85 protein-coding genes, 1 pseudogene and 1 riboswitch (2 of these 87 cut by a window edge) are annotated in these 115343 nt (G+C 62.6%); of the genes and pseudogenes, 44 read left to right on the top strand and 42 right to left on the bottom strand.

Annotated elements, in window-relative coordinates:
• The 5 genes from PQR54_RS15275 to PQR54_RS15295 form a co-directional block, all read left to right on the top strand.
• On the top strand, positions 1-48 hold the end of the coding sequence (locus tag PQR54_RS15275; RefSeq protein WP_408246950.1) for a polysaccharide biosynthesis/export family protein. It extends 1122 nt beyond the left edge of the window; only the last 48 of its 1170 coding nucleotides appear in the window; its start codon lies off the left edge, out of view; it ends in the stop codon at positions 46-48.
• The gene (locus PQR54_RS15280; protein ID WP_408246953.1) at positions 45-482 is read left to right on the top strand and encodes a low molecular weight protein-tyrosine-phosphatase; all 438 of its coding nucleotides are present in this window, start codon (positions 45-47) and stop codon (positions 480-482) included. The genes PQR54_RS15275 and PQR54_RS15280 overlap by 4 nt, the downstream gene beginning before the upstream one ends.
• A gap of 48 nt (positions 483-530) precedes the next feature.
• Entirely contained in the window at positions 531-2765 is a 2235-nt protein-coding gene (locus PQR54_RS15285; RefSeq protein WP_408246955.1) for a polysaccharide biosynthesis tyrosine autokinase, read from the top strand.
• Positions 2766-3129: 364 nt separating this feature from the next.
• Entirely contained in the window at positions 3130-4008 is an 879-nt protein-coding gene (locus PQR54_RS15290) for a hypothetical protein (protein ID WP_408246957.1), read from the top strand.
• A 57-nt stretch (positions 4009-4065) separates the two neighbouring features.
• Positions 4066-5199: a sialidase family protein gene (locus tag PQR54_RS15295; protein ID WP_408246959.1), complete on the top strand. Its 1134-nt coding sequence runs from the start codon at positions 4066-4068 to the stop codon at positions 5197-5199.
• Between the two features lie 1028 nt (positions 5200-6227).
• Here PQR54_RS15295 and PQR54_RS15300 read toward each other — a convergent pair.
• The 5 genes and pseudogenes from PQR54_RS15300 to PQR54_RS15320 form a co-directional block, all read right to left on the bottom strand.
• On the bottom strand, positions 6228-7496 hold the full coding sequence (locus tag PQR54_RS15300) for an isoprenylcysteine carboxylmethyltransferase family protein (protein WP_408246961.1): 1269 nt from the start codon (positions 7494-7496) through the stop codon (positions 6228-6230).
• 79 nt (positions 7497-7575) lie between these two features.
• On the bottom strand, positions 7576-9510 hold the full coding sequence (locus PQR54_RS15305) for a collagen-like triple helix repeat-containing protein (protein WP_408246963.1): 1935 nt from the start codon (positions 9508-9510) through the stop codon (positions 7576-7578).
• A 280-nt stretch (positions 9511-9790) separates the two neighbouring features.
• Positions 9791-10951: an iron-containing alcohol dehydrogenase gene (locus tag PQR54_RS15310; RefSeq protein ID WP_408247187.1), complete on the bottom strand. Its 1161-nt coding sequence runs from the start codon at positions 10949-10951 to the stop codon at positions 9791-9793.
• The gene (locus PQR54_RS15315; RefSeq protein WP_408246965.1) at positions 10951-11259 is read right to left on the bottom strand and encodes a putative quinol monooxygenase; all 309 of its coding nucleotides are present in this window, start codon (positions 11257-11259) and stop codon (positions 10951-10953) included. Before PQR54_RS15315 ends, PQR54_RS15310 begins: the two co-directional genes overlap by 1 nt.
• 101 nt (positions 11260-11360) lie before the next feature.
• Positions 11361-11453: pseudogene (locus PQR54_RS15320) on the bottom strand (glycerol-3-phosphate responsive antiterminator); the annotation flags it as partial.
• Positions 11454-11763: 310 nt separating this feature from the next.
• Here PQR54_RS15320 and PQR54_RS15325 point away from each other — a divergent pair.
• From PQR54_RS15325 to PQR54_RS15355, 7 genes are all read left to right on the top strand, one after another.
• Positions 11764-12435 carry an RNA polymerase factor sigma-70 gene (locus tag PQR54_RS15325; RefSeq protein WP_408246967.1) on the top strand — a complete coding sequence of 224 codons (672 nt, stop codon included), beginning with the start codon at positions 11764-11766 and terminating at the stop codon, positions 12433-12435.
• Positions 12436-12563: 128 nt separating this feature from the next.
• The gene (locus PQR54_RS15330) at positions 12564-12803 is read left to right on the top strand and encodes an MbtH family protein (protein WP_408246969.1); all 240 of its coding nucleotides are present in this window, start codon (positions 12564-12566) and stop codon (positions 12801-12803) included.
• A 70-nt stretch (positions 12804-12873) separates the two neighbouring features.
• Positions 12874-13896, top strand: a complete 1023-nt coding sequence (locus PQR54_RS15335) for a TauD/TfdA family dioxygenase (RefSeq protein ID WP_408246971.1) — start codon at positions 12874-12876, stop codon at positions 13894-13896.
• The gene (locus tag PQR54_RS15340) at positions 13893-14759 is read left to right on the top strand and encodes an ABC transporter ATP-binding protein (RefSeq protein ID WP_408246973.1); all 867 of its coding nucleotides are present in this window, start codon (positions 13893-13895) and stop codon (positions 14757-14759) included. Before PQR54_RS15335 ends, PQR54_RS15340 begins: the two co-directional genes overlap by 4 nt.
• Positions 14756-16864 (top strand): Fe(3+)-hydroxamate ABC transporter permease FhuB, encoded by a 2109-nt coding sequence (gene fhuB, locus PQR54_RS15345; protein WP_408246975.1) that lies wholly within the window; start codon positions 14756-14758, stop codon positions 16862-16864. The genes PQR54_RS15340 and fhuB overlap by 4 nt, the downstream gene beginning before the upstream one ends.
• A complete protein-coding gene (fhuF, locus tag PQR54_RS15350; RefSeq protein ID WP_408246977.1) occupies positions 16864-17682 on the top strand; it encodes a siderophore-iron reductase FhuF in 819 nt (272 codons plus the stop codon). The genes fhuB and fhuF overlap by 1 nt, the downstream gene beginning before the upstream one ends.
• A gap of 5 nt (positions 17683-17687) precedes the next feature.
• The gene (locus PQR54_RS15355) at positions 17688-18806 is read left to right on the top strand and encodes an ABC transporter substrate-binding protein (RefSeq protein WP_408247189.1); all 1119 of its coding nucleotides are present in this window, start codon (positions 17688-17690) and stop codon (positions 18804-18806) included.
• A gap of 251 nt (positions 18807-19057) precedes the next feature.
• On the opposite strand, the gene PQR54_RS15360 is transcribed toward PQR54_RS15355, so the two are convergent.
• Positions 19058-19498: a YciI family protein gene (locus PQR54_RS15360; RefSeq protein WP_408247191.1), complete on the bottom strand. Its 441-nt coding sequence runs from the start codon at positions 19496-19498 to the stop codon at positions 19058-19060.
• Positions 19499-19738: 240 nt separating this feature from the next.
• Positions 19739-21505: a cyclic peptide export ABC transporter gene (locus PQR54_RS15365; RefSeq protein ID WP_408246979.1), complete on the bottom strand. Its 1767-nt coding sequence runs from the start codon at positions 21503-21505 to the stop codon at positions 19739-19741.
• 280 nt (positions 21506-21785) lie between these two features.
• Here PQR54_RS15365 and PQR54_RS15370 point away from each other — a divergent pair, with 280 nt between their 5' ends.
• The 5 genes from PQR54_RS15370 to PQR54_RS15390 all read left to right on the top strand — a co-directional run bounded on the left by PQR54_RS15370 (position 21786) and on the right by PQR54_RS15390 (position 41214).
• Positions 21786-31508, top strand: a complete 9723-nt coding sequence (locus PQR54_RS15370) for a non-ribosomal peptide synthetase (protein ID WP_408246981.1) — start codon at positions 21786-21788, stop codon at positions 31506-31508.
• A 34-nt stretch (positions 31509-31542) separates the two neighbouring features.
• Complete coding sequence (locus tag PQR54_RS15375; protein ID WP_408246984.1) at positions 31543-36567, top strand: non-ribosomal peptide synthetase; 5025 nt, start codon at positions 31543-31545, stop codon at positions 36565-36567.
• Between the two features lie 129 nt (positions 36568-36696).
• Positions 36697-38067, top strand: coding sequence for a lysine N(6)-hydroxylase/L-ornithine N(5)-oxygenase family protein (locus tag PQR54_RS15380; protein ID WP_408246985.1), 1371 nt, complete (start codon positions 36697-36699; stop codon positions 38065-38067).
• 45 nt (positions 38068-38112) lie between these two features.
• Entirely contained in the window at positions 38113-40338 is a 2226-nt protein-coding gene (locus PQR54_RS15385) for a TonB-dependent siderophore receptor (protein ID WP_408246986.1), read from the top strand.
• A gap of 33 nt (positions 40339-40371) precedes the next feature.
• Positions 40372-41214: a formyltransferase family protein gene (locus PQR54_RS15390; RefSeq protein ID WP_408246988.1), complete on the top strand. Its 843-nt coding sequence runs from the start codon at positions 40372-40374 to the stop codon at positions 41212-41214.
• Between the two features lie 71 nt (positions 41215-41285).
• On the opposite strand, the gene PQR54_RS15395 is transcribed toward PQR54_RS15390, so the two are convergent.
• Positions 41286-43007: an MFS transporter gene (locus tag PQR54_RS15395; protein WP_408246990.1), complete on the bottom strand. Its 1722-nt coding sequence runs from the start codon at positions 43005-43007 to the stop codon at positions 41286-41288.
• A gap of 127 nt (positions 43008-43134) precedes the next feature.
• Between PQR54_RS15395 and PQR54_RS15400 the strand changes: the two genes are divergently transcribed.
• Positions 43135-44073, top strand: a complete 939-nt coding sequence (locus tag PQR54_RS15400; protein WP_408246992.1) for a LysR family transcriptional regulator — start codon at positions 43135-43137, stop codon at positions 44071-44073.
• Here the strand turns inward: PQR54_RS15400 and PQR54_RS15405 are convergent.
• On the bottom strand, positions 44070-46253 hold the full coding sequence (locus PQR54_RS15405; protein WP_408246994.1) for a TonB-dependent siderophore receptor: 2184 nt from the start codon (positions 46251-46253) through the stop codon (positions 44070-44072). The genes PQR54_RS15400 and PQR54_RS15405 overlap by 4 nt on opposite strands.
• Positions 46254-46667: 414 nt before the next feature.
• On the opposite strand from PQR54_RS15405, the gene PQR54_RS15410 reads away from it, so the two are divergent.
• Entirely contained in the window at positions 46668-48896 is a 2229-nt protein-coding gene (locus PQR54_RS15410; RefSeq protein WP_408246996.1) for an NADP-dependent isocitrate dehydrogenase, read from the top strand.
• A 107-nt stretch (positions 48897-49003) separates the two neighbouring features.
• Here PQR54_RS15410 and PQR54_RS15415 read toward each other — a convergent pair whose 3' ends face one another.
• From PQR54_RS15415 to PQR54_RS15435, 5 genes are all read right to left on the bottom strand, one after another.
• Complete coding sequence (locus PQR54_RS15415) at positions 49004-49234, bottom strand: hypothetical protein (protein ID WP_106300262.1); 231 nt, start codon at positions 49232-49234, stop codon at positions 49004-49006.
• Positions 49235-49581: 347 nt separating this feature from the next.
• Positions 49582-50400: an alpha/beta fold hydrolase gene (locus tag PQR54_RS15420; protein ID WP_408246998.1), complete on the bottom strand. Its 819-nt coding sequence runs from the start codon at positions 50398-50400 to the stop codon at positions 49582-49584.
• 184 nt (positions 50401-50584) lie between these two features.
• Positions 50585-51973, bottom strand: coding sequence for an MFS transporter (locus tag PQR54_RS15425; RefSeq protein ID WP_408247000.1), 1389 nt, complete (start codon positions 51971-51973; stop codon positions 50585-50587).
• A gap of 141 nt (positions 51974-52114) precedes the next feature.
• Positions 52115-54367 (bottom strand): acetate--CoA ligase family protein, encoded by a 2253-nt coding sequence (locus PQR54_RS15430; RefSeq protein WP_408247002.1) that lies wholly within the window; start codon positions 54365-54367, stop codon positions 52115-52117.
• Positions 54368-54375: 8 nt separating this feature from the next.
• Positions 54376-55572 (bottom strand): acyl-CoA dehydrogenase family protein, encoded by a 1197-nt coding sequence (locus tag PQR54_RS15435; protein WP_408247004.1) that lies wholly within the window; start codon positions 55570-55572, stop codon positions 54376-54378.
• A 163-nt stretch (positions 55573-55735) separates the two neighbouring features.
• Here PQR54_RS15435 and PQR54_RS15440 point away from each other — a divergent pair, with 163 nt between their 5' ends.
• Entirely contained in the window at positions 55736-56587 is an 852-nt protein-coding gene (locus tag PQR54_RS15440; protein ID WP_408247006.1) for an IclR family transcriptional regulator, read from the top strand.
• Between the two features lie 111 nt (positions 56588-56698).
• Here PQR54_RS15440 and PQR54_RS15445 read toward each other — a convergent pair whose 3' ends face one another.
• The 3 genes from PQR54_RS15445 to PQR54_RS15455 form a co-directional block, all read right to left on the bottom strand.
• Positions 56699-58027 carry a DUF3443 domain-containing protein gene (locus tag PQR54_RS15445; protein WP_408247008.1) on the bottom strand — a complete coding sequence of 443 codons (1329 nt, stop codon included), beginning with the start codon at positions 58025-58027 and terminating at the stop codon, positions 56699-56701.
• Between the two features lie 36 nt (positions 58028-58063).
• A complete protein-coding gene (locus PQR54_RS15450; RefSeq protein WP_408247010.1) occupies positions 58064-58570 on the bottom strand; it encodes a DUF2844 domain-containing protein in 507 nt (168 codons plus the stop codon).
• A 157-nt stretch (positions 58571-58727) separates the two neighbouring features.
• Positions 58728-59621 (bottom strand): LysR family transcriptional regulator, encoded by an 894-nt coding sequence (locus PQR54_RS15455; RefSeq protein WP_408247012.1) that lies wholly within the window; start codon positions 59619-59621, stop codon positions 58728-58730.
• Between the two features lie 99 nt (positions 59622-59720).
• On the opposite strand from PQR54_RS15455, the gene PQR54_RS15460 reads away from it, so the two are divergent.
• The 3 genes from PQR54_RS15460 to PQR54_RS15470 are packed head-to-tail and all read left to right on the top strand — an operon-like array spanning position 59721 to position 62729.
• Positions 59721-61025: a CitMHS family transporter gene (locus PQR54_RS15460; RefSeq protein WP_408247014.1), complete on the top strand. Its 1305-nt coding sequence runs from the start codon at positions 59721-59723 to the stop codon at positions 61023-61025.
• A 29-nt stretch (positions 61026-61054) separates the two neighbouring features.
• Entirely contained in the window at positions 61055-62413 is a 1359-nt protein-coding gene (locus PQR54_RS15465) for an acyclic terpene utilization AtuA family protein (protein WP_408247017.1), read from the top strand.
• A 1-nt stretch (position 62414) separates the two neighbouring features.
• Positions 62415-62729: an AtuA-related protein gene (locus PQR54_RS15470; protein WP_408247019.1), complete on the top strand. Its 315-nt coding sequence runs from the start codon at positions 62415-62417 to the stop codon at positions 62727-62729.
• Between the two features lie 25 nt (positions 62730-62754).
• On the opposite strand, the gene PQR54_RS15475 is transcribed toward PQR54_RS15470, so the two are convergent.
• Positions 62755-63672: a LysR family transcriptional regulator gene (locus tag PQR54_RS15475; protein ID WP_408247021.1), complete on the bottom strand. Its 918-nt coding sequence runs from the start codon at positions 63670-63672 to the stop codon at positions 62755-62757.
• Between the two features lie 183 nt (positions 63673-63855).
• Here PQR54_RS15475 and PQR54_RS15480 point away from each other — a divergent pair, with 183 nt between their 5' ends.
• Both PQR54_RS15480 and PQR54_RS15485 read left to right on the top strand, forming a co-directional pair.
• The gene (locus PQR54_RS15480) at positions 63856-65124 is read left to right on the top strand and encodes an MFS transporter (RefSeq protein WP_408247022.1); all 1269 of its coding nucleotides are present in this window, start codon (positions 63856-63858) and stop codon (positions 65122-65124) included.
• A gap of 234 nt (positions 65125-65358) precedes the next feature.
• On the top strand, positions 65359-66468 hold the full coding sequence (locus PQR54_RS15485; protein ID WP_408247024.1) for an alkene reductase: 1110 nt from the start codon (positions 65359-65361) through the stop codon (positions 66466-66468).
• A gap of 131 nt (positions 66469-66599) precedes the next feature.
• Here PQR54_RS15485 and PQR54_RS15490 read toward each other — a convergent pair whose 3' ends face one another.
• The 5 genes from PQR54_RS15490 to PQR54_RS15510 all read right to left on the bottom strand — a co-directional run bounded on the left by PQR54_RS15490 (position 66600) and on the right by PQR54_RS15510 (position 71218).
• Positions 66600-67625, bottom strand: coding sequence for a LysR family transcriptional regulator (locus PQR54_RS15490; RefSeq protein WP_408247026.1), 1026 nt, complete (start codon positions 67623-67625; stop codon positions 66600-66602).
• 13 nt (positions 67626-67638) lie between these two features.
• Entirely contained in the window at positions 67639-68223 is a 585-nt protein-coding gene (locus PQR54_RS15495; protein WP_408247028.1) for a TetR/AcrR family transcriptional regulator, read from the bottom strand.
• A gap of 78 nt (positions 68224-68301) precedes the next feature.
• Positions 68302-69423 carry a Gfo/Idh/MocA family protein gene (locus PQR54_RS15500; RefSeq protein ID WP_408247030.1) on the bottom strand — a complete coding sequence of 374 codons (1122 nt, stop codon included), beginning with the start codon at positions 69421-69423 and terminating at the stop codon, positions 68302-68304.
• An 81-nt stretch (positions 69424-69504) separates the two neighbouring features.
• Complete coding sequence (locus PQR54_RS15505) at positions 69505-70251, bottom strand: SDR family oxidoreductase (RefSeq protein WP_408247033.1); 747 nt, start codon at positions 70249-70251, stop codon at positions 69505-69507.
• Between the two features lie 256 nt (positions 70252-70507).
• Entirely contained in the window at positions 70508-71218 is a 711-nt protein-coding gene (locus PQR54_RS15510; RefSeq protein WP_408247035.1) for a FadR/GntR family transcriptional regulator, read from the bottom strand.
• A 423-nt stretch (positions 71219-71641) separates the two neighbouring features.
• On the opposite strand from PQR54_RS15510, the gene PQR54_RS15515 reads away from it, so the two are divergent.
• The 3 genes from PQR54_RS15515 (at position 71642) to kdgD (ending at position 75451) form a co-directional block, all read left to right on the top strand.
• Positions 71642-72973, top strand: coding sequence for an MFS transporter (locus PQR54_RS15515; protein WP_408247037.1), 1332 nt, complete (start codon positions 71642-71644; stop codon positions 72971-72973).
• A gap of 132 nt (positions 72974-73105) precedes the next feature.
• Positions 73106-74455, top strand: a complete 1350-nt coding sequence (gene gudD, locus PQR54_RS15520) for a glucarate dehydratase (RefSeq protein WP_408247039.1) — start codon at positions 73106-73108, stop codon at positions 74453-74455.
• Between the two features lie 78 nt (positions 74456-74533).
• Positions 74534-75451, top strand: a complete 918-nt coding sequence (gene kdgD / locus PQR54_RS15525) for a 5-dehydro-4-deoxyglucarate dehydratase (protein WP_408247041.1) — start codon at positions 74534-74536, stop codon at positions 75449-75451.
• A gap of 150 nt (positions 75452-75601) precedes the next feature.
• Here the strand turns inward: kdgD and PQR54_RS15530 are convergent, their stop codons facing one another.
• Entirely contained in the window at positions 75602-77110 is a 1509-nt protein-coding gene (locus PQR54_RS15530; RefSeq protein ID WP_408247192.1) for an MFS transporter, read from the bottom strand.
• 439 nt (positions 77111-77549) lie between these two features.
• Here PQR54_RS15530 and PQR54_RS15535 point away from each other — a divergent pair, with 439 nt between their 5' ends.
• The gene (locus tag PQR54_RS15535) at positions 77550-77858 is read left to right on the top strand and encodes a DUF4148 domain-containing protein (RefSeq protein ID WP_408247043.1); all 309 of its coding nucleotides are present in this window, start codon (positions 77550-77552) and stop codon (positions 77856-77858) included.
• 132 nt (positions 77859-77990) lie between these two features.
• Here the strand turns inward: PQR54_RS15535 and betA are convergent, their stop codons facing one another.
• The 3 genes from betA to PQR54_RS15550 all read right to left on the bottom strand — a co-directional run bounded on the left by betA (position 77991) and on the right by PQR54_RS15550 (position 82889).
• The gene (gene betA, locus PQR54_RS15540; RefSeq protein ID WP_408247045.1) at positions 77991-79682 is read right to left on the bottom strand and encodes a choline dehydrogenase; all 1692 of its coding nucleotides are present in this window, start codon (positions 79680-79682) and stop codon (positions 77991-77993) included.
• A 43-nt stretch (positions 79683-79725) separates the two neighbouring features.
• Positions 79726-81252, bottom strand: a complete 1527-nt coding sequence (locus PQR54_RS15545) for a purine-cytosine permease family protein (protein WP_408247047.1) — start codon at positions 81250-81252, stop codon at positions 79726-79728.
• Positions 81253-81380: 128 nt separating this feature from the next.
• Positions 81381-82889 (bottom strand): aldehyde dehydrogenase family protein, encoded by a 1509-nt coding sequence (locus tag PQR54_RS15550; RefSeq protein ID WP_408247049.1) that lies wholly within the window; start codon positions 82887-82889, stop codon positions 81381-81383.
• A 184-nt stretch (positions 82890-83073) separates the two neighbouring features.
• On the opposite strand from PQR54_RS15550, the gene PQR54_RS15555 reads away from it, so the two are divergent.
• Positions 83074-84000, top strand: a complete 927-nt coding sequence (locus tag PQR54_RS15555) for a LysR family transcriptional regulator (RefSeq protein ID WP_408247051.1) — start codon at positions 83074-83076, stop codon at positions 83998-84000.
• 13 nt (positions 84001-84013) lie between these two features.
• Here the strand turns inward: PQR54_RS15555 and PQR54_RS15560 are convergent, their stop codons facing one another.
• The gene (locus tag PQR54_RS15560) at positions 84014-85153 is read right to left on the bottom strand and encodes a branched-chain amino acid ABC transporter substrate-binding protein (protein ID WP_408247053.1); all 1140 of its coding nucleotides are present in this window, start codon (positions 85151-85153) and stop codon (positions 84014-84016) included.
• Positions 85154-85381: 228 nt separating this feature from the next.
• On the opposite strand from PQR54_RS15560, the gene PQR54_RS15565 reads away from it, so the two are divergent.
• The gene (locus PQR54_RS15565; RefSeq protein ID WP_408247055.1) at positions 85382-86305 is read left to right on the top strand and encodes a LysR family transcriptional regulator; all 924 of its coding nucleotides are present in this window, start codon (positions 85382-85384) and stop codon (positions 86303-86305) included.
• Between the two features lie 11 nt (positions 86306-86316).
• Here the strand turns inward: PQR54_RS15565 and speB are convergent, their stop codons facing one another.
• Positions 86317-87294: an agmatinase gene (gene speB, locus PQR54_RS15570; protein WP_408247057.1), complete on the bottom strand. Its 978-nt coding sequence runs from the start codon at positions 87292-87294 to the stop codon at positions 86317-86319.
• A gap of 296 nt (positions 87295-87590) precedes the next feature.
• A riboswitch (glycine riboswitch) is annotated at positions 87591-87681 on the top strand.
• Positions 87682-87827: 146 nt separating this feature from the next.
• Here speB and PQR54_RS15575 point away from each other — a divergent pair.
• On the top strand, positions 87828-89102 hold the full coding sequence (locus PQR54_RS15575; RefSeq protein ID WP_408247059.1) for a D-amino acid dehydrogenase: 1275 nt from the start codon (positions 87828-87830) through the stop codon (positions 89100-89102).
• A 210-nt stretch (positions 89103-89312) separates the two neighbouring features.
• Here the strand turns inward: PQR54_RS15575 and PQR54_RS15580 are convergent, their stop codons facing one another.
• Complete coding sequence (locus PQR54_RS15580; RefSeq protein ID WP_012426006.1) at positions 89313-89768, bottom strand: type II 3-dehydroquinate dehydratase; 456 nt, start codon at positions 89766-89768, stop codon at positions 89313-89315.
• 61 nt (positions 89769-89829) lie between these two features.
• Positions 89830-91206: an MFS transporter gene (locus PQR54_RS15585; protein ID WP_012426007.1), complete on the bottom strand. Its 1377-nt coding sequence runs from the start codon at positions 91204-91206 to the stop codon at positions 89830-89832.
• A 237-nt stretch (positions 91207-91443) separates the two neighbouring features.
• On the opposite strand from PQR54_RS15585, the gene PQR54_RS15590 reads away from it, so the two are divergent.
• Positions 91444-92226: an IclR family transcriptional regulator gene (locus PQR54_RS15590; protein WP_408247062.1), complete on the top strand. Its 783-nt coding sequence runs from the start codon at positions 91444-91446 to the stop codon at positions 92224-92226.
• Here PQR54_RS15590 and PQR54_RS15595 read toward each other — a convergent pair.
• From PQR54_RS15595 to PQR54_RS15610, 4 genes are all read right to left on the bottom strand, one after another.
• Positions 92200-93306 carry an SDR family oxidoreductase gene (locus PQR54_RS15595; protein WP_408247064.1) on the bottom strand — a complete coding sequence of 369 codons (1107 nt, stop codon included), beginning with the start codon at positions 93304-93306 and terminating at the stop codon, positions 92200-92202. The genes PQR54_RS15590 and PQR54_RS15595 overlap by 27 nt on opposite strands.
• A gap of 51 nt (positions 93307-93357) precedes the next feature.
• A complete protein-coding gene (locus tag PQR54_RS15600) occupies positions 93358-94221 on the bottom strand; it encodes an intradiol ring-cleavage dioxygenase (protein ID WP_408247066.1) in 864 nt (287 codons plus the stop codon).
• Between the two features lie 107 nt (positions 94222-94328).
• Positions 94329-95006 carry a hypothetical protein gene (locus tag PQR54_RS15605; protein ID WP_408247068.1) on the bottom strand — a complete coding sequence of 226 codons (678 nt, stop codon included), beginning with the start codon at positions 95004-95006 and terminating at the stop codon, positions 94329-94331.
• Between the two features lie 225 nt (positions 95007-95231).
• Complete coding sequence (locus PQR54_RS15610; RefSeq protein WP_408247070.1) at positions 95232-96113, bottom strand: NmrA family NAD(P)-binding protein; 882 nt, start codon at positions 96111-96113, stop codon at positions 95232-95234.
• A gap of 116 nt (positions 96114-96229) precedes the next feature.
• Between PQR54_RS15610 and PQR54_RS15615 the strand changes: the two genes are divergently transcribed.
• The gene (locus PQR54_RS15615) at positions 96230-97114 is read left to right on the top strand and encodes a LysR family transcriptional regulator (RefSeq protein WP_408247072.1); all 885 of its coding nucleotides are present in this window, start codon (positions 96230-96232) and stop codon (positions 97112-97114) included.
• 56 nt (positions 97115-97170) lie between these two features.
• Here PQR54_RS15615 and PQR54_RS15620 read toward each other — a convergent pair whose 3' ends face one another.
• Both PQR54_RS15620 and PQR54_RS15625 read right to left on the bottom strand, forming a co-directional pair.
• Entirely contained in the window at positions 97171-97803 is a 633-nt protein-coding gene (locus PQR54_RS15620; RefSeq protein ID WP_408247074.1) for a Vgb family protein, read from the bottom strand.
• Positions 97804-97835: 32 nt separating this feature from the next.
• The gene (locus PQR54_RS15625; protein ID WP_408247076.1) at positions 97836-99056 is read right to left on the bottom strand and encodes a helix-turn-helix domain-containing protein; all 1221 of its coding nucleotides are present in this window, start codon (positions 99054-99056) and stop codon (positions 97836-97838) included.
• 107 nt (positions 99057-99163) lie between these two features.
• Here PQR54_RS15625 and PQR54_RS15630 point away from each other — a divergent pair, with 107 nt between their 5' ends.
• From PQR54_RS15630 to PQR54_RS15640, 3 genes are all read left to right on the top strand, one after another.
• Positions 99164-99931: a DUF899 domain-containing protein gene (locus PQR54_RS15630; protein ID WP_408247078.1), complete on the top strand. Its 768-nt coding sequence runs from the start codon at positions 99164-99166 to the stop codon at positions 99929-99931.
• Positions 99932-100135: 204 nt separating this feature from the next.
• Positions 100136-101773 (top strand): methyl-accepting chemotaxis protein, encoded by a 1638-nt coding sequence (locus tag PQR54_RS15635; protein ID WP_408247080.1) that lies wholly within the window; start codon positions 100136-100138, stop codon positions 101771-101773.
• Between the two features lie 267 nt (positions 101774-102040).
• Positions 102041-103069 carry a porin gene (locus PQR54_RS15640; protein WP_408247082.1) on the top strand — a complete coding sequence of 343 codons (1029 nt, stop codon included), beginning with the start codon at positions 102041-102043 and terminating at the stop codon, positions 103067-103069.
• 58 nt (positions 103070-103127) lie between these two features.
• On the opposite strand, the gene PQR54_RS15645 is transcribed toward PQR54_RS15640, so the two are convergent.
• A complete protein-coding gene (locus PQR54_RS15645; RefSeq protein ID WP_408247084.1) occupies positions 103128-104474 on the bottom strand; it encodes a PQQ-dependent sugar dehydrogenase in 1347 nt (448 codons plus the stop codon).
• Between the two features lie 175 nt (positions 104475-104649).
• Here PQR54_RS15645 and PQR54_RS15650 point away from each other — a divergent pair, with 175 nt between their 5' ends.
• Both PQR54_RS15650 and PQR54_RS15655 read left to right on the top strand, forming a co-directional pair.
• Complete coding sequence (locus PQR54_RS15650; RefSeq protein ID WP_408247087.1) at positions 104650-105543, top strand: SDR family oxidoreductase; 894 nt, start codon at positions 104650-104652, stop codon at positions 105541-105543.
• Between the two features lie 227 nt (positions 105544-105770).
• On the top strand, positions 105771-106478 hold the full coding sequence (locus PQR54_RS15655; protein ID WP_408247089.1) for a dienelactone hydrolase family protein: 708 nt from the start codon (positions 105771-105773) through the stop codon (positions 106476-106478).
• A gap of 128 nt (positions 106479-106606) precedes the next feature.
• Here the strand turns inward: PQR54_RS15655 and PQR54_RS15660 are convergent, their stop codons facing one another.
• Positions 106607-107353: an SDR family NAD(P)-dependent oxidoreductase gene (locus PQR54_RS15660; RefSeq protein ID WP_408247091.1), complete on the bottom strand. Its 747-nt coding sequence runs from the start codon at positions 107351-107353 to the stop codon at positions 106607-106609.
• A gap of 64 nt (positions 107354-107417) precedes the next feature.
• Positions 107418-108314 (bottom strand): alpha/beta fold hydrolase, encoded by an 897-nt coding sequence (locus tag PQR54_RS15665; RefSeq protein ID WP_408247093.1) that lies wholly within the window; start codon positions 108312-108314, stop codon positions 107418-107420.
• 196 nt (positions 108315-108510) lie between these two features.
• On the opposite strand from PQR54_RS15665, the gene PQR54_RS15670 reads away from it, so the two are divergent.
• The 4 genes from PQR54_RS15670 (at position 108511) to PQR54_RS15685 (ending at position 113368) form a co-directional block, all read left to right on the top strand.
• Entirely contained in the window at positions 108511-109410 is a 900-nt protein-coding gene (locus tag PQR54_RS15670; RefSeq protein ID WP_408247095.1) for a LysR substrate-binding domain-containing protein, read from the top strand.
• Between the two features lie 76 nt (positions 109411-109486).
• Positions 109487-111073, top strand: a complete 1587-nt coding sequence (locus PQR54_RS15675) for an alpha/beta hydrolase family protein (protein WP_408247097.1) — start codon at positions 109487-109489, stop codon at positions 111071-111073.
• Between the two features lie 199 nt (positions 111074-111272).
• Entirely contained in the window at positions 111273-112514 is a 1242-nt protein-coding gene (locus PQR54_RS15680) for a Zn-dependent hydrolase (RefSeq protein WP_408247099.1), read from the top strand.
• The gene (locus PQR54_RS15685; protein WP_408247101.1) at positions 112496-113368 is read left to right on the top strand and encodes a GNAT family N-acetyltransferase; all 873 of its coding nucleotides are present in this window, start codon (positions 112496-112498) and stop codon (positions 113366-113368) included. The genes PQR54_RS15680 and PQR54_RS15685 overlap by 19 nt, the downstream gene beginning before the upstream one ends.
• A 78-nt stretch (positions 113369-113446) precedes the next feature.
• Here the strand turns inward: PQR54_RS15685 and PQR54_RS15690 are convergent, their stop codons facing one another.
• Complete coding sequence (locus PQR54_RS15690) at positions 113447-113752, bottom strand: panthothenate synthetase (protein ID WP_408247103.1); 306 nt, start codon at positions 113750-113752, stop codon at positions 113447-113449.
• 128 nt (positions 113753-113880) lie between these two features.
• On the bottom strand, positions 113881-114513 hold the full coding sequence (locus PQR54_RS15695; protein ID WP_408247104.1) for a methylated-DNA--[protein]-cysteine S-methyltransferase: 633 nt from the start codon (positions 114511-114513) through the stop codon (positions 113881-113883).
• A gap of 291 nt (positions 114514-114804) precedes the next feature.
• On the opposite strand from PQR54_RS15695, the gene PQR54_RS15700 reads away from it, so the two are divergent.
• Positions 114805-115343: the 5' portion of a leucine-rich repeat-containing protein kinase family protein gene (locus PQR54_RS15700; RefSeq protein WP_408247106.1), read on the top strand. The gene runs 799 nt beyond the window's last position; 539 of the gene's 1338 nt are visible here — the first part of the coding sequence; it begins with the start codon at positions 114805-114807; its stop codon lies beyond the right edge, outside the window.

Here is a 115343-nt window from a genome sequence, read left to right on the forward strand (position 1 = left end):
TTGCCGGCTATCAATGCTGGTCTTACTGCGGCGATCGTAACAAAGTGACCCAACGAATACTTTTCCTTTGCGAAGGCAATATTTGCCGGAGCCCAATGGCTGAGGCGATGCTAAAGGCGGTATTACCAGACCGGACGGTAAGTTCGGCGGGACTGAATGCGCTCGTGGGAATGCCGCCAGCAGATTACGCCTGCGAAGTCATGTCGACGAGAGGCATTTCTATACAGGCACATCGGGCTCAACAGATCTCCCACAAGATGTTTGTCGATGCCGACCTAGTTTTGGTAATGGACAGTCACCAACGACGATACGTCGAGGCAAATTTCCCATCTTTTAAGGGGCGGGTTTACCGGCTGGGAGAGTTTGGTAGGTTTGATGTTGCCGATCCGTATCGACAGTCGAGAGATGTTTTTGAGCAGTGCGCTAACAGCATTCAAGTCGGCGTATCGGAATGGGTCAAAAGAATCCTGTCGATCGGGTGAACTTGAAAATAAGCTAGTCAAATAGGCCAACGGATTTTGAGAACTATTATGAACCAACTGACTGAGCCGCAGCAGATTGTACATGGCGACGAAGAAAGTACGGACTTTCTGCAAGTTCTCGACACAGTAGTCGAGAACAAATGGACGATCGCGGTAGTCACAATAATTTTTGTGATAATCGGAATCGGCTACGCACTTTTCGCGGCGCCAGTGTACGAGACCAGCATTTTGGTTCAGGTTGAAGACAATCCGGATACGTCTGCAGCAAAAAGTTTGATTGGCGACGTGTCTTCACTGTTTGATGTGAAGTCATCGGCAGCTGCAGAAACACAGATTTTGGCATCGCAGCTTGTCGTCTCGCGCACTGTCGATTCGCTCCATTTGTTCATCCAGGCCAGACCACTTCGATTTCCAATTATTGGTGACTGGGTATCTCGAAGGAATGATGGATTGTCGCGTCCCGGTATCTTCGGATACGGTGGTTTCGCGTGGGCCCAAGAAAGTATCGACGTGCCAATCTTCAATGTTCCAATGCGGATGGAAGACAGTACTTTCAAACTTACCATCCTATCCAAGGATCATTTCCGACTCGAACAGTCTGACCTCGACGCACCCATTGAAGGACGGCTAGGTGTCCTGCAGCGCTTTAGCACCGCAAAGGGTGTTATTGAATTGAAAGTGGCGGGTGCGCAGGCGCAGTCGGGTACGACATTTGTTTTGGTGCGCAAATCTCGCCTTGAGACCATCGCTGACCTGCAAGATGCACTCGATGTGCAGGAGAAAATCAAGCAATCGGATGTTGTGGTTGCAAGCTTGCGCGGCAACGACCCTCTATTGGTAAGTGCAATTTTGAACGAGATCGGGCGGCAGTACATTAGACAAAATGTTGACCGAAAATCGGAGGAGGCTGCCCAATCCCTTGCATTTCTGAGTACGCAGTTGCCAGAACTAAAAAGGCAGCTAACTGAGTCCGAGCAGAAACTAACAAAGCTGAGAGATCAACGGGGAACTGTTGATCTCAACGAAGAGGCCAAACTCGCGCTGGCTCAATCCGCCGATGCTAGAACTCGCCTCCTGGAATTGCAGGAGAAACGCCATGAACTCGTTACGCGATTTGCCGATACGCACCCCAGCGTGGTTGCGATTGATCGGCAGATCACAGCGCTTGGCAGCTACCGAACGAGTGCGGAAGCTCAAATCAAGCGCTTGCCTGAGCTACAGCAGGAAACGGTGCAGATCATGACGGATTTGAAGGTCAACACAGATCTATATACAGGGCTTCTCAACAACGTGCAACAGCTTCAATTAGTTCGCGCTGGAAAAGTTGGCAATGTTCGCCTTGTCGACACAGCATTAATCCCAGAAATTCCGGTTAGGCCAAAAAAGCCGTTGGTGGTAATTGCGTCGCTTTTACTTGGACTGATGGGGGGAATGGGGATCTCTCTTGGGCGGGCAATTTTGTTCCACGGCATATCAGACTCCAACGAAATTGAACGTCGTCTGGGTATGACAGTGTCAGCAATTGTTCCCCTTTGTGAGCAACAAAAAGTGATTACCCGTGATATTTCGAGCAGTAACGCTGCGTCCCTTCTCCTGTCGACCCGATTTCCCAATGATCCCGCGGTGGAGAGCATCCGTAGCCTTCGGACGGCAATGCAGTTCGCTCTTTTAGAGGCAAGAAACAATGTAGTTGTCGTGGGCGGTCCGGCACCGGGCATTGGGAAGAGCTTCATTTCATCTAATCTCGCGGCGGTGCTTTCCATGGGCGGAAAACGGGTGCTTTTAATTGATGCTGACATGCGCAGGGGACATCTTCATGAGACGTTTGGAGTGGCTCGAGGTGCAGGACTGTCCGATGTCATTGTCCATTCAGCGTCACTTGCGGATGTGGTCCACTCCAACGTATTGGACAAGTTGGATTTTGTTTCGACAGGGGCAATTCCTCAGAATCCGTCGGAGCTACTTCTTCGACCTGCCTTGAAGGAGATTCTGGCTGAATGTTCGCGGAACTACGACATTGTATTGATCGATTCGCCACCAATCTTGGCCGTGTCCGACACTGCGACGATCGCTGCGTTCGCGGGATCCACGTTTATTGTTGCGCGGTCGGGAGTCACTCGGCTGGGTGAGATTTCCGAGGCGGCCAAGCGCTTGTCGCAAAATGGAATAAACACAAACGGTGTGATTTTTAACGGCGTGAATCCGAAACACGGTCGCTATGGGTACGGTTCTCGTTACGGTAGTTATCGGTACGCGGCGTACGATTATGGTAACGATCGCTAGCCCTAGTGAGCAGCAAAATGACGTGCAGATCGGGTCTAGTTGCTTGCTCCGCGAATGTGAATTTCAGGAATTAAAGATGCGACACCGACGTGTGTCATCAGCTATATTTTCGTTAAGCACCTTCTTCTTTTCGTTGAATGCGTTTAGCGTGCGCGCGACCGCGATTTCATACGTTCTCGTGTGCTTACTCGCCTTCCTCAATTCTCCTACATTGAGTAGGCGCACGGAGAGCTTGGTTCGCATAGCAACGTACTGGTGGCTTACTGCATTCTTCGCTTTTGTAGTTTCTGCGTTTGGCGACTTTTATATTAATTCGTACATTAAATTTTTGTTGATACAGGCGTACATTTGCTTGATATATTGGATGCTTTCAAGCGATGTTTTAAATAGAGTTTCTGTGGAGTGGGCGTGCCAGTTTTTGATTTATACGCACGCTGCTTTTTTTCTGTTTCAGCTTGCATATTACCTCACCACAGGTCATTTCATCGATTTTGATAATTACGTTCGCGAGACTGACGCAGAGGCGCTTTATGCCACAAAAGCCTTGAATGACAGTTTGATTTCGATTCGGGCCCTCGGTTTGTATTCGGAGCCGTCCTTTTATGCGATGACTGTTGTACCGTGCGGCACTCTTCTTCTGCTGCTGAAGCGCCGAGTGACCGTTCCTTTTGTCGTGGCGTTTGGCACCGCACTTCTTAGTTTTTCCGTTGCGGCGATGATTATCGTTGCAATGATATGTGTCCTATACGTTATATTTGGCCAAGTTTCGAACAAAGTCAGACTCGCCGCGTTTGTTGTCGCTCTGCTGAGTATTCCACCCCTATATCAGGTGTACGACTTGCGCGTAAACCAATCGGTTGATTATGACGCGATTGCTAGTCGAACTCTGGTATTTAACGAGATCGAAACAAGAGATGTTTTGTCGAATGTGTTCGGGAACGGGCTTTTCTGGAACGAACAGAATAATGTCGGAAAAACGCATCTTCGCGGCTTTAATGTTCGCGACAGCTCATTCTATGTCTACATAGTCTTTGCAGCCGGTGGTTTTGGCACATTAGTTTTTGGGGGGGGGCTGCTCTACATGTTCTGGGTGAAAGGCCGCAGACAATACATATTTTACTTGTTTGCAATTCTTCTGTTCAAATATCACGTTTTATATGGAATGTTCTGGCTAACGATTCTTATGTTTTTGGTGCTTTCGCGGCAGGTGATCCAGCCGACAGTCTTTCGCTTGCGTAGCTGAAGCCCGTTTGCTCTGTTTCGTAGGCTTTGGAGAAGTAGGATTATAGGTAGGTCTAGCATGAAACATTGGTTCGGGTGTGTCCTGTATCTAGCTTCCGTATTGTCAGCTTTCGGGCAAGTATTGCCCGCTTCGTTAGGCGGAAAGGTGCTCGCATTTAGTCCGGCGTCCACGAAAGTCTATCTTGGGTCACCGTCCATAGTCATTTTGCCTAATGGGAGCTACGTAGCGTCGTATGACACATTTGGTCCGTCGTCAAATTCTGACACCGCAACGCTACTCGCGTCCTCCGATAAGGGAAGGAACTGGAAAACACTGACGGCTTTGCATGGTCAATACTGGTCTTCGCTTTTCGTTCTCAAGGGCTTCCTTTACATAATTGGAACCGATCGAGCGATTGGTAGGCCGGTGATTCGCCGTTCTAAGGACAACGGCTCGACATGGACCGCTCCAACTACCGATGCTGATGGGCGATTCCCAACGCGTGGGCGATACATTACCGGACCGGTCCCAGTTTTGGTCGATCACGGACGTGTCTGGCGCACATTTGAGGTCATCGACGGCGACGACTTGCGCGAAATAGTAATGTCAGCACCATCAGGCGGCGATATTCTTGACACTAGAAACTGGACCGTGTCCACGGAGTTAGCGTCTAACAAAGAGTGGTTAGACGGAAAGTTTCTGTCTTGGGAAGAGGGAAATGTGGTGGCGACCCGTGGGGAACTGCCGGCGGTCCTTCTCCGCGTCAACACGACAGTAGGCCCAGAAAAGGCGGCGGTGATAAATTTTGCGCAGGATCGCCGAACGCTGTTATTTAATCCGGCATCCGGATTTATCGATTTCCCTGGAGGAGGAAAAAAATTCACGGTCCGTTTCGATCCACAAACGCAGCGATACTGGTCGATCACGAATGCGGTGTCGAATGATGATGGGCGAACCAATCTAGAGCGCGTTAGAAATTCCCTTGCATTGATTTGGTCGCTAGATTTACGAACTTGGAAAGTGCAGCGGATTTTGCTGCAGCACCCTGATCGGTCGCATCACGGATTTCAGTATGCCGATTGGCAATTCGACGGTAGGGACATCGTTTCGGTCATACGCACGGCCTATAATGACGATCACGGCGGCGCCGAGAGCCAGCACAACTCAAACTACATTATGTTTTTGCGGATCCCTAAATTTGCGGAGCCGTGAAAAGGAACGCGCCACATCCTGAATGAGGACTCTCCTGCCGGTTCAAGTAGAGGACGTCGCCACTTTATTAAGCGGTTACGCATGACTCTCGGGGCCGCTTTGACGTTCATTGTCTGTCTTTGAAGAGATTTTCTCAGCTTGCCTATCGCTAATGAATCTTGTAGTCAAGAGCCTCGGGAGTAACCGTTGAAGCGCGTAACTTTGACGTCAGATGCCAATTGCCTCTTTGCCTTACCACGCAATAGGTGAGGACGGTAAAGGCTGTGAAAGGATACGCCGACCAACATTTACCGAGCAGACTTGCCTTTGTGAAAGACGCCGATATCGCTTTGTCTCCGCACTGAATTTTCATTTCGGGAGATATCTTTCCGCCTCAAACTTATCCAGATCCCCAAGCAAATGCTGAATCTGCGAAGCTTGCGTCTCAGTCAACCGGAATTCGCTCTGTATACGCTGAAGCCGCCTCCGCCAATAAGCTGGCTGCAAAACGGGCTCACCGCGAAACGCGCTCAGCGACGGCACCATCACGCGGGCCACGTGTGCGATATCTTCATCCATTGTCATGTCATAACCCCGATGACCTCACCATTCATTTAGTAGTGGCCTTATTCTTATGTTGCGGGTGGACTGGATCTATCCTGCAGTGTGAGCCGATTGCGGCGGCCATCATCCTACAAAGCCGCAATCTTTCGGTCAAGGTTTCTAATGCTCGATGACGCAAGGACAGCCCGACTCAAGTCGAACCGTCACGCGGTTTGTTCGATCCGACATGCACTTGCTGCGCCGCATGATCTGCTGTTTCTCGGAAGCCGGCGAATTCGAGCATCGAGTCAGTGATCTGCGTCCACAAAAAAGGCGAGTCACTTACGGTTGTCTTGCAATTTGTCCGATGGCGGTGCTTGCTCGATTGGCGTTAGCATGAGCAACTCGTGATTGAGTCGGTTGTGGTCAGCGGACCTTGTGAGGCGTCGACATTGTTTGATCTGAAAGGGTATTGGAACGCAGGCTTTTCTCTAAGACTTCGTTACTCAATCAAACACTCGCACCAACCTCGCAAACACCCCATTCCGCGCAATCCACTCCGCGTACTCCCGATACTCCGGATCATTCATCAAATGCTTTTCTTCTGTCTTAGCCCGCAAGAAATAAAGCATATTCACAGCCAGTAGCGCCGCGCAATGCGTCACCGCCGCTCGCCATCCCAGCGGCTCGATAAACGGCACCGTCACCATCCAGTAAGACAGATTCTTCGCGATATAAGCGGGATGCTTGGTGAACCGATAAGGTCCCGAAGTAATGATCCCGCGATTCGTCAAATTCGAAAACCGCAGGCCGAACGAGATAGTCGCAAGCGCATAGCACAGCAGCAAAGCGACGATGACCGCGCCCCACACAACTCGCACAACCGGCATCGAAATAAGCCAGTTGTCCCAGAACACCGAGCCTTCGTAGTGAATGTACTGGTTCGAGATGAGCGACCAGAACGGCTGATAACAGATCAGTGCAACGAGCCAACCCAACGTCGTCGGCTCCGCGCTGCGCACGTGACTGTCGAGTATGCGCAACGTGCAGATGTAACCCACGGTGCCGAACATCAAGTCCATCGCGAACGACAGGTCATACATGAACCGGAATGTCACGAGCGAAAACGGCGCGTTCAGCGCGGTGGTCAACGACGCGTTGAGGTGATCCGCATTGGTGGACAGGTAGACGATCATCAGCGGAAGGAAGAACGCCTTCACCATCCATCCCGCCAACATCTCACGCACCGGGCGCCAGTTCGCGGGACGCTCGCCGCGGAATAGGTAGCGCGCCCATAGCAGGTACGCGTCGTCGGTTTCGAGCTGATGCCGGTCCATCCACGCGAAGTAGAACGGCGCCGCGATGAGCACATACGGCGCGAGCGTACCGAGCAGTGACCAGAACGGGTTGTAGAAGGCGCCGTGATATTCGGGCAGCAGCCAGTAAAGCGCGCCGATGCCCGCATACACCGAGGCCAGCGCCGCGAGGCGCAATTCGACGCGCACGATGCTCAGCGGCCGAACGGCGCGGCTCGCGAGGCCGGCGCTCGGGCGCAAATAGACGCGCGCGACGAACAGCTCGTAAGCCGCAATTGTCGCGATGATCGCCAGACAGGCAACGGTGCTGCGCGTCGCGCCATCGAGCGAGCTGCTGTCGCGCAGCAACCATAGCGTGAGCAATCCGACGGCGATCCCGAGCAGGCCGATCGAAAAAGGTGTCGCCGAGCGCGGCCGCGGGTCGTGCACGCGCGCGACGGTATCGAATGTGGAGTTCATGTCATCCCTCGTCGTCATGACATTGAAGGCGGCCGGGCTGTTGATTTTTTGGTGCCCGGCCGCCGTACTTGCGTAACGCTTATTTGCCGGCCGCCGCGACGCCGCCGAGCAGTCCGCCGACCAGGTTCGTCACCGGCGCGAGCGGATTCTTGTTGCCTGAGCCGCTGCTGCCTGTGGCGCCAGCCGAGCCGCCAGTCAAGCCGCTGATGAGGCCCGTCACCGGATTGCCGGCCGTGCCGCCCGACGAACCGCTGGCGCTGACACCGCCCGTGACGCTGACCGTCAATGAGCCAACCACGCTGACAACGGGTGCCAGCGGACCGCCCGTGCCCGACGTCCCGCCCAGCGAACCGACCTTGCCGAGCAGGCCGGTAAGCGGTGCGAGCAGGCCGGCCGCGCCGCCGGCGCCACCCGTGCCGCCCGCTGCGCCGCCCAGCGATCCGAGGTTGCCGATCAGTCCGGTCAACGGCGGGATGGAGACGCCGCCCGAGCCACCTGCGCCGCCGAGTCCGCCAAGTCCGCCGAGCGGCCCGAGCAAGCCGGTGATCGGCGCGAGCGGATTGGTGGTCGCGCCGGTGAACAGGCCGCCCGTGCTCGTCACGGTTTTGCCCAACTGGCTCACGACGCCGCCGATGTCCTTGCCGACCTGATCGCCTGTGGCGCCCGACACTTTGATGCCCGCCGCGTTGAGTCCATTGCCGAGCGTGCCGAGCAGGTTGTTGAGCGGTGCGCCGAGACCTGTCGCGTTGCCGAGCGTCTGCGTCGTGTTGGAGACGGTGGTGGTGATCGGGTTGATCGCCGAGCTGAGCTGTGTTTCGATCTGCTGGACTGGCGCGCTGGTGAGCGCGGTATTCAATCCCGAGCCCACTGCCGTGACGCCGCTGCCCACACCGCCGACGACGCTGCCCAGCGTCGACGTCACCGGGGAAAGCGGTTTCAACGGGCCGCTGCCGAGACTGTTCACCACGCCGCCCAGCGCGGTTACGGCGGCACCGGTATTAGCGACGACGCCGGAAGTCGAAGTCAGCGTCGGGCCGAGCGGATTGGCCGCGCTGCCGACGGTGCCGAGGCCCGCGGCTGTGCCGTTGCCCAGCACCTTCACGCCGTTGCCGAGATCGGTGATCGCGTTGCCGAGGTTCGAGGTCGTTGCGCCGTTGACGCCAGGAACCGAGGTGCCGGTGATCTTGGTGCCTGTATCGGCGGCTGTCGTGCCGACGGCTGTGATGAGATTGCCAGCCTGAGTGATGATGTTGCCGATGGGGGTGGAGGAGGTGCCCGAAGTACCGGAAGTACCGGAGGTGCCCGAGGTACCAGAGGTGCCCGAAGTACCAGAGGTGCCCGAAGTGCCCGAAGTGCCCGAAGTGCCCGAAGTGCCCGAAGTGCCCGAAGTGCCCGAAGTGCCCGAAGTACCTGAAGTACCTGAAGTACCGGAGGTGCCCGAAGTACCCGATGTACCCGAAGTGCCGGAGGTGCCCGAAGTACCGGAGGTGCCCGAAGTACCGGAGGTGCCCGAAGTACCGGAGGTGCCCGAAGTACCCGAAGTACCCGAGGTACCCGAGGTACCCGAGGTACCCGAGGTACCCGAGGTACCCGAGGTACCCGAGGTACCCGAAGTACCTGAGGTGCCCGAAGTGCCCGAAGTGCCCGAAGTACCCGAAGTACCCGAAGTACCCGAAGTACCCGAAGTACCCGAAGTACCCGAAGTACCCGAAGTACCCGAAGTGCCCGAAGTACCTGAGGTGCCCGAAGTACCCGAAGTACCCGAGGTACCCGAAGTACCCGAAGTACCCGAAGTACCCGAAGTACCCGAAGTACCCGAAGTACCCGAAGTACCCGAAGTACCCGAAGTACCCGAAGTCCCGGAAGTCCCGGAAGTCCCCGACCCCGACGTGCCGCCCAAACCGCCACCGCCGAGTCCGGGACTTGGGGTGTTAAGCGTCGATCCGCATCCGTACAGCGCGAGTAATGTAGACGTCGCAACAGCGATGGCTGTCCGACCGGCAAATTTTTTCATGATGTCCCCGTTGAACGACTATTGGCGGGGACACTGCTGCAAGTTGCACGCCAAATGCCAGTTATGGCTCGATCACGCGTTCAAGTCGCAGGTATATCGAAAAAATCTGAAAAAAGAAGAATTTATTCCGACAGAATCGCGATTTCCGTCTCAACGATGAACCCGTGTTCCGCCCACGTGCTACGTAACGCGAGCGCCGGCCGTAACGATGCGAAACACGCCGCGGTCGATCAAGCAGCGCCTTCGCGTCGGAACGGCAAGCACCTGCCGCAAACCCGCATCAAAACGCGGCTGTATAAATCGCCAGCGCATCCCCCTCGGTCACCGGCCGCGGATTATTCACCAGCAACCGCGTTTGCAGCATCGCATCGCTCGCCATCCGCTTCAACCCGCCTCGCTCGATACCGACGTCGCGTAGACGCGCGGGAATCGCCGTCGCGGCAATCATCTGCTCGAGCCGTTCAATCAGCGCTTGCGTCTTGCTCTCGTCGCTGCCGGTGACGCCGGGCACGACTACCTCGGCAAGTTCCGCGTACAACGGCGCCGCCGCTTGCGCATTGAATCGCAACACATGCGGCAGCACGAGCGCGTTCGAAAGACCATGCGGCACGTGATAAATACCGCCGATCGGATACGCGAGCGCATGAACTGCGGCAACCGGCGAATTCGCAAACGCCTGGCCCGCGAAGGTGGCGCCGAGCAGCATCGCCTCACGCGCCTCGCGGTTGCCGCCGTTCTCACATGCGGGCAGCAGGTTGCGCGACAACAGGGCGAGCGCCTTCACCGCAAGCAGGTCGGAAACCGGATTCTTCAGATGCGCAGACGTGTACGCCTCGATGGCATGCACCATCGCATCGACGCCGGTCGCCGCGGTCGCCGCAACGGGCAAGCCAAGCGTGAGCTCGGCGTCGAGAATCGCCAGATCCGCGATCAGTTGCGGCGCGACCACGCCCATCTTCTTCGCTTCGCCCACTGTCACGATCGACACGGCCGTGACTTCGGAGCCGGTGCCCGCCGTGGTCGGCATCTGCACGAGCGGCAAACGCGCGACTGTGATCTTGTTGACGCCGTACATCTCGCTGAGCGCCTGCTCCTGCTGCGGCGCGAGCACGGCGATCAGCTTCGCCACATCCATCGACGAACCGCCGCCGAGCCCCAGCACGATTTCCGCGCCGGCAGTCCGGGCCCGCGACGTCGCGTCGAGCACGATATGTTCGGGCGGATCGGCGATCACGTCGTCGATCACGGTGGCGTCCCAGCCATGCGCCGACAAGTCGGCGAGCGCCGGATTCAACAACCCGCTCCTGTGCAGAAAACCATCGGTGACGACGCACACACGCGACAGCGCCGGAAATTGCGCGCGCAACAAAGCGCCGAGGCGGCGCGCCGCGCCGAACTCGACGACTAACGTCGGCACCGTTTGAAACCGGAACCCGTTCATCATGCGGCGTCTCCGGACACCATATGGCTTTCGACCTCGCGCCGGTCGAGCAGCGGAATGATGGTGCCGAAGCCGAGTCGCTGGAAATGCTCAGTTTCGCGATGTTCGGCGAGCCCGCCGGCGTCGCTGTACTTCTCGAGAATCACGAAGTGGTCCGGCTCCAGCGGCGAGCGAAAGAATTCGTAGTAAAGGTTCTTCGGCTCTTTGCGGGTTGCCGCGGCGAGTTCCGTAAGGGGCTTCACGATCGCGTCGCCATTGCCGGGCTTGGCGAAATAATGCGCGATCACCTGCAGATAAGCATGGGCCATCAGTCACACTCCAACGGGGTGAGTAGATCAACGTTTCGACGTTCAGGATCCGGGTTCCACGACTCGCTGTCATGGGTCGAGACCGCGACGGCGCCGTCCTTCATGGGCGCGGGCATCAGTTGTACCAGATTCGCATCGCCTTGCTCCAGTGCGTCGACGCTACGCGGCCACGCGGAGCGTTCCGTCGCGAAGACTTCCGATATATACCGGTAGTGCAAAGCGTTGGAGCGCAAGAGAGCCGAAGGCGATTGCTTCGGAAAAGCGCACGGATTTCCGCAATTTCGCAACTGTCTCAAGCGACGCACTTCGTCGCGCAATGATGCGGATACCTAACATAATTTCACGACCCCCAGCCCAAGGCGAAAACTGGCAACCGACCGTTATGCATTTGGAATGCATCAGACAAAGCTATCGGAATTGTAAGGTTATTCCAAATCTTGATTGAGAATGATTCGCGTTTACGTTAGATTGGCGCTCCATCCTTTGAGAAAGCGGAGCGAATCTATGGCTGAGGTGCTCGTTCGGCGAGAGCCTTCAACAGCGATGCCGATATCGGTTCTCAACGCCGGAGGCGCCCGTCCACCGGTTTCGCGACGCACGCGCGACCATGCGCGTGCGGTCGATTGGGAGAAGGGCACGCTGCTCGACGTGTTGATCGACAACCGGCCGATGCTCGTCAATCTGGCGCGCGGCTTCGTGGGTTGCGCGAGTCTCGCGGAAGACGTGGTGCACGACGTCTTCATCAAACTGGTCGACTTTCCCGATCAGGACGCAGTGCGTCAACCGGTCGCTTACGTCACGCGCATGGTGCGCAACGCGTCGATCGACGCCTTCCGCCGCCAGAGCCTCGAAAACACCTATCACGCCGACGAAGACGACGGCCTGCACGTGCCATCGCCGGAGCCTTCGCCGGAAGCGGCGCTGCTCGTGCGCGACACGCTGCGGCACGTCTACAACGCGCTGGAGCAACTGCCGCCGCGCAGCCGCGCCGCCTTCGAAATGGTGCGCCTGCGCGAGGAAACGCTGCAGAGCACGGCGCGCGCGCTCGACGTCTCGCAGACGCTCGTGCATTTCATGGTGCGCGACGCCGAGAAGCATTGCGCCGATTGCCTCGACGCCTGCAATCGCGGCGTGGCCGGCCCCGCGTTCTGCAGCGGCCGCGCGCGCCGGCGGTAAAAAAGCGCGCGCATCAAACGTCAACTGATTAGAAGCGGTGCGCGAGCGAATGCCGGCGCCGCGGTGCCGGGACATGCCAGCGGGCTGTCCGGGCGCTTCCTGACCTTTCATCGACTGAGCCTTTCATCATGACGCAAGCACAGCAATCCTCCAGCGCGGCAGCCGGCGAGGCGGACGACCTCGTCTACACCGTTGTCATCAACGACGAAGAGCAGTACTCGATCTGGCCGACGTTTCGCGACGTGCCGGCAGGCTGGCACGAAGTGGGCGTGCGCGGCCCGAAAGCCGAATGCCTCGCGCACATCGAGAGCGTGTGGATCGACATGCGTCCAGCGAGCTTGCGCAGACACATGGACGCGGCGGCCTGACGCACGCAGTGCAATCCGGCGGCCTTGGCCACGTGCCCAACCGCGCCGCTTCAGCAAAAGGATTCAGAGTATGACCATGCTTTCGATGCCGCTGCCCACGCTCGCCGATTTATCGATCGAGCCGGGCCTGCCGACTGTCGTCTCGCCGCGCGCCGGCGCGGAGATTTCGTTGGAGGAAGCGGCGCCGCTTCTACGTTCGATCGTCGACGACACGCTCGAACGCGCGGGCGGCGTGCTGTTCACGGGTTTTCGCGTGGCCTCGATCGACGCGTTTCAACGTTTCGCGGGCTCGTTCGGGCATCCGCTGATCGGTTATGAATTCGCTTCGACGCCGCGCAGCCAGGTGGAAGGCGCAGTTTATACGTCGACGGAATATCCGCCGCATCGCTCGATTCCTTTGCATAACGAGCAGTCGTACACGCGCGAATGGCCGCTGCGTATCTGGTTCCACTGTGCGCTCGCCGCGCGCACCGGCGGCGCGACGCCGATCGCCGATAGCCGCGCGATCTATCGCGCGCTAGACCCAGCGCTGGTCGAGCGCTTTGCGAAGCGTGAGTTGCTCTACGTGCGCAACTTCGGGCAAGGGCTCGATCTGCCGTGGGAGCAGGCATTCGGTTCGGACGACCCGCGTACGGTCGAGCAGATTTGCCGCGCGCGTGGCATCGAATGCGAATGGCGCGACAGCGAAGACGGCGAACTGCTGCTGCGCACGCGCGAGCGCTGCCAGGCAGTGGCGCGCCATCCACGCACCGGCGAGCGTGTCTGGTTCAATCAGGCGAATCTGTTCCATCTTTCGTCGCTCGACGAAGACATGCAGGAGGCGCTGATCGATTCCGTCGGCCTCGAAAACGTACCGCGCAACGTCTATTACGGCGACGGCGAACCGCTCGAAGCCGAGGCGCTCGCGGAAATTCGCGGCGTGCTCGATCAGCAACGGATCGTGTTCCCGTGGCTGACCGGCGACGTGCTCATGCTCGACAACATGCTAACCGCGCATGCACGCGATCCGTTCGAAGGCCCGCGCAAGGTCGTAGTCGCGATGGCGCGAAGCTATAGCGAAGCCGAAGGCGAGAAGCGGGCGGCCGCGCAATGACGAAATCGCAGGGCGCGGCGCTTGCGGCGCATTCGCTGACGGTTGGCTACCGCGATCACGTCGTGCTCCACGGTCTGAATCTGAACATCGCGGCCGGCCGTGTCACGGCCTTGTGCGGACCGAACGGTTGCGGCAAAAGCACGCTGTTGCGCACGCTTGCCGGCTTGCAACCGGCACTGTCCGGCAGCGTCGACGTCAACGGTGTGCCGCTCGCTTCGCACCGGCGCCGCGTGTTGGCGCGCACGCTCACCATGCTCGCGCAGTTCAACCAGATTCCGTCCGGCCTCACCGTGCGTGAGCTGGTCGCCTACGGCCGTTACGCGCACGGCGGCTGGCTGCGCGGACTCTCGCGCGCCGACCACGCGGCGATCGACGAAGCGCTCGTCATCAGCGGTCTCGCCGACGATGCCGCGCGCGACGTCGCCGCGCTCTCGGGCGGCGAACGGCAACGCGCGTGGATTGCGATGGCGCTCGCGCAACAGGCGCCGATCGTACTGCTCGACGAACCGACCACGTATCTCGACATCCACCATCAACTGGATATTCTGCGCGAGTTGAGGCGACTGAATCGCGAGCGCGGCCTCACGATCGTGTGGGTGCTGCACGACCTGAATCAGGCGGCGGCCTACAGCGACGAAATCGTGTTGATGCGCGCCGGCCGCATCGTCGCGCAAGGCTCGCCTGATGCAATGCTCGACCCGCGTCATCTGAACGAAACCTTCAGCGTGCCGATGCTCAAGATCGCGCATCCGCAAACGGGCGCACCGATGTGCGTGCCGACGTATGAAGGCGACGTCATGGACAACAACGCCGCCGCCGCTTCACTCCGCGAGGAAACGATGAGCAAGGACGTCGCAGCATGACGACGCTTGCCGCACGCAAACGCCTGCGCCGCAGCACGCAGGCGATGGACAGCTATCGCGCGCCCGTCAAAAGCCGCGTCACGACGATCGGCGCTGCGCTCGTTGCGTTGATCGTCGTCGTGGCGGTGATGCGGCTCGCGCCCGGTTTCCGCACATGGCTCGCCGCGCCCGCGGGCAGCGACGCCGCGCAACTTGCCGGCATTCTGCTGTTCGACCTGAGCGTGCCGCGCATTCTGGCCGCCTTGGTGGCGGGCGGTTGCCTCGCGGTGGCCGGCACCTTGTTTCAATCGCTGACGCGTAACCCTTTGGCTTCGCCCGATCTGCTCGGTATCACCGGTGGCGCGCAACTTGGCTTGCTTGCCGCGATGCTGGTGCCGTCGCTCGCGGGCGTGGCGTCCGTGCCGCTGCTGTTCGCGTGCGGTTTGGGTGCAGCCGCGTGCGTGGCCGCGGCGGCAGGCGGCTGGCGCGCCACACCGTTGCGGCTCGTGCTCGCCGGCAGCGTCTGCATGCTCTTGTTCTCCGCGCTGACCACGCTGATTCTCGCGTTCTTCGAGCAGAGCATCGTTGGCGTGTCGTTGTGGGCGAGCGGCAGTCTCTATCAACCCGGCGCGGCGGGTTTGAAGATCGCCGCGTCCTGGCTCGTGCTGCCGCTGATCGCCTTGCCGTTCGTGATTCGTCCGCTCGATCCGCTCGCCCTGGGCGACGACGCCGCGGCGGCAGCCGGCGTTCGCGTGGATGCCACGCGCCTCGCGGCGATGGTGGTCGCGGTGGGCTTTGCAAGCGTCGCGGTGAGTGTCGCGGGACCGCTTTCGTATGTCGGCCTGATCGCGCCGAACCTGCTGCGTCAGATGCGTGGCGCGAAAGCGTCGCGATTGGCCGCGCTCGTGCCCTTGTCCGCGCTGGTCGGCGGCGCGCTGGTGCTCGTCACCGATAGCGCCGTACAGGCGCTCGATCTCGACGCGACGCTTTCGACCGGCGTGGCGATTGCTTTCGTCGGCACGCCGTTGATGCTCGCGATGATCCGCAGCGGCGCCGCGTGGTCCGGCGCTTTGCATGCCGGTCAGGAGCGCGCCGTCGCGCGGGCGGGCACGCGTTTCGTGCGCGCGATCGATGCGTGGCCGTGGCCGCTGACGGCAAGCGCGTTAGTGCTGCTCGGCATCGTGCTCGTGTGTGCGGGCGCGTCGTTCGGTCCCACGACGATCGGTGTGCAGCGCTGGCTCGCGGCGTTCGATCACCGCGACGAACTCGCGCGGATGTTGCTCGACTTGCGTTTGCCACGCCTTATCTGCGCGTTGCTAGCGGGCGCGCTGCTCGCTGCAAGCGGGGTGCTGATGCAAAGCATCGTGCGCAATCCGCTTGCCGGACCTGAAGTGCTGGGCGTGACCCAGGGCGCTGGCCTCGCGACGCTCGCCGCGCTTGTGATGTGGCCGCTTGCCACCCACTCGACGCTGGCCGCCGCTTCGCTCGCGGGCGGCGGCATCACGCTGGCCCTGACGCTCCTGCTGAATCGCCGGCATCGCTATGCGCCGCTCGCGGTCGCGCTGACGGGCATCGTCATCGGCACGCTGTGGACGACGCTGTCGCAATGGCTCATCACGCAGCAAAGCGTACAGCCCGCGCGTTTCGTCGTGTGGCTGGTGGGCGGCACGTACGGGCGCAGTTGGGGCGAAGTCACGACGTTGCTGCCGTGGTGCGTGCTGGCCCTGCCGGTGTTCGCGCTGCTCGCGCGGCCGCTCGATCTGCTTGCATTGGGTGACGATCAAGCCGCCTCGCTGGGTTTGCCGATCGGCGTGTTGCGTCCGCTGGTGCTGACCGTGGCGACGCTTGCCGCGTGCGCGGCCGTGGCCGCGGTGGGACCGGTGGGCTTTATTGGTTTGATGGCGCCGCATCTGGCGTCGATGCTCGGTGCGCGGGCTCATCGCACGCGCTTGTGGCTGGCGGCGGCGTGCGGGGCGCTGGTGCTGGTCGTGGCCGATATCGCGGCGCGCACGCTGCTGGCGCCGCGCGAGATTCCCGCCGGCGTGCTGACCGCGCTGATCGGCGCGCCTTATCTGCTTGCGCTGCTGATTATGGAGGCTCGGCGCGAGAAGCGGGGCAAACGGTGATGCCGCAAATCAGAAGCGACGTTGACCGCGCGCAGTGCTTCGCGCAATTCGCGCCGGAGTCGATCGCGCATTATCTTGAGCACGTGTGGCTCGGCACGCCGAACGCGATCGACGAACCCGCACTCGCCGGTGACGCGACCGCGTCGCTGAGCGTGATTCGCGCCAGCGAGTTGACGAGGCATCGCGCCGCGTTGCTCGATGCAATGGTCACGCTCTACGGCGGCGAGCGCGAAATGCATGCACGCGCGTTGTTATCGCAGTGGACCAAGTACTACTTCGGCTTCGCGGCGACGGCCGGTTTCGTTGCGGCAGCGTTGCTGCGCCGGCCGCTCGCGATGTCGCCGGATAAAACGCATGTCGTGTTGCGCGATGGTCTTCCCATCGCAGCGTATTTCGCGCCCGACGCATTGCAGCCGGTCGAGTGCGATCCGGCACGCCGTTACGCGCCGCTCGTCGATCATCTGGATACGGTGATCGAGACGCTGTGCGCAATGACAAAAATCGCGCCGCGCGTGTTGTGGAGCAACGCCGGCAATCTGCTGGACTATCTGTTCGAACAATGCGCGCCGCAATTCGACCTGACGGACGATATCGCGTGGCTCTTCGGTCCGATCGCTGCCGATGGCGAGACCAATCCGCTGCGTCTGCCCGTGCGCCTCGCAAAACCTCGCGCCGCGAGTCTGCCGAATCCGTTCAGCGCACGGCGCGTGTGCTGCGTACGTTATGAAATTCCTGGAGAGACGCAACTGTGTGGACGCTGCCCCCTGCTATTGACGATGAGCGATGCGGAAATCGCATTGCAGGCCGCTTCGCATTGACAGTGATGACGTCGGCGATGGCCTTGGCGTCTCGATCGCGCCGTGAGAAGAAAAGCACGTGTTTCAGGCAGCTTTGCATGAATGCTGTGGTGGCGGCCGCGCTGTTTTCTAACGCGTATGCGTTTGCGCAAGGTAGCAGCGGCGCTGCTGCCGCTGCGGGCACAAGCAGTGCGAACCACCCAAACACCGCACAAGCACAGCGGCAAACCTGCAAGCCGCTCGCCGACAACCCAATCGTCTCGCAATCCAGCCCGTCGCTGCCCGCACACCCGAAGCGCATCGTCGTCCTCGAATTCATGTTCGCCGAAGACCTGGCAGCGGTCGGCATCACGCCGGTCGGCATGGCCGATCCCGAGTATTACCCGGTGTGGATCGGTTACGACAATGCGCGTCTTGCGTCGGTGCTCGATATCGGCACGCGGCAGGAGCCGAGTCTGGAGGCGATTGCGGCGGCCAAGCCCGATCTGATTCTCGGCGTCGGTTTGCGCCATGCGCCGATTTTCGCGGCGTTGGAACGTATCGCGCCGACCGTGCTGTTCAAATACGGTCCGAACTTTACCGAAGACGGTGCACGCGTCACGCAACTCGATTGGGGCCGCAAGATTCTGCGCACCATCGGCTGTCTGACGGGACGCGAGGAGGCGGCGCGCGCCGTCGAAGCCAAAGTCGACGCAGGTTTCGCCCGCGACGCGCAGCGTCTCGCCGAAGCGGGCCGTGGCGGCGAACAGGTAGCGTGGTTGCAGGAGCTGGGCTTGCCGGACCGCTACTGGGCGTTCACCGGCAACAGCACGGCAGCGGGTGTCGCGCATGCGCTCGGGCTCAACTTGTGGCCCGCTGAAGCCACGCGCGAAGGCACCGCGTACGTGAGTTCGGAAGATCTATTGAAGAAGCCGAAGCTGACCGTGCTGTTCGTCAGTGCGACTGAAAAGGATGTCCCGCTCGCCACCAAACTCGATTCGCCGATCTGGCGTTTCGTGCCGGCTCGCAGCGCGGGACGCGTCGGGCTTGTCGAGCGGAATATCTGGGGTTTTGGTGGACCGATGTCGGCGCTGCGGCTTGCCGATACGATGACAGATACGTTGTTGTCGTTGCCGGCGCCTGGCGTCAAGAAGCAAGAGCGCTAACTCGACGAGGAGCCGGTTCGTGCAGAAGGCGAGCTCGGGAATCCAGCTAGCCTCCGACACAGTCGTTCATTACCGCTTCAATGGGTATGCCGCGGAGTCGGGATCCATTATCTGGAGCCAGGCTTCGGAGTACCCGCGCAACTGGCCGGAACGAGTGGGCGCGAACGCAACACGCGCCCACTGACTACACGGCCCTCGACCGATCTTGCCCTCCAGACGATCATGCATGCACCGCGTGGCGAACGCTTTTATCAGCGGCGCTCTGTACCTTGATTGGATTCGATCTGCTGTCGCAGCCGCGCTTCGCTTTCCTGAAGTTCGGGCGTGAACGCTTCTCCAAAGTCCGCGGCCTCGTAGAAGGGGCGAATTTCTATTTCCGAGTCGGTGGGCATCGGATTCGGGCAGCGGCGCACCCATTCGATTGCTTCTTCCATGGACTGCACTTGCCAGATCCAGAAGCCGGCAACCAGTTCCTTGACTTCGGCGAACGGACCGTCGACGACGCTTCGTTCTTTGCCGGAAAACTTCACCCGCACGCCCTTCGAACTCGGCTTTAATCCGTCGCAGTCGACCAGGATGCCGGCCTTGACCAGCTCCTCGTTGAATCGGCCCATCGCCGCGAAATCTTCCTTGCGGGGCAGTTGACCCGTTTCGGATTCGGGGGTTGCCTTGACCATGACCATTACGCGCATTTCGTTTCTCCTGTCAGAAAGGTCGGCCACCTAATTCGTCGGAAGACATGAATTCGGTGACTTCAACACTACGACGATCGAATGCGCACGGAATCGACAGGCCAATGCTCGACGGTCCAAAAAAGTTAATCGAGCGAACCGCGCAGGCGAGCGATGCGTCCCTATTCGCTACACGCGACGCCTGCAAGCCCGCAGAGCGCCCGCGACTGCCAGCGCCCCAGCGAGCCTTTCTCCACTTCATCACCCCACCGTACCGTTGGCCACCGCCGGGCTTTGCACCGCTTGTGCCGAACCATGCGTCTCGCTAACGATACTGCCATTCTCCAGCTTCAACACACGATCCGCGAGATGGAAGTAGCGGTCGTCGTGGCTGATCACCAGCACTGTCTTGCCGCGCGAGCGCAACTCCGGCAGCAGTTGCTCGTAGAACACCGCTTTGAACTGCGGGTCCTGATCGGCGGCCCATTCGTCGAACAGATAGAACGGCCGGTCTTCCAGATATGCGACCACCAGCGCGAGGCGTTTGCGCTGACCGGTGGAAAGCGCCCGCGTGGAGAACGCGCCGTTCACGACCTGCACCTTGTGATCGAGCGCGAGCTTCGCGACCAGGGCGTTGGCGCGGGCATCCGCCTGCGCGCGTGAGGCATCGTTCGGATCGACGATGCCAAGCAGCGCGTCGAACAGATGGAAATCGTTGAACACAGCCGTAAAGCGCTGACGATACGCGGCGCGTTCAGCAAAGTCCACCCGCTTGCCGTCCAGTTCGATCGTGCCGTCTTCGGGTTCGTAGAGACCTGTCAGCACTTTCGCGAGCGTCGTCTTGCCGCTGCCGTTGCCGCCGACGATGAACACCAGCTCACCCGGCCTGAAAGTCAGATTGACCGGCCCGACCCGGAACATCCGCTCGTCGCGCTCATGAAAGTACGAGTGCGTGACGTTGCTGAGCGTGAGCGTGCGATACGGCGCGTGCGAAGCATTTTCGTCAGGCGGCGGCGAGGTGCGCAGCGCACCGAATTCGCCCATCACCTTTTCGATACGATCGAGCGAGACGCGCGCTGCATTCAATGTCGGCACGTTGTTGAGCAGGCCGTCGAGCGGCAGCAGCATGAACAGGAACACCACCACGTAGCCCGATGCCGACGGCGCATCGGCGTGCACGCCGAGTGCCGGCCAGAATGCCGCCACGCCCAGGAACACATAGAACAGGAACACGATCCAGCCGACTCCGACCGCATAGGCGCTGAACGCACGGCGCCGATGATCGCGCACTTCGTCGATCGCCGACCCGAGCTGGCCGTCCACAAATTGACGCGAACGCGCCTGATGCAGCTTCAGTTCCTTCGCGCCGGTGAAAAGCGCGCCGAGGTAGCCGAACAGTTTGTCCTGCGAGCGTCCTGCTGCTTCGAGCGAAGCGATCGCGCGCTTGTCGCCGGCGTGATAGCCGAATGAGCCGACCAGGATCGCGGCGACCGCGAGCAGGCAAACCGGCCACGACAGCCACGCCAGATAACCGAGGCAGCCGAACACGATCGAGCCGTGCATCACGAGATTGGGTAGTGCGAAGAACAGCATCGACACGTTGGTGGCGTCGTCGGTCAGCACGGACTGCACGGGTGCCGCGCCGATCCGTTCGACATCGCGCAACTCGGCCTCGGCGACGCGCCGCGCGACGTGTTCGCGCAACTGCGCCATCGTGTCCTGCGAGAGGCGCGCGAACAGCACGCCGGTGATCACACGCGTGACGAGCGCGACGACCGCGCACACCGCGAAACGCATGGCGAGCGACATATCGGCAACACCTGTTTGCGACAGTGCGCGGCTCAAGGTCGCGACGAGCAGCACGCTGGCGATGCCGTTCAGCACGCAGGCGGTCAGCGCGATCGCGAAGGAACCGCGAGAGCGTTTGAGCAGCGCGACGATCAGGCGCATGGCGGGCTTGCCCGCGGAGTTGGAGGGAGGTGAAGCAGACGAGGGTGGCGCGTCGTAGCGCTCGTTGGCAGCGGTCATCGGCAATGTGTCGCAGTGGGTCGCAATGGATCGGTGAAGGGCGTCGCATGCGGGCATGCGGCCATTCAGCGGGGCGCAAAGACACGCCCCTCGCCTGATAGACGAATGGGCGACGCAAACATTTACCGCGCGCGTTCATCTGCCACGTCAAAAAGATGCAGTCCAAATAAAAACAGCACACTCGGTAAAGATTTGCGATTGCGGATCGTCACACCAATGAAGCGGCCCATTGCGGCCTGCGACTTGGCCTATGCGGCCAGTTCTAACGGATTTCATGCCCATGACGAGCTTCCCGATTGCGTTGCACCACCAGATCCGCGCGATGGCGCGCATCGATCCCGATGCGCCCGCGCTAGCGTCCTTTACGCCACGTACCGTGCGGCTGACGCGCGGCGAACTGGATAGCCGCGCGGCGCGCCTTGCCGCGCAACTGCGCGCGGCGGGTGTGACGACTGAAGTGTGCGTGGGTGTTTGCGTGGCGCGGTCGTGCGATCTGTTCGTTGCGTTGCTCGCTGTATTGAAGGCGGGCGGCGTATTCGTCGCGCTCGATCCGCGTCATCCGGCGGCACGCCTCGATTGGGTTGCACGGGATGCGGGGCTCATGCACGGCATCGTCGACGGTTCCGCGGATGCGGCGATGCGCGCGCGTTTCGCGCAATGCTTCGACGTCGCGAGTGCTGTTGCGGCAGATGTGGCAGCGCCGCGTTTCGACAATGACGAAGCCGACACGCCAGTGCATCCACGCGCGGCGGCCTACATGATCTACACGTCGGGTTCGACGGGCACGCCGAAAGCCGTGGCTGTCGAACATGGACCGCTCGCCGCGCACGGTGAAGCGCTGGCCGATTCGTTGCCGATCGGTGCAAATGACCGCGTGCTGCATTTCGCCTCGGTCAATTTCGATGTCTCCATCGAAGCATGGTTAGTACCGCTAGCCGTCGGCGGCAGCGTGGTGATCAGCGATCCGCCGCCGTTCGCGCCGGAAACCACGCATGCGTTCATGCTGCGCGAAGGCATCACCAATACGACACTGCCGCCTGCTTATGTGCGCGAGTTCGCGAACGTTTGCGAGCGGCTCGGCGTGCCGCCTTCGCTGCGCACGCTGCTGTTCGGCGGCGAGGCAATGTCGCAAGACAGTTTCGACGAGATTCGCCGCGTGTTCCGTTCCGTGCGTCTGGTTAACGGCTACGGGCCGACCGAGGCGGTGATTTCGCCGATGCTGTGGCCCGTCGATCCGGGCATGACGCCGGCGCTCGAGGATGGCAATGGCTTTGCGTCGCTGCCGATCGGTTGGCCGATCGGGCGGCGCGTGGCGCGCATCGACGGCGCAGCGCAACAGGGTGAAAGCGGTGAACTGCTGCTAGGCGGCGTGTGTCTCGCGCGCGGTTACCACGGCCGCGCCGCACTCACGGCTGAACGTTTTCTGCCGGACCCGAGCGGCGAACCGGGCGAGCGCATCTACCGCACCGGCGACCTCGCGCGTGAACGCGCGGACCGCTCGTTCGATTATCTCGGCCGCATCGACGATCAGGTTCAGGTGCGCGGCGTGCGCGTCGAACCGGGCGAGATCGCGGCTTGTCTGCTGACGCATCCGGCGGTGGCCGATGCGGGTGTGCTCGCCAAGACGGCTGGCGGCCGAACGCAATTGATCGCCTGCGTCGTGCTGCAAGACGAACTCGACGATGCCACACTGCAAACGCATCTCGTCGCGCATCTGCCGCAGGCGTGGATGCCACACCGATTGGTGCGCTTCGAGCGCTTGCCGTACACGTTGAACGGCAAGCTCGATCGCGCCGCATTGCGCGACTTCGTTGCGACGATGCAAGCGGTCGTCGATGTGAATCACGTCGCGCCTCGAACCGCCACGGAAACTCGCCTCGCCGCGCTTTGGCAAACCTTGCTGAACGATCCTGCGCCGATCGGCTGCGGCGACCGTTTCTTCGCACGCGGCGGCGATTCGCTTGCGGCGATGCAATTGCAGGCAGCGATCCGTATCGAATGGCGCGTGAATCTGCGGCTCGACGCGTTGTTCGACGATCAACCGCTTGAAGCACTGGCGCGTTTGATCGACGACGGCGAAACCGAAACGTCGGTGGGTTCGCATGCGATCACCGTGATGCAGACTAACGACGCACCGTTCGTCGACTGTGCCGCCTCGTTCGCGCAGCAGCGCTTCTGGGTGCTCGCACAAACGCAGGACGCCGGCGCGGCATATCACGTCGCCGTGCAATGGGACGTGCGGGGCGCGCTAGAGATTGGCACGCTGCAACGCGCGCTCGATCGTCTGATCTCGCGTCATCAGGCGTGGCGAACCACGTTGGTCGAGTCAGACGACGGCATCGTCATCCAACGCATTCATGCACGCTTGCCGGTGCCGGTCGCGCAAATCGATTTGCGTGCTTGCGACGAGGCCGAACGCACGTCGCGATTGGTGAAGTTGACCGAACAGCAAGTCGGCGCGGCTTTCGATCTATCTAACGGTCCACTCGTGCGCGCTGCGCTCGTCACGCTCACCGGCAATACGCAGCGCTTCCTGTTGACCACGCATCATTCGATCAGCGACGGCTGGAGTTCACGCGTCGCCTTCGACGAACTGCGCGCCGCGTACGCAGCCTTCGCTGCGGGAAGCGAGCCGCAGTTGCCTACATTGGCCATCCAGTATGCCGACTACGCGCAATGGCAACGCGACTGGCTCGCAGCCGGCGAAGGCGAGCGGCAACTGGCCTACTGGCGCGACGCTTTGCGCGATGCACCCGAAGCGCTAGCCTTGCCGCTCGACCGCCCACGCTCGCCGGAACACGACTATCGTGGCGGCCGGGTTGCGCTGCGGTTGCCCGTCGCGCTTTCCGAGGCCGTGCGCGAAACGGCGCGACGCGTGCAGGCATCGCCGTTCACCGTACTGCTGGCCGCCTTCGACGCCTGGCTTTACCGACTGACCGGCACGACCGACGTGGTCGTGGCGGCGCCGATCGCGCATCGGCAACGCGCGGAGACGGCGCCGTTGGTGGGTCTTTTCCTCAACACGCTGGCGCTGCGCGCGCGTGTCGCGCCGGATCAATCGTTCGCCGCGCTGCTCGACGGCGTGCGCCGTTCCGCATTCGACGCGTTCGCGCATCAGGATGTACCGTTCGATCAGGTGCTCGACGCCGTCAAGCCGCCGGTGCGGCGCGGCGATGCGTGGCTCAAGGTGAAGTTCGCGCAGCAGTTCGATCTGGAGCTGTCGGCTGAATTGCCGGGCGCGTCGGTGCGCATGTCGCCGGGTCTGGATCTCGCCGCCCGCTTCGACTACGCACTCGATTTCACCGACGATCCGCGCGGCATCGAACTGGTCGTTGCTTACGCGCTCGACGGTATTGATGACGCGACCGCCCACGCCTGGTTGCATAGCTATGCAGCGCTCGTCGCCGATGCCGTGCGCGATCCGCGGCGCGCGATTGCCGAACTGGATTGCGCGGATAGCGCCGACTATCGCGCCGCGCGGCGCGGCCGTGAATTGCAGCCGGCGGCTGACAACGTGCTCGCGCTGTTCGCGCGGCATGCACGTGAAACGCCCGATCGCGTGGCGCTCGCGGATGCCGGGACGCAACTCACGTACGCCGAAGTCGATGCGGCGTCCGACCGTATCGCCTTTGCTTTGCGTCAGCGCGGAGTGGACGTGGAGCAGCCGGTGGCCGTATGTATCGAGCGGTCGGTGCGCTTTGCCGTTGCGCTGATCGGCGTGATGAAGTCCGGTGCGTACGTCGTGCCGCTCGATCCTGCCGCGCCGCGTGAGCGTCTGACTGCTTCCGTCGAAGCGTGCGGCGCGCGATGGATTTTGACGGCGAATCAAACGCGAGCTATGCCTGCAGTAGGCGCGGCAAGCACGCTCGACTTCGATACGCTCGCGCAAGCTTCATCGCCGGCGAGCGTGGGCGAGGCAACCGCAACCGCAAGCGCAACCGAACGCGCAACCGCATCGCACACAGCACCTTTGGCGAACCAGGCCGCCTACCTGATCTTCACCTCCGGCTCGACGGGCACGCCGAAAGGCGTCGTCATCTCGCATGGCGCACTGGCCGACTACGTCGAAGGCATGCTCGACGAACTCGCATTCGCCGCCGACGCATCCATGGCAATGGTTTCCACCGTCGCCGCCGACCTCGGCCACACGACGCTATTCGGCGCGCTCTGTTCGGGCCGCACGCTGCATCTGTTGCCCGCGCAATGCGCATTCGATCCCGATCGATTCGCCCACGAAATGCGCGCGCGCAACGTCGGCATTCTCAAGATCGTGCCGAGCCACTTGCATGCGCTGCTCGACGCGCAGCATCCGTCCGACGTGCTGCCCGCGCATGCGCTGGTGACTGGCGGCGAAACGCTGCCGTGGTCGCTGGTCGAGCGGATCGCGTTACTGAAGCCGACTTGCCGCGTGATCAATCACTATGGTCCGACCGAAGCAACGGTAGGCGCGCTGACCTGCGACACATCCGCGCCCGCGCAAGCCGCATTGCGTGCGCCGAGCGCGCGCAATGCACAAGCGGTGCCGCTTGGTCTCCCGCTGCCGAACGCATACGCTTGCGTGCTCGACAGCCACGGCGCGAGCGTACCGCCGGGCGCGATCGGCGAGTTGTATCTCGGCGGACCGGGTTTGGCGCGCGGTTATCTGAATCGCGCCGCGGCGACCGCTGAGCGTTTCGTGCCGAATCCGTTCGCGCCGGGCGAGCGTCTCTATCGAACGGGCGATCGCGTGAGATTGCGCGCCGATAGCCGGCTGGAATTTCTGGGTCGCCTCGACGATCAGGTCAAGATTCGCGGCTACCGCGTCGAACCCGGCGAAGTCAGTGCGGCACTGCGCGCGCTCGACGGTATCGCTCAGGCCGAAACGCTGGCCGTGGAGCACGAGGGGCGCTTGCGTCTGGCCTCGTTCGTCGCATTGACGAGCGATGCCCGCTTCGACGAAGCCGCATTGCGCGCGGCGTTGAGCGCGCGTTTGCCGGACTACATGGTGCCGGCCGTGTTGCAGCATGTCGCCGCGTTGCCGGTGACCGCGAACGGCAAGGTGGATCGGGCGGCATTGCGGGCGCTGGCGGCTGCACCGGCGCCGTCGTTGGCGGCGGGCGATGCGCCACAAGGCGCAACGGAAGAAGCCCTCGCCGCGGTATGGAAAGACGTGCTCAAAGCCGAACGCGTGGGTCGCGACGACAACTTCTTCGAGCTGGGCGGCGATTCGATCCTGGTGTTGCAAGTGATTGCCCGTTCGCGCAAGCGCGGTGTACGCTTTACACCGAAGCAACTGTTCGATGCGCCCACGCTCGCGCAACTCGCACGTGTCGCAACGACGGTGGACGTCACCGCTCAGGCTGCGCCGGGTGCATCGAAGTTACAGCCCGCACCCGCCAAAGCCGAGCACTCCGCCACGCTCACGCCCGCACAGCTGCGTTTCTTCGCACTGGATATTCCGCGGCGTGGTCACTGGAATCAATCCATCGAACTCGACACGCAAGCACCGTTCGACTTCGACGCTTTCGCGCGCGCATTCGAAACGCTGCTGACGCATCACGAGATCTTCCGTCAGCGTTTCACGCCTGTCGGTGCGCTAGGCGAATGGCGTCTCGAACTGGCCGAGCGCGCTTTCGAAACACTGCCGCTCGCCGCGAGTTCCGCACGCGACGAAGCCGACGCGCTAGCCCAATTCGACGCCTTGCAGAGCACGCTCGATCTGACGCACGGCCCGCTCGTCTGCGCGCTGGCCGCGTTACTGCCAGACGGCATCACGAAACTTTATCTCGCGATCCACCACATCGTCGTGGACGGCGTGACGTGGCGTGTGTTGCTCGACGACCTCGACGCCGCCTATCGCGCCGCTTGCGAGCGTCGCAGCGTGCGTCTCGCGTCGACGGGAACGAGTGCGCAGGAATGGGCGGCACGGCTCGCACGCGCAGCGCTCGACATCGCGACCTCGCCGTTTGCCGCTGAACTACCGTATTGGGCCGCGCTCGCCGCGCCCTATGACGATCTGCCGCTCGACCGTCCGCAAGCGAAGGCGACCAACGCCGACGCGCAATCGGTGATCCAGACCATCGGCGCCGATCTGACACGCGCCGCATTGACGGAAGCGAATGCCGCGTACCGCACGCAGATGATCGAGCTGCTGATCGCGGCGCTGGCGCAGTCGCTCGACATGCCTGTTTGCCGTATCGAACTCGAAGGCCACGGCCGCGAGGCTTTGTTCGATGACGTCGATGTGAGCCGCACGCCTGGCTGGCTCACGAGTCATTACCCCGTGCAGTTCACCCTTGAAAGCGCGCCGGCGGCCACGCTCGGCGCAGTCAAAGATACGCTGCGCGCGGTGCCGAACAAGGGTCTCGGTTTCGGCGTGCTGCGCCACTACGGCGACCCGGCGACGCGCGCCGGGCTCGCCGCCGTGCCGCGTCCGCATGTGACCTTCAACTATCTCGGCCAGTTCGACGCACCGCGCGAAGCGGCGCTCGTGCCGCGTTTCGGCGGCGCGGGCCGCGAACGCGATCCGGTGGGACCGATCGGCAACGCGCTTGCGATTCACGCCTATATCGACGGCGACGCCACGCGCACGCTCAAAATCCATTGGGTCTACGGCGCAACGCAATTCGAGCGCGCTACCGTGGAAGCCATCGCGCAGCGTTTCGAAAGCGCGCTCGCGGCATTGACGGCGGCATGCGCGGCGCGTCTCGCGCAACGTGGCGGTGGCGCGACGCCCGGCGACTATCCGCTCGCGCGCGCGGGCGGCTTGACGCAGGCCGCGCTGGAGCGCGTGCCGCTCGACTTGCGCAGCATCGACGATATCTATCCGCTTTCGCCGATGCAGCACGGCATTCTGTTCCACTCGCTGTTCGCGCCCGAGCAATCCACCTATGTGAATCAACTGGTCGCGACCTTGATCGAGCCGGACGTGGAGCGTCTGCGCGCGGCATTCGAAGCCGCCGTGCCGCGCCACGACATTCTGCGCACCAGCTTCACGCCGGACGAAGCAACGCCGATGCAGATCGTGCATCGCCAGGCGCGTATGCCGGTCGAAATTCTCGATTGGCGCGAGCGTGGCGCGCACGCGCATGATGAATTCGAAGGCTGGCTCAACGCCGACCGTGCGCGCGGTTTCGATCTGACGTCGCCGCCGTTGATGCGCGTCGCGCTGATCCGCATCACGGACGACGCCTGGCGCCTGGTCTGGACACGTCACCATTTGCTGCTCGACGGCTGGAGCACGGCGCGTTTCTTCGCCGACGTGCTGCGCGACTATATCGAGCCGCCGCGTCCACAACCGTTCGCCGCGCCTGCAAAAACACGCTATCGCGACTTCATCGCGTGGCTGGCCGCACGCGACGCCGACAGCGAGCGCGCCTTCTGGCTGCAGCGTCTCGCGCTGCTCGACGAACCGACGCTGGTTGCCGGGCGCGAGTCCGCGAGCGGCCGCGAACCGCAGCATCTCACGCGGCGTGAAACGATCGACGCAGCGACCACCGCGCGCCTCACCGAAACCGCGCGCCGTCTGAAGGTCACGGTCAACACGATGGTGCAGGGCGCGTGGGCGCTAGCACTGCAACGGATGACGCATCACACGGCCGTCGCGTTCGGCGCGACCGTCGCCGGCCGTCCAGATGCGTTGCCGAACGTCGATACCGTGCTGGGGCTTTTCATCAACACGCTGCCGGTGATTACGGCGCCGCTGCCGCAACGCAGTGCATCGGCATGGCTGCACGATTTGCAGCGCGACAACGCCGCGGCCGCGGAGCACGCGCATACGCCGCTCTATGAAATCCAGCAATGGGCGGGACAAGGCGGCGGCGCGCTGTTCGACACGCTGGTCGTGTTCGAAAACTATCCCGTGGATGAAGCATGGCAAGGACGCGACGAGCGCGCGCTCAAGCTGCGTGAGTTGCGCAATATCGAAGCGACCGACTTCGCGCTCACGCTGGTGATCGAAGCGGGCGCGACGCTCACGATCGACTACGGCTACGACGCCGCGCAGCTCGATGAAGTGCGTGTCGGCGTATTGCATCGCGCATTTGCCGCGTGCCTTGCGGGCTTGATCGCCAATCCGGACGCGCCGCTCGGCACGATTTCGATTTCCACCGCCGACGATCTGGCCGCGCTGGCGAGTTTCAACTCAACTGCGCAAGTGTGGCCGGACACACAGCAGCAGGCGCTGCATCGCCAGTTCGAACAGAAGGCACTGGCGTCGCCCGACGCGATTGCGCTTGAATTCGCTGACGCGCAAGGATGTACGCAGCAGATGAGCTACGGCGAACTCGATGCGAACGCCGATCGCGTCGCCGCCTCGCTCATCGAAGCCGGCGTGCGCGCGGACACGGCGGTGGCGTTGTGCGTCGAGCGTTCGTTCGACATGGTCGTGGCGCTAATCGGCGTGCTCAAAGCGGGCGCCGCTTATCTGCCAATCGACCCGGACTATCCGGCGGACCGCATCGCTTATCTGCTCGACGACGCGAAACCCGCTGTCGTGCTGACGCAGCCGCATCTGCTGGAAGGTGTTACGGCAGCGGTCGACAATACACGCGTGAAGATCCTCACCGTCGACGCACTGCGCGGCGCCGACTTCACGCTCAGCGCTCCCGTGCCAGTCGCGCCCGATCAACTTGCCTACCTGATCTACACGTCCGGCTCCACAGGCAAGCCCAAAGGCGCGGGCAATACGCATCGTGCTCTGGCGAACCGCATTGCGTGGATGCAGGACGCGTATCGCCTCGACGCCAATGACGTCGTGTTGCACAAGACGCCGTTCGGTTTCGACGTGTCGGTTTGGGAGTTCGTGTGGCCGCTCGCCATCGGCGCGAAGCTCGCCATCGCGGCGCCGGCCGATCATCGCGATCCGGCGCGCCTCGTCGCGGCCATCGAAACACATCGCGCCACTACGCTGCATTTCGTGCCGTCGATGCTCGCGGCCTTTGTCGCTCATCTGGAAGACTTTCATACGGCGGCGCACTGCGCGAGCATCGAGCGAATCGTCGCCAGCGGCGAAGCGCTCGCGCCGGAACTGGTGGCACGCGTCGCCAAACAATTGCCGCACGCGCGGCTCTACAACCTCTACGGCCCGACGGAAGCCGCCATCGACGTTTCGCATTGGACGTGCGATGCGCGCGATGCCGACGCGGCGTCCGTGCCGATCGGTCACCCGATTGCAAACCTGCAATTGCACGTGCTCGACGCGGCGTTGCAACCGCTGCCGCAGGGCGCGATCGGCGAACTGTATCTGGGCGGCGTGGGACTGGCGCGCGGCTACCTCGGCCGCGCCGCGCTGACGGCGGAACGCTTCGTTCCCGATCCGTTCTCGCACGGCGCGCGGCTCTATCGAACCGGCGACCTTGCGCGTCGTCGCGCGGACGGCGCGCTCGACTATCTCGGCCGCATGGATACGCAAGTGAAATTGCGTGGCCAGCGCATCGAGCCCGGCGAAATCGAAGCGCTGCTGCGCGCGGCGCCGGGCGTGCACGATGCCGTGGTGATCGTGCGCGACGAGCAATTGATCGGCTACGTGGCGCGCGGGGCGGACAACGCACTCGACACGCAGGCGCTGCTCGACGATTTGCGGGCGCAACTGCCGTCATACATGGTGCCCTCGTACCTGATCGCGATGGACGCGCTGCCGGTGACGCCGAACGGCAAATGCGACCGTCACGCGCTGCCGGCTCCCGTGCGTGGCGCCGCGTCAGAAAACGCTATCTGCTTGGCCGCCACCGAGACAGAGCGTGAACTTGCCGAGATCTGGAAGCGCGTGCTGCGCGTCGACACGATTGGCCGCGACGACGACTTCTTCGCGCTGGGCGGCCACTCGCTGCTCGCGACGCAAGCCAACGCGCAGGCGAATCTGCACTGGACGCTGATCCTGCCGCTACGCACCCTGTTCGACGAACGCACGTTGCAGCGCTGCGCCGCGGCGATCGATCGCGCGCTCGCCGAGCGCGACGCGCATGGCGCAGGCGATACCGCGAGCGCGATCGATGCGCTCCTCGACGAATTCGAACTGCAATGAGCCAACACGTCGGCCCGTACTGAGACCAATTAGCATGACCACTGCCAAACCGGATCTGCTGTCCCTCGCGTCACGCTTTGCGCTTTTGCCGGATGCGCAGCGCAAGGCCTTCCTCACGAAGCTCGACGCCGCCGGCATCGACTTTCGCGTGCTGCCGATTCCGCCGCGCGCCGAGCGCACCGCGAGCGTGCCGGCTTCGTTCGCGCAAACGCGTCTGTGGCTGCATGCGCGGATGATCGACGAACCGGCCGCATATCACATCACCGAACGGCTGCGCCTGGACGGCGCGCTCGATGCCAACGCGCTGCGTCTTTCGTGTGACGCGCTGATAGCGCGCCACGAAGCGTTGCGCACTACTTTCACCGAAAGCGGCGACGGCGTGTTGCAGACGGTGCACGCGCCGTCGCGCTGCCCGTGGCACGCGAGCGACGTGAGCGCGTGGCCCGCCGATCAGCGCGAGAAGCGTGCCGCGGACATTGCGCGCGCGGACGAAGCGAAGTCCTTCGATCTATCGCTCGGTCCGCTGATGCGCGCGCATCTGATCCGTCTCGATACGAACACGCACTGGCTCGCGTTGACGACGCATCACATCGTCTCCGACGGTTGGTCCGCGGACGTGATATTGGCGGAACTGGCATCGTTCTATCGCGCGTATGCGAAGTGCGAAGCGGTATCGCTCGCGCCGTTGCCGATTCAATACGCCGACTTCGCGCTGTGGCAGCGCCGTTGGCTCGACGCGGGTGAACGCGAACGTCAGTTGGCGTTCTGGCGCGAGCGGCTGGAGGCAAATCGCGACGTGCTGATGTTGCCGGGCGCTGCGCCGCGTCCGGCGCAGCGCAGCGCGCGCGGCGCACGGCATCGCTTCGTCCTCGATGCCGCGCTCGTGGCGCAAGTGAAGACACTGGCCAATGCGCAGCGCGCGACGCCGTTTGCCGTATTGCTGGCGGCATTGAGCGCGTTGCTCGCGCGCTCGTCGGGTGAAACGCAGATTCAGATCGGCGTTCCGGCGGCCAATCGCGAGCGCGGCGAAGTGGCCGGTCTCGTCGGCTTCTTCGTGAACACGCTCACGCTTGCCACGCCGGTTCCCGCGACGCAGCCATTCGCCGCGTTGGTCGGCGTGACGCAGCAAACGCTGATCGACGCCCAGTCGCATCAGGACGTGCCGTTCGAACAGGTGGTCGAAGCGCTCGGCGTGGTGCGCAGCGCGAGTCATCATCCGTTGTTCCAGGTGATGGCCGCTTATGGTGCGCGGCGCCGTTTGCCTTCGCTCGCGCAAGTGCGCATGACGGAGTTGCCTTCGGGTGCGCCGTTCGCCAAGTTCGACTTGACGCTGAGCTTCGAGGAACGGGACGACGATTCGATCGATGCGTACTTTATCTACGCGCTCGATCTGTTCGACGCCGATTCGATAGAGCGCCTCGCTGCGCGATTCAATGAGTTGCTGTCCAATGCGACTTCAACGCCTGAGATCGCGATCGCAGATTTGCAATGGCTGCCGCAAACGGAACGCGCACAACTCGACGCATGGAATAGCAACGCGCTCCCTTCTGAAACAGTATTCAGGCCGGTGCATCAGCGCGTGGCCGACCACGCCAGCGCGAGGCCCGATGCTCGTGGCGTCGCGGATACGAACCGCTCGCTCACGCGCGGCGAAGTGGATGCGCGAGCCGCGCGTTTGGCGCAACGCCTCGTCGCAGCAGGCGTGAGTGCGGAGATGCGGGTTGGCGTCGCGCTGAGCCGCTCGGTGGATCTGCTGGTCGGTTTGATCGCGGCGCTGAAGTCGGGCGGCGCGTTCGTTCCGCTCGACCCGAGCCACCCGCGTGAGCGTCTCGCGCAGATTCTCGACGATGCGCAGATCACGCATGTCATCACGGAACGCGCGAGTCTCGCTGCGTTGCCGGCGTCGGACCGTTTGCGTTTGTGGCTGATCGACGAGGAACCGCAGGCCGACGAACCCTCGGCAGCGGATGTCGAGTTGCCGCGCGTATACCCGCATCAGGCGGCGTATGTGATTTATACATCCGGCTCGACGGGAAAACCGAAGGGCGTCGTGGTCGATCACGGTTCGTTTGCGCTGCATTGCGCGGCGATTGCGGAGCGCTACGGTGCGGGCGAGCGTGACGTGTTCCTGCTGTTCCAGTCGGTCAATTTCGACGGCGCGCATGAAGGCTGGTTTTCACAGTACATGTCCGGCGCGGCCGTGGCGATTACGGCGGACACGCTGTGGCCGCCCGCGCAAACCTGTCGGATGATGGTGCGCGAAGGCGTGACCATGACCTACGTGCCGCCCGGTTGCGCGACGCAACTGGCCGAATGGGCGCTCGCGCACGGTGCGCCGCCGAGTTTGCGTTCGCTGACGGTGGGCGGTGAAGCCACCTCGCGCGAAGCGTTCGCGCTGATGCGCCGGGCGTTTCCGAATGCGCGCATCGTCAACGGATACGGGCCGACCGAAACCGTCATCACGCCGATGCTGTGGATGTTCTATCCGACCGACGACACGGCGAAGCTCGCGGACAGCGCCTATTTGCCGATCGGCACGCTGGTTGGTGCGCGTTCGGCGCATGTGCTCGATGCACGCCTGAATCCGCTGCCGGTCGGCGTGATCGGCGAGTTGTATCTGGGCGGCGAGGGCGTGGGTGTCGCGCGCGGTTATCTCGACCGGCCGGCGCTCACGGCCGAGCGCTTCGTACCGGATCCGTTCGGTGCGCCGGGCGCACGGCTCTATCGCACGGGCGACCTCGTCAAGCGACGCGCGGACGGCGTGTTCGACTTTATCGGCCGCGTCGATCATCAGGTGAAGCTGCGTGGCTTGCGGATCGAACTGGGAGAGATCGAAGCGCAACTCGCCGCGCACGACGATGTGCGCGAAGCCGTGGCGATCGTGCATGGCAAGGGGGCGCAAGCGGCGCTGGTCGCGTATGTCGAATTGAGCGCCGAGGCGCGTGAGCGCAGCACACGCGCGGATGCGGCGGAGCTCGACGCGCATCTGCGTCATACGCTGCCGGATTACATGGTGCCCGCGCATATCGTCGTGCTCGACGCGTTGCCGCGCAATGCCAACAGCAAGGTGGACCGCGCTGCATTGCCGGAGCCGCAGCGGGTCGCACGGGCCTATCAGGCGCCCGCAGCGGGGCTCGAAACCGCGCTTGCGCAGATCTTCCGCGAAGTGCTGGGCGTGGAGCGCGTCGGGCGCGCCGATCATTTCTTCGAACTCGGCGGGCATTCGCTCGCGGCGGTCCGGGTTGCGACGCGCGTGGCCGAGCGCCTCGCACGTGATGTGCCGGTGCGCACGCTTTTCGAAGCACCGACGCTCGCGCAATACGCGCAACGGGTGCTGGCGTCGGCACGCAGCGAAGCGCTGGCCGATGCGGGCAATGACGCTTCGAGTGGCCCTTCGAATTCACAACCGATAGCGGACGCGAACGGCGTTCTGCCGCTTTCTTCTGCGCAATTGAGCTTGTGGTTTTTGTGGCGCTCGCAACCGGACAGCGCGGCGTACAACATTCCTGTCGCGCTGCGTTTGCGTGGCGCGCTCGATGTCGATGCGTTGCGCGAAGCGTTTGCTCAAGCGGCCGCACGACATCCGGCGCTGCGTGTGCGGCTCGTTGAACGCGACGGGCAGTTGCCGGGTCAACGCGTGGCCGAGCCGGCGCCGTTCGACCTGCCCGTTGTCGATCTGTCGGGCGATCCTTTGGCCAGCGCCCGCGAGAGCGCCGCTGTTGCGCTGACCGACGAAGACGCGCTCACGCCATTCCATCTGCTCGACGATGCGCCGCTCTGGCGTGCGCGCTTATTGCGTCTTGCCGAGCATGATCATGTGTTGTCGCTGGTCGTGCATCACATCGTGTCGGACGGCCAGTCGATCGATCTATGGCTCGATGACGTGCGCACCACGTATGTGGCGATCGTGCGCGGCGCGTCGCCGAGAGCTTCGGTATTGGGTTCGGCTTCTCACAACGAACTGGTCTTGCCGGTCGCCGCGCCGCGAGCGCGCCTGTCGTTCTGGCGCGATGCATTGGCCGACGCACCGTCGCACGTACTGCCGTCGCCGTCGTCGGGCCGTGCTGTGTCGCCGAGTTGGAGTTGCGGCCGTCTCGCGTTTGAATTCAGCCCCGCGCTCGTGCGCCGCGCCCGCTCGATGGCGCTCGAAGTTCACGCCACCTTGCCCATGCTGCTGCATGCCGCGCTGAACCTAGCCTTTTATCGCGCGACCGGCGCAACCGATCAACCGGTCGGCGTGCTCGCCTCGACGCGCGAACTGACCGGGGAGGCCGCGCGCCGCGCACTCGGGCTCTTCATCAATGCGGTTGTCGTGCGCACGCGGCTCGCGAAAACCGACACGCCCGCGACGCTGCTGGCCGAAGTCCGCGACGCCGCACTTGCTGCTTATGCGCACGCTGACACGCCTTTCGCCGAGGTGGTCGCGGCATTGCGCGCCCCGCGCGCCGAAGCCGGTAATCCGCTGTTCTCGGTGATGTTCAACTACTTGCGACCAGCCGGGACAGCGGAGCGCGACTGGGCCGGCCTCACGCTCGACGATTTCAACGACATGCGGCACCGCGTGGTGTTCGAACTGGAACTGGATGTAGTCGAGCATGCCGACGGACGCGTGACCGGCGCCTTCTCGTATGCAAACGAGCTGGTGGACGGCCGTTTCGTCGAGGTGTTGACCGCCGACTATCTGGATGTGGTGCAACAGTTCGTCGATGCGCCGCATGAGCAGCTGGGTGCTTCAGCCGCGCGCTTTGCATTGGAATCCGCGAGCGCCGCGGCCGGCGCGCAGGCGAGCGCGACATCTCACAACGAAGCATCGCAACTCGCACAGGCGCTCGAACGCGTCTGGAGCAATCTCTTCGAAGGCAACACGCCCGCGCATCACGACGACCTGTTCGAAGCGGGCGCGAGTTCATTCGACGTGGTTCGCTTCGTCGATGCCGCGCGAGCCGCCGGCTATGCGCTGGAAATCGCCGACGTGTTCGCCGCGCCGACTTTCGCACAGCTTGGGGCACGGCTTGTTGCGCGGGGATCGAGCGTCGTCGAGTTACGGGACGGCGCGTGAAACAGTAAGGACGCCGGCAAAAAAGAAAGCCGGCAAGAAACGCAGTCAATAAAACCGCATCAATCACGAAAGATTTTTCACCGGCCCGCGCATGCGGCGCGCCGGCTTCCACCGATAAGGACCTGCGACATGCACAGAGACACCGTATTTGATCTGATCGGAATCGGCTTCGGACCTTCGAATCTCGCGCTTGCCGTGCGCCTCGCCGAAGAGGCCGGCGTGTCGGACCTGGCGCATTGCTTCATCGAACGTCAGCCGGAATTCGGCTGGCATCGTGGCATGCTGCTCGACGATTGCCGGATGCAGATTTCCTTCCTCAAGGATCTCGTGACCATGCGCGATCCGAAAAGCCGCTTTACGTTTATCAATTATCTGTTCGAGCGTGGACGTCTGGCGGATTTCGTCAATCTGAAGAACTTCTATCCGACGCGTGTGGAGTTCCACGATTACCTGAGCTGGGTCGCGGCGTCGTTCGACGATCGCGTGAACTACGGCCAGACCGTGACCGGCATCGAAGCGGTCAGGAGCACCGCGAATACGAACGACGTCGAAGCGCTGCGGGTTTTCTCGCGCGACAGCGAAGGCCGCGAGTGGCAACGCGTGACACGGGCGCTGTCGGTCGGCATCGGCGGCGGTCCGCAAGTGCCGGAAGCATTTGCCGCGCTTGGCACGCACAACATCGTGCATTCGTCGCAATACCTCACGTCCATCGACCGTACGGTCGGACCCGCGGACGGCGCGCGAAAACGCGTGGCGGTGATCGGCGCGGGACAGAGCGCCGCCGAGGTGTTCGTCGATCTGACGCGCCGCTTCCCGCACGTCGATGCAAGCCTCGTCATCCGCTCGAGCGCGCTGAAACCCGCCGACGACAGCCCGTTCGTCAACGAGATTTTCAACCCCGCCTTTACCGATATCGTCTACGCGCAGCCGCGCGACGGCCGGCGTTCGCTGATCGAGCGCTTTCGCGACACCAACTATGCCGTGGTCGACCGTCCGCTGATCGAGCAGATCTACGAAATGCTTTATCTGCAGAACGTATCCGCCGATCCGCGGCACCGGCTGCTGGCGAACACCGGCATTGAAACGGCCGTGCGCACCGCGGGCGGGCAGATCGAACTCACGTTGCGTGATCGTCTGAGCGGCCACGCGCGCGCCGAGCAATTCGACGCGCTCGTGCTCGCGACGGGCTATCGCCGCGACACGCATTTCGACCTGCTGGACGGGCTCGCGCCGCATCTCGGCGATGCGCTTGCGCAAGGCAACGTCGAACGCGATTACCGGCTCGCCACGCCGGCGAGCTTCAAGCCGCGCGTTTATCTGCAAGGCTGCTGCGAAGACACTCATGGGCTCTCCGACACGCTGCTGTCGGTGCTCGCGCTGCGTTCCGACGAAATTGCCACGTCGCTCGCACACCACGCATCGCAAGACCGGTCGGGCGACCGGACACAACAAGCACAAGAAAACGCAACGAGCGTGGGCCGCATGGCCTTCGCTCTTTAATAAAAGCGGCTTTTTTGGCCGCTTAAAAACCTGGAGCATCGAGAGATGGAATGGGCAATCAGCACGCGCCGGAATGCTACCGCCGCTGCTGCTAGCGTGGCGTTTTATGCGGCGACAGCCGCTACCGCACACGCGCAGCAGTCGGCGCAAACCGAGGGCAATGCACGACAGAGTTCCAATGCGAGCCAGCCGGAATTAACGCCGGCCGATACGCTGCCTTCGATCAGCGTCAAGGCGTCGGCGGGCAACGAGGATACGGTGGGCCTCGTTGCCCGTCGTAGCAGTACCGGCACGAAGACCGACACGCCGCTGAAGGAAATTCCGCAGACCATCAACGTCGTCACGGCGCAGCAGATCGAGGAGACCGGCGCGACCAGCATCAACGAGGCGCTGCGCTACATTCCTGGCTTCTCAACTTATGGCGCGGATATTCGCTCCGACTGGTATTCGGTATTGCGCGGTTTCACGCCGACCGTGTTCGTCGACGGCCTGCAGGTGCCCAATACACTCAATCTCGCGAGCTGGCGTGTCGATCCGTTCATGATCGACAGCATCACCGTGCTGCGTGGTCCGACCTCGGTGCTGTACGGCCAGGGCGACCCCGGCGCGATCATCGACGTGCAAAGCAAGCTCGCCAATGGCGAGCGTATTCGCGAAGTGGAAATGCAACTGGGCGACTACGCGCGCAAGCAGATTGCATTCGACGTGGGCGACAAGGTCGATAAGGACGGCACGCTGTCCTATCGTTTCCTCGGCGTGGGACGCGATGGCAATTCGCAGACCGGGCCGAATCCGGAGCAACGTGTTGCGCTGGCGCCGTCGGTGAAATGGCAGCCGAACGCGAAGACGTCGTTGACCGTCGAGGCGAGCTATCTGCAGGATTGGGGCGACGCGTCGAATAACTTTCTGCCTGCACAGGGCACGGTCTTGCCGAATCCGAACGGCAAGATTTCGCCAGATTTGTATACGGGCGATCCGGAGTTCTCGCACTACCGCAAGAAGGAATGGTCGGTGGGCTACCAGTTCGAATACAAGTTCGATCCGGTGTGGACGTTCCGGCAGAACACGCGCTTGATGCATCTCTCGCTCGATCAGGGACAGGTATTCGGCGGCGGCCTCGATCCGGCCGATCCAACCGAGGCGTCGCTGCTGCGCTACGTGGGCCTGTACCAGATGAACTACAGCCGCTTCGATGTCGACAATCAGGCGCTGGCCCGCTTCGGCACCGGTCCGCTCGATCACACGGTGCTGCTCGGGTTCGAATACAACCGGCAGTCGGCCACCGATAGCGAATCGATGGCGACTGGCCCGAGCCTGAACATGTACAACCCGGTGTATACGCCGATCACCAACGCGATCTTCAGCGGACCGGACGCGTTCCCACGCACCGACATCAAGTCGACCATGAATGCGTTCGGCGTGTACGCGCAGGACCAGATCAAGTGGCAACGCTGGGTGCTGACGCTCGGCGGGCGCCAGGATTGGAGCAACACCACGCAGAACGATATCGCTGGCGGCAGCCGTCTCGAGCAGAACGATCATGCGTTCTCCGGGCGCGTCGGTCTCGTCTATCTCGGCGATTACGGATTGTCGCCGTACATCAGTTACTCGACGTCGTTCAATCCGCTGGTGGGCGTGAAGATTGCCGGCGGCGGCATTGCCGAGCCGACTAAAGGCAAGCAGATCGAAGCCGGTTTGCGCTGGCAGCCGGCCGGCAAGAACCTGATGCTGAACGCCGCGGTTTATCAGATCAACCAGACCAACGTCGTCACGCCCGATTTCGCCATCGACCCGACCGGCAGCACTAGCGTGCAAACCGGCGAGGTGCGTTCGCGCGGGATCGAGTTGAGCGGCGTGGGCAATGTCACGCGCAACTTTTCGGTGATCGCCGCGTACGTGTATCAGGACGTGAAGAACATCAAGGCCGGCGACGACACGTTGGGCAAGTGGCCGGTGGATATTCCGCGGCCGCGCCAGATGGCGTCGCTGTGGGGCGACTGGACATGGCATGCCGGGCCGCTGGCAGGCCTCGGCTTCGGCGGGGGCATTCGCTATCAGAGTGGCACGGCGGGCGCCGCCGACAACTCGCTGTACGTGCCGAGCTACACCGTGTACGACGCGGCGGTTCATTACGAAACGCGCAACTGGCGCTTTGCGGTGAACGGCCAGAATATTTTCAATCGCCGGTTCGTGAGCGGTTGCCAGTCTGTGAATACCTGTTTCTATGGGAATCCACGCACGCTGATCGCAACCGCCAAATACGACTGGTAAGCATGTGGCAATGACACACACATAGGAACGACTATGCCGAAGAAGAAACTCGTTTATATCTGGTCGCTGAGAAACGCAGCCGCCGACAAAGCCGGACAGGACATTGCGTACAAGAGCGGCACGCGCTACATGAAGTCGGTGCTGGAGTCGCTCGTCGAGGCGCTCAACGACACCGAACTGGGCGATCAGTACTCGCTCGAAAAAGTCATTTACGACGATGACGCCGGCTCCAGCGTGGATCGCGAGAAACTGAAGGAATACGGCTTCGCTTATGAGCCGGGCAAGCGCTGGTTCTATCCGCCGAATCTGCGTGTGCAGGGCAAGCCGGTCAACGATCTGCTGCTCGCGATTCCATCGACGTACCGGCGTGAGCCGCTCGATGCGCCGGGACGACCGGCAGGCAAGAGCGCTTTCGAAAAGCATCTGCTCGATACGCTGGTGGAGTTGAAGGCCGATATCGTCGTGCTCGACGGGCTGCTGATCATTCTCGACGAACTGGTTCGGCCGGGTGCGCGGTTCTATCGCAAGATCGTGAACATTCATCCGGGCGTGACGCGCGCCGAATCGCCGTACGAGCGGCGCGGCGCGTATGCGACGCTCGATGCGCTCTACGGGGCGCGCGGCCAGAAGGTGGTCGACTGGAAGACGATGGAAACCGTGGCGGTCGAACCGCTCTATTTGACGGGCGCATCGTTTCACTATGTCGACAATGGGATCGATTCGGGCGAAGTGATTCACGACGTGCTGAACACCGAAATCGATAAGGACGATACGATCCTCGAACTGCGCTGGAACAATTTCAATCGCAGTCTTTTCCCGGCGCTGAACGAAGGGCTCGCGATAATGGCGGGGCAAAAGGTGCAAGTCGAGGCGTGAACGGCGGAGCGGCGCGCGGGCGCCGCTCTGAAATTATTCGCTAGCGCACGGCGCCGTCGAAGAGGCGCTGCTTAACACGCGTCGCATCGAGTTGGTTGTTGCTGCTGTTGCGCTGGCACGCATTTCTCGCTGCTTAGCCTTCTCGACGCGCTGCCGGAAATCACGAAACTGAGCGCGGCAAGCACCCACACGCCGACTCCGCCGTAGACCATCACCCAGCCGAAGCCTTGCATCAACGCGGCATGCACGACGCTTCCTGATGGGTCGATTTGGGCCAGCGCGGGCATCCCCGTTCTGACCGCTTCGACATCGCCCGCTGCGATCTTTTCGGCGAGTCTGGCGAGCGGCGCTGCCGTTTCGAGCGTCTTCGGCAATCGCGCTTTCAAACCGGCAAGAATTCCGCCGACCAGAATCGCACCCATCAACGCGATGTTGATCGCGAGCGTAATCATCCGCGCGCTCATATCGATGCCCGACGCCATGCCCGCGCGTTCCGCGGGAACCGCTGCGGTCGTCGTATTGGTGACGGGCGTATTGGTGAGACCGAGGCCCGCGCCCGCGATCACGCAACCTGGCAAGAGCGCCCATAGGTTGGCATGCGCGGCGCCGCTGCCGTAACGCATCAGCATGAAGCCGAGGCCGATCGTAAACAGGCCGGCAGGTATGGCGATTCCCGAGCCGTAACGCAGTGCGAGACGTTCGCCGAGCGGCGGAAACAGCAGCGTCGGCAGCGTGTAAGCGAGCAGCGCCAGTCCGGCGCTCACGCTGTCGTAGCCGAGGCCGATCTGGAAATAGATCGGCAGATAGATCATGAACGGCCAGAAGCTGAAGTTCATGCCCGCCGAGCCCATCAGTGCGCCGGAAAACTGCGGAATCCTGAACACGGAAAAGTCGAACATGGGCCGCGCATTGAGTTTCTCGGCAAACAGAAAAGCCACGGAGGCGACCAACGTCGCCGCGATGATGAAGAGCGCACGCGGATTGCTGAAACCAAGCGCCGGAACCTGCGTGATGAAATACACGAGCCCGAACACCGCCAACGACAACGTGACGATGCCGGCAACGTCGAGCGTGTGCGCATGCGGGTCGCGCGATTCCTGCACGCCGCTGAAAACGAGCGTCAAGGTCACGACAGCGAGGAGCGCGTGCACCCAGAAGACCCATTGCCAACTCGACAACGCCGCGATGGCCCCGCCGATGATCGGCCCAAAGCCGAGTCCGATACCGAAGATGATGCCCCACGCGCTGAATGCGCGAGCGCGTTCCGGCCCGTCGCTGAACTGATGCGATAGCACGGCCACCTGGCAGATCAGCATGGCGCCGCCGCTCGCGCCTTGCAACAGACGCGCGACGATCAGCGTCGGCACGCTTTGCGCGAGTCCGCAGATCAGCGAGGTGATGCCGAACAGCGCGATGCCGATAACGAAGATGCGCCTGCGGCCGAAGCGGTCCGCCAGCGTGCCGGTCGCCATCAGCACCGTGGTCACCGCGAGCGTGTAGGCGTTCATGATCCACTGCATGCCTTTGAAGTCGCCGTGCAGCACGCGTTCGAGCGTCGGCAGGATCACCGGCACGCTGGAGATTTCGAGGCCGAACATCAGCGACGCGAGGCACACCGCGCCCAACGCCAAAGTGTTTTTGCGGAGCGAGAGGAAAGTGGCGGCTTGCGGGGTCTCGTCGCTCGCAACGGTTCGTGCACGGTGCGCTTCGCGCGAAGTCTGTTGACGCTCAACTGCTGCGCTTGTGCCGAGCCGTTCTTCAGTACGTGGCGGCGCGATCGGGTCATGGGACATGGAATTTCACCTCGTTAGTCGATGGGCTCGCCCACCATGGACTGTGTAATATAGGGGGAATTCAGGTCCCTATTGACGCGTAAAAATCCCGGAAATGCGTCTCCGTGGGAACCAATAGGGTAAGCAGATGAGCGACATCCTCGACGGTGTGACGACGTTCGTGCGCGTGGTGGAAACAGGCAGTTTTGCGCTCGCGGCGGAGCGGCTGAACCTGACGCGCTCGGCGGTAGGCAAAGTGATCGTGCGGCTGGAGAAGCGCCTCGGCGTGCGCCTGCTCAATCGCACGACGCGCAGCCAGAGCCTCACCGAAGACGGCCAGGCTTACTACGACCGCTGTGTGCGTGCGCTGGCCGAGCTCGAAGCCGCGGAGGCGGATCTCGACTCCGGACGCCGCGAGCCCCAAGGCCGTTTGCGCGTGAGTGTGCCGCAGGCATTCGGTCATTACTGCGTGGCGCCGGTGCTGCTCGGACTTGCGCGCAAGCATCCGCAATTGAAGATCGACATTTCGATTACCGACCGTTTCGTCGACGTGATCGAAGAGGGTTTCGATCTCGTGGTGCGCGTGGGCCCGCTCGCCGACAGCGTGAGTCTCGCGGCGCGCAAGCTCGGCATGCAGCATGCGAGTATCGGCGCCGCGCCGGCTTATCTCGCACGTCATGGCACGCCCCGCAACGTGGAGGAATTACGCGGCCACGCTGTGATCGCCTACTTGCGAGCAGGGTCGGCGCAGCCGTGGGATGTGGTCGATGTCGACGGGCAAATCCGCCGTGCGCAGGTTCAACCGCAGCTCGGTTTCGACGACATGAAGGGGATAGTGGATGCCGCTCTCGCCGGCTTCGGCCTCGCGTGGCTGCCGAGTTGGCTACTGGCCCGTTATGAGAAAACAGGCGAGCTGGTGACAGTGATGGAAGATTGTTTCCGGCCTGCTCAGGAGATTCACCTGGTGTGGCCGAAAAGTCGCTATCTGGCGCTGAAAACGCGCTGTGCGATCGATGCGCTGGTCGCCGAGATTCCCGCCATGATCGGGGCGCCCGTCGCGGGCGCCCCTCGTTCACGCGATGCTTAGAACTGCAGCGTTGCGCTGGCCACCGCAGTGCGTGTCGGCGACGGCGCTACGTAGTAGCCCCAGGCCGTCGTCCAGTAACGGCGGTTGAACAGATTGTTGATACCCGCGCGGAACGTCACGTCCTTGCCGGCGATTTTCGTCTCATACCGGCCGCTCAGATCGAACGTGGTGTACGCCGGCACGAACTGCGTGTTCTGCGCGTCGACGGCCTGATTGCCGACGTACTTGCCGCCGAACGCCAGCGTCAGCGGACGCAGATACGACGGGTTGTATTCGATCCGGCCCGTCACGGTGAAGCGCGGCGCGCCATAGATGCGCTTGCCTTCCACGGTCGGATCGTTCACGTCCATGGCCTTCGTGTCGAGCCACATCACGCCGCCCAGCACGCGCCATTCGCTCGTGAGCGCGAGCCAGCCGCTCGCGTCGAGGCCTTGATAGCGCTTGGTGCCGTCCTGCACGAAGATGTTGTCGACGTTCGTGTAGTTGTAGCCTTGATCGACGCGGAACAACGCGAGGTTGGCGCCCCACTTGGCGTGATCGGTTTTAAAGCCGACTTCGTACTGCTTGCTGCGCAACGGGCCGAACGTGTCCGGGTAGTTGAGGTTGGTGTTCGACGCGGCACCGCCCTGTTCCAGCGACTCCACGTAGCTCGCGTACAGCGTGGAGTACGGATCGGTCTTGAACATCAGCGCGAAGGTCGGCGTGACCGGGTCCGCCTGATATTGCGACGACACCGCGCCGCTCGGGTCGTACACGTGCTGCTGATATTGCGTGTAGCGCACGCCGACCAGCGCCGACAGACGCGACGTGAGTTGCACGGTATCGCTCGCGTACACGGCGGCTTGCGTGGTGCGCTGCTGACGGTACAGGTCCGAACCGATGCTGACTTCGTCGTTGGTCAGCAAGGTACTGGCGTACAGATTGCCGTTGCCGAGGAAGTAGCCTTCGTTCCAACCCGTGCTGTTGCTGTACTCGCTGGTTTGCGTCTGGAAGCCCGCGCCCACCACGACGTCGTGCTTGATGCTGCCCGTGTTGAAATGGCCTTGCACCATGCCGTCGACGTTCTGATAGAAGTAGCGCGTCATGGCCGCGTAGAGCGTGTTCGAGTAGTTGCCTGCGGCGTCGGAGACGAACAGGAAGCTATCCGAATTGGTGCGGTTCTCCTTGGCGAAGCGGTACTTGATGCTCGCATGCCAGTTTTCGGAGATGCGGTAATCCAGGCCCGTGCCGAACGAGGCCATCTCGGTCTCGTAGTAGTTTTGCGGTTGCGTGAGCGCGTGGGTGACTTTGCTCGCGTCGGGAATGCCGCCGGCATCGGAGCCGAACATCAAGCCGAACAGCGTGCCGTTGGTTCTGCGCTTCTGATAGAACGCGTCGGCGCTCCACGTCAGGTCCGGCGTGATGCGGAAGTCGAATGCGAGCGACGCGACCTGGCGGCGCACGTGGCCGTGGTCTTCCGCGGTGTTGCCGTTTTCGTTGGCGAGGTTCAGGCGATAGCCGAAACGGTCGTCGTTGCCGAAGCGGCCGCCCAGATCGACCGCCTCGCTGAACACGCCGGCCGACTTGTAGCCGACCGAGACGCTGCGGTACGGCGTGTCGGTGGGGCGCTTCAACACGTAATTGACGATGCCGCCCGGCGAGCCGAAGCCATACATGAAGCCCGACAGGCCCTTGAGCAATTCGACCTGCTCGAACGGCTCGAGCGAGAGGTCGGTATCCCATGACGGGAAAGTCTGGCCGTCCACCTTGATGCTGTTCAGCGTGTCGATCGGCATGCCGCGCACGGTGAACATCGAGTTTTCGCTGATGCCGTTGTCGCTGATCACCGAGACCGCCGGATCGTACTTGTACAGATCGTTGGCGGTTGTCGCGAACAGGTCCTGCGCTTCGTCGCTCGTCACGACGTGGGTCGAGAACGGCGTGTCCACCTGCTTGCGCGAACCCAGCGCGCCCGCGCTGACGGTGTCGGCCTGGGCCACAGAGGTGTCTTTTGCCGCCGAGACGCTCACGGCAGGCAGCGTCGCGGCGGCGTCGCTGGCCGCGACCTGCGCCCAGCCCGAAGTCGACAGCGTGGAAAGCGTCAAACCGACGCTGGCCAGAAGCCCCGCGCTCAGCAGCGAGGGAGTGCGGCGTTGGCCGCGCACAAACGCCGGTCGGCCGGCGACAAAGAATTTCTGCATGTTGTTCGAATTGGACAGGGTGACGCCTGTCGCGCACCTGGAAAAGTGCGAAACGGCTTCATCGAAAGCGAGTGGTTGGAGTAATCGAAACGTAAGAACACAGGTGCGTCCAAATGGTAATGCATCTGATTCGCATTAACAATATATTTGTAGAGGGTCATGAGTCATCTATAAGACATCTGTCATAAGACGAGGCTAAATCGTCCCAAAGCCTTATCTGGCGGGGCTCGACCCTGTAGGCGACGTTTCCGGGATATGTTTGTTTAGCAGCGAGTAGAGGAAAACACGCATATACTCACGGCTTGGCCGTAGAAAGTAGTGCCGTGCGTCGCGCCGCAATGTTGTTCTGCCGCAACGCGCTGGTCGGCACCGCCCAACGCTCTGTCTAACACTTCACCTAGCAAAGCACCAAACATGTCCACACCGCCGAAGATCATCTACACCCTGACCGACGAAGCGCCTGCTCTGGCGACTTACTCGTTGTTGCCGATCGTGAAGGCGTTCACGCGCTCGTCCGACGTAATCGTCGAAACGCGCGATATTTCGCTCGCCGGCCGGATCATCGCTGCATTCCCCGATTACCTGAGCGCGGAACAGAAGGGTCCCGACGATCTGGCGGAACTGGGTGGACTCAGCACGCGTCCGGAAGCGAATGTCATCAAGCTGCCGAACATCAGCGCGTCGGTGCCGCAACTGAAGGCCGCGATCACGGAACTGCGCGATCAGGGCTACAAGCTGCCGGCGTATCCGGACGTCGCGAACACCGACGCCGAAAAAGACGTCAAGGCGCGCTACGACAAGATCAAGGGCAGTGCGGTCAACCCGGTGCTGCGCGAAGGCAATTCGGACCGTCGCGCGCCGCTGTCGGTCAAGAACTACGCACGCAAGCATCCGCACAAGATGGGCGCGTGGAGCGCGGACTCGAAGTCGCACGTCGCGCATATGAGCGGCGGTGATTTCTACGGCAGCGAAAAATCGGCGCTGATCGGCGCAGCCGGTTCGGTGAAGATCGAACTGACGGCCGCCGACGGCTCGAAGACGGTCCTTAAAGAAAAGACAGCGGTGCAGGCAGGCGAGATCATCGACGCTTCGGTGCTGTCGAAGAACGCGCTGCGCAGCTTCATCGAAGCGGAAATCGCCGACGCGAAGGCCAAGGGCGTGCTGTTCTCGGTGCACCTGAAGGCCACCATGATGAAGGTGTCGGATCCGATCATCTTCGGTCACGTGGTGTCGGTGTTCTACAAAGACGTGCTGACCAAGCACGCCGACGCGCTGGCGCAAGCCGGCTTCAACCCGAACAACGGTATCGGCGATCTGTACGCGCGCCTGAAAGGCCTGCCGGCTGAAACGGTCGCGGCGATCGAAGCCGACATCAAGGCGCAATACGAACAGCGTCCGCAACTGGCCATGGTCAATTCGGACAAGGGCATCACCAGCCTGCACGTGCCGAGCGACGTGATCGTCGACGCGTCCATGCCGGCCATGATCCGCGAGTCGGGCAAGATGTGGGGCGCGGACGGCGCACTGCACGACGCCAAGGCCGTGATTCCGGACCGCTGCTACGCAGACGTTTATCAGGCAGTGATCGAAGACTGCAAGAAGCACGGCGCGTTCGATCCGGTCACGATGGGCACGGTGCCGAACGTCGGTCTGATGGCGCAAGCGGCTGAAGAATACGGCTCACACGACAAGACGTTCCAGATCCCGGCAAACGGCGTGGTTCGCGTGACGGACGCAGCCGGCACGGTGCTGATCGAACAGCAAGTGGAAGCGGGCGACATCTTCCGTATGTGCCAGACCAAAGACGCGCCGATTCAGGACTGGGTCAAGCTCGCGGTCAACCGCGCCCGCGCCACCAACACGCCGGCCGTGTTCTGGCTCGACGCGGCGCGCGCGCACGACGCCCAGATCATCAAGAAGGTCGAGCAGTACCTGAAGAACCACGACACCACCGGTCTGGACATTCGCGTCATGACGCCGGTCGAGGCGACCAGGTTCTCGATCGAACGCATTCGCGCCGGCAAGGACACGATCTCTGTCACCGGCAACGTGCTGCGCGACTACCTGACCGACCTGTTCCCGATCATGGAACTGGGCACGAGCGCGAAGATGCTGTCGATCGTCCCGCTGATGGCCGGTGGCGGCATGTTCGAAACCGGCGCGGGCGGTTCGGCGCCGAAGCACGTTCAGCAACTGGTCGAAGAAGGTTTCCTGCGTTGGGATTCGCTCGGTGAATTCCTGGCGTTGGCCGCGTCGCTCGAACATTTGAGCAGCGCTTATCACAACCCGAAGGCGCAGGTGCTGGCCAAGACGCTGGATCAGGCAACCGGCAAGTTCCTCGACAACGACAAGTCGCCGGCGCGCAAGGTTGGCGGCATCGACAACCGCGGCAGCCACTTCTACCTCGCGCTGTACTGGGCGGAAGCACTGGCCGCGCAAACCGAAGACGCGGCGCTGCAGGCGCAGTTCGCCGGCGTGGCGAAGGCTCTGGCTGAGAACGAAGCGAAGATCGTGGAAGAACTGGCTGCGGCACAAGGCAAGCCGGTGGATATCGGCGGTTACTATCGTCCGAATGTCGAACTGACGAGCAAGGCCATGCGCCCGAGCGCCACGCTGAACAAGATCGTGGACGCGATTGCTTAAGGCACTGACGCAGCAGGCTGCACAAAAGTAAGCGGTAAACATGACGATGGCGCTTTCGAGCGCCATCGTCGTTTCTACGCCAACGTGGATAACGGCCATACCGGCCATCACACGTGAACGATTTCCCAATCACTGAGTTTTTCTGGAATCTCGAGCGTCGACGTGTCGTCGCCTTCAGAGAGATGCGGGCAGATCAAGCCGCGCGCGAGGTCGTCCGCTGCTTGTTGTGGGCTGGCAAATTCACCGAGCGTTTCGTTGCCGTAGGTTGCTTCCCAACCGTCCTGGCCCGGCAAAATATAGAAAGCACCCTGATTCGAACCGAAGCGAAAGCCTTTCATTTTTAGTCTCCCAAGTGCCATTTAAAAACCGCGGTGCCGTGGCGGCTTCGTTTCAGAGGTTGGGATTCTTCAGACGGTGTTTTGTCTCTTCCCACTCCGCTCGACTACTGAAGCGCCGGCTCTTGTAAAAGAGTCTACGTCAGCAGGCGGCGGCGCAAGTGGCTGTTGAGTGCTTCGTTTCGTAGAAAATTAGTGTTTATAAATAAAGGCTTATCGTCTTTGTTTCACGATATGCAACGCGGGGCGACATTGCGAAATGCCGAATTTGTGCCACGCACCACGATTTTTTACGAGGCGCGCGATCGTTCCGCATCGTGAAATATTGAGGGTTTCGTGCGACCCCTCAGTCACCCCGCAATCCGCCGCAAGAAATCCAGCACCACGCGATTGAATTGCGCCGGCCGTTGCAGCGGTGCGAAATGGCTTACGCCGGGCAGCAGGATCAATTCGGCGCCGGGAATGCTGCGGGCGAGATAGTCGGCGTGTTCCGGCTTGATGAACTCGTCGTGCTCGCTCTGCACGATCGCGACCGGCACGCGAACCTTTGCGAGATCGTCGGCGGAGTAGTTGGGCTCGGTTTTCATCATCGTGCTGACCGCGGCGACGAATGCCTCGAAGTCGTCCGGTGTCGCCGATAGCTGCGCGTAGTCTTCGGCATGGCGGCTGAAGCAGCGCTCGATCGCGGGCGTCGGCACAAACGGCTTGGTGCCGCTCGGGTCCATATTGCAGCCGAAGAAGAACACACCCGCTACGCGCTCAGGGGCGGTCGCGCCCAACACCATCGCAATGCAGGCGCCGTCGCTCCAGCCCACCAGCGCGGCGCGTTCGAGTTGCAGTGCGTCCATGACGGCCAGCACGTCGGACGCCATCAGCTCGTAGCGATAGGGTCGCGCGTCGCGGGTGCTGCGACCGTGGCCGCGGCTGTCGACGACCACCACGCGACGCCCCGCGTCGAGCAGCGCCGGAACCTGGTAGCCCCAATTGCCGCTGTGTCCGAGACCACCGTGCAGCAGAATGACCGGCGCGCCGGCGCCATACGATGCGTACCAGATGCGCGCGCCTTCGTGCTGGACGTAGCCTTCTTCGGCCGGGACCGGTAGCGGCGCGGCGCCGTGGGCTTCGAAGCGTTGGAGGTCGTCGTCGTGCGGGTGGGTGGAGGGTTCCATTGCCGTTGTCTCCGCTGTGTCGACCGGAGGTGGCGCTTTTAGCGCGCTACTCTGGTCCCATGCAACATGGCTGCGTTGGGGATTCGCTAGGTTGCCAGCGTTGCGACCAGAAGATCAACAGACTTACGACATTTTGCAGTCGGGCCGTGTGGGCACAACTTCCTTCGTCCCCACACTGCTCTTTTTAGTGATTCGTCTGTCCGAGCCCGGTCTGTGCCGCCGCATTGCCGCCAGTCCCACTCACTGCGAGCTTTCTGCCCGGCGCGGGAAACACCACCAGCATCAGCACGACGCCCGCGAGCAAGACGCCAGCCAGTCCGATCAATCCATATTGCGCGCTGCCGGTCTGCGTCTTGACCCAGCCGACGAACGCCGGACTCACGAACCCGCCGGTGCCGCCGAGACTCGTGATCATCGCAATACCGCCCGCTGCCGACGAGCGCGGCAGGAAGGTTTGCGGAATCGTCCAGAACACCACGAACGACCCATACGACGCGGCTGCGGCAAGCGCCAGCAGTCCGACGCCGAGCGTGACGTTATGGCCGGCGGCGGGCAGCAAGGCAAACGCCAGCGCGGTCACGCAGGCGCTCACCGCGACGTGCCAGCGCCGCTCCATGGTCCGGTCCGAGCTGGCGCCCACGACGTAGGTGCCAAGCGCCGCCGCGATAAAAACCAGCGCCGACAACAGGCCCACGTCCAGCACACTGGCGACGCCCAGATCGCGGATGATGGTCGGCGCCCAGAAACCGATCGCGTTGAACGGCATCATCACCGCGAAGTAGACGAGCGCCGCGAGATAAACGCGCGGGTTGGCAAGCGCGCCGCGCAGTCCGTCGAGATGGCCGGTCTGTTTCGCCTTTTCGTCGGCGGCGAGTTCACGTGAGACCAGCGCTTTCTCGTGCTCGTCGAGCCAGTTCACATCATCCGGCTTGTCGCCGAGCATCAGGAAGGCGACGATGCCGAGCGTCACGGCCGGCACGCCTTCGAGCAGGAACAGCCACTGCCAGCCGGGCAAGCCGCCCACGCCCGCCAGCCGCGTCATGATGAAGCCCGACATCGGGCCGCCGACAATCCCGGCCACCGCCGTCGCCATCATCAGGAAGGCGGTGACGCGAGCGCGCCGCGCGCCTGGAAACCAGCAGCCCAGATAAAAGATGATGCCGGGGAAGAAGCCCGCTTCAGTCACGCCGAGCAGGAAGCGCATGGCGTAGAACTGTGTCGGCGTGCGCACGAACATCATCAGACTCGACACCAGCCCCCACGCGAACATGATGCGTAAAAGCGTGCGGCGTGCGCCGATACGCTGCATCCACAGATTGCTCGGCACTTCAAAGAGCACGTAGCCGATGAAGAAAAGCCCCGCGCCCAGACCATATGTCGACTCCGAAAAACCGAGGTCGTGCATGAACTGAAGCTTGGCGAAGCTGATGTTGACGCGGTCGATATAGCTGATCACGTAGCAGAGAAACAGCAACGGAATCAGCCGGAAAAAGATCTTGCGATAAGTGCGTTCGACGTCGACGGACGTGATGTCGTCGGATGTCGATGTGTCTGAATGCGAATAGCCGTGCATGATGGTCTCGCGCGAAAAATGCCAACTGCGGTGAGCGCCGCCGTGTCTGTCGTTACGTGCTGCCAGATGTCGCGCAATAGCGTTGCGCGTCATGCGGCGGCCCGGCGGCGCCCGATCTCAAAGCGGCCCGGCGCCGCTGCACTATCCGTCCACCACGGCCGGCGCGCAATGCTCGCTTTCGTGCATCACGCCGGTGCGGTCCGCAGCGCCGTTCGAGTCGGCAGCGCGCGGCAGCAGGCGCGCCAAAGCGTCGCCGGCGCGCACGCCTTTGCCCGCGGGCAGCACGAAGAGCGGGTTGATATCCAGTTCTCGCAGGCTCGCCTGCTGATCGAGCGCCATCGTGGATAGCGCGACGATGGTCTCCACGAGCGCCTCGATATCGCCGGGCGGCTTGCCGCGCGCACCGTCGAGCATCGCGAACGAGCGCAACTCGCGAATCATCGCGTGAGCGTCCGCATGGGTGACCGGTGCGAGCCGGAAGCTTACGTCCTTCAGCACTTCGGCATAGATACCGCCGAGCCCGCACATGACGGCCGGGCCGAACGATGCGTCGTTTTCGATGCCCACGATCATCTCGATCGCATCGCGGATTTCTTCCTGCACCAGCACGCCCTCGATCCTCGCGTGAGGTACATGACGGCGCGCGTTCCCGACGATTTCGTCGAACGCGGCGGCCAGCGTCGCTTCATCGCGGATACCGACCCGCACGGCGTCGGCTTCGGTCTTATGCGCGATGTCCGGCGACTGCACCTTGATGACCAGCGGAAAACCGATTGCCCGCGCCAGCGTGCATGCTTCGTCACGGTTCTGCGCGAGCCCGCTTTTCGGGGCATCGATGCCGTAGTCGCGCAGCAGCGCTTGCGAAGCGTGTTCGGTCAGGTTCAGGTCGCCATGCTTGCCCTGATTAGCGGCCAGCAACGCATGGGCGTGCTCGACGTCGTAGCGACGCAGCACGCGCGGCATCGCATCGCGCGCCTCTGCCCGCGCGCGACGCGCCTGCGCATAATCGGACAACGCGGCGAAAGCGCGTCCGCAACGAACCGGCGTCGCGTACAGAGGCACACCGTGCGCCTCGATCGTCTCGTACGCTTCGCGGGCCATGTCGCGGCGCGCATTCCAGGCGAGCATCAGCGGCTTGTCGATGCTGCCGTAGACGCGCACGATCGCCGTAGCCATTGCCTGCGCGACTTCGCCGCTCGCTGCCGCGGCCATGATCGCGATGGCGTCGATATTCGGATCGTCGGCGATGATCTGCAAGGCATCCGCGAAAATTTTCGGCTCCGCGAGGATGCCCGCGGTCAGGTCGATCGGATTGTTCAGCGAGGCGAACGCGGGCACGATCGGCTTGAGGCGTTCGAGCGTCGCTGCCGACAACGCGGGCACCGACATGCCGCGCTCAGCGCAGGCATCGGTGATGAGAATGCCGGCGCCGCCCGAGAGCGTGACGACCGCGATCCGCTTGCCGCGCGGCAGGCGTCCGGCTTCGAATGCGCGGGCGTAGTCGCCGAGGTCGGCGACGTCGCTCACTTCGATCACGCCTGTCTGACGGAAGGCCGTGCGATACAGCGCCGAGGCGCCGCCCAGATTCGCCGTATGCGACGCGGCGGCCCTGGCGCCATCGACGGTGTTGCCGACCTTCCAGGCGAGCAGCGGTTTGCCCGCGTCGAGCGCGCGGTTCGCCACGTCGACCAGCCGTCGCGCGTCTTTCAGACCTTCGATGTACGTCGCGATCAGCGAGGTGTGCGGATCGGCGATGCACGCGTCGACGAGATCGAGCAGGCTGACGTCGGCCTCGTTGCCAGTCGTGATGAAGTGCCGCAAGCCGATGCCCAGTTCGTCGGCCATCAGCAGCAGCGCGCAACCGAAGCCGCCGCTTTGCGAAATCAGCGACAGGCCGCCGCGCCGATAAGCGACGCCGAAGGGCGCGCCGAATCCGGCGTAGACATTTGCGCCCGTACTGACGAAACCCTGGCAGTTCGGTCCGATCACGCGAATGCCGTACGCCTTCGCGATGTCCGCGCATTCACGCTGCAGCCCGGCGCCCGCTTCGCCAGCTTCGGCGAAACCCGAGCTATAGACGATGGCGAAGCCCACGCCTTTTTCGCCGCACTGACGCAGCATGTCCGGAACGCGGCGCGCGGCGACGAGGATCAGCGCGAGATCGGGCGTGGACGGCAAAGCGGCGACGCTGTCGTGGCACGCCACGCCGTCGATCTCCGCATATTTTGGATTCACCGGATAGAGCGTGCCCGGGTAACCGTGCTGCATGAGAAAGCGCATCGGCTGGCCGCTGATCGACTTCGGATCGTTCGACGCGCCAATGATCGCAATGGAGCGCGGATCGACAAGCCGGCCGATATCGAGCGCGCCGGCGTCATGGGTTGCTGGGTTCATGGCGGTCCTCATGCCGCACACGCGGCGTCGGCGCGAACTTTCGCCTGATCTCGTTCGGCGGCGCGCCGCAGCGTGATCTTCGCGATGTTCAATTGATGGATCTGCGTGGTGCCTTCATAGATGCGAAAGGCGCGGACGTCGCGGTAAAACCGTTCGACCGCGTTGCCCGCCAGATAGCCGCGTCCACCGAGCATCTGCACCGCGCGATCCGCGACGCGGCCGCACATTTCCGAGGCGAACATCTTGCACATCGACGCCTCCAGCGCGACGTCCTCGCCGGCATCGCGCTTGCGCGCGGTTTCGAGGATCATCGAGCGCGCGGCGTAAATTTCAGTCTGACATTCGGCGATCAGCGCCTGCACGAGCTGGAACTCGGCCACGGGCTTGCCGAACTGCTCGCGCCGCGAGGTGTAGGCGACCGCTTCTTCGAGCATGCGCATGGCCGGTCCCGTGCATAGCGCGGCGAGGTGGATGCGCTGCTTGTTCAGCACTTTCATCGCGGTGCGGAAACCCATCCCTTCCTTGCCGCCGATCAGATTGGCTGCCGGTACGCGGCATCCTTCAAATATGACGTCGCCGACCGGCGAGCCCGCCTGGCCCATCTTGGCGTAAGGCGCACTGGTGGAAAGACCCGGCGTGCCGCGCTCGACGAGAAACGCGGAAATGCCGCCCGCGCCGGGCGTGGCCGGGTCGGTTCGCGCCATCACGGTGAACAGATCGGCAATCGGCGCATTGGTGATGAAGCACTTGCCGCCGTCGAGAATGTAATGATCGCCGTCGCGCTGCGCCGTGGTGCGCAATGCCGTGGCGTCCGAGCCTGCATCGGCCTCGGTCAGCGCGAAAGCGCCGGTGAATTCGCCGGACGCGAGCCGCGGCAGATAGCGCTGTTTCTGCTTGTCCGTGCCGTCGGCGACCAGTGCTTCTGAACCGATGCCGGTGTTGGTGCCCACCCGAGCGCGAAATGCGACCGACGCCTGCGAAAGCTCAAACGCGCCGCGCACCAACTGCTCGGTCGACAGCCCGGCGCCGCCGAAATCGCGCGGAATGCTCCAGCCGAAATAGCCGAGTTCGCGCATGCGTTGAACGAGGTCGGCCGGTACGGCGTCCGTCTGTTCGATCTCGTTCTCACGCGGGATTGCTTCGTCGCGGACGAACTTTGCGACGCCCGCGAGCATCGCGTCGAAGTGTGAGGAATGGCTGGTCATGCTTGTCTCCGTCATGTGAGTCGCTTATCTAGGTCGATTTGTGACTTCACTATCGAAGGTTTACCGGCAGTTGGAGCGATTTGTTCGACTATGCAGAACAGAGTTTGGATATGCAGAACGTGGAGCGCAGAATAGGCCATCATGGAGAAGAGAGGCCAAAGCGATGGCAGCCAACAGCAAGCAGTCCGACGCGGCGGCGCTCGCCAGCGATTACCTGGAATCGAAAGCGCGCTACGTGCCGGACGAATTTGACGGCGACCGCCAGTTCGCCACCACGCTGGCGCGCGGCCTCGACATTTTGCATTGCTTCACGCCGCGCGAATCGCAACTCGGCAATGCCGAACTGGCGGCGCGCACCGGCATGACCAAGGCGACGATTTCACGCTTTACCTACACGCTCACGCGGCTCGGTTATCTGCGCGTCAATCGGATGAATAACAAGTTTCAGCTCGGCTCGGCCGTGTTGTCGCTGAGTTATCCGCTGCTTGCGAGCATGAGCGTGCGCCAGATCGCGCGGCCGTCGATGAAGGAACTGGCGGATCAGATTCGCGGTTCAGTTTCGCTCGGCATGCGTGACCGGCTCAACGTCGTGTATCTGGAAAGCAGCCGCAGCAGTACGCCGCTTGGAATGCCGGCGGATATCGGGCTGAGCTATCCGATCGTGCGAACGGCAATGGGCCGCGCGCTGCTTGCGGCGCTGCCCGCTGAGCGGCGCGAGGCGCTGTGCAATGAAATCGCGGTGAAGTCGCCGCATGAATGGAGCACCTTCCGCGAGCGCGTGCTGAGCGCAATCGACTATTTCTACGAGCGAGGCTTTTGCGTGTCCTACGGCGACCTGCGTCGCGAGATCCATGCCGTCGCCGTGCCGATGAAACCGTCAGCCGATGGCGAGATTCTCGTCTTCAATTGCGGCGTGCCTTCTTATCTGCTGAAGGAGAATCAACTGGAAGGCGATATCGGGCCGCGGCTCGTTTCGATGGTGCGCAGTGTGGAAGGGGCGATGGGGATTTACTGAAAAGGACGAAACCCGGCACGCAGGCCGGGTTTCGTTTTATTGCCATGTCATGCCGCGCCATTGTCACGGCATGACGGATCGAGCGTCATTCACAGGCGGGACGACCGTCACTCAACTCGAAACATAAGCCACATACGGCCCCGTCCCGCCCCCCGCCGACGCACGCCCCGAAATCCCGTAATACACATGACGGCCATAAAAGAACGGCAAGCCGAAGTCGAACTGCCGGGTCATGTAGATCCCGAGATTATTGAACGCGTTATTCCCCGACGAAGTCAGCGTCGCGCCATTCGCGATATTGAAACCGAGCGACACGCTGGTCGGATTCGTCCCTGCCAGCGTCGAGGTACGGCCCACGGTTGCGCTCGGAATGTAGTAGCCGGAAGACGTGTCGCGAGCGATCGTCGTGTCCGGAAAGAACATCACCGTCGAGCCCGAATCGAAGAACGTTTGCGTGAACGTCGAGCCGCCATATGACGACGTGAAGTCGCCGTTCAGATCCGTTCGGAGAAGCGGCGCGCCCGTGCCGTTCAGCACGTTATTGGCCTGCGTGTCGATGCCGAACACGAGCGTGCCTTGAGCGGTCGCGCTGCCGCTGTCGGGCACCTGCGCCATTTCCAGAATCACACCGTTGTTATCCTGCGCGAAACGCGCGACCGGATTGCTGATCTGCCTGGAGACCGGCACCGAGACCGCGTTGCCGGCATTGGTGTAATAGAACTGCGAGAGCACCGTCAGCGCACACTGCGAGCCGCAGTCCACCGGGCTCACGCCGATGCCGAGAATGCCGTTCGCGCCGAGATCGGATGCGGCGGCGAGTTGCCGGCCCACCTGGCATTCGCTCGGCGCGGCAATGGTCAGCGCCGAATCGCCGATCACCTGGATCGGCACCGAAGGAGCAATCTCGCTCGACAGCCCGATGTCCGCGAGATGCACCGAACCCCATGCATAGCCGCTGCCGAACAATGCGCATTCAGCAAGCGGCAGGCCGCTCGATTGGTCCGTTTCGGCGGTGAGCGCGTTGAAGGTGGAGGTCGGAATCGCGGAGCGCACTAGACGCAGCCCGAACGATGCTGTATCGACGATCACATTGGGAATCGTCGTGCAACTCGTGCCCGCGTTGGACACGGGGGCGCAAAGCTTGATGCTGACCATCGGCTGGTTGTGAATGCCCGTTCCGCTTACCGTCACCAACATCGTATTGCCGGGACCGACGGGTGTGGGCACGGCAGACGCGTCGACGGCGAGCGCGTTGGAGCTCGAGTCACCGGTCGAGGGGTTGGACGACGTGCCGCCCGGGCCCGTCGGCGCACTGGCGGCAGCCGGTGCGTTAGCCGTCGAGTTGTTGCTGGAGCCGCCGCCGCCCCCGCCGCAGCCGGCAAGACCCAACGCCAATGCGAGTCCGAGCGCCGCGGCAATAATCCTTGCGATTTTGCGCACTGTTGTTCTCTCTCTAATGATTTTAATCATAATGAGTTACTTGATATCGTCAGCGCTCACGCCTTGCGGCAGCGCTTGCGGTAAATAGGCGCGGCCCACGAAAGCGCCCATATGGCCGCCGGTCTCCACCACCAGCGCCGACTGATGCACGGCGGCGGGTCCGTAGCCGCCGCCTTGCGTGGCGTGGGCGTCGGTGAGCGCCTGGACATACGTCGGGAAGTAAGTGGCGAGCAGCGTTTTGAGCGGCGGCATGGTCGGGCCTTGCCAGCTCAACGCGAAAACCGTATTGCCCGCGCTGATGTACTCGCTCACCACGGTGCCCGAGGACAGCGTCGTCTGGCTCACGGTATAAGCCGCCGAGGCTGCACTGCCGCTGGCGGCGAAGCGCGCCACCGCCGCGCTATTCTGGCTGGCCGCCCCCGCACTCGTGCTGCTGGCCGTGACCGGATAGGTCGGCGCGGCGCCCAACGCGGCATACGCCGGAGCGGCCAGAGCGAACGACGCCGCGGCCACCGCGAGCATTCGAAATTGACTCATTATCATTTTTTCGTATTCGAAGTTTTGGAGAATACGCGCGAGCGGTTTTACCCTCGAGCTCGCACGCAGCCGATACTAGCGCGAGCGAATCCGATTAAATCAGATGATTAATGGCGATAATCGGGCTCTGTTTGAAAATGAAAGGTAACGGGGCGTCCGTTATTCAATCCGCGCCGAGTTTCTCGATCAGCATCGCCACGAAGGTTTCCGTGACGGGCGGCAGTGTCCTGCCGCGTTTCTTGATGAGCGCGATAGGGCGAGTGAACGCGGGATCGTCGACTGCGCGCACGATCAGTTCGGGCTCCGCCCTGACTTCGCGGGCCGATGCAGGCAGGATGGTCACGCCGAGTCCGGCGCGCACCATCGCGACCGCGGTCATCATGTAGGTCGGCTCGCACGCGATCTCCGGCGTGCAGCGGGCGTTCGCGAAAGCGCTATCCACCACCGCCCGCACGCTCGTGCCTTGCGCGGTCAACACGAGCGGCGCGGCAGCGAGATCGGCCAACGTGATGCGCCGCCGCCGGGCAAGCGCATGCCGCTTCGGGAACACGGCAACCAGCCGGTCGATGCCCGCATGCAGCACCTCGAACGCGGCATCGTCGAGCTGGCCGCCGGTCAGCCCGATGTCGACCTCTTCATTGCGCACCAACGTGTTGACCATGCTGGCAACCACGTCGCGTACATGAAAGCTCACGCGCGGCACGGCCTTCTTGATGCCCTGCACGAGTTCGGGCAAGACGCTGGCCGCGAACGTGGGCAAACAGGCGATCCGTACCGTACCGCTTGCGCCTTCGCCCAGCGCGCGCGCGTCGATCAGCACATGCTCCATGTCATGCAGCGACTTCTGCAGGAGCGGCAGCAGTTCACGGCCGGTCGGCGTGAGCGCGACATTGCGGCTATTGCGGTCGAACAGGCGCATGCCGACCGTTTCTTCGAGCCGGCGAATCTGCACAGTCAGCGCCGGTTGCGACAGATGCAGCCGCGTTGCCGCGCGCGTGAAACTGCCCGTTTGCGCGACGGCGATAAACGCGCGGATGTCCCGAAGATTCAGATCCATGATGGTTTGTAATTGCTGCGATCAAATCATTTCAATTGATTTATAGCCGCTTCGAACTTACGCTGGATCGCAGTAAAAAACAATCTCGGAGACAAGCACATGCTGCCATTACTGGGGCTCGCAACCATCGTCGTGCTGCTCGGCGCGATCCTGTCGAAACGTATGTCGCCGCTGGTGGCGCTCATCATCGTGCCGATTGCGGCGTCGCTCATCGGCGGCTTCGGCTTTCAGACCAGCAAGTTCGTGATCGACGGACTCAAGAACCTCGCGCCGGTCGTCGGCATGTTCGTGTTCGCGATTCTGTACTTCGGCACCATCACCGACGCGGGCACGCTCGATCCGATCATCGACCGCATTCTGCGCGCGGTCGGCACGCGGCCCACGCGCATCGTGATGGGCACGACGCTGCTCGCGCTGCTGATCCATCTGGACGGTTCCGGCGCCGTCTGCTTTCTGGTCACGATTCCCGCCATGCTGCCGCTCTACGATCGCCTGAAGATGGACCGGCGCGTGCTGGCCGCGGCGGTTTCGATGGCGGCCGGCATCAACTTTCTGCCGTGGACGGGGCCGATGATTCGCGCCTCCGCCTCGCTGCATCTGCCTATCTCGGCGCTGTTCAATCCGCTGATTCCGGTGCAGGCGATCGGCCTCGTGTTCGTGTTCGGCATGGCGTTCTGGCTCGGCCGGCGCGAGGAAAAACGCCTCGGTCTCACGGCCGCGAGCGGGTCGGTGCCCATGCCCAAACGCGAACTCTCGCCCGAAGAACAGGCGCTGCGCCGACCTAAGAACTTCTGGTTCAACATCGTGCTGACGTTGGTGGTGCTCGGCACGATGGTCGTGATGGGCGAAAAGATTCCGCCGGCAATCATGTTCATGGTCGGCCTCTGCATCGCGCTGATGGTGAACTATCCGAACGTCGACATGCAGCGCAAACGGATCGACGCGCATGCCCGCGCGGCTTTGATGATGGCCGGCATTCTGCTGGCGGCCGGCGTGTTCACCGGCGTGATGCAAGGCAGCGGCATGCTGAAGGCGATGGCGCAGGCGGCGGTCGGTTTCGTGCCGCCCGCGATGGCCGGTCATATTCCCGTCGCGCTCGGCTTGCTGTCGATGCCGCTCAGCATGTTGTTCGATCCCGACTCGTTCTACTTCGGCGTGCTGCCTGTGATCGCCGAAGTGGCCGGCCAACTCGGCGTGCCCGCGGTGCATGTCGGCCAGGCCGCCCTGCTCGGCCAGATGACCACCGGCTTTCCGGTGAGCCCGCTGACACCGGCCACGTTTCTCGTGGTCGGCCTGTGCGGCATCGATCTCGCCGACCATCAGAAATTCACGTTCCCCTTGCTGTTCGGCGCGTCGATCGTCATGACGATTGCCTGCGTCGTGCTGGGGATATTCCCACTGTGAGCATCACTGAACCAACGGATGTGACCAGCATGACAGCCACTCAACCTCAACGTATGGTGCGCATCGGCGCGGGCGCGGGTTATTCGGGCGACCGTATTGAACCGGCGGTCGAACTGATGCAACACGGCGCGCTCGATTACCTCGTGTTCGAGTGCCTCGCGGAGCGCACGATTGCGATCGCGCAGCAGGCGCGCAGCAAGAACCCTGAGCTCGGCTACGACCCGTTGCTCGAAACACGCATGAAGGCGGTGTTGCCGGCCGCGCTGCGCAACGGCGTGCGGATCATTTCGAACATGGGTGCCGCGAATCCGCTCGCGGCGGCGCGCAAGACCGCGGAGATCGCGCGCTCACTCGGTCTCGGCGACGTGAAAATTGCCGCGGTCACCGGCGACGATGTGCTCGACGTAGTTCGCCAGGGCGATTTCGGCTTCGTGGAATCCGGAGAACGCGTCGCGGACTACAAGGATCGGCTCGTGTCCGCGAACGCGTATCTCGGCGCGAGCGCGATCGTCGATGCGCTCGCGGCCGGTGCGCAGATCGTGTTGACCGGACGCGTGGCCGATCCGTCGCTGTTCGTCGCGCCGCTGATTCACGAATTCGGCTGGCGCATGGACGACTGGCAGACGCTCGGTCAGGCGACGGTGATCGGCCATCTGCTCGAATGCGCAGGGCAAATCACCGGCGGCTATTTCGCGGATCCCGGTTTCAAGGATGTGCCCGAACTGGCGCGGCTCGGTTTTCCGATTGCCGAAGTCGGGCAGGACGGCGCGGTGGTCATCACCAAGCTGGCGCAAGCCGGCGGACGCGTCACCGAGGCGACCTGCAAGGAGCAACTGCTGTACGAGATTCACGATCCGCAGCGCTATCTGCAACCGGACGTGGTCGCGGATTTCTCGCAGGTGCATGTCGCGCAGGAAGCGCCGGATCGCGTTCGCGTGAGCGGCGGGCGAGGCACGCCGCGTACGGATACGCTGAAGGTGTCGGTTGCTTATTTCGATGGCTATATCGGCGAAGGGCAAATTTCCTATGGCGGTCCTGGCGCTTTGGCGCGCGCGCAGCTCGCACTCGATATCGTGCGGGAACGGCTCGTGTTGACCGGCGTACAGACGCGTGAATTGCGCTTCGATCTGATCGGCGTGAACGCATTGCATGGCGAAACGGCGGCTGCCGGTTACGCCGAACCGTACGAAGTACGAGCGCGAGTGGCGGGACGCACGACCTCACTCGCTGAGGCCGTGCAGATCGGCAACGAGGTGGAGACGCTCTATACCAACGGCCCAGCAGGCGGAGGCGGCGTCACGAAGTCGGCGCGCGAAGTCGTCGCGGTGCAATCGGTTTTGCTGCCGCGCGAGCATGCGACGCCGGCGTTCTCGATGGTGGAGGCGTGAGATGAAATTACGTGAACTGGCTCATTCGCGCACCGGCGACAAAGGCAATACGCTGAACATCTCGGTGATCTGCTATGACGCGAAGCATTACGAACATCTACGCACAGTGCTGACGCCGGAACGCGTCAAAGCGCATCTGCGCGACGTGGTGCGGGGCGACGTGGTGCGCCATGAACTGCCCGCGATTGCCGCGTTCAACTTCGTGCTCGGCAATGCGCTCGGCGGCGGTGTGACGCGTTCGCTCGCACTCGATGCGCACGGTAAATCGTTGAGTTCTGCGTTGATGGATCTCGAAGTCGAGGCGCCTGCTTCGTAGCGCGCTTATACGTTTGCGGCCGCCTTCAGGCGTCCGCTTCTTCCCAAGGCGGCACCGGCTGCCACGCTTCGATCAACTCATCGATAAATAGCCGCACCTTCGGCGTGAGATGCCGGCGCGTCGGATAGATCGCGCGAATCGGCAGCGCTTGCGCTGCGAACGATTGCAGCAGCGGTTGCAAGTGGCCCTGGCGGATCTCGTCCGCAACCAGATAGTTGGGCAGATTGATGATGCCCACGCCATTCACCGCCGCGCCGATCAACGCTTCGGCGCTGTCCATCTTCAATCTGCCGCCGGTCTCCACCACCTGTTGCCCGACGCCCGCGAAGAGCCACGGTTGCGGACGTCCCGCGCTGACGAATTGCAGGCATTCGTGGTGCGCGAGATCGAGCGGCGAGACGGGCACACCACGCTTCGCGAGATAAGCCGGCGACGCACACGTGATCAACTTTTGCGTGGCCACCGTGCGCGCGATGAGCCGCGAGTCCGGTTTCGGTTCGCCGACGCGGATGGCCACGTCGATACCTTCGTCGACGAGATCGACGAAGCGGTCCGTAAAGCTGACTTCGGCGCTCACCGCAGGCCAGCGTTCGAGAAACGACGCGATGATCGGCAACACCTGGCGGTGACCGAGCGCAATCGGCAGGCTGATGCGCAACGAGCCTGCCGGCGTTGCGCTGCGCACCGCCATCGCCGTTTCGGTCTCTTCGAGGTCTTCGAGAATCTGCGTGCAACGCGCGTAAAACACGGAACCGTCGTCCGTAAGTCCCAAACTATGCGGCGTTCGATGCAGCAGGCGCACCTGCAAGCGCGCTTCCAGACGGGCAATGATCTTGCCGACCGCCGAGCGCGTAATGCCGAGTTGCTGCCCCGCCGACGTAAAGCTGCCGGCTTTGACCACGGTGACGAAGGTCGCGATGTCGTTGATGTTGCCGAGCGCCAAGTCGAGATTCCCCCAACAGGTGTGTGCAATGTGGATGAGCGACTGCGCGCCAGCCGTCGCGCTCCGATGATAGCGCGTCGCCCGTCTGTCGCGATGAAGGGGAGCCACATTCCCCATCGATCCTCCTACTCTCCGTTCAGCACGCAATGCCCTCAATTCCAATATCTGAATCGGAGAACATCCATGGATGCCAATCAACTTGCCGGATCGTCCGCGAGACCGGCACTCGCTAGCGACGACGCGCTCGACGCGCCGCTCTTGCCGACAGGGGCGGCTGCCTCGCGCGGACCGTCGTGGGCCGCGGTCTTATCCGTCGCGGTCGGCTCATTCGCCTTCGTCGCCACGGAATACATGCCGGTCGGCCTGTTGCCGCAGATCGCGCACGATCTCGGCGTCACGCCCGGCACAGCAGGCCTGATGGTGACGACGCCGGGCATCATCGCCGCGATCTCGGCGCCGCTGCTGCTGCTCGCCGCCGGCCGCATCAACCGCCGTTTGATCCTGTTGCTGCTGGCCGTGTTGCTGGTCGCCTCGAATGTGATCGCCGCAATCGCGCCGAGCTTCGCCGTGATGCTGGTGGGCCGCGCGTTGCTGGGCGCGAGCCTCGGCGGCTTCTGGACCGTCGCGCTCGGCGCGTCGGGGCAACTCGTGCGCGAGGACCAGGCCGCCCGCGCCGGCGCGACGATTTTCATGGGCATCACGCTGGCGACGGTGATCGGCGTGCCGCTCGGCACGTTGATCGCCGATCTGAGTTCATGGCGCGTGTCGTTCCTCGCGACTTCGGTCCTCGCGGGCGTCGCATTGGCCGCGCAGGCGGTGTTCCTGCCGTCGCTGCCGCCCAAGGCGGCGATGCGGATGGACGACTTCCGCGCCATGCTGGCGCGCTCGAACGTGCGGCGCAGTCTGTTGATGGTCGGACTGCTGTTCGGCGCGCATTTCGCGGCTTATACGTACATCGCGCCATTCCTCGAACGCAATGCGGTGTTCGGTCCGTCGTGGATTACGGCCGTGCTGCTCGGTTTTGGCGTGGTCGGCTTCGCGGCGAATTTCGCGATCTCGGCTTTCGTCACGCGCCACCTCAAGGTCTCGCTGCTGCTGTTGGGCGCGCTCATGGCGATCGCTTTGTTTGCCTTGCCGATGCTTCAAGTCTCGCGTGTGGGCGTGATCGCCGCGGTCATGGCGTGGGGCATCGCGTACGGCGCGATCCCGCTCAGCCTGAGCATCTGGATGCAATGGACTTCGCCGGATCGCCCTGAAGCGGGTTCGTCGATGTTCGTGAGCACCGTGCAGACCTCGATCGCGCTCGGCTCGCTGGCGGGCGGCGCGGTGGTCGATCACCTCAGCATCGCCTCGACGATGCACTTCGGTGGCTTGCTCGCGGTGCTGAGTCTGCTTGTGATCATGACGTTCAGCACACGTCACGCGAGCCTCAAGCACGTGCTCGACAAATAGCCGGCGCGCTGTTGAAACACAGTTGCTGCGCCATCGAAACAATCGGTGACGGCTGTGCAGTCCTGCAGGCGCAAGGGTTTCGGCGCATTGCGGACTGCAGGCTCCCAAGTCTTCGGAGCCGTGGCCCGTTTTTCTCGACGACCCGCGCCTATAGATTGTCATTCAACGCAGGACAGCGCACGCAGCGCTCGGCGGCAATCATTCACCGGATCACATCGAGAGAGAGAAAACATCATGGGCAAGCTTTTTACGTCAGTCGAAGTAGGACCTTATGAATTCGCGCACCGCGTCGTGCTCGCACCGCTGACGCGCATGCGTGCCGAAGACGGCGCGCGCCCCGGCCGCCTGATGGCCGAGTATTACGCGCAACGCACGACAGCCGGCGCATTGCTGATCGGCGAGGCGACCATTGCCGCTGTTGAAGGCAACGGCTACCTCGGCGCGCCCGGCCTTTACGAAGACAGCCAGATCGCCGGCTGGCGCGAAGTCACCGACGCCGTGCACGCGAAGGGCGGCAAGATCTTCCTGCAGCTTTACCACGCGGGACGTCAGTCGAACGCTGAGTTGCAGCCCGAAGGACGCCGGCCGGTGGGCCCGTCGGAAGTGCTGCATGGCGGCGTTGCTTATACCAAGGCCGGCTGGATTCCGAACACGCCGAACCGCGCGCTGGAGATCGACGAGATCGCCGCGATCGTCGAGAATTTCCGCACGGCTGCCGACCGTGGCGTGAAGGCGGGCTTCGACGGCGTTGAGTTGCACGCGGCGAACGGCTATCTGTTCGACCAGTTTCTGCAGGACGGCAGCAACAAGCGCACGGATATCTACGGCGGCTCGTTCGAAAATCGCGCGCGTCTTTTGATGGAAGCGACCCGCGCGGTGATTTCCGTGTGGGGCAGCAACAAGGTTGCCGTGCGTCTCGGACCGAGCGGTTCGTGGGGCGATATGTCGGATAGCGATCCGGTGGGCCTCTTTAGCTACGTCGCGGACGAACTGGCCAAGCTCGATCTCGCGTATCTGCATCTGATTGAGCCGCGCATCGCCGGTAATGTCGAAGATGAAAGCCGCAGTCCGGATCCGGTCGCCGCGCAGACGATCCGCAAGCATTACGCGGGGACGATCATCGCCGCGGGTGGTTTCAAAGGCGATTCGGCGGAAGCCATTCTCGTCGATGGCGATGCGGATCTCGTTGCGTTCGGCCGCGATTTCATCGCCAATCCGGATCTGCCGGAACGGTTGCGCCGTAATCTGCCGCTCAATGCGTACGATCGGCCGACGTTCTTCGGCGGCACGGAAGTGGGCTATACGGACTATCCGTTTTATGAGGAAGAGGCCGTGAGCGCATAAGCTCGCTGAAGGTACGAAGCGGGGATGTGTGGTGGAAGCCGGCGTGTTCAGTGTCTATGATGAACACGCCGGCTTTTTTTTGTGCGGGACGATACGCGTTGAAAACGCTCGTGCACCGACAATCTTCACGTTCAAGCGCGGCGAGCGCCACGCGCTGCTGCCGCCGCCGCGGCGGAAACCGGAAACAGATGCTCGCTCAGATAATCGACGAACACCCGCGCCTTAGGCGAGATCTGACGCCCGGACGGCCACAGCGCGCGAAACACAGTCGGCGTGTCTGTGTACGTTTGCAGCACGGGAACCAGCGAGCCGCGCGCGAGCTGGGCGCGTATCGTGAAGTCCGGCACGCAGGCGAGGCCCAGATCCTGTTCGGCAAGCATCGTCAAAGGCTCGACGGCGGTGGCGATAGCTGTGGTCGGGAGGTCGATGTTCAGCAATTCGCCGTCGCGCATCAACGGCCAGCGGCGCAGTTTGTTGGTGGTCGGGAAACGATGTTGCAAGCATGCGTGCTCGCGCAGTTGCTCGGGCTCGTTGGGCACGCCGCGCTGCGCGAAGTAGGCGGGCGATCCGACGATCACATGCCGGTACGTGCCCATCGTGCGCGTGACGAGCGTGGAGTCGATCGCATCGCCGGTGCGGGTCACGACATCGAAACCTTCTTCGATCACATCGACCATGCGATCCGAGAAGTCGATATCGAGCACGATGTCCGGGTACGTCTTCATGAAAGCGGCGATCACCGGCATCATCAACGTGCTCACCATCGGCATGCTGACGCGCAGCAGTCCGCGTGGCGCGGCATTGGCGAGCGCCAGTTCGTTCTCGGCTGCTTCGATTTCGCCGATGATGCGCTGGCAGCGCGTCAGAAAGGTCGCGCCCTCGGGCGTCAGCGCGATGCTGCGCGTGCTGCGGTGAAAGAGGCGCACGCCGAGGCGTCCTTCGAGCCGCGAGATCGCCTTGCCCACCGCCGACGACGAAATGCCCAACTGACGTCCCGCTTCAGTGAAGCTACGTGTTTCGGCGGCGCGCACGAACACGTTGAGCGAGCCGAATCGATCCATTGCACCGGGCGAAGCGCCGCTCTCGCCGTTGACGGTCTGCGCGGGTACGCGCGCCGTGGTTGCGGCAGGACGAGCTTGTTGATCGGGCTGCGTCATGGGAAGCTCCTCGTCAGGCCCGCTGCAAAACGCTGAAAAACAGCACTTCCTTCAGATTGACGACCGGCGCCGGATCGCGCTGCGCTTTGGCGAGCAGAAACGCGCCTTGCATCGACGACACGATGAACGTGGCGAGTTGCTCGCAGTTCGTGTCGGCTCGCACCTCGCGGGCCGCGACGGCGGCCCGCAGGCAATACAGAACCGACTTTTCGGTTTCGGCGAAGATCGCATTGATCCGCGCGCGGATCGCTTCGCTGTCGCTCGAATCGGCGGCGAAGTTGCCGAGCAGGCAGCCGTTGCGCGAATCGTTCTGGCTGATGAGCCGGATATGCACGTCGATGTATTTGCCGAGACGGTAGAGCGGTTTCAGTTCGTCGTTGAGCAGCGTCTCGCGCATCTCGATCTGCGCCCGCTCGAAATATAGTTCGATCACTTCGAGCCCGAACGCTTCTTTCGACGTGAAATGGTTCGTGAACGAGCCATGCGGCACGCCCGCCGCCTTGACGATGTCCCGCACGCTCGCGCCGTTGAAGCCGAATTCGTGGATGACGCGCATGCCTTCGGCGATCAGCGTGTCTTTGTGTGAAGGTTTCGGCATGGTCGGAAGCTCTCTGGCAATACAGGCGCCCCGCATTGTGTCATGCACAAGTGCGGGGCGCTTGGTGAATAAGCCGCGTCAGTCGACTTCGATGTGGCGGCCGCTCTCCGATGATTCTACGGCGGTGTCGAGCAGCTTGTGCAGACGCACCGCGTGCTCGAACGTCGGCGCGGTGCGGCTGCCGGTGCGGACGTCGTCGGCGAACGCTGCGTACAACTCGGCCAGTTCCAGCACCGCCGACGGCAAGTCGGACGGCGGCAGGCGGTCGTACGATGCGGGCACCGGCAGCGTAGCGAGCGGCAGGTTGTCGCCGTGCGCGCCTTCGATCACGTAGTCGTCGCCGACATTGCCGAACGCCGAGCGGTTGGTGATATGCAAATCGCCTTCCGTGCCCGTGATGTCGATCTGCACGCCCGAGCCGTTGCGCTTGCCGCCTTCGATATGCACCGACAGCACCGCGCCGTCCTGCAAGCGGCCGGCGAGCACGAGTTGATCGGGCGTGGTGGTCGGCATGACTTCGCCGGTCTGCGCGATCGTCACCTGCTCGAACTGATTGACGCTTAGCGCCGCGATGGCATGCGGCCAACCCGTCGCTTCGAACAGCATGTCGAGGAAATGGCCTGCGTAGATTGCGATCACGCTGGAGAAGTTTTCGGGCGGCACGGTCCAGCGCAGCGATTGCGAACGCAGCGCCTGAAAGTAATTCATGCTGACGTGAATGCGTACCGAACGCAGCTTGCCGACATAACCTTGCGCGAGCAGATCGCGCACGTAGCGGTTATGCGGCGCGAGCCGCCGTTGCAGCCCGACCACGTGGCGCACGTTGGCCTCGCGCGCGAGATCGATCAATTCCTGCGAGGTGGCGACGCTCGGCGTCAGCGGCCATTCGCAGTAGACATCCTTGCCGGCCGCGATCGCGGCGCGCACGCCTTCGGCATGCTGCGGCGCGGTCGTCAGCACGATGACCAGGTCGACTTCGGGATGCCTGACCAGTTCATCGAGTGAATCGGCCACGTATTTGAAGCCGTAACGTTCGGCGACGCCTTGCGCCGCTTCGCGACGCTGGCTGAACACGGCGGTCAATTCGTATTGGGGCAGCAGGCTCAGCACACGCACGTGGCCGTGTTGCGCCCAGTTGCCTACGCCGACGATGCCGACGCGAATCGGCGAGGCGCTGGATACTGCGGATTTTTCAGTCATGGGAACACCTGCGCGATAGCGCGCAACGGAGCCGGCAGGAAACGCGACACCCTGTTTCCGGCCGGCTTGAACAACAATGAATTAGACGCCGGCGAACATGTCATTGAACTGCGTGACGAATGCGGCTTCGTTCGGGCCGGGGTTGTTGCGCAAGGGACGGGCGATTTCGACGATGGCTTCGTCAGCATCCGTGCCAAGTTCATGCATGGTTTGCTCGATGAACGGCGCGAGCGGCATGGCGCGCGGTTCGTTCCTGCTGTCGAGCAAATCGGTCTGCACCCACGGCGGTGCGATTTCGACGACGCGCACCGAGGTGTCCTTCAGCTTGTAGCGCAGTGATTGCGTGTACGAATGGATCGCGGCCTTGGTCGATGAATAGACGCCGGAGATCGCCATCGGCACGAAGCCGAGTACCGACGACACGTTGATGATGGTCGCGTCGCCTTGTTGCTTCAGATGCTCGACGAGCGCGCCCGTCAGGCGGATCGGGCCCATCAGGTTGGTGGTGAGCGTGGAGACGATCAGCGCGTCGTCGACCGGCTTGCTGAGGTCGTCGATCTGCATGATGCCGGCGTTGTTGATCAGCACGTTCAACGACGGGTACTGCGCGACCAGTTGTTGCGAGACCGAGGCAATGCTTTGCGGATCCGTGATATCCAGTTCGACCGATTGCATGCCGGGATTGGCGGCAATCGTTTCTTCGAGATTCGCCTTGCGGCGTCCGGCGATGATGACCTGATTGCCGAGCTTGTGGAACGCTTCAGCCAGTGCGCGGCCGATGCCCGAACCGCCGCCGGTGATGAAAATAGTGTTGCCTGTGAGTTTCATGATGAGTTTCTCAAAGTGGATTCATGGTCCGCGTTGTCGTCGAGGTTGGACAGCAACATGCGATGGGAGGAATATGGACGAACGTATTAAACCCATCAAGCGGCTCGACATGAATGCACTATTCGACTGAGGCCAACAATGCTGCAGTTGCCGTCAATGCTGCGGCTGCGCCGTTCCATCCGGCTGGTATCTAAACCAGTACGATTGTATTTTTGTCAGAGGGAAGGCGGCAGCACGCCGTCAGCTTGGTGGCGAATCAATCGCCCGTTTTGCTCAACTCGTGAGCGCGGCGCAACCGTTCGCGGCTGTTGCTCAGGTGCATGCGCATGGCGGCGCGCGCGTCGTCCGGGTCTTGCCGTTCGATCGCGCGATAGATCATCTGATGCTCGCTGAGCACGTTGCGCAAATGCTCGATATGGTCGAGTTCAGCGATTTCCGCGGAGCCGAGCCGCGTGCGAGGACTGACCGCGCGGCCAAGCTGGCTGAGCACGTCGAAGAAATAGCGATTGCCGCTCGCGCGCGCGATCTGCAAATGAAACTCGATGTCGTGCGCGAGCGTGTCGGTGCTGCCGCGCTCGAGTTCGGACTCGAAACGCTCCAGCGCGGCGCGGATCTGCTTGAGATTCTGCTCAGTGCGCCGCGCCGCGGCGAGCGCGGCAGAGGCGGCCTCGACGTCGATACGGAATTCGATGATCGCCATCACGTCCAGCATGCTGGAGAGATCGGCGGCGGGCAGCTGCATGGAGTTTTCAGTCGCCGGTTCCAGCACGAAGGTGCCGATGCCGTGACGCGTCTCGACCACCTTGGCCGCCTGCAGCCGCGAAATCGCCTCGCGCACCACGGAGCGGCTCACCGAGAGCTGCTTCATCATTGCGACTTCGGTGGGAATGCGGTCGCCCGGCCTCAGGGCGCCGCGGCGGATTTCATCGGAAAGGGTGGCCACCACCTTCTCAGTTAGGCTGCTCATTTCTGTGGCTGGTTGATTGTTCGGCTGGGAATGCACACGTTGCGCGTGCAAATTGCGGCGTGTGACGCCTCGGTATAGCCATCATAGCGTTTGTCCGGATGAGAACGTTTTGATTCGCGCGTTCGCGATGGTTTGCGGAGACGCGGTTCGGGCTCCGGGTGTTCAATGAGGGATAGGTGATTTGATTGTCATCAGACATCCTAGTTCATCAATAGTTTTTCGTCCTCATTAGGCCTGATTGCCCCGATTATAAGGGTATTCAAGGCATTTTTCAGGGTAAACACCGCGTTGGAGCCAGCCGCCAAACGCAGTAGACTGTCGTCAGACAACGTATCACACGTTTCGAAACCGCGAATCGGCCAGCACGAACGTGCCGCGTTGCGCTCGATCAGGCCGCTTGAGTGGCCAAAACTGGAGACAACCTTGACGTCTGCTCTCACCACCGCCGCCGACCCGCTCGAATCAGCGGTCTCCAAGGTCAAGCGGCACGTGCTGCCGCTGTTTCTGATCATGTTCATCGCGAACTACATCGACCGCGTGAACATCGGCTTCGTCAACTCGCACATGCAGACCGACCTCGGCATCGGCGCCGCGGCTTACGGCCTCGGAAGCGGTTTGTTCTTTATCGGCTACGCGCTGTTCGAGGTGCCGTCGAACGTGTTGATGCAGAAGTACGGCGCGCGCGCATGGCTCACCCGCATCATGGGCACGTGGGGCCTGGTCGCGGCGGCGATGGCGTTCGTCTGGAACGACACCTCCTTCTATGTGTTGCGCTTTCTGCTCGGCGTTGCCGAAGCCGGCTTCTTTCCCGGCGTGGTCTTTTACTTCACGCAGTGGCTGCCGCAGAAGGATCGCGGCAAGGCGGTGGCGGTTTTTCTCGGCGGCTCCGCGCTTGCGTCGGTGTTGTCCGGTCCGATCACCGGCAGCTTGCTGTCGATTCGCGGCTTCGGTTTGCACGGCTGGCAATGGATGTTTCTTGTCGAAGGCGGTTTTTCGATCGTGTTATGCGCGGTGAGCTGGACGCTGCTGAAGTCGCGTATTCGCGACGCCTCGTGGCTCACGGCTGAAGAGCAGCATGTGCTCGAAACGTCGATCGCGGCCGAGCAAGCCGAACGCGAAGCGCACGGCGGCGCGCATCTTCCGGCCATGAAGCTGCTGAAGGATCCGCAGATTCTGCTGTTCTGCTTTCTGTACTTCGCGATTCAACTGACCATCTATGCGGCCACGTTCTGGCTGCCCACGATCATCCGCAAAATGGGCGGTCTGTCCGACTTCGAAGTCGGTATGCTCAACGCGATTCCGTGGCTCATCGCCATGTTCGCGATGTACTGCTTCGCGTTGTTGTCGGCGAAATGGCGTTTCCAGCAGGCATGGCTGGCCGTGGCGCTCGTCATTGCCGCGTGCGGGCTGTTCGCTTCGACTTCGGGTAACCCGGTGCTGTCGTTCGTGGCGATCTGTTTCTCGGCGATCGGCTTCAAGGCGGCGGCTTCGCTGTTCTGGCCGATTCCGCAGGGTTATCTGGACGCACGTGTGGCCGCGGCGGTGATCGCGCTGATCAACTCGGTGGGCAATCTCGGCGGCTTCTTCGCGCCGGCCGCGTTCGGTTATATGCAGCAGCACACCGGTTCGATTACCGGCGGCCTGTACGGCCTCGCCGTGGCTTCGTTGATCGCGGCGGCGGCCGGTTTCCTGACCCGCAACCGGCGCGTGAACCGCGACGCGCTGCCGGAATCGCTCCAGCATAAAGCTCACTGACTACACTCACTGACAGAACCGCTCAGCATGCGCCAACTCATTTCCAGTTTCCGTCCGGTGCCGGTGTCGAGCGCGATCGCACAGCGCTTCGATTTGCGCCGCCCGGCTCACTAACTCATCGGATCCAACATCATGTCCACGAAATCTTCCGAACTGAACGCCACTCCCGTCGTCACTGAACTGCGTGTCGTGCCTGTCGCCGGACGCGACAGCATGTTGCTCAATCTGAGCGGCGCGCATGGCCCGTTCTTCACGCGCAATATCGTCATTCTGCGCGACAGCGCGGGACACACCGGCGTCGGTGAAGTGCCGGGCGGGGAGAGCATCCGCAAGACCATCGACGACGCGCGGCCGCTCGTCGTCGGTCAGTCGATCGGCAATCTGCAGGCGGTTCTGAACAAGGCGCGCACGCAATTCGCCGACCGCGACGCGGGCGGCCGCGGTTTGCAGACCTTCGATCTGCGCACCACGATTCACGCGGTGACCGCGCTCGAAGCCGCGCTACTCGATCTGCTCGGCCAGCATCTGGGCGTGCCCGTCGCCGCATTGCTCGGCGAAGGCCAGCAACGCGACGAAGTGGAAATGCTCGGCTATCTGTTCTATATCGGCGACCGCAAGAAGACCGACCTCGAATACGCGAGCGGCGCCGATGGCCGCGACGACTGGGAGCGCGTGCGCACCGAAGAAGCCATGACGCCCGAGGCGGTCGTGCGTCTGGCCGAAGCCGCGCAGGCGCGCTACGGCTTCAACGACTTCAAGCTCAAAGGCGGCGTGCTGCCCGGCGACGCCGAGATCGAAGCCGTCACCGCACTCGCCGAGCGTTTCCCGAAGGCACGCGTCACGCTGGACCCGAACGGCGCCTGGTCGCTGGCGGAAGCGGTGCGTCTGTGCCGCGACCAGCACGACGTGCTCGCCTACGCGGAAGATCCGTGCGGCGCCGAAAACGGTTATTCGGGCCGCGAGGTGATGGCCGAATTCCGCCGCGCGACCGGCTTGCCGACAGCAACCAACATGATCGCCACTGACTGGCGCCAGATGGGTCACGCGATCCAGTTGCAGTCCGTGGATATTCCGCTGGCCGATCCGCATTTCTGGACCATGCAGGGCTCGGTGCGCGTCGCGCAGATGTGCAACGACTGGGGCCTCACGTGGGGCTCGCACTCGAACAATCACTTCGACATTTCGCTCGCGATGTTCACGCACGTGGCGGCCGCCGCGCCCGGCAAGATCACCGCGATCGACACGCACTGGATCTGGCAGGACGGCCAGCGTCTGACGCGCGAGCCGCTGCAGATCGTCGGCGGCAAGGTCAAGGTGCCGCAGGCCGCGGGACTCGGTATCGAACTCGACATGGACGAGCTCGAGAAGGCGCACGCGCTTTATCAGCAGCACGGCTTGGGCGCGCGCGACGACGGCGTGGCCATGCAATATCTGATTCCGAACTGGAAGTTCGACAACAAGCGCCCGTGTCTGGTGCGCTGAACCAATCGATGATCCGGGTGGCGGCGCGGATAACCGTGCACGCCCACCACACTTGAAGCCTTAAACGCCATACACGCCATGACTTCACCTCAAGAACTCAAAGCCATCGTTTCCGAAGGGCTGTTGTCCTTTCCCGTGACCGACTTCGACGCGCACGGCGAGTTTCGCGCCGACACCTATGCGAAGCGCCTCGAATGGCTCGCGCCCTACGGCGCGACCGCGCTGTTCGCCGCGGGCGGCACGGGCGAATTCTTCTCGCTGACGAAAACCGACTACACGAACGTGATCCGCGCGGCGACCGACACCTGCCGAGGCAAGGTGCCGATTCTCGCGGGCGCGGGCGGCCCCACGCGCGTGGCCATCGAATACGCGCAGGAAGCCGAACGTCTCGGCGCAAGCGGCGTGTTGTTGATGCCGCATTATCTGACCGAGGCGTCGCAGGAAGGCATCGCGGTGCACGTGGAGCAGGTGTGCAAATCCGTGCCGAACATGGGCGTGATCGTCTACAACCGCGCCAATTCGAAACTGAACGCGGACATGCTCGAACGTCTCGCGGACCGCTGCCCGAATCTGATCGGCTTCAAGGATGGCGTGGGTGAAATCGAAGCGATGGTGACGATTCGCCGTCGCCTCGGCGACCGTTTCTCGTATCTCGGCGGCCTGCCGACCGCGGAAGTCTATGCGGCGGCGTATAAGGCGCTGGGCGTGCCGGTGTATTCATCGGCGGTGTTCAACTTCATTCCGAAGACGGCGATGGAGTTTTACCGCGCGGTCGCTGCCAACGATCATGCAACGCAAGGCAGGCTGATCGACGAATTCTTCCTGCCGTATCTGGCGATCCGGAATCGTCGCGCGGGTTACGCGGTGAGCATCGTGAAGGCGGGCGCGAAACTGGTGGGCCACGACGCCGGTCCGGTCCGCGCACCGCTGACCGATTTGACTGATGAAGAGTTGGCGCAACTCGATGCGCTGATCAAAAAGCTCGGCGCGCAGTAAGCGGGGCGCTGGGTTTCCGCCAATACAACGCCGCGATGTTCATGCGGCGTTCGTCTCAACGGTTAGTGGACCGTTCGCCGTGATTCCAACGCATTAACGGGTGCCGCTTTAAGTCTTCACGCAGCATGCGCCAGGACTCAACCGCCGCCTTCAACTCTTGCGAAACACCACGTGCGAAATCCGCTGCACCAGCAACGCGGCCGCTAGCGCCGCGACTGCAGTCAGCCACACGCCGATATGGATCGACTGCACCAGCGCATCGCGCGCCGTGTCGATCAACGCGAGCGTATTGAGCCCTGACGGCTTCATATCCGCGATCAGCTTCAGACGCGACGCTTCGTCGATAAGTATGCGCAGATCGACGAAGCGAGGCTGCCATTGCGACGCGGCCGGCTCGCCGAGCACGCTGATCGTGCGCGTGACCACATCGCGGTAATGATGCTGCACCACGGTCGCGACAATGCTCGTGCCCAGCATCCCGCCCACCATGCGCGTGGATTGCAGCAGCGCTGTCGTGATGCCGAAGCGCTCGCGTCCGGCAATCTCCTGACCGAACACATTCAGATTGTTGAGGATGAAGCCGAGGCCGATACCGACCGCGGCCATCGGCAATTCGATCCAGACGTGCGGCGTGTCCGGATTCGCGAACGCCAGCGCGATGGCAGCGAACAGCAGCAGCGCGAAGCCGATCGACAAAATTTGCGTCGGCTTCTTCATGTGAATCACGATGCGCGTATTCAGCAGACTGCCGAGCGCGATACAGGCGGCGATGGGCGTGGCGAGCAGGCCGGCCTGTTGCGGCGACAACCCGAAGCCGCCTTGCAACAGCAGCGGCGCGAAGAAGATCAGCGAGAACATCACGAAGCCGGACAGCATGCCGAGCGTGAACAGCGTGACGAGTTGCGGGTCCTTGAACAGGTCGAGCGGAATGATCGGATGCGTGGCGCGCTTCTCGCAAATGAGCAGAGCGATTGCGCCCACGACTACGCAAGCGGCCAGCGTGAGATTGCCGGCGGTCAGGCCGTTCTTTGGCACGGCCTCGATAAAAGCCTGCAGACCGCCGAGCACGGCCGCGACCAGCGCCGCGCCGAGCCAGTCGATTTTGACTTCGCCTTCATGCGGACGCCGGAAGGCCGGCAGATGCGCCCAGATGAAGTAGAGTGCCGCCGCGCCGACCGGCAGATTGATTAGGAAGGTCGAGCGCCAGCCCCAGTGTTCGCTCATCCAGCCGCCGAGCGAAGGACCCGCGGCGGTGCCGATGCCGTATGCTGCGGCCATCACCACTTGCCAGCGTACGCGCGCCCGCGGATCGGGAAACAGATCGGGAATCGAGGCGAACGCGGTGCCCACCATCATCCCGCCGCCGACGCCTTGCAAGCCGCGCGCGATGACGAGAAACAGCATGTCGTTCGCGACGCCGCAGAGCACCGAGGCCACCGTGAAGGTGATGACGGCGGCGATCACGAAGCGCTTGCGGCCGAAGTAGTCGCCGAGCCGCCCGAACACCGGCACCGTTACTACTGACGCCAGCAGATACGCGCTGGCGATCCACGCGTAGTACTCGAAGCCATGCAACTCGGCGACGATGGAAGGCAGTGCGGTACTGACGACCGTCTGATCGAGTGCGACCAGCATGTTGACGAGGCCGATGCCGAGCATGGCGAACAGGGCGTTGCGGAACGGCAGGGCAGTGGCGGTCGGGTTCACGGATCTGAGGAGAAGGCTTTGCAAAGGGGACGCTGCGCGGCCGGCGCAGGTCAGGGTCCTGACGACTGATGTCCTCTAGTTGTCTGACCTCTTGAGAGGGGATTATACGGGTTTTCCCTCATCCGGGCTGTTCGCGTCAATTTGCGAGCAAAAATGTCGGACTGTGACGCACGGCGGGTAAGGGGAGTTGGCAGGATTGGTATGCGGTTCGCTAGACTCGACAGCACAGCGTTCTCTGCACTGCCGGTATAGCGGGAAATCTAGGGACTGCTGCGGCGCAGTCGGCTCCCGACAGCGCCGCAATGGAGGATTGTTTCGTGCGGGGCAGCGGCCCGCTTATCGGCCGCTTGACGCCGCTGTCCTGTGTCGTTTGAATGAATGGAGAAGTGAGATGAAGAACCCGCCGAAAATGCGGCCGATGCTTTCCGCGCTAGTTTTATTGCTCGCAGGCTGCGCGGTGGGCGGCAGCCAGCAAAGCGCGTCGCACTTAAGCGCATTGCAGTGCCAGGACCTGGCCGCGCTCAAGAACAACGCCCCTCCGACGCCGGAGCGAAGCCGCAGCGAGCTCGCCGCCCTAAGGAAAGCTGGCTACGACCCATCGAGGTGGTTCGACCCGCACTACCCCGAGGATCTGCAAGCGGCGCAGCGCCAGGTCGACAGTTGGTTCGCGGCGGAATGCCAGCATGCGCCGCCCGCTTGATGTGAAACATCGCCTGATGGTGAGGAGGGTGGCGCTCGGCGCGCCTAGGCTAGCGCTCTTTGGTCATGGGAGCGGCATCATCTCTACCCGATAGTCGGACAACGCCCCCGGTTCGCCAATACTGCAATCGGCCTATTCGACAAACAGATTCCGCGTCGGCGCATGCGTACGTTGCCGAGTCTCCCATCCCTCGGCCAGCCCCACATCCGCGTCGGACGCGGGCAACATGGGGATTGCGCGAAGCAGATCGGACGCACGTTCGGCGAGCATTATCGTCGGCGCATTCAGATTGCCATTGGGCTCGGTCGGGAATACGGATGAATCGATCACTCGCAGCCCTTCCATGCCACGAACCCGCAACTCGGAATCGACCACGGCCATGTCATCCTCCCCCATGCGGCACGAACCGCACGGATGCATCGTGCTTTCCAGATTCGCCCTGACGAAAGCGTCGATCTGCTCATCCGTTTGCACATGCGGACCGGGAGCGAGTTCGGCGTCGCGAAACCGGTCCATCGCCGGCTGCCCGATGATTTCTCTCGTCAACCGGACGCAGCGTCGAAAGCCCTCGCGGTCCTCTTCGCGGTCCAGATAGTTGAAGCGAAGCTCCGGATGCGTATAGGGATCCGCCGACTTCGCCCTGACGTAGCCACGGCTCTTAGGTTTGTTCGGCCCGGTCAATATCATGAACCCGTGTCCCTTGAACGGCTTGTCGCCGTCGTAGCGCATGGCGGCGGGCAAGAAATGGAACTGAATGTCAGGCCAGCGCAATCCCGCTTCCGAGCGGATGAATCCGCCGGCCTCGAAATGGTTGCTTGCCCCAAGTCCATCCTTGAACAGGAGCCACCGCAGCCCGATCATGAATTTGCTGAACGGGTCCATTTTCGCGTTGAGGGTAACGGGCTCCTTGCAGGCATACTGAATATAAATTTCCGCATGATCCTGCAGATTTTCGCCCACGCCGGGCAAGTGATGTCTCACCTGAATGCCCGCCGTGCGCAGCACCTCGGCCGGCCCTATTCCGGAGCGTTGCAGCAGGTGAGGCGAACCGATCGGGCCGGAGGCGATCAACACTTCGGCACGGCATCGCACCACGTGCGTGCGTCCGCCCTGATCGTACTCGACCCCGACCGCTCGCTTGCCTTCGAGAATCACGCGGCGGGTCATCGCATTCGTCACCACGGTCAGATTGGGGCGCTTCATGGCGGGGCGCAAGTAAGCATTAGCAGTAGACCAGCGCACACCGTCCTTGACCGTCATATGCATTGCGCCAAAGCCTTCCTGCATATGACCATTGCAGTCTTCCGTCTTGATGTATCCGGCCTCTGAGCCTGCCTCGATCCAGGCGCCGTACAGCGGATTCGCCATGTTGTTGCCGTTGTTCGTGGACAGTGGTCCGGCCGCGCCCCGGTACTCGTCGCCACCGAACTTGTAGTTCTCAGCGCGCCTGAAATACGGCAGACAGTTGCGATAGCCCCAGCCTCGCGCGCCCAACTCTTCCCATTCGTCGAAGTCGCAAGCGTGGCCGCGAATATAAACGAGGCCGTTGATCGACGACGATCCGCCCAGCACCTTGCCGCGCGGGCAATGCAATTGACGGCCGTTCAGATGAGCTTCGGGGGCGGTCTGATAGCGCCAGTTGTACTTCGACGTATTCATCGGCATGGAAAACGCGCTCGGCATCTGAATGATGACACTGCGATCGCTTCCGCCGTATTCCAACACCAGAACACGGACGGCCGGGTCCTCGGTGAGCCGGTTGGCCAGTACACACCCGGCCGATCCAGCGCCCACTATGATGTAATCGAATTGCTCGGTAGCCATGATATTTGCCTGCTTCGTGGATCTTGATGGGATCGTCTATGGTTCAGTAGCGACCTTTGTCGCCGGTGGTGTACTGCGGTGAGGTTTTCTCGATGGAGGCAATAACGGATTCTTCGTGCTTCAGATCGAGCGAGCGCGACAACACGTAGTACGCGAGGCCCGAGACCAGCAGACCGACCAGCCAGGCCAGGTCGACGCTACCCATCGCGCGGGCCAGCGGTCCGACATACACTTCGTTAGCGCCGTCGAGCACACAGAAGAACGGAATCATCGAAACGAATCCGATCGCGTAAGCAGTCAGACCGCGCGAGCCCCATGTGCCGTACAGATTGTTGTGAGGCAGGAAGAAGTGAGGAATGGCATAGCGACCCTTGCGAACGAAGAAGTAGTCCGTCAGATTGACCGCGGTCCAGGGCACGAGAAAATACAGCATCACCACCAGGTAGATATTCAGCACGGAAAGACCTTTCCCCGACGTATAGATGCTTAGCGCCACGCCGAGTTGAAGGATCACCACGAAGATAATCGCGAGAACGCGTGTCCTGGGGGTAGGCTGGAGTTTCCGGAATGAATCGACGGCGGTGATAGCGGTCAGTTTTGCGCTGTATATGTTCATCGCGATGACCGGTAGAAATGCCAGGATCGTGACGCCAACCACCACGCTGCCCATCCCCGGTGCGAGATCGTTGCCCACCTGATTCAACGCGACCAGCACATCGGTCGCTTGCAGATGGTCCGCCAGCCAGCCGCCAATCGCGATCATCCACGCACCCGAAAGCGATGCGCCAAGGAACACGGCCGCAATCAGTTTGCCGCTCGGCGTGTTCTTCGGCAGGTAGCGCGAATAGTCGGATACATACGGTGCGTAGGCGATGTTGTAGCTGGCGGCCGCTGCGAACTGTGCGATAAAAGCGATCCAGCCGAAGCCCAGCGGCGCCGGTGCCACCGCCCCCGGCGCGACAGCGGGAAGCGGCACGTCATGCACCCAATGCATCAGCACGGCCACCGTGACGAGTCCATAAAGGGGCAGCGACAGATACAACGCCCATTTGAAACTCCGGTGCATCCAGTCGTGACCGAGAATCGCCAGGATCGAAGCCGGCAGAGTGACAGCCAGCGCCACCTTGACAGGGTCCCAGTTGAACAGTGCTTTTAGGCCTTGCATCATCAGCACGAGGTTGACGATATTGAATCCGGCAAACACAAATAGCGTAGCCAGCAGCACGACGATGACCCCGCGATAGCCGAACTGCGCTCTCGACTGAATCATCTGCGGCAAGCCGAGGTGAGGGCCTTGCGATCCGTGAAAGGCCATGAACAAGGTGCCGAACATGATGCCCAGCGTGCCGGCTATGGTGGTCCACAGCGCGCTCAGTCCAATGCTGGGACCGACAAAGCCAATGGTCATGGTAAAGAAAGTGAAATTACCCAGAAACCAGAAAGGTCCCTGTCTGGATAGCCTGTCTGTTCGTTCGTTATCCGGAATAAAGTCTATCGAATGGCCTTCGATGGCGCCGTGCTCAACTTCCACTACGGCGCCTTTCACTGCTTCGTCTGCTGCTTGCATCATGTACCCCTGACTCGAGTGAGAGGTTGATGGAATGAGAATAGACCGGTCATGCATGTCACACCGCGGTACCCGCTCGCCCGCGCCCGCTGGGCTACGTTCGAATCAGACGCCGGCGGCGATTTGACGGCTCAGTGCAACGTGATCCAGACCGCTTTGCTCTCCATCAGATGATCGAGTTGTTCGGGACCGAGGTCTTTGCCAAAGCCGGATTGCTTGAATCCACCGAATGGCATCGACGGGTCGATGGTGCTGTGCGCGTTGACATAGACCGTGCCGGCGCGTAGCTCTGGAATCAGTCTATGTACGCGGTTCAGGTCGTTGGAATAAATCGCGGCGGCAAGGCCATATGGCGAGTCGTTCGCGAGCTGCAACGCGTCGCTGAGATCGTCGAAGGGTGCGGTCACCAGCACCGGACCAAAGATTTCTTCGCGCACGATCTTCATGTCGCTACGGCAATGCGCAAAGATCGTCGGCTCGACGAAATAACCTGGCCGGTCCAGTAAATGGCCACCATATGCCACTTCCGCGCCTTCGCGTCGCCCGGCTTCGATGTACGACTCGACACGATCCTTCTGGAGCGCGGAAACAAGCGGGCTGATGAAGCAATCCGGATCGAGGCCGGGCGCGATCTTCATCTGACGCGTTTTCTCGATCAGCGCCTCAATGAACTTGTCGTGAATGCCGCGCTGGATGTAAACCCGTGCCCCCGCATCGCACACCTGCCCGGAATTAAAGAAGATGCCGTTTGCTACGGCTTGAGCAGCCGCCTCGATATCGGCGTCCGCCAGCACCAGCACCGGCGATTTGCCGCCGAGTTCGAGCGTGATGCGTTTGATGCCATCCACGGCCGTGTGCCCGACCGTGCGGCCCACTTCGGTGGAACCCGTGAACGTGATCTTGTCGATGCCCGGATGGGCCGCCATCGCCGCGCCAATATCGCGTCCTCGCCCCGTGACGACGTTGACGACGCCGTCCGGAATCCCGGCCTCCTGCACCAACTCCGCGAAGCGCAGCGTCGACAACGAGGTCAGTTCGGCCGGTTTGATGACGGTTGTGCAACCTGCGGCGAGCGCGGCCGCCACCTTCCAGGCCATGGTTTGCAGCGGGAAGTTCCAGGGGACGATGACGCCGACGACACCAATCGGTTCCTTGCGCGTATAGGCAACGTAATCGCCCGGCAATGAGGGTTCTACCGTGCGGCCATGGAGCTTCGACGCCCAACCCGCAAAATAACGGAAAGTGTCGATCGTGCCCTGAACGTCGACGTCACGCGCGTTCGCGACTGACTTGCCTACATCGATCGATTCGATCTCGGCCAACTCCGATGCATTCGCCTCGATCAGATCGGCGAGGCGATGGAGCAGTCGTTCACGCTCAAGGGGCTTGAGCTTTCGCCACGGTCCACCGTCGAATTGTTTGCGAGCAGCTTCGATCGCGCGATCCAGATCGGCGGTCGTCGCCAAAGGAATGTGCGTGATCACGCCGCCGGTGGACGGTTCGAGCACCGCGCACGATTCCCGCTCGCCTTGTGAAACCCAGGCACCTCCAATAAACATCTTCTGCGGCCTGGTAAGAAACCTTTGCGTCTCTTCGCGGATTCCGAACGTCTCCAGATAATTTTGTACGACTTTATCCATCGTTGTCTCCTGTGTTATGGATTAACGCCGCTCACAGACCATCGGAAAACATCGATATAAACGTGGCTTGTGGCAGCGCGGCCTTTTGAGAGACTATGAGCGACACGACCGCGGGAAAAAATCACGTGGATCAGATGTTCATATCGGAAATATCGAAGCAAGCGGTTGAAACGGAGCGACGACAGTGATCCAGTTGCAGGACGTGGACCTCAAGCTATTGCGGGTGTTCATGACGGTGGTGCGGTGCGGAGGCTTTTCCGCCGCCCAGGCCACCCTGAACGTCAGCCAGTCGACCATCAGCGAACAGATGACGACGCTCGAAACGCGCCTGGGGCTCAAGCTTTGTGAGAGGGGGCGCAGCGGTTTTCGTCTTACCGAACACGGTACGGCGACTTACGAGGCGGCGCAGCGGTTGCAACTGGCGGTCGAAAATTTCTGCATGGATACGGACGCGCTCAAGAAGAACGTCTCAGGGAGGCTGTACCTCGGCATCATCGACAATACGGTGACCGACTCGGCTTCACCGCTGCCGCAGGCACTGCGGGCGTTCGTATCGAGGGGGCACGATGTGCATCTGGACGTCTATGTGGGTATGCCTGCGGAACTGGAGGAGCGCGTACTCGATGGCCGGTTGCACATCGCAGTCGGGCATTTCCCGTTGCACGTACCAGGGCTCAATTACACCGACCTGTATAGCGAACCGGACGGTCTGTATTGCGGGAAGCAACACGTGCTCGCCGGCCTCCAGCCCGACGATGCCTCACTCAACGAGGCCATTGCGTCCAGTCGCGTGGTCGCGCGCGGCTACCTGCAGCAGCACGATCTGCGCATGCTCAGCGTTAGTAGAGCCGCGGCGACCGTGGACAACATCGAGGCGCAGGCTATTCTGATTCTATCGGGCGCTTACGTCGGATTTCTGCCGATCCATTACGCTGCCCGCTGGGTCGCGCGCGACGAAATGCATCGTATATGCCCCGGCCAGTTCGGCACCCAATGGCCCTTCTGCGCAATCACGAAGCGGGCCGCCGTGTCCCCTACCATCCTGCAGGTTTTCATGCTGGATTTGATGGAAAGCTACCGTCTGGCCCAGCAGGCAGCGAACGCGGCGTAGGGGCTACTTGGATCTAGGGCTGGGAAGACGCCAGCGGCGTCGGCTCACCGTTTCGATAGGTATAAATGGTGATGGGCGAGTCCTTCAGATCGCGGTTCGGGTCGAATCGATAATGCCCTGAAACCCCTTGATAATCGATGCCGGCGAGTGCAGCACGATACTGTGCCGGTTCGACGGCATTGGCCTTTTGCATGGCCCGCGCGACAATGTTCATGCCGTCGTACAACGCGGCACTGTAAGTCAACGGATCGGTATTGAAGCGCTGTTTGTAGTCCGCCTTGAACTGCCGCCCTTCCTGCGTCTGATCGAGGACGGGACCGCCTTGCGGACAATACACGCCCGCATCGACCGTATCGCCGCCGACTTTCGCCAGTTCGGCATTGCACATGGCATCGCCGCCGAGCAGATAACCGTTCATCGCGAGACGTTTCATCTGTTTGCGCAGCGCTCCGGCTTGCGCGTAATAGCCGCCGTAGAAAATCCCTTCCGCGTCGGCGCCTTTGATGTGGGTGAGGATCGAGACGAAATCGGTCGCCTTGTCGGTCGTATATTCACGATCCACAACCTCGATGCCGTTGGCTTTGGCTGCGTTGATAAATTCGTCGGCGAGACCCTGGCCGTACGCGGTCCGGTCGTCGATCACGGCAATCCGTTTGATCTTCAACTTTTTGGCCGCGAATTCGCCCATGCGGCTGCCAAGCTGCGTATCGCTGGCGGAGATGCGAAACACGAACGGATAGCCGTGTTGCGTGATCGACGGGTTCGACGCGACGGTCGCCATCACGATTCCCGCGACATTCACCAGGTTTGAAATCGGAATCGCGACGCCCGAATTGAACGGCCCAAAGATGACCTTCACATTGTCGTCGACGAGGCGTTGCGCAACCGTCATGCCGGTACGTGGATCGGCGGCATCATCTTGCGAGACCAATTCAAAGCGGGTCTTCTGACCGCCGATCACCAGCCCCTGAGCATTCAGACGCTCGATCGCCATCCTGAGGCCGTTTTCGTCGTCCTTGCCAATGGCGGCCTGCGGGCCGGTCAAGGGTCCGGTCAAGCCGATTTTCACCACCTGCTCGCCCGCCGCCGCGTGCGCCGACACCATGCTCAAAGCGACTGCTGTCAACCATGAACCCGCGTTCATTTTTCTCATCGTGCTCTCCTCACATCGTGAAGTATCAAATCGCCCTGCCTCCGGAGGTGGCGGACGCGCTGCGCTTTGGCCTGGAAAATATCCCATTGCAACCCCACTGTCCGTTTGCCTTCATGGAACTCGCGACAGCGCGGTTGACAGCAATTCTGTGTAGCCAAATTCCCCAATAAAATGCACCATTGATGAAACACATTTCGGTAATTTCCGAAGTAACCAAGGGACGGCACGATGCAAGTTCAGGACACGGATCTCAAGCTGTTGCGGATCTTCGAAACCATCGTCCGTAGCGGCGGGTTCGCCGCGGCGCAGCCGGTTCTCAACATTGGCGCGTCGAGCATCAGCGAATACATGTCGCAGTTGGAGACACGCCTCGGACTACGACTGTGCGAGCGCGGACGCGCGGGTTTCCGGCTGACTGACGAAGGGGCGGAGCTGCATGCCGCCGCGCAACGTCTGCTCGGCGCGGTCGATACGTTTCAGATGGAAGCAGGCTCGTTGCGCAATCAGCTTTCCGGCGTGTTGCGCTTCGGCATGATCGAAGCAACCTTGACCGACAAAGACTCGCCGCTGCCGGCAGCAATCCGGGAGTTTGGCCAGATGGCGCCCGAGGTCCGTCTGCATGTGCAGATCGACACGCCTGGCAGCATGGAGCGGCACGTGCTGGACGGGCGCCTGCATCTGGCCGTGGGGCCATTTCCCGCACAGATTCCCGGTCTCGACTACTTGCCGCTTTATAGAGAGGAGCAAGGGCTCTACTGTGCATCGACCCACTCGTTATACGAGCGGGCGGGCGGTCGCGTCCCGGTGTCGGTACTCAGCAAACAACGCCTCGCTGCGCGTGCCTACCTCGGCAGCCAGGAGCTGAAGCTGCTGCACATGGCACAGGCCGCGGCCTCGGTCGACAACGTCGAAGGCCGCGCGATGCTCATCCTGTCGGGCAATTATGTGGGCTTTCTGCCGCCTCACTATGCGCAGCCTTGGGTCGAAAGTGGACTACTGGCACGCATCGATCCCGAGCACTATGTGACACATCTGGACTTTCAGATCATCACGCGCAAAGGCGCCGAATCGGCGCGAGTCGTGCAGGCTTTTTGCAACCAGCTGCGCGCGGCGGCAAAAAAAGTCGGCCGGGCCGCGCGCAGCAGTAAATAGCCAACCAGAACTTAACGGGAACGGTTTCGTTTGACTTTGCGTTGATGCATCACGCGGCCAATCGTATTCAGCAGCAGTTGCGCCGCCAGGATCGACGTGGAGCCTGAATGGTCGTAGTCGGGTGCGACTTCCACGAGGTCGATGCCGATCACGTCACCCTGCTCAGCAAGGCCCGCGAAGAGTTCGAGTCCTTCGTAATACAGCAGGCCGCCGTGGCTCGGCGTACCCGTGCCGGGCGCGATCGACGGATCGAAGCCGTCGATATCGATGGTCAGGTAATAGCGCACGCCCTTCGGGATACGGTCCAGAACGCCCTGGATGCCAAGGCGCCGAAGGTCGCGTACCGAGATAATGTCCGAGCCCATTTCGCGTGCCTGCGCATAGCCTTCGCGCGCGGTAGACGACACGTTGCGGATGCCGATCTGCGTCATGCCCGACACCACGCTTTTTTCCGCCGCACGCCGCAGCGGATTACCGTGGCCGTGGCGCACGCCGTGGCGCTCGTCGACGAAATCGAGGTGAGCGTCGATATGGACGATGTGAAACGGCTCCTGACCTTCGAACGCATTGATGCACGGGATGTTGATCGAGTGATCGCCTCCCATCACCACCGGCAACGCGCCCGCCGCCAGGATCTTTCGCACGCCGTACTCGATGTTGGCGTGACTCTTCTCCGTGTTGGTGTGCACCATGTCCGCATCGCCGATATCGACAATGCGAACTTCATTGCTGGGCAAGTAGACGACGTCGTCCTCAAAGTCGTACGCGCCGCCGTGTCCGAACGAGAACAGTGTGGATGCATCGCGGATCGAGCGCGGACCGAACCGTGCACCCGCCCGCCACTGCGTACCGCAATCGAAAGGCGCGCCCATCACCGCAACGTCCGCATCGATTTTGTCCCAGTCGAGACACAGCGGGGATTTCGCGAACGTGCAGATTCCAACAAAGGGCAAATTGAGCCGACCGGTTTCGTAACTGTTTTCAGACATGATATTGCTTCCGTCCTGGTGTTGGTTCAGATAGGTGCGGCGCACCGGCCGCTCTATTCACCGCCGCGGCGTCGTTCGTTGTGACGAGCTGGCGGTGCATCTGGAACTGAGTCTATGCAAACAATTTCGACGGAAAAATGCCAATAATCAGAAACACACTTCGGGAGAATCCGAAGCATTTGTAGATACCTCCGGATCGCCACGGGGCTGCCATGAGCGCGGACGGGAAGTTGACTGCCGTCTATTTGAAAAGACTTGCTGTCAATTCTTTGAGGTAGTAGCCTTGCGCTGTTCTACAACGAAGCACGGGAGAGATCGTCCACCCGCGACGACGCCGACGGAGCAACCGCCCCGGAAACTCTCAGGCAAAAGGACCGTGCAGCGAGAACATCTGGAGAGCGGCGCACGCGCGCCCACCGAAGGGGAGCTATGACCGTAACCGGTCATGGCGAAACTCTCAGGTACATGGACAGATGGGGCATTGGCGCCGGTAAATATCGGCCGGCGATGCTCAACTAACACTGGACCATGTCATGTCCCATATCGCCATCATTGGCGCCGGAATTACGGGCGTCACCACTGCTTACGCCCTCGCCCGGCGCGGTTACCGCGTCACCGTTCTCGAACGTCATCGCTATGCGGCAATGGAAACGTCATTTGCCAACGGCGGACAACTATCGGCCAGCAACGCCGAAGTCTGGAACAGCCGCTCCACAGTGCTGAAAGGCCTGCGTTGGATGTTTAGCCGCGACGCGCCACTCCTCATGAATCCGAAGCCGAGTTGGCACAAGTACAGCTGGATCGGTGAGTTCCTGCGCCAGATTCCGAACTATCGCAGCAACACGATCGAAACGGTACGGCTGGCCATTGCTGCACGCGAGCACATGTTCTCGATCGCAGAGCGGGAGCGCATCGATTTCGACCTCGAACGACGTGGCATTCTGCATTTCTATGCCACCCGTAAGGAGTTCGATGCGGCGACAAAGGTCAATGCATTGCTGCGTGAAGGCGGCCTTGAGCGGCGCCCGGTGACCCCCGACGAAATCCGCGCCCTCGAGCCCACGCTTCATGGGCAGTTCCACGGTGGCTTCTTCACCGAATCGGATTCGACCGGCGACATTCACAAGTTCACGCGTGGTCTAGCTGAAGCCTGCGTGCGTTTGGGGGTCGAGTTCCGCTACGACACGAGCGTGCAGTCCATTTCCGAGGCGGCAGACGGTGAATTGACGATTGCTTTCGCGCACGAAGGTCAGACCGATACGGATAACTTCGACCGGGTCGTGATTTGTGCGGGTGTCGGAAGTCGTGCGCTAGCCGCGTATGTGGGAGACCACGTGAACGTCTATCCGGTAAAGGGCTATTCGATCACGGTGTGTCTCGATGACACAGAAAGCCAGCAAGCCGCGCCCTGGGTCAGCCTGCTCGACGACAACGCCAAGATTGTCACCAGCCGTCTCGGCGTCGATCGCTTCCGTGTTGCTGGAACGGCTGAACTGAACGGCTTGAACCGTGACATTCGTTCTGATCGGATCCAGCCACTCGTCAACTGGACGCGGACTCATTTTCCGGACATGTCGACGGCGCGCGTCGTTCCGTGGGCTGGCCTGCGCCCCATGCTGCCGGGCATGTTGCCCAAAGTGGGCGCCGGCCGCCGACGCAACATTTTCTACAACACCGGACACGGGCATTTGGGGTGGACCCTCTCGGCAGCGACTGCGGAAGCTGTTGCGGAACTCGTGGCCGGCAGTATGCCCAACTCGACGAGCGTGAAGCCCACGAGAAAGCGAACAGACCTGCACCCCGCATGAAAAGCGTCGCAGCTTTGCCTCAGATTTGCTCGCACCCGCTGAACTAGGTCTGGTGTCAGTGCCTGTTAGAGGCAATTGGCTTTTGGTTCCGAATCAAGGGAGTGCATCGGCGCTCCCTTGATCCAGGCAGTCCGGATGGCCGATGAAACGAGGTGACAACGGACGCATGCGTCGCGCGGCACCCACCACCCGGCCTGCTCCTCGACGCTCTCAGCCGAAGCTCGGACTTTTCCCGAGCGCCATCGCCATCGCCTGCAGCGCGACGAGATACCCGTTCGCACCGAGTCCGCAAATCACACCAGTCGCCGCGCGCGAGACCAGCGAATGGCGGTACGTTTCATCGCGCTTGTGAATGTTGGTGATGTGCAGCTCGATCAACGGTCGCTCGATCAGCTTGACCGCGTCGAAGACCGGCACCGACGCGAACGAAAAGCCAGCGGGATTGATGATCACCGCGGCGTCGCGTTCGAACGCTTCCTGCAGCCAGTCGACCATGGTGGCCTCGCTGTTGGTCTGGCGGAACTCGCATTGAAGTTCCAGCCTGACCGCGAGCGCCTCCACCTGCTGCTGGATCTGCGCGAGCGTGGTCGTCCCGTACAGATGCGGCTCACGCTTGCCGAGCATGTTGAGGTTCGAGCCATTCAGTACATATACGAGTTCAGTCATTGTTCGATCGCCTGTTTGCATAATTTCGATGATTCAGCGTGGCGCCGCAGCGCCGCGCGTATTACGTGCGATGGCTGTTGCTCACGTGCGCCGGCGTAAAGTCCGCTTCGCCCGTGACGGCCGCCGTCGAGTCGGTGCGGTTCATGTCGATGCCGAGGGTTTCGCGCGCCGTCAGGATCATCACGAGCGAAATCACGTTGAAGACCACGCACACGGCGACCACACCCCACGGCGAGCCGTTGCACACCGAGAAAAGCCATACCGCCAGCACCGGCATCGGACCACCCGCCACCAGATTCGCACCGGTATAGGCGAGCGCGGAGCCGGAGTAGCGCACATTGGTCGGAAACGCTTCGGCGAACGCGACCGGCTGAATGCCGCTTTGAAACTGCGTGAAGCCAAGGAAGAAGCCCATCGCCGCAAGCATCGGCACAAAGCTTTTGGTGTCGAGAATCTGGAAGTACACGAACAGCATCAGCAAGGTTGCGATTGAACCGATCGCGAGCGCCTTCTTGCGGCCGATCTTGTCGCTGAGCATGCCGCCGGCAAGCGCGCCGACGATCGCGCAAACATTCGCGCCCATCAGCAACAGAAAGCCGGTTTGCTTCGGGATAGCGAGCGTCTTCGTGATGTAGCTGAGCGAGAACACCACGATCAGGTAGAAGATCGCCGCGGGTCCACAGAAGAACAGCATCCAGCGCAGCACGGTTCTCCAGTGCAGGCGCAATGCATCGCGCAGCGGGCTGCCCACGTGTACGACTTCCGTTTTACGCAGCGCGACGAAGGCGGGCGTCTCGCTGACTCGCAAGCGGATATACACGCCGACCACCACGAGGATGAAGCTCAGTATGAAAGGAATGCGCCAGCCGTACGAATCGAACGCCTGCGCCGACATCATGGACGACAGCAGAAGCAACACGCCGTTGGCCATGATCTGACTCAGCGGCGAACACAGGCCCAGCAGCCCGGAGTACTTGCCGCGCCGGTCGGCGCTGGCGTGTTCGATTGCCATCAACTGCGCGCCGGTCGACTCGCCGCCCAGCGCGAAGCCTTGCAGAATACGCAGCAGCACCAGCAGGACCGGCGCCCATACGCCGATGCTCGCGTAGGTCGGCAGCAGGCCCATCAGCATCGAGGCGAGGCCCATCACCGTGACGGTGCCGAGCATGAGGTTGCGCCGCCCGAGCTTGTCGCCCAAATGGCCGCAGATGATCGCGCCCAACGGCCGCGCCGCGAGCCCCACGCCGAAGGTCGCGAGCGAGGCGAGCAGGGCGGAGGTCGAATCCATCGACGGGAAAAACAGCTTGGGCAAAACCGTGGCGGCCAATGCGCCGTAAAGCGTGAAGTCGAACCACTCGAGCGCGGTGCCGACGGCCGCCGCCGTCACCGCTCGCGTGCGCATCGCAGCATGCGTGCCTTGTTGTGTGTCCTGAATCATGTTGTCTCCTTAACCGTCGCCGCACGGGGTGCAAGTCGCAAGCGATGAGCGCTGCTGACCGTTTCCCGCTCTCTTGTCTGATCGATGAACTCGGGGCGCTCTCAACTCGCTGTGCGCGTCGCGCCGCCTTGAAACCAAGGTTAGCACCCTTGGGTGGGATGCCGTTCCAGGGTGGAATTTCATCTCATAATGTGCAAAACTGGCTGCGCGAAGAACTCAGAAAAGGTGGAGACCGGCATGCCAGGCGTTACGGAACGCACCCTCGCGGTACTCGAATTTCTCGCCACGCAGATGGAGGGCACGCCGCTCGCGATGATCGCGGACGAGCTCGATATTCCGCGCAGCGCGTGCCATCGGCTGCTCGTCGATCTGAAGCAATGCGGTTATGTGCGGCAGTTACGCGAGCATGGCGATTACGTGCTCACCACCAAGCTCGTTGGCCTGGGGCTCGGTTTTCTCGCGACGTCCGGCATCGTCGACATCGCGCAGACGATGCTCGACCGGCTCGCCGAAACATCCGGCGAACTGGTGCGGTTGGCAATTGTCGACGGCGACCGGCTGACGTGGGTCGCCAAGGCGCAGGGCGCGCTGAAGGGTTTGCGCTACGACCCGGACATGGGCATGGACACCATCCTTTCATGCAGCGCCACGGGCCACGCATGGATGATGACGATGACCGACGAACGCGCGCTCGAACTCGTCACGCGGCAGGGCTTCGGGCAACCGAAACAATACGGTCCGAATGCGCCGACCACGATCAGCGGACTGCTGAAGTTCGTGCACGCCGCACGCGAACGAGGCTACGCGACGATCAACGAAGTCTTTGCTCCCGGCATGACGGCAATGGCCGCGCCCGTGCAGCGGCGCGGCTATCCCGCGATGGGGGTGATCAGTATTGCCGGGCCGCTTGTGCGGCTCGACGAAAAACGCATGGCCAGCCTCGGCTCGACACTGCTCGCGGCGGCCTCGGAACTCGCCGCCGCGAGCCACGCGTCACCGTTGTTCAATCGAAGCCGCTAGCCGTGTGCGCGTATCGCTGGGAATGATGCGCTCCGCCTTCAACCGGTCGAACAGCGCGAAGAACGAGTCGGGCGTGCTCTGATAATCGAGGAAGCCTGCTTGCCGGCTCTTGGTCATATCTGTGAGTACTTCCATCGGGCGGCCAAGGTCCGCGTCGGTGTGCCACCACGAGGCGAGCTTGCCGATATTGGCCTCCTTCAGATCGAAGCGCGCGGCGATCTCGGCCCATGCCTTGCCGGCGTCCTGCATGCGGCCTTCCAGCGGACGTGTTTCGCCGTCGAACGGTACGGCTTCGATCCCGAAGTAGCCGGCGATTTGCGACCACATCCATTTCCAGCGGAACACGTCGCCGTTGACCACGTTGAAGTCTTCGTTGCGCGCTTTCGCGGACGTTGCGGCCCATTCGAGGTGGCGTGCGAGCAGCCGCGCGTCGGTCATGTCGGTGAGGCTGTTCCATTGCGCCGCCGAGCCGGGGAAGATGAACGGCTGGCCGGTCTGCTTGCACAAGGTTGCGTAGACGGCGAGCGTCACGCCCATGTTCATCGCGTTGCCGAGCGCGAAGCCGATGATCGTGTGCGGACGATGCACGCTCCAGCTGAAATCGTAGCGCTGCGCGGCGTCGAATAAACGGTCTTCCTGCTCGTAGTAGAAGTTGTCGACCGGCTGGCGGCCCTGTTCCTCGCGAAACGGTGTGATCGGCACCGCGCCGGTTGCATACGCTTCGAACGGGCCGAGGTAATGCTTGAGTCCTGTCACGAGCGCGGCATGTTGGAGTGTGCCGGATGGACCCACGGCGTCCATCACATGACGCACCATCGCGCCGTTCACGCGAATGTTTTCTTTCTCAGTCGCCTGGCGTGACCACGCGGTGAGGAACACATGACTGAACGCTTGGCCGGCGAGTGCTTTGCTGACGGAGTCGGCCGATTGCAGGTCGGCCGTAATCGATTCGATCGCCGGCGACACTGGCGTGCGTCCGCGCGAAAGTCCGGCGACGTGCCAGCCATTCGAAAGCAGCTGGTCCGCAAGGTTGCCGCCGACAATGCCGCTCGCGCCGATGATGAGTGCTCGTTTTTCCATGGGAGTAAGGCTCGGTAAGGGATGGCTGCTGCGATAAGAGAGTGACCCGCGTCACACGGATCGGTTCAGCACAAAATCGAATTCAAGCGTGCTGAACGGCGTAGTCATGGGCGTACCGTCCGGCGCCGTGCCTGCCTCATGGTGCTTCCACTGTGCAACGAGCGACGAGCGGACGCCGAACACCGCGTCCGAATCGAGGTACTGATCGCCTTCGCGGAACACGTGGGTCACGAGGCGCTCATAGCCCGGCGCCGTGATCATGAAATGCAGATGGGCCGGGCGCCACGGATGCCGGCCGAGCGCTGCGAGCATACGCCCGACTGGTCCATCGTGTGGAATCGGATAAGGCTCGGCGACGATGGAACGGAAGTGATAGCGCCCGTCGGCGAGACTATGGAGCACGCCTCTCGCGCGATGCGTGTCGTCACCGGCATGTTGCACATCGTAGAAGCCGTCCGCGTCTGCTTGCCAGACTTCGATGCGCGCATTGGCCACCGCTTCGCCGTCCGCTCCCTTGACGGTTCCCGACACGAAGCAGGGCTCGCCGCGCGCGCCGTTCGATATGTCGTCGCCGTTTCGGTAGGCGGGCGCGCCTTCGACGAAAAACGGCCCGAAGACCGTCGCTTCCGTGCAGCCCGGCGGCTTGCGGTTCGCCATCGCCGTGACGAGCATCGACAAGCCGAGCGTGTCCGAGAGCAGGATGAATTCCTGGCGCTTGTCGTCGGTGATATGGCCGACGTCGGTGAGAAAACGAATGCCCTGTTCCCATTCGCTCTCGGTCAGATTCACTTCGCGCGCGAAGGCATGCAGATGCCGCACGAGGCTCGTGACGATGGTTTTCAGCCGCTCGTCGTCTGCGTGCGCGTGACGCGCCAGAACCGCTTCGGTGATCGTGTTTTCGTCGAGATTGCGCATGACCGTGGCGTCTCCTTCCTGTCGGTCATGCGATTATCGGCTTGTTTGGAAACGGGCGCAGCCAAGCGGGTTGCGCTGCGCGCGCCGTTTGGATTTGCAGCTTGAAATCAGTGGTTATTCCACCATTCGGTGGCTTTCTGTTTATCCCAGGCGGGCAGCACTTCACGATCGATCGATGCGTTGGTCAGTGCCGGAAAGTCTTTTTTAAATGCCGTCACATCGTCGTCGAATTGATCGCTCACGCTGATATCCCACGTCCCGCCGCTGAAACCCGCCACCGCCTGATCGACCAGCGGAATGACCGGGCCCGCGCGCAATTCACCGTCTTTACGTTCGACGATCGTGGCGTCGATATGGCCGAGATACACAATCGAATTCGGTTTGATTTCGACTACTTCGTGAAGCGGCGTAAAGAACATGCCGTGGAACGGGAATATGCCGCTTTGACCGGTAATGCCGCGCATCACATATTTGCCCGGCGCCAGCGGAAGGCGAATGAAATAATGATTACCCGTGTCGCTCGTCGTGGTGGCCTGATCGTCGAATTTGAAATTCAAACGGTCTTCGCGCGAGTCGGCCGCCCCGCGTTCCATATGCACGACGATAGGACTCGGCTGATAACTCGTGTGATAAGCGTTCTTGAGCGTCACCGTCATTAACGCGTATGAGTTTTTCGTGGTGTCGACCGAACTCGTCGAGGTGGTGGGCGACATGGGGGAAACAGTCGCGCAGCCTGAAGTCAATAGCGTGCCGGCAATGGCAAAGAGTGCGATGTACTTTTTCATTACGAATTGAAAGGGGTGTGGTGTGTACTTGGGCCAGATTTAGAGTTGTTTATGCGGCGCGAATGATGAGGCACACGGCGCATGCCGTGTAAACGACAGCGCGAGAGAAAAACTTGAGCGTGTGTTTATTCGATGGCTTCAGAAACTCCACAATCAATCCGCTTATTCAAAAGCAGTGGTGGGTTGAATCGGGCGACTCATTGCCTCGCCGCTCGATTTAATCGCTCAACCGTTCTTCCAGGCTGCCGCCATCTCCGCCGCGAAGTCCCGATATGAGCGCGGCTGCCGGCCGAGCAGCGTCGCGAGATGATCGATTTGCGCTTGCGATGCGACCGCGCCGTCCTGCTGGTAGCGGCTCATCATCAGACGCATGTCGTAAGCGAGCCAGCCTGGCGCGGCTGCTTTCAAGCGCTGTTCGAGCACGTCGAGGTCATCGCCGCCGTAGCGCACCGTGCGTCCCAGCGCTTCAGCCCAGATCGACACCACGGCCTCCGACGTGATCGCATCAGGGCCGACCAGCTCATAAGCCTCGCGCGGCAAGCGGGTTGCAGACTGCTCGCGGCGCAGCAGCTCGCGCGCGGCGGCCTCGCCGATATCGCGCACGTCGACCATCGAGATACCTTTGGCGCCGATCGGCATACCGTACATGCCATGCGTCAGCAAAGGCTCTTTCTGGCGCACGTCGTTCTGGATGAAATACGCGGGACGCAGCACGGTGGCCGGCAGATCGCAGTGTTCGATCATGCGCTCGACCGTTTGCTTGCCGGTGAAATGCGGCACGTCGACATACTCGGCGCCCTTGAACACCGACAGATACACCACGCCTTTCACGCCGGCTTCGCGCGCCACGCTCAGGGTCTGCAGCGCCTGGGTCAGTTCGTCAGGGGCGTTGGGTGCGAGCAGGAACAGCGTGCTCACGCCGTTCATCGCGCGGCGCAAGCCGTCCACGTCGGACAGGTCGCCTTGGACCGCGGTGACGCCGTCCGGGAATTGCGCTTTCTCCGGTGAGCGAGTCAGCGCGCGAACTTGCGCGCCGCCGCCAGCCAGAAGATGTTCGAGAACCTGCTTGCCGACAACGCCTGTACTGCCGGTTACGAGGATTGCCATGACTTTCTCCTTGAGGTGGATGGGCTGAACGTCAGCCCGTAGACACACAATAGATGTTCCATTTGAGTAACGAAAGTGCAAAAATTCAGACACCTCGTCTCATATGTGGAGCGATCATGGATTTGACGTCACTGGCCGATTTCAATGCGGTTGCGCTGCACGGCGGCTTCGGCCCGGCCAGCCGGGCGCTCGACCGCCCCAAGGCCACGCTGTCGCGGCGCGTGGCGGAGCTGGAGGAAACGCTTGGCGTGCGGCTGATCGAGCGAGGCTCGCGCACGCTGCGGCTGACCGAAGAAGGTCTCGCGCTCCACGAGCGCACGCGGGGGTTGATGGCGGAGATTCAGGAGGCAGGCGAGGCGGTCGCGTCGCGCGCGCCGGTGCCGCGCGGACGATTGCGGATCAGCGCGCCGGTCGTGTTCGCGCACGTGGTGCTGGTGCGGATCGCGACGCGTTTTGCGTTGGCCTATCCGCAGGTCGAACTCGAAGTGGTTGCGGAAGACCGCGTTGTCGATCCGGTTGAGGACGGCTACGACATGGTGATCCGCATCAATCCTGCGCCTGAGCAGCAACTCGTGGGCCGGCGCATTCTCGGCGACGAACTGCTGCTGGTCGCTGCACCCACGATGTCGATACCTCCATGGGCCGCTGGCGATGCTGCCGCGTTGGCGGTGCCCGCGGTCGTGTTGGTGGCGGCATCGGCGAATGCGACGTGGAGCGTGCGCACGGAAAGCGGTCTGAGATCGCTCGCGCCGATGCTGGTGCTGCGGCTCTCATCGCTGCTGATGGTGCGCGACGCGGTGCTCGATGGAGTGGGCGCGGCGATGTTGCCTAAACTGCTGGTCGAGCAGGATGTGGCGGCGGGACGGCTCGTTTGTTGGGGTGTGGCGGATGGACCGCCGGTCGAGATCTGGGCGCTGTACAACTCGCGGCGCTTGCTGAGCGCGAAGGTGCGGGCGTTCATGGATCTGCTGCAGGACTTGCCGGGACGCGAGCGCCAATAGGCTGATGCAGGTGCCGATTGCGGCTTGCTTTTGCAATCGGCGCTCACCTCACAATCTCACTTGGGCCGCCGCACCGCCCGTACCTTGCCGCTGCTTCCGCCGCCGCAAAAGAACCGGTCGCCGCCATCGGATTCAAGTCCCGACACGCTGACCCCAGAGGGCATTTCCAACCGCTCCTGAACTTCGCCGGTGCGCGGATCGATGCGCCGCAATTCGCTTGCGTCGCCTTCCCACGTGCCATGCCAAAGTTCACCGTCGACCCACGTGACGCCGGTCACGAAGCGATTGGACTCGATGGTGCGCAGAATCGCGCCCGTCTGCGGATCGACTTGATGGATCTTGCGCTCCCGATACTGTCCGACCCACAGCGTCCCTTCGGCCCATGCGAGTCCCGAGTCGGCGCCGCCACCCGGCGCGGGAATCGTGGCGAGCACGCGGCCGGTCTTGGGATCGATCTTCTGGATACGGTCCTCGGCGATCTGGAACAGATGCTCGCCGTCGAAGGCCGTACCCGCGTGCGCAGCGACATCGATCGAGCGGACCTGCTTGCCGCTCTCCGGGTCGAGCGCGTTCAACGCGTCGCCCGTCGCGAACCAGATGTGCTGGCCGTCGTACGTCACGCCATGCACGCGGTCTATGCCTTCAAAAGGTCCGTACTCTTTGATGATTTCAGCGGCTGATCGTTTCATGACGTGTCCCTCGTGGTTTTCGTGTTGCCATCCTAATCAATCGGCAACGGAGCGGGGAGTAACAAGGTCGTCGTGAATCCGGGCATGGGCGGCGTCATCCAGCGACGCGCGCGACCTCGGCCCAACGACTGCACCTTGTCTTGCGCCGCGAGCGTATCGAGGGTTCGCTGCACGGTGCGCTGGCTCGCGCCGAGCGCAAGCGCGAGGGCCGAACTCGACCACGACTCGCCGTCCGCGAGCAAGGCAAGCACGGGCGCATGTTTGTCCTCGACAGGCCGCGCCAGCACGACCACCTCTTGCCCATGTCGCGGCACCAGCGCGAACCCGCGCCGCGTCGCGCTCACGCCGGCCACGGTGCGAAGCACCGAACGCAGCCGCCCGAGTTCGACCCGCAGGCGCGCGCGATGCGATTCATCGGCGGCCTTGGCCCTGAAGGCCCGCGCGACCAGCACGTCGCGCGATACGTCATCGGGCCACGCTTCGGCTAGTGCGCGGGCGAGCACGAACAACACCGGCCGGCTGGCGAGCGAGATAACCGTGCCCGCGTCGCGCACCACGTGACGACATCCGTCCACGATCAATGCTTTCGATGCCAGCAGCGCTTCCACCTCGTCGAGCAGCAACGGACGTTCCTCGCCACGCGCGAGCAGTCGAGCCGCGGGTGCGTTCAAAACGAGCGCGGCGTTATCGACCTCCGCCGTCAGAGCAGGGATGCCTGCGAGGCCCGCTGCGCGCCGGGCTCGCTCCAGTGCCGCGCGTGCCGCTTTGGTTTGAAGGCGGCGCAGCGCGACACCGGCCACCACCAGTTCGTGCGCGGTTCTCAAAGCGGGTGGGAACGGCGTGGGATCGAGCCCGGCGAGCGCGCGTTCGGCTTCGTCGAGACGCCCGATGAGCAGCAGGCGCCGCACCGCGAGATAGCGCGCATGCGCAGCGTTGAGACGGTCACCGTGCGCTTCTAGTGTGGCGCGTGCGGCGTCCAATGCCTTCGTGGGCCAGTTCAGATCGCGCGAGGCGAGTGCGATCTCAGCCTGGGCGACGACACATCGTGCGCGGGCCACCGGTTCTCGCGCACCGAAGGCACGCGCGGCGCTTCGCAAGAGCGCCTTGGCCCGCACCAGATCGCCGAGCTGCGCCATGGCGATGCCGCGCAGCGCGAGCGCGGGCGCGTCGTCGCGCAAGGCGACGCGATTCAGCGCGCCGAGCGGATCGCCCGCGGCGAGCGCGCGCGCCGCCGCCGTGACTAGCGAGTCCATCTTCGAGGTGAATCACGCCACACTTGTCACTCCCGTCGTTCGAAGCCCGGGGCTAATCTAGCACGACCCACCCACAGCACTTCGCATAGCGAAGCAAGGAGGCAAGCATGACGACGAAACACAGCATCGGCACACGGGAAGAATGGCTGGCCGCGCGGCTCGAACTGCTCGAAGCGGAAAAGGCGCTCACGCGGCAGAGCGACGAACTGGCCCGGCAGCGGCAAGCGCTGCCCTGGGTTCGCATCGACAAGGCATACCGGTTCGAGACCGATGAAGGCAGCGCCTCGCTGGCCGATCTCTTCCGCGGACGCTCGCAGTTGCTCGTTTATCACTTCATGTTCGGCCCCGACTATGCCGCGGGCTGTCCGTCGTGTTCGGCGGTCGCCGACGGGTTCGATGGTTCCGTGGTCCATCTGGCGAATCACGATGTGGCCATGACGGCGGTATCGCGGGCGCCGCTCGCGAAGCTGCAGGCGTACAAGCGGCGCATGGGATGGACGTTTCCGTGGGCGTCGTCGGCGGGCAGCGACTTCAACTTCGACATCAACGTCTCGTTCACCGAGCAGCAGCAGCGTGAAGGCACCGCCGAATACAATTTTCAGCGCGGCGGCCATGCAATGGATGCGACACCGGCGCCGGCGCCCGTGGTCGAGTTCGCGACCGCCTGCGGAACCGACGCGCCCACGTATTCGCTCGACAGACCCGGCATGAGCGCGTTCGTGCTCGAACACGGCGCCGTGTACCACACGTATTCCACTTACGGACGCGGCGTGGACGCGCTCTGGGGCATGTATCAGTGGCTTGACCGCGCTCCCAAAGGACGTAACGAAACGGGTGTGTGGTGGCGCCGGCATGATGAATACGAGAAGCATTGAGGCAACGGCAGGGGCGAACGCGGGGCGTTCGCTCATGCTCATTGATTCCCCGCAAAGGGTTTGTCTCTACACATAACATGCACGCGCTTGCCGATAAATGAATCGGGTGGTCGCACTCACGCAACGGCGCGCCGATGCCATATCGGCACCTGTTGCCACGATGAGACCCGGCTCGATCATTCGATACCGACGTGGGGCGCGTGCATGGTCCGATTCAGTTTCACACAGAAGCTCTGGCTGCCGCTGGTCGTCAGCCTCGTGGCACTTCTCGGCGTGTCGGTGTCGGCGGCGTGGCTGTCGCGGGAGACGCGCATCGAGGAGCGCAAAAACGATCTCGTGAACGTGGCGCATGTCGGGCTTAGCATCGTGACGGAATATGCGGCGCTGGCGCAAAGCGGCGCGCTTGGCGAAGCGGACGCCCGCCGGCAGGCGCTCGAACGGTTGCGCGGCATACGTTACGGCGAGGACGGTTATTTCCTCGTCATCGATTCGACACCGCGTATGGTCATGCATGCGATGAAGCCTGCATTGAACGGCAAGGATCTCGCCGGTACCGCGGATGCCGACGGCCGTCACCACTACGTAACGTTCGCCGCGGTCGCGCAGAAGCCGAACGGCGGCTTCGTCGATTATGTTTTCCCGCATCCGCAGGACCCGGCGTCAGCCGCGGTCGGCAAGATCGGCTACGTCGTGCGTTACGCGCCGTGGGACTGGATCATCGCCACGGGCGCTTACGTGGATGACATCGACGCCGCGTTCAAGGAGTCGCTGTATTTCGTCGGCGGAATCTTTGCGGTCGTGGCGCTGCTGCTGTCCGCGCTTGTCTCGCTGACCAATCGCAGCATCCGGCGCACGATCGGCGGCGATCCGGTCTACGTTGCGCAAGTGGCCGGTGAAATCACCCGGGGCAACCTCGCCATTCCCATCGCTCTCCGTCACGGCGACGAGTCGAGCCTGCTGCACACCATGCACCTTATGCGCGACGCGCTCGCTCACACGATCGAACAGATCAAAGGCGCGGCCGACAAAGTGGCGACGGGCGCGCGTGAGATTGCCGGCGGCAACACGGATCTGTCGGCGCGCACGGAGAATCAGGCGGCATCGCTCGAGGAAACTGCGGCGAGCATGGAGCAAATGACGGCGATGGTCCGGCAAACGGCGGAGAACGCGCAGACAGCGAGCCAACTGACCGCCGGCGCGGAGCAGATCGTCAATCGCGGCGGCGAGATGGCGGCGCAAGCGGTATCGACGATGCAGGAGATATCGACGGAGTCGCACAAGATGGTGGAGATCATCTCGGTCATCGAAGGCATTGCGTTTCAGACCAATATTCTCGCGCTGAACGCGGCGGTCGAAGCGGCCCGCGCCGGCGATGCGGGGCGTGGTTTCGCGGTCGTCGCCGGCGAGGTTCGCACGCTCGCGCAGCGTAGCGCGGCGGCAGCGAAGGAAATCCGCACGCTGATCAGCCACGCGGTGGACAAGGTCGGCACCGGCGCCGAGTTCGTCGGGCAAACCGGCGCGACGATTCATTCCGCGCGCGAGGCCATTGCGAAAGTGTCGGGCGTCATGCGCGATATCGCGGCGGCGGCCGCCGAGCAAAGCGCGGGCATCGATCAGGTCGGCGACGCCGTCGCTCAGATGGATAGCGTGACGCAGCAAAACGCGGCGCTCGTCGAGCAGGCCGCTGCGGTGGCGCAGACACTGACCGAACAGGCGAGGCTGCTGCAGGTGTCGATCAGCCAGTTCAACTTGCAGCAGCATGGCTCAGACGAGGGCGCCGGGCTGTTGCGAATCCATAGGCCAGCAGCGAAAGAAGCGCGCGGATTTGCGGCCGTCGTTTGAGGGTTATGCGGTCCCACGCGGGCCTGAACGCTCTGAATTCACAGCGCTGAAAATTGCAAACCGGCTCAGGTCTGTTATGTTCGCTGCTGGGCCGTTCAACACCCGTTCACATTCCAGTCGTGATGCGACGGTGAGCGCCCTCATTCCGTAACACACGCTCGACGTGCCTATGGGGGACTGCATCTGGTCGACGCCGCGAAAACTCGAATCGACAAGCCGCGACGAACGTGGAATCCGGTGGCGCAGGTCGCCGCCTGGAGCCGTCGTGTGGGTTGGCACGCGGGCGTAGCAGGCGCGGCGCTGCTATTTTGCTTGCCTGGCGTGGCGGCCTCCGATGGCGGCGCGGGTACCGTCACGCTGTACGGCGTGCTTGACACCAGCCTCGAAATAACCGACCCGGGGTCCGGCTGGACTCCACGTCTGGACTCGGGTGCCTATCGCGGTTCGCGCGTCGGCTTGCGCGGCAGCGAGCCGCTCGGCAACGGCACCGATATCATCTTCACGCTGGAAAACGGCTTTAGCTCGGTAGATGGCACGCTTCAAACTCCAGGTGTTCTATTCAACCGTCAAGCGTGGATCGGCGCGCGCAACGCCTGGGGCGAGGTGCGTTTCGGCCGGCAATACTCACCCATCTATATCCCGTTCAAGGGCGACCTCGATGCGTTCGGCGCCGGCACCATCGCGTCCGGACTGAACAACCTGTCGAAGATCACGCCCTACGCCAGCAACGCGATCGCGTATTTCTCGCCGGTCGTCGGCGGTTTCAGCGCGACTGTGATGACGGCCACGCGCGATCCGTCGGAGAACGACGGCAACGGCATCGACGGATACTACGTGACCGCCGCCTATCAGCTGGACAACCTCAGACTGCTCTACGCGCGACAGCAGACACACGGCGCGGGCGCGCTGCGGGCGAATCTCGGTGGCGCGACCTACGCGATCGACAAGGTGCGTGTGTGGCTCGCGTTCTTCAACGGCGATGGCGGCACGCCGCTCTATCACGGCGCGGGTGGCTCGCTGTCGGCGCAGTACAGTTTTTCGCCGAGTGCTCGCGCGTCGCTGGGCTATGCGCATGTGCGCGACTATACAGGAGCCGGCGCGAGCGCCGACCAGTTCAGCGTGGCGTTCGAATACAACTTTTCGCGGAGTTTGCTGTTCTATTTTAGCGGCGCCTACCTGGCCAATCACGACGATGCCAGCTTCACCCTGCGCGGCGTCAACGTGACCGGGCTGCCGGTTGCGTATCCGGGCGCGCCGGTCAAGGGTGTGCAGCTTGGCGTGCTGGAGCGGTTCTGATTTGCGGGACTAGAGTGTTCGCCGTTGTGCTGCCGATAAGCGTTTGGCGGATCCGCTGTCATTGCGCCGGCGGCGTGCCGACTGCCGCGCCGTTTTCGGTACGCGGCGCGACACGCCAGACCGCATTGCCGACGTCGTCCGCCACCAGCAGCGCGCCACGCTTATCCACCGCGACGCCGACTGGCCGACCCACGGCGTGACCTTCGGCGGTCAGAAAGCCGCTCAGGAAATCTTCCGGAGCACCCGCGGGTTGGCCTTTGACGAAGGGGATGAACACCACCTTGTAGCCGCTATACGGCTTGCGATTCCACGACCCATGCTGACCGACAAAAGCGCCGTCGCGGTAATGCGCGGGGAACAGCGTCCGGTCATAAAAAACCAGCCCGAGCGATGCCGTGTGATTGCCGAGCGCATAGTCCGGGGCGATGGCCTTGGCGACCAAATCGGGGCGCTGAGGTTTGACGCGCGTGTCGATATGCTGGCCGTAATAGCTGTAGGGAAAGCCGTAAAACGCGCCGTCTTTCACGGATGTCATGTAATCGGGCACGAGGTTGTTGCCCAGGTCGTCGCGCTCATTGACCGCTGTCCACAGTGCGCCGCTGTCAGGCTGCCAGGACATTCCGTTAGGGTTGCGCAAGCCTGTCGCGAAGGGGCGCATCTGGCCCGACGCCACGTCGAATTCGAGAATCCGTGCGCGGTCCGCTTCGGCGTCAGCGCCGTTTTCTCCCGCGTTGCTGTTCGATCCCACCGTCACGTAGAGATGCTTGCCCGCACGATCAGCCAGGATGTTTTTGGTCCAGTGATGATTGATCGGCCCAGCCGGCAGATCAGCCACCTTCACGCCAGGCGTTGCGATCTGCGTCGCGCCGGGCGTGTAATCGAATCGCAGAATGGCGTCCGTATCGGCGACATAGAGCTGATTGCCGATCAGCGCCATGCCGAACGGCGAGTGCAGGCCACTGAGGAACACGGTCTGCTGATCGGCGACGCCGCTGCCGGTGGTATCGCGCAATAGCACGATACGGTCGGGGCTCGGCGTGCCCGCTCCCGCGCGCTTCATCACCTGTTTTCTAACCCAGCCGAAGATGCCGCTACCTTCGTCGTGCTGCTCGGGTGCATTGCTTTCCGCTACGAGCACGTCGCCGTTCGGCAATGTGTAGAGCCAGCGCGGATGAGTCAAGCCGCGGCCGAATTCCGTCACGACAAAGCCATTTGGCGCGGTAGGGCGAAAGTCGGCGGGCCGCGCCTGAACGGGCGCGATATTAACCGTGGTCATCAGCGACGATTCCGGCGCGGGCAATACCGGTGATGGGCCAAAGCCGGTATCGGTGGGACTCGACGGTCCTGCCGCGCACGCGGCGAGCGGCAGCAGCATGAATAAGGCAAAGCGGTTCAACTGATGCATCCCGCGCTCCCGGCATTGAAAATACTCGATTTATCTTTGGTTAGATCAGCAAGATGCTTGCCTGACATCTGAATCGCTCAAGCTGTTAGTGCGTATACCCCTAAAACGTCACTACTTCATCTCTGAAGGAACCCCGCCGATAGTCGACCTTCGTTTTCAACTGGAGGGTCTTACGATGCGCGTCTTTGTTACCGGAGCGACCGGATTCGTCGGCTCCGCCGTGGTTGCCGAACTCATTGCCGCCGGACATTCGGTGCTCGGCCTCGTGCGCTCGGACGCCGCGGCCGAGTCGCTGGCCAGGACCGGAGCGGAGGTCCTGCGTGGTTCGCTCGAGGATCTCGACAGCCTCAAAGCCGGAGCGGCCGCTGCGGACGGTGTAATCCATACGGCCTTCAATCACGACTTCTCCCGGTTCGCGGAGAACTGCGAGTTGGACCGGCGCGCCATCGAAGCGCTCGGCTCCGTGCTCGTCGGCACGGAGCGTCCGCTGCTCGTGACCTCCGGCGTCGCGTTGCTGGCGTCGGGCCGCCTCGCGACCGAGGACGATGCGGCGGTGCCACGCTCGGACGCCTATCCTCGCGTGTCGGAGGCGACGGCTGCGTTGTTGGCGGCGCGTGGCGTGCGCGCGTCGGTGGTTCGTCTGCCGCCGTCGGTGCATGGCGATGGCGACCACGCCTTCGTTCCGCATCTCATCGGCGTGGCGCGCGAAAAGGGCGTCTCGGCGTACATCGGCGATGGCCTCAACCGCTGGCCCGCGGTGCACCGGCACGACGCCGCGCGTGTCTACCGGCTCGCGCTCGAACGCGGCGTCGCCGGCAGCCGGTATCACGCCATTGCCGAGGAAGGTGTGCCGTTCAAGGAGATCGCCGCTGTGATCGGCCGACGCCTGGACGTGCCGGTGGTCGCGCAAACGGTCGATGAGGCAGCCGATCATTTCGGCTGGTTCGCGCTGTTTGCCGGGCTGGACGCGCCGACTTCGAGCGAGCAGACGCGCAAGCTGCTGGACTGGGCGCCAAGACAGCCGGGTTTGATCGCCGACCTCGACCGGCCGCGCTATTTCCAGACTTGAAGCACACCTGGCCGCTCCGCCTTTTTGATGGCCGTGGATTCCATTGACGAGGCGAAGCGGCCTTTCATCGCGTTGCAACTCGATCACGTCAAGCTGGTGACCGGCGGTAAATTCCTTCGCTGCAGAGCGCGCTGTTCGTACCGACCGGACCTGACGCGGCAGCGGGCAAGCAGAACCTGCCACGCTGGGACTATGCTAGCGATTTCGTCTACTTCGAGGAGCAACAGATGACACAGACAGCAGGTTCGATGATCACCTTTAGCCGGCCCGACGGCCAGCAGATCCAGGGCTATCTCGCCAAGCCGCAGAAGCTGGAGGGTGCGCCCGCCATCGTCGTGATTCAGGAGTGGTGGGGCGTCAACGACCAGATTCGCGGCGTGGCTGACCGGCTCGCGCAGTGCGGCTATCTGGCGCTGGTGCCTGATCTTTTCCGAGGCAAAACTACGGTGGAAGAGGAAGAAGCCCACCATCTGCTCGACGGGCTCGATTTCGGCGACGCCGCCACGCAGGATGTGCGCGGAGCCGTCCAGTATCTGAAGCAGCACGCGACGAATGTCGGCGTGACGGGCTTTTGCATGGGCGGCGCGCTGACCTTGCTCGCGCTGTGCAATATCCCTGAAGTGTCCGCTGGCGTGGTCTGGTATGGCTTCCCGCCGCTGGAATATATCGACGCATCGAAAATCAAGGCACCGCTGATCGGTCACTGGGCGTTGCAGGACGACTTCTTCGTGGCTGAAACGGTCGATGCACTGGAAAGCAAACTGAAGGAAGCGAGTGTCGACGTCGAGTTTCACCGCTATCTCGCGCACCACGCGTTCGCGAACGAAACGGCGGTGGGCCCGGGCCGTATTCCGAGGACGCAGTTCGATCCCGTGTGGTCGCAACTTGCGTGGGACCGTACGCTGACATTTTTCGGCCGCACTTTGTGGAAGTAAGCGGCTCGCTTGCCGCTTGAGACGCGTACCAACTCGCGCCGGCGAAGACTCACGGCGTGCCGCCACACATCGGCGGCATTCCAGAGAGTCTTCGCGGCGCGATCACAAACGGAATCCCGTTCGCGGATTCAAAGCTTCGAACCGCCGTCGACATGCAACGTTTCGCCGGTAACCCATCGCGCGGCATCCGAGGCGAGAAAGGCCACCGCGCCGCCGATGTCGTCCGGTTGCGCCACGCGCTTGAGCGCCTGCATACCCAGCGTCGCTGCGCGTCCGGTGTCGGTCTTCGTGAAGTTCGACATATCGGTTTCGACCACACCCGGCGCCACCGCATTCACGCGAATGCCACGTTCACCGAGCGCGGCGGCGAAATGCTTGACGAGCGTATCGACCGCGCCCTTGGTGGCGGCGTAGGCCGACAGCGTGCCGACCGCGGCGCGCGCCGCGAGCGACGACAGCAGCACCACGCTGCTGCCCTTGCACATCACCGGCAGCAACTGCTGCACGAGGAAATAAGGCGCGCGCACGTTCACGGCGAACAGATCGTCGAAGTCTTCGACGGTCGTGTCCTCGATGCTGACGCCCTTCGAAATCCCTGCGTTGGCCACCAGAATATCCAGCCGATGGCCGATCACGGCGCGCACCTGTTTGGCGAGCGTATGCGCGCCGTCGGCCGCGCGCAGATTCGCGGCGACTTTCTGCGCATTGCCGCCGGCCGCGCGAATTTCCGCGACCACGGCATCCGCCTCATTCTCGCCGCTGCTGTAGTGGACCAGCACCTGTGCGCCGGCCTTGGCGAGCGCAAGAGCACTGGCGCGGCCGATGCCGCGTGAAGCGCCCGTGACGAGCGCGGTTTTCCCTGTGAGGTCGTTCATGGTGAAACTCCTTCGAGTTGATTCGAGTGCGAGGCAATCAAGGTGGTGAATGCAGGGCCGTAGCTCAGACCGCAGACCCGCTGTCGGCGAGGAACTGCGCGACGTGGGCCACAAAACGCTCCGGATACTGGTACAGCGAACCGTGGTTGGCATCGGGATAGATAATCAATTGCGCGTTCGGCAGGTTCTGCTGAAGAATCCACGAGTTGATCGAATAGATGATCACGTCGTGGTCGCCATTGACGACGAGCGTCGGCTGCCTGAGGGCCTTCAGATAGTCGAACGGGTTCTCACGCGGCGCGCCCCATTTGGCGAGCGCGGCGAGTTGGGCCGGCGCGACTTTCTCGTTGGCCTCGGGATCGCGTCCTTCGCTACGCTGGCGGAAGCGCTGCAGGAAGCGGCGGCCCGCGGTCTGACTCGCATCCGAAGGCGAAAAGTGCACGCGCAGCCACAGATGATCCGCTCGCGCATACGCCGCGCCGAAGATCTCCTGGGCCTCGGGCGTCAGCGATTGCATCGCTTCGCCGCTGCGCGGGCCGGTGCCGACCAGGATCACGCGGCGCACTAGCGCCGGTTCGGCGATCGCCAGCGTCTGCGCGATCAGGCCGCCCATCGAGAAGCCCAGCACGTCGACTTGCTTGAGGCCCAGCGCCTTGATGAACGCGGCGGCGTTGGCGGCCATTTCTTCGATCGACTCCGGCACCTCGCCGGACGTGCTCGAAATACCGGCGTTGTTGAACAGAATGACTTCGCGATCCCGCGCGAGGCCATCGGTGACGGCCGGGTCCCAGTGGTCCATCGTCCCGGTGAAATGGATGTTGAACACCAGCGGCACGCCGCCCGTCTTGCCGAACCGGCGATACGCGAAGCGGATGCCGTTCGCGTCGACATACCGGGTCGGCGCGGTCTGATGGGTGTGACGGGCGGCGGCGGCGTCGTTCGAAGCAACTGTCGTGGTCATTTTCGGTTCCTCGGCGATATAGATGGAAGGTATGGGTGCGGGTGCGTGTCGAAAGGCCGTGGAGCTGATTTGGCGGTCTGTCGTCGCGCTGCATGAGGGGTAATGTAGTGGGGGCTTGTGCAAAGGAAAAAGACTTTGTAGGCTGACGGGCATGCCTGCTAGGCATACCATTCGCGGTAAGACTCACAGAGGTTTTATGGAGCTTCGACATCTGCGGTACTTCGTGGCCGTCGCCGAAACGGGCAGCCTGACGGTGGCGGCGGAACGGCGTCTGCACACGTCGCAGCCGTCGCTGAGCCGCCAGATTCGCGATCTGGAAGACGAGGTCGGCGCGGAGTTGTTCAGCCGCAGCGCGCGCGGCGTCGAATTGACCGCGGCGGGCAAGGCATTCCTCGACCACGCGCGGCTCGCGCTGTCGCAAGTCGACGCCGCCACCGAAGCCGCGCGCCGGGCGGCGCGGCCCTCCAAGCAGGTTTTCGCGCTGGGCTTTCTGACCGGCCAGGAAATGACGTGGCTGCCGCGCGCCATGCAGGTGTTGCGCGATGAACTGCCGAATATCGACGTCACGGTGTCGAGCCACTATTCCCCTGACCTCGCCGACGCGCTCGCGCGCGGCAAGCTCGACCTTGCGTTTCTGCGTGCCGAACCGGGCTTCGATCTGGACTATCGGGTGGTCAGCAGCGAGAAGCTCATCGTGCTCATGCCGAGCGACCATCGCCTCACCGAGCGCAGCGCGATCCGCCCGGAGGATTTCGCCGGCGAGACCTTCATCATGGCGTCGAACAAGGCGCGCGTGCTGCACGACGTGATCCAGCGCTATCTGCACGAAAACGGCATCACTGTCGCGCCCGAGCATGGCGTCGACAACCTGGCCATGGCAATGTCGCTGGTCGCCTCTACGCGCGGGCTCGCGTTGATGCCCGAGTACGCGACCAACCTGTTGCCGTGGTCGGTGGTCAGCCGGCCGCTGGAAGGCGAGACGCCTACCGTCGATCTCGTGATCGGCTATAGCAGGTCGAATACATCGCCGGTGCTGAAGCTGTTTCTGTCGAGGGCCGACGAGTTGCTAGCGCATGCCAGTGGCGAACCGCGCTGAACCGGCCGGTTTACCTATACTCGTCTCACTCTGCAAGGCCGCCACTCGTCGTCATACCAACAAGACGGAGCCTCACATGTGGGTAGCTATCCGAAACGCGGCCCTCGGGTTGCTGGCATGTATCGCCCTGGGCGCCTGTGCCGGTGCGCCTGCCGATTCCCAATGCGGCGAAGCGTGCAATGCCCGCGGCCAGCTTCTCGATCATCGCGTCACGTTGAAGCTGAGCGCCGCGGAGTTCGCGAAATTGCTGGCGTCGAGCGCGGGCGGCCGGCAGCTTGCGCGGATAGCCGGCGCGCCCGCATGCGGCGTCGAGATCGTGAGCTTTCGCTACCGGACCATCGGCGGCGCGGGCGAGTCCACACACGCGAGCGGCGCATTGATGATCCCGTCGGGAAGTTCGGCGGCATGCAGCGGACCGCGTCCGCTCATGCTCTATGCGCACGGCACCACCGCGTATCGCAACTACAACCTCGCCGATATCACGCGAACGGACCCGGGCAACGGCGACGGCGCCGGGGAGGGCATCAGCGTGGCGGCCATGTATGCGGCGCAAGGCTATATCGTGGTGGCGACCAACTATGCGGGCTACGCCGGCTCCGATCTCCCGTACCACCCGTACCTCAACGCCGACCAGCAATCCGCCGATGTGATCGACTCGCTGCGGGCGGCACGCGCGGCGCTAGCCGGCATGCAGCCCGAAGCAGGCACGCGCGAAAACGGCAAGCTGTTCGTCACCGGCTATTCGCAAGGCGGCTTCGTTGCAATGGCGACGCATCGAGCGCTGCAGGCGGCCGGCGTCAAGGTGACGGCGTCCGCGCCGGGTTCGGGGCCGTACGCACTCGCCGCCACCGCCGACGCGCTCATCGAAGGCGAGGTCAACCTGGGCGCCACGCTCTTCTCGACGCTGATCGTGACGGGTTATCAGCATGCCTACGGGAATATCTATCGCCAGCCCGGCGACTTCTACGAAGCGGCTTACGCGCCGGCTATCGAAACGCTGCTGCCGAACCTGCAGCCGCTCAACACGCTGTTCAGCACGGGCAAACTGCCGCCCGCGCATCTCTTCAGCAGCGTGCCGCCCGCATCGCAGTACGCTTCGATGACGCCGCCCGCTTCGCCGCCTTTGACGCCGCCGGTCCTGAAACCGCTCTTTGCCGCGGGTTTCGGCGATACCAATCTCGTGCGCAACGCCTATCGCCTGACTCTGCTGGAGGACGCCGCCGCCAATCCCGATGGCGCGTTTCCCAACCCGACGCTCGCGATGAAACCGGCAGCGAATCCTCAGCATCCGTTGCGCCAGGCGTTCAAGCGCAACGACTTGCGCAACTGGCTGCCGCGTGCCCCTGTTCTGATGTGCGGCGGCGCGTCGGATCCCACGGTGTTCTTTTTCAACGCGCGCATCGAGCAGGCGCATTGGCAGAACGCCAACGTGTCCGCGGGTCTCACGTCCGTGCTGGATGTGGACTCTCCCGTCGCCGGGCCCGACGATCCGTATGCGCGCGTCAAGCAGGGATTCGCGGGCGCGAAGGCAGAGGTCGCGAGTCAGGCCGTGGCCCGCGGTGCGACCGACGGCGGCGCGTCCGCAGTGCTGCGGGCGTATCACGGTGAACTGGTCGCGTCGTTCTGCATGGTGGCGGCGCGGGCGTTCTTCGCCCAGTTCTGAGCGCGTGCAAAGTTGAAACTCCATTGCGAACGATGTTCGCGGGCTGCGGCTATCATGCGCAGACAACGAACCTGGCAGGGAAAGCTTGACGACCGAGTCTGTGACGAGAGATGCGGCTCCTGCGAACTGCGTCCATATTCGATTTAGTGCGCGATGCGACCATCAGGGCTATTTACTAACAATCGAAGGAGATAAGAACGTGGTGAGGATCGATCCGGACCGGTTGCTGAGCGATCTCAAGCAACTACGCAGTTTCGGCGCCACCGGCCCAGGCGTTGTTCGGCTGGCGCTTTCGCCGGTGGATCTGGCGTCGCGCGAATGGCTGGCCGGGCGCATGTCGGAGGCGGGACTCGAGGCCGCGATCGACGGCGTGGGGACCGTGTTCGGACGCTCGCGTAAAAGCGGACCCGCGCTCGTGATCGGCTCGCATACCGACACGCAGCCGACCGGCGGCTGGCTCGACGGCGCGATGGGCGTGATCTACGGGCTGGAGATTGCACGCGCGCTCGCGGAAAACGAGGCGACGCGTCACCTCGCGGTGGACGTCGCATCGTGGATCGATGAAGAAGGCACGTTTTCCGGCTTGCTCGGCAGCCGCAGTTTCGTGGGCGAGAACGTCGACGAGGCGATTCGCGACGCCACGAATCGGCAAGGCCAGCGTCTCGAAGACGTGCTCCACACCGCGGGTCTGGCCGGGCGGCCGCGTGCGCGATTCGAGCCGGGCCGGCAGGTTGCCTATCTCGAACCGCATATCGAGCAGGGCGGCCGGCTGGAAGCGGCTGGCAAGTCCATCGGGGTCGTCACTACGATCGTCGGGCTGCGCGAATTGCGGCTGCGCTTCACCGGGCAGCGCAACCATGCCGGCACGACGCCCATGGCGATCCGGCGCGACGCCGGCGCGGCGTTGGTGGCCTTCATCCCGCGGATGAACGAAGCGTTCGCGCACCTCGCGGATGCCGACACCGTCTGGACGGTGGGCCGCATCGACCTCGACCCAGGCTCGCTGAGCGTCGTGCCTGGCGCAGCGGAAATGTACCTCCAATTCCGCGACGCGAACGCCGAGCGTCTGCAGGCGATGGAAGACAGGCTCGCCGAGCTGGTGCGGGACTTCAACGCGCGCGGCTCGATCAGCGTCGAGCTGACGACCATCGACGAACCGATGCAACCGGTAACCATGCACGCGGCGCTCGCGGACCATCTCGCCCGCGCCGCCGAGGCGGTGGCGCCCGGCCAATGGATTCGCATGCCGAGCGGCGCCGCGCACGACGCGCAGGTCATCGCCCGCTGCATGCCGGCTTGCATGATGTTCGTGCCGAGCATCGGCGGAGTGAGCCACGATTTCATCGAGGATACGGCCGAGGCGCACATCGTTCTCGGTTGCCAGGTCGCGGCCACGGCCGCTGCGGCGATGCTGGAGGAGCAATGGGCGAGACGAACGTAAGCGAATCAGACGATTTCGTCGTGCGCACGATGTCAGCGGCGGACGTCGCGTTGGCGGTCGAATGGGCGGCGCAGGAAGGATGGAATCCCGGCTTGCACGATGCCGAGTGTTTTCGCGCGGCCGACCCGCACGGGTTTTTCATCGGCGAATGGCGCGGCGAACCGGTGGCGTGTCTATCCGCTGTCGCGTACGGCGAGGACTTCGGCTTTATTGGCCTCTATATCGTGCAACCGGCGTTTCGCGGTCAAGGCTTCGGCATGCGCGTCTGGCAGCACGGTATGGAGTATTTGCGAAACCGCAATGTCGGTCTGGACGGCGTGGTCGCTCAACAGGCGAACTACAGGAAGTCCGGATTTCAGCTGGGCTATCGCAACATCCGCTTTCAGGGCGTCGCGCAAGACATCGCTCAGGGCGAACCCTACGCCGACTTGATGCATGCTTCGGCGCTGCCCTTCGAATCTTTGAACAACTACGATCGACAATGCTTTCCCGCTGCGCGCGAGCGCTTTCTCGCTGCCTGGCTTGTGCAGCCTGGCGCGATGGCGCGAGTTGCTGTGCGCGACGGCCAGGTGGTGGGCTACGGCGTGTTGCGACGTTGTTTGACCGGCTACAAGATCGGCCCGCTCTTCGCCGATAACGACGAGATTGCCGCTCGTCTGTTCTCCGCGTTGACGTCGAGCATTGCCGGCGAAGTGTTTTTCTTCGATGTGCCCGAGATCAACGCGGATGCGATTGCGCTAGCCGAGCGGCATGGCATGACGAGCGTGTTCGAAACCGCGCGGATGTATACGCGGGAGCAGCCCGCCATGTCTATTGAACGCGTGTTCGGCGTGACCTCGTTTGAACTGGGTTGATCGCAGCGCGGTGCTGCCGGTTTTTGTTTGTTGGTGCAACCATCGGCGGTCCACCTCGCGAACCGCCGATGGCAACCGCTATTTCCATTTCGAGCCGAGATTCTCAAGTCCGGCTTTCTTCAGGTCTTCCGGCAACATCGCGATGCGCAATTCGCAGTCGGCGTTGAATTTCAGAAACCACGGCTCCGCGAGCGCGGGAATCGACGACGCGTTGTCGACATCCACCACGACGACTGCTCCGCGCGCTCCACTCTGCTCGGTGAAGTAGACGGCTTCCGGTTTTATTTCTTCCAGTATTTTCCCGATCACTTGTCCGACGGTGCCCTCGCGCACCATGGTGTTGAACGGTTCGTGCGGGATTCGTATGTTGAGAAGCATGCGCATGTCATCCTCCTGTTGACGCCCAAAGGGCTTCTTAAGGATAGGTGCTTTATGCGGACGGTAATGCGATCTATCACGAAGCGTTCAACGCGATGCAGTGAGTCCTCTGCCATCGCGGACCATGCATCCGGTCAATTTCCGAACAGTGACGCTTGCGTGCCGCGGCTCGGCGCGTGGCGCGCGGGTTTCGTCTGAGCTTCGGATTTGATCTGAGTCTTGACCGTCGCCCTTTCTTCGAGCGCGAACATGTCCGTTTGCCCGTCCGCTTCCGCTTCGAACGAAGTCTGTCCGGCCTCGAGCGACAGCAGCAGCATCTTGTTCGCCAATCCCCCCGCAAAGCCGGTCAAATCACCTGACGCGCCGATCACCCGGTGGCACGGCGCCACGATGGAAATCGGGTTCTTGCCGTTCGCCGCGCCGACTGCCCGCACTGCATTGACGTTGCCGATCTGCGTTGCGATTTCCGAGTAGCTGCGCGTCTGGCCGAACGGTATGGTCAACAGCGCGGTCCACACCTGCTTCTGAAAGTCCGTTCCCTGGAACGTGAGCGGAAGGTCGAATTCATGCCGCGTGCCGGCGAAATACTCGTTCAACTGCCGTTCGGTCTCGATCAGCACAGGCCGGTCATTCGCTTCGATCAGCTCACCAAGGCGCACGCGGTTCGGCTTGTCGTGCTCCCACAGAATGGCAGCGAGGTGCTCGCCGTTCGCAACGAGTTTCAACTGACCGACGGGCGAATCCATCAACTTGTACGCGTATGTCACTTTGCTTGCTCCTGACTGGTTGGAGGCGCAGATGCGCGCAAGGCGGGTCTGCGAATACGCGCGCCGTGCGCGCCGAATATCCGACAGTGTGAGCCTCGCTGTCTCTGATTACGCTCCGGATCTTGCTGTCCAATTCCTCGCCACCGATGACAGTCGGCGGCTCGTTGTTCTGGACGGGACGATGCATCACTGTACAACCCTTTTCAACCGTTTTCGCGCGAGGCTCGTGACTCAGTAGAATTGATACCTTCGATTTGAAGCGTACTGGCAACCGGACTCTCTTCCACGACTGTGACGACGACACTTGATCAATTGCGGGCCGGCCAGCTCGCGGGCACGCGCCGGCTGAAACTGGCTTGCGGCCTGGCTGAATTTCCGCGCGAGATTTTCGACCTCGCCGACACGCTGGAAGTTCTCGACCTGTCGGGCAACGCGCTCACCTCGCTGCCCGACGATCTGCCACGTCTGCGCAAGCTGCGCATTCTGTTCGGCTCCGACAACCCGTTCACCGAATTGCCCGAAGTGCTGGGACAGTGTTCGCAATTGAGCATGGTCGGCTTCAAGGCCAACCGCATCCGGCAGGTATCCGGCAAAGCGCTGCCGCCGCAATTGCGCTGGTTGATCCTCACGGACAACGAGATCGAAGTGTTGCCTGCCGAAATCGGCGGCTGTACGCAATTGCAAAAGCTGATGCTGGCGGGCAACCGTCTGCGAACGCTTCCCGAGGAATTGGCGACCTGTTCGCAGCTCGAATTGCTGCGGCTCGCCGCGAATCAGCTCGATGGACTGCCTGACTGGTTGCTGCGTCTGCCGCGGCTGTCCTGGCTGGC

This window comes from Paraburkholderia phytofirmans, assembly GCF_046028095.1.
Lineage (GTDB): Bacteria > Pseudomonadota > Gammaproteobacteria > Burkholderiales > Burkholderiaceae > Paraburkholderia > Paraburkholderia phytofirmans_A.

Excerpts from the sequence above, each read along its gene's own strand:
- PQR54_RS15285 (WP_408246955.1), top strand. The coding sequence starts at position 531 with ATGAACCAACTGACTGAGCCGCAGCAGATTGTACATGGCGACGAAGAA.
- PQR54_RS15290 (WP_408246957.1), top strand. The coding sequence starts at position 3,130 with ATGCTTTCAAGCGATGTTTTAAATAGAGTTTCTGTGGAGTGGGCGTGC.
- PQR54_RS15295 (WP_408246959.1), top strand. The coding sequence starts at position 4,066 with ATGAAACATTGGTTCGGGTGTGTCCTGTATCTAGCTTCCGTATTGTCA.
- PQR54_RS15300 (WP_408246961.1), bottom strand. The coding sequence starts at position 7,496 with ATGAACTCCACATTCGATACCGTCGCGCGCGTGCACGACCCGCGGCCG.
- PQR54_RS15305 (WP_408246963.1), bottom strand. The coding sequence starts at position 9,510 with ATGAAAAAATTTGCCGGTCGGACAGCCATCGCTGTTGCGACGTCTACA.
- PQR54_RS15310 (WP_408247187.1), bottom strand. The coding sequence starts at position 10,951 with ATGAACGGGTTCCGGTTTCAAACGGTGCCGACGTTAGTCGTCGAGTTC.
- PQR54_RS15315 (WP_408246965.1), bottom strand. The coding sequence starts at position 11,259 with ATGGCCCATGCTTATCTGCAGGTGATCGCGCATTATTTCGCCAAGCCC.
- PQR54_RS15325 (WP_408246967.1), top strand. The coding sequence starts at position 11,764 with ATGGCTGAGGTGCTCGTTCGGCGAGAGCCTTCAACAGCGATGCCGATA.
- PQR54_RS15330 (WP_408246969.1), top strand. The coding sequence starts at position 12,564 with ATGACGCAAGCACAGCAATCCTCCAGCGCGGCAGCCGGCGAGGCGGAC.
- PQR54_RS15335 (WP_408246971.1), top strand. The coding sequence starts at position 12,874 with ATGACCATGCTTTCGATGCCGCTGCCCACGCTCGCCGATTTATCGATC.
- PQR54_RS15340 (WP_408246973.1), top strand. The coding sequence starts at position 13,893 with ATGACGAAATCGCAGGGCGCGGCGCTTGCGGCGCATTCGCTGACGGTT.
- fhuB (WP_408246975.1), top strand. The coding sequence starts at position 14,756 with ATGACGACGCTTGCCGCACGCAAACGCCTGCGCCGCAGCACGCAGGCG.
- fhuF (WP_408246977.1), top strand. The coding sequence starts at position 16,864 with ATGCCGCAAATCAGAAGCGACGTTGACCGCGCGCAGTGCTTCGCGCAA.
- PQR54_RS15355 (WP_408247189.1), top strand. The coding sequence starts at position 17,688 with ATGACGTCGGCGATGGCCTTGGCGTCTCGATCGCGCCGTGAGAAGAAA.
- PQR54_RS15360 (WP_408247191.1), bottom strand. The coding sequence starts at position 19,498 with ATGCGCGTAATGGTCATGGTCAAGGCAACCCCCGAATCCGAAACGGGT.
- PQR54_RS15365 (WP_408246979.1), bottom strand. The coding sequence starts at position 21,505 with ATGACCGCTGCCAACGAGCGCTACGACGCGCCACCCTCGTCTGCTTCA.
- PQR54_RS15370 (WP_408246981.1), top strand. The coding sequence starts at position 21,786 with ATGACGAGCTTCCCGATTGCGTTGCACCACCAGATCCGCGCGATGGCG.
- PQR54_RS15375 (WP_408246984.1), top strand. The coding sequence starts at position 31,543 with ATGACCACTGCCAAACCGGATCTGCTGTCCCTCGCGTCACGCTTTGCG.
- PQR54_RS15380 (WP_408246985.1), top strand. The coding sequence starts at position 36,697 with ATGCACAGAGACACCGTATTTGATCTGATCGGAATCGGCTTCGGACCT.
- PQR54_RS15385 (WP_408246986.1), top strand. The coding sequence starts at position 38,113 with ATGGAATGGGCAATCAGCACGCGCCGGAATGCTACCGCCGCTGCTGCT.
- PQR54_RS15390 (WP_408246988.1), top strand. The coding sequence starts at position 40,372 with ATGCCGAAGAAGAAACTCGTTTATATCTGGTCGCTGAGAAACGCAGCC.
- PQR54_RS15395 (WP_408246990.1), bottom strand. The coding sequence starts at position 43,007 with ATGTCCCATGACCCGATCGCGCCGCCACGTACTGAAGAACGGCTCGGC.
- PQR54_RS15400 (WP_408246992.1), top strand. The coding sequence starts at position 43,135 with ATGAGCGACATCCTCGACGGTGTGACGACGTTCGTGCGCGTGGTGGAA.
- PQR54_RS15405 (WP_408246994.1), bottom strand. The coding sequence starts at position 46,253 with ATGCAGAAATTCTTTGTCGCCGGCCGACCGGCGTTTGTGCGCGGCCAA.
- PQR54_RS15410 (WP_408246996.1), top strand. The coding sequence starts at position 46,668 with ATGTCCACACCGCCGAAGATCATCTACACCCTGACCGACGAAGCGCCT.
- PQR54_RS15415 (WP_106300262.1), bottom strand. The coding sequence starts at position 49,234 with ATGAAAGGCTTTCGCTTCGGTTCGAATCAGGGTGCTTTCTATATTTTG.
- PQR54_RS15420 (WP_408246998.1), bottom strand. The coding sequence starts at position 50,400 with ATGGAACCCTCCACCCACCCGCACGACGACGACCTCCAACGCTTCGAA.
- PQR54_RS15425 (WP_408247000.1), bottom strand. The coding sequence starts at position 51,973 with ATGCACGGCTATTCGCATTCAGACACATCGACATCCGACGACATCACG.
- PQR54_RS15430 (WP_408247002.1), bottom strand. The coding sequence starts at position 54,367 with ATGAACCCAGCAACCCATGACGCCGGCGCGCTCGATATCGGCCGGCTT.
- PQR54_RS15435 (WP_408247004.1), bottom strand. The coding sequence starts at position 55,572 with ATGACCAGCCATTCCTCACACTTCGACGCGATGCTCGCGGGCGTCGCA.
- PQR54_RS15440 (WP_408247006.1), top strand. The coding sequence starts at position 55,736 with ATGGCAGCCAACAGCAAGCAGTCCGACGCGGCGGCGCTCGCCAGCGAT.
- PQR54_RS15450 (WP_408247010.1), bottom strand. The coding sequence starts at position 58,570 with ATGATAATGAGTCAATTTCGAATGCTCGCGGTGGCCGCGGCGTCGTTC.
- PQR54_RS15455 (WP_408247012.1), bottom strand. The coding sequence starts at position 59,621 with ATGGATCTGAATCTTCGGGACATCCGCGCGTTTATCGCCGTCGCGCAA.
- PQR54_RS15460 (WP_408247014.1), top strand. The coding sequence starts at position 59,721 with ATGCTGCCATTACTGGGGCTCGCAACCATCGTCGTGCTGCTCGGCGCG.
- PQR54_RS15465 (WP_408247017.1), top strand. The coding sequence starts at position 61,055 with ATGACAGCCACTCAACCTCAACGTATGGTGCGCATCGGCGCGGGCGCG.
- PQR54_RS15470 (WP_408247019.1), top strand. The coding sequence starts at position 62,415 with ATGAAATTACGTGAACTGGCTCATTCGCGCACCGGCGACAAAGGCAAT.
- PQR54_RS15480 (WP_408247022.1), top strand. The coding sequence starts at position 63,856 with ATGGATGCCAATCAACTTGCCGGATCGTCCGCGAGACCGGCACTCGCT.
- PQR54_RS15485 (WP_408247024.1), top strand. The coding sequence starts at position 65,359 with ATGGGCAAGCTTTTTACGTCAGTCGAAGTAGGACCTTATGAATTCGCG.
- PQR54_RS15490 (WP_408247026.1), bottom strand. The coding sequence starts at position 67,625 with ATGACGCAGCCCGATCAACAAGCTCGTCCTGCCGCAACCACGGCGCGC.
- PQR54_RS15495 (WP_408247028.1), bottom strand. The coding sequence starts at position 68,223 with ATGCCGAAACCTTCACACAAAGACACGCTGATCGCCGAAGGCATGCGC.
- PQR54_RS15500 (WP_408247030.1), bottom strand. The coding sequence starts at position 69,423 with ATGACTGAAAAATCCGCAGTATCCAGCGCCTCGCCGATTCGCGTCGGC.
- PQR54_RS15505 (WP_408247033.1), bottom strand. The coding sequence starts at position 70,251 with ATGAAACTCACAGGCAACACTATTTTCATCACCGGCGGCGGTTCGGGC.
- PQR54_RS15510 (WP_408247035.1), bottom strand. The coding sequence starts at position 71,218 with ATGAGCAGCCTAACTGAGAAGGTGGTGGCCACCCTTTCCGATGAAATC.
- gudD (WP_408247039.1), top strand. The coding sequence starts at position 73,106 with ATGTCCACGAAATCTTCCGAACTGAACGCCACTCCCGTCGTCACTGAA.
- kdgD (WP_408247041.1), top strand. The coding sequence starts at position 74,534 with ATGACTTCACCTCAAGAACTCAAAGCCATCGTTTCCGAAGGGCTGTTG.
- PQR54_RS15530 (WP_408247192.1), bottom strand. The coding sequence starts at position 77,110 with ATGCTCGGCATCGGCCTCGTCAACATGCTGGTCGCACTCGATCAGACG.
- PQR54_RS15535 (WP_408247043.1), top strand. The coding sequence starts at position 77,550 with ATGAAGAACCCGCCGAAAATGCGGCCGATGCTTTCCGCGCTAGTTTTA.
- betA (WP_408247045.1), bottom strand. The coding sequence starts at position 79,682 with ATGGCTACCGAGCAATTCGATTACATCATAGTGGGCGCTGGATCGGCC.
- PQR54_RS15545 (WP_408247047.1), bottom strand. The coding sequence starts at position 81,252 with ATGATGCAAGCAGCAGACGAAGCAGTGAAAGGCGCCGTAGTGGAAGTT.
- PQR54_RS15550 (WP_408247049.1), bottom strand. The coding sequence starts at position 82,889 with ATGGATAAAGTCGTACAAAATTATCTGGAGACGTTCGGAATCCGCGAA.
- PQR54_RS15560 (WP_408247053.1), bottom strand. The coding sequence starts at position 85,153 with ATGAGAAAAATGAACGCGGGTTCATGGTTGACAGCAGTCGCTTTGAGC.
- PQR54_RS15565 (WP_408247055.1), top strand. The coding sequence starts at position 85,382 with ATGCAAGTTCAGGACACGGATCTCAAGCTGTTGCGGATCTTCGAAACC.
- speB (WP_408247057.1), bottom strand. The coding sequence starts at position 87,294 with ATGTCTGAAAACAGTTACGAAACCGGTCGGCTCAATTTGCCCTTTGTT.
- PQR54_RS15575 (WP_408247059.1), top strand. The coding sequence starts at position 87,828 with ATGTCCCATATCGCCATCATTGGCGCCGGAATTACGGGCGTCACCACT.
- PQR54_RS15580 (WP_012426006.1), bottom strand. The coding sequence starts at position 89,768 with ATGACTGAACTCGTATATGTACTGAATGGCTCGAACCTCAACATGCTC.
- PQR54_RS15585 (WP_012426007.1), bottom strand. The coding sequence starts at position 91,206 with ATGATTCAGGACACACAACAAGGCACGCATGCTGCGATGCGCACGCGA.
- PQR54_RS15590 (WP_408247062.1), top strand. The coding sequence starts at position 91,444 with ATGCCAGGCGTTACGGAACGCACCCTCGCGGTACTCGAATTTCTCGCC.
- PQR54_RS15595 (WP_408247064.1), bottom strand. The coding sequence starts at position 93,306 with ATGGAAAAACGAGCACTCATCATCGGCGCGAGCGGCATTGTCGGCGGC.
- PQR54_RS15600 (WP_408247066.1), bottom strand. The coding sequence starts at position 94,221 with ATGCGCAATCTCGACGAAAACACGATCACCGAAGCGGTTCTGGCGCGT.
- PQR54_RS15605 (WP_408247068.1), bottom strand. The coding sequence starts at position 95,006 with ATGAAAAAGTACATCGCACTCTTTGCCATTGCCGGCACGCTATTGACT.
- PQR54_RS15610 (WP_408247070.1), bottom strand. The coding sequence starts at position 96,113 with ATGGCAATCCTCGTAACCGGCAGTACAGGCGTTGTCGGCAAGCAGGTT.
- PQR54_RS15615 (WP_408247072.1), top strand. The coding sequence starts at position 96,230 with ATGGATTTGACGTCACTGGCCGATTTCAATGCGGTTGCGCTGCACGGC.
- PQR54_RS15620 (WP_408247074.1), bottom strand. The coding sequence starts at position 97,803 with ATGAAACGATCAGCCGCTGAAATCATCAAAGAGTACGGACCTTTTGAA.
- PQR54_RS15625 (WP_408247076.1), bottom strand. The coding sequence starts at position 99,056 with ATGGACTCGCTAGTCACGGCGGCGGCGCGCGCGCTCGCCGCGGGCGAT.
- PQR54_RS15630 (WP_408247078.1), top strand. The coding sequence starts at position 99,164 with ATGACGACGAAACACAGCATCGGCACACGGGAAGAATGGCTGGCCGCG.
- PQR54_RS15635 (WP_408247080.1), top strand. The coding sequence starts at position 100,136 with ATGGTCCGATTCAGTTTCACACAGAAGCTCTGGCTGCCGCTGGTCGTC.
- PQR54_RS15645 (WP_408247084.1), bottom strand. The coding sequence starts at position 104,474 with ATGCATCAGTTGAACCGCTTTGCCTTATTCATGCTGCTGCCGCTCGCC.
- PQR54_RS15650 (WP_408247087.1), top strand. The coding sequence starts at position 104,650 with ATGCGCGTCTTTGTTACCGGAGCGACCGGATTCGTCGGCTCCGCCGTG.
- PQR54_RS15655 (WP_408247089.1), top strand. The coding sequence starts at position 105,771 with ATGACACAGACAGCAGGTTCGATGATCACCTTTAGCCGGCCCGACGGC.
- PQR54_RS15660 (WP_408247091.1), bottom strand. The coding sequence starts at position 107,353 with ATGAACGACCTCACAGGGAAAACCGCGCTCGTCACGGGCGCTTCACGC.
- PQR54_RS15665 (WP_408247093.1), bottom strand. The coding sequence starts at position 108,314 with ATGACCACGACAGTTGCTTCGAACGACGCCGCCGCCGCCCGTCACACC.
- PQR54_RS15670 (WP_408247095.1), top strand. The coding sequence starts at position 108,511 with ATGGAGCTTCGACATCTGCGGTACTTCGTGGCCGTCGCCGAAACGGGC.
- PQR54_RS15675 (WP_408247097.1), top strand. The coding sequence starts at position 109,487 with ATGTGGGTAGCTATCCGAAACGCGGCCCTCGGGTTGCTGGCATGTATC.
- PQR54_RS15685 (WP_408247101.1), top strand. The coding sequence starts at position 112,496 with ATGGGCGAGACGAACGTAAGCGAATCAGACGATTTCGTCGTGCGCACG.
- PQR54_RS15690 (WP_408247103.1), bottom strand. The coding sequence starts at position 113,752 with ATGCGCATGCTTCTCAACATACGAATCCCGCACGAACCGTTCAACACC.